Annotated in this window: 112 protein-coding genes and 5 tRNA genes; 35 read left to right on the plus strand and 82 right to left on the minus strand. The window is 35.8% G+C overall.

From position 1 onward, the window contains the following. Positions 1 to 143 precede the first annotated feature (143 nt). Both WD055_04455 and WD055_04460 read right to left on the minus strand, forming a co-directional pair. Entirely contained in the window at positions 144 to 725 is a 582-nt protein-coding gene (locus WD055_04455; protein MEX0849457.1) for a hypothetical protein, read from the minus strand. Between the two features lie 251 nt (positions 726 to 976). Beyond that, a tRNA-His gene (locus tag WD055_04460) sits at positions 977 to 1052 on the minus strand. A gap of 104 nt (positions 1053 to 1156) precedes the next feature. On the opposite strand from WD055_04460, the gene WD055_04465 reads away from it, so the two are divergent. The 3 genes from WD055_04465 (at position 1157) to WD055_04475 (ending at position 5869) form a co-directional block, all read left to right on the plus strand. Next, a complete protein-coding gene (locus WD055_04465) occupies positions 1157 to 2200 on the plus strand; it encodes a hypothetical protein (protein ID MEX0849458.1) in 1044 nt (347 codons plus the stop codon). Positions 2201 to 2343: 143 nt separating this feature from the next. Then, positions 2344 to 4911, plus strand: coding sequence for an excinuclease ABC subunit UvrA (gene uvrA, locus WD055_04470; protein MEX0849459.1), 2568 nt, complete (start codon positions 2344 to 2346; stop codon positions 4909 to 4911). 157 nt (positions 4912 to 5068) lie between these two features. Then, positions 5069 to 5869, plus strand: a complete 801-nt coding sequence (locus WD055_04475; GenBank protein MEX0849460.1) for a CPBP family intramembrane glutamic endopeptidase — start codon at positions 5069 to 5071, stop codon at positions 5867 to 5869. A 278-nt stretch (positions 5870 to 6147) separates the two neighbouring features. Here WD055_04475 and WD055_04480 read toward each other — a convergent pair. From WD055_04480 to WD055_04530, 11 genes are all read right to left on the minus strand, one after another. Further along, positions 6148 to 6224, minus strand: a tRNA-Met gene (locus WD055_04480). A gap of 30 nt (positions 6225 to 6254) precedes the next feature. Continuing rightward, positions 6255 to 7844 carry a protein translocase subunit SecD gene (secD, locus tag WD055_04485; GenBank protein ID MEX0849461.1) on the minus strand — a complete coding sequence of 530 codons (1590 nt, stop codon included), beginning with the start codon at positions 7842 to 7844 and terminating at the stop codon, positions 6255 to 6257. Between the two features lie 256 nt (positions 7845 to 8100). Next, a tRNA-Leu gene (locus WD055_04490) sits at positions 8101 to 8186 on the minus strand. Positions 8187 to 8378: 192 nt separating this feature from the next. Further along, positions 8379 to 9701 carry a hypothetical protein gene (locus WD055_04495; protein MEX0849462.1) on the minus strand — a complete coding sequence of 441 codons (1323 nt, stop codon included), beginning with the start codon at positions 9699 to 9701 and terminating at the stop codon, positions 8379 to 8381. A gap of 25 nt (positions 9702 to 9726) precedes the next feature. Next, positions 9727 to 10188 carry a pyridoxamine 5'-phosphate oxidase family protein gene (locus WD055_04500; GenBank protein ID MEX0849463.1) on the minus strand — a complete coding sequence of 154 codons (462 nt, stop codon included), beginning with the start codon at positions 10186 to 10188 and terminating at the stop codon, positions 9727 to 9729. Between the two features lie 83 nt (positions 10189 to 10271). Next, complete coding sequence (hemW, locus tag WD055_04505; protein ID MEX0849464.1) at positions 10272 to 11402, minus strand: radical SAM family heme chaperone HemW; 1131 nt, start codon at positions 11400 to 11402, stop codon at positions 10272 to 10274. A 93-nt stretch (positions 11403 to 11495) separates the two neighbouring features. Beyond that, entirely contained in the window at positions 11496 to 11726 is a 231-nt protein-coding gene (locus WD055_04510) for a hypothetical protein (protein ID MEX0849465.1), read from the minus strand. Next, positions 11727 to 12269: a hypothetical protein gene (locus WD055_04515; GenBank protein MEX0849466.1), complete on the minus strand. Its 543-nt coding sequence runs from the start codon at positions 12267 to 12269 to the stop codon at positions 11727 to 11729. A gap of 142 nt (positions 12270 to 12411) precedes the next feature. Next, entirely contained in the window at positions 12412 to 13278 is an 867-nt protein-coding gene (locus WD055_04520; protein ID MEX0849467.1) for a DUF58 domain-containing protein, read from the minus strand. A 13-nt stretch (positions 13279 to 13291) separates the two neighbouring features. Continuing rightward, positions 13292 to 14527, minus strand: coding sequence for a serine--tRNA ligase (gene serS / locus WD055_04525; GenBank protein ID MEX0849468.1), 1236 nt, complete (start codon positions 14525 to 14527; stop codon positions 13292 to 13294). A 160-nt stretch (positions 14528 to 14687) separates the two neighbouring features. Beyond that, positions 14688 to 14975, minus strand: a complete 288-nt coding sequence (locus WD055_04530) for an HU family DNA-binding protein (GenBank protein MEX0849469.1) — start codon at positions 14973 to 14975, stop codon at positions 14688 to 14690. A gap of 164 nt (positions 14976 to 15139) precedes the next feature. Here WD055_04530 and WD055_04535 point away from each other — a divergent pair, with 164 nt between their 5' ends. The 4 genes from WD055_04535 (at position 15140) to WD055_04550 (ending at position 19289) form a co-directional block, all read left to right on the plus strand. Then, positions 15140 to 15949: a TatD family hydrolase gene (locus WD055_04535; protein MEX0849470.1), complete on the plus strand. Its 810-nt coding sequence runs from the start codon at positions 15140 to 15142 to the stop codon at positions 15947 to 15949. A gap of 104 nt (positions 15950 to 16053) precedes the next feature. Beyond that, the gene (locus tag WD055_04540) at positions 16054 to 16860 is read left to right on the plus strand and encodes a prohibitin family protein (protein MEX0849471.1); all 807 of its coding nucleotides are present in this window, start codon (positions 16054 to 16056) and stop codon (positions 16858 to 16860) included. Positions 16861 to 16970: 110 nt separating this feature from the next. Continuing rightward, positions 16971 to 17783 carry an ankyrin repeat domain-containing protein gene (locus tag WD055_04545; protein MEX0849472.1) on the plus strand — a complete coding sequence of 271 codons (813 nt, stop codon included), beginning with the start codon at positions 16971 to 16973 and terminating at the stop codon, positions 17781 to 17783. A gap of 111 nt (positions 17784 to 17894) precedes the next feature. Beyond that, positions 17895 to 19289 carry a sodium/proline symporter gene (locus WD055_04550; GenBank protein MEX0849473.1) on the plus strand — a complete coding sequence of 465 codons (1395 nt, stop codon included), beginning with the start codon at positions 17895 to 17897 and terminating at the stop codon, positions 19287 to 19289. On the opposite strand, the gene WD055_04555 is transcribed toward WD055_04550, so the two are convergent. Beyond that, positions 19290 to 19673, minus strand: coding sequence for a hypothetical protein (locus WD055_04555; GenBank protein MEX0849474.1), 384 nt, complete (start codon positions 19671 to 19673; stop codon positions 19290 to 19292). It abuts the gene before it with no gap. Between the two features lie 138 nt (positions 19674 to 19811). Between WD055_04555 and WD055_04560 the strand changes: the two genes are divergently transcribed. After that, positions 19812 to 20024 (plus strand): hypothetical protein, encoded by a 213-nt coding sequence (locus WD055_04560; GenBank protein ID MEX0849475.1) that lies wholly within the window; start codon positions 19812 to 19814, stop codon positions 20022 to 20024. Between the two features lie 7 nt (positions 20025 to 20031). Here WD055_04560 and WD055_04565 read toward each other — a convergent pair whose 3' ends face one another. From WD055_04565 to WD055_04605, 9 genes are all read right to left on the minus strand, one after another. Continuing rightward, entirely contained in the window at positions 20032 to 20505 is a 474-nt protein-coding gene (locus tag WD055_04565; protein MEX0849476.1) for a metal-dependent hydrolase, read from the minus strand. 16 nt (positions 20506 to 20521) lie between these two features. Next, positions 20522 to 21766 carry a SpoIID/LytB domain-containing protein gene (locus tag WD055_04570; GenBank protein ID MEX0849477.1) on the minus strand — a complete coding sequence of 415 codons (1245 nt, stop codon included), beginning with the start codon at positions 21764 to 21766 and terminating at the stop codon, positions 20522 to 20524. Next, complete coding sequence (locus WD055_04575; GenBank protein MEX0849478.1) at positions 21711 to 22208, minus strand: ribonuclease HI family protein; 498 nt, start codon at positions 22206 to 22208, stop codon at positions 21711 to 21713. Before WD055_04575 ends, WD055_04570 begins: the two co-directional genes overlap by 56 nt. Positions 22209 to 22211: 3 nt before the next feature. After that, positions 22212 to 22943, minus strand: a complete 732-nt coding sequence (locus tag WD055_04580) for a hypothetical protein (GenBank protein MEX0849479.1) — start codon at positions 22941 to 22943, stop codon at positions 22212 to 22214. Positions 22944 to 22995: 52 nt separating this feature from the next. Beyond that, positions 22996 to 23072: transfer RNA gene (locus WD055_04585), tRNA-Ile, on the minus strand. Positions 23073 to 23200: 128 nt separating this feature from the next. Further along, positions 23201 to 23755, minus strand: coding sequence for an NUDIX hydrolase (locus WD055_04590; protein MEX0849480.1), 555 nt, complete (start codon positions 23753 to 23755; stop codon positions 23201 to 23203). Positions 23756 to 23759: 4 nt separating this feature from the next. After that, positions 23760 to 24761 carry a type I glyceraldehyde-3-phosphate dehydrogenase gene (gene gap, locus WD055_04595; protein MEX0849481.1) on the minus strand — a complete coding sequence of 334 codons (1002 nt, stop codon included), beginning with the start codon at positions 24759 to 24761 and terminating at the stop codon, positions 23760 to 23762. 19 nt (positions 24762 to 24780) lie between these two features. Further along, positions 24781 to 25605 carry a deoxyribonuclease IV gene (locus WD055_04600; protein ID MEX0849482.1) on the minus strand — a complete coding sequence of 275 codons (825 nt, stop codon included), beginning with the start codon at positions 25603 to 25605 and terminating at the stop codon, positions 24781 to 24783. Between the two features lie 18 nt (positions 25606 to 25623). Next, a complete protein-coding gene (locus WD055_04605; protein ID MEX0849483.1) occupies positions 25624 to 27138 on the minus strand; it encodes a phosphomannomutase/phosphoglucomutase in 1515 nt (504 codons plus the stop codon). Positions 27139 to 27197: 59 nt separating this feature from the next. On the opposite strand from WD055_04605, the gene WD055_04610 reads away from it, so the two are divergent. From WD055_04610 to WD055_04620, 3 genes are all read left to right on the plus strand, one after another. Continuing rightward, complete coding sequence (locus WD055_04610) at positions 27198 to 29912, plus strand: SMC family ATPase (protein ID MEX0849484.1); 2715 nt, start codon at positions 27198 to 27200, stop codon at positions 29910 to 29912. Positions 29913 to 29931: 19 nt separating this feature from the next. After that, positions 29932 to 30294, plus strand: a complete 363-nt coding sequence (locus WD055_04615; GenBank protein ID MEX0849485.1) for a nucleotide pyrophosphohydrolase — start codon at positions 29932 to 29934, stop codon at positions 30292 to 30294. A gap of 78 nt (positions 30295 to 30372) precedes the next feature. Beyond that, positions 30373 to 31140 carry a hypothetical protein gene (locus WD055_04620; protein MEX0849486.1) on the plus strand — a complete coding sequence of 256 codons (768 nt, stop codon included), beginning with the start codon at positions 30373 to 30375 and terminating at the stop codon, positions 31138 to 31140. Positions 31141 to 31180: 40 nt separating this feature from the next. Here WD055_04620 and WD055_04625 read toward each other — a convergent pair whose 3' ends face one another. The 38 genes from WD055_04625 to rpsL all read right to left on the minus strand — a co-directional run bounded on the left by WD055_04625 (position 31181) and on the right by rpsL (position 53004). Continuing rightward, a complete protein-coding gene (locus WD055_04625; protein MEX0849487.1) occupies positions 31181 to 31903 on the minus strand; it encodes an ATP-binding cassette domain-containing protein in 723 nt (240 codons plus the stop codon). Then, a complete protein-coding gene (locus tag WD055_04630; protein ID MEX0849488.1) occupies positions 31890 to 32546 on the minus strand; it encodes an amino acid ABC transporter permease in 657 nt (218 codons plus the stop codon). The genes WD055_04625 and WD055_04630 overlap by 14 nt, the downstream gene beginning before the upstream one ends. Continuing rightward, positions 32539 to 33306, minus strand: a complete 768-nt coding sequence (locus WD055_04635; protein ID MEX0849489.1) for a transporter substrate-binding domain-containing protein — start codon at positions 33304 to 33306, stop codon at positions 32539 to 32541. The genes WD055_04630 and WD055_04635 overlap by 8 nt, the downstream gene beginning before the upstream one ends. 396 nt (positions 33307 to 33702) lie before the next feature. Continuing rightward, positions 33703 to 33960 carry a NifU family protein gene (locus WD055_04640; protein MEX0849490.1) on the minus strand — a complete coding sequence of 86 codons (258 nt, stop codon included), beginning with the start codon at positions 33958 to 33960 and terminating at the stop codon, positions 33703 to 33705. Positions 33961 to 33969: 9 nt separating this feature from the next. Continuing rightward, on the minus strand, positions 33970 to 34329 hold the full coding sequence (rplQ, locus tag WD055_04645) for a 50S ribosomal protein L17 (protein ID MEX0849491.1): 360 nt from the start codon (positions 34327 to 34329) through the stop codon (positions 33970 to 33972). Positions 34330 to 34347: 18 nt separating this feature from the next. Further along, the gene (locus WD055_04650) at positions 34348 to 35406 is read right to left on the minus strand and encodes a DNA-directed RNA polymerase subunit alpha (GenBank protein ID MEX0849492.1); all 1059 of its coding nucleotides are present in this window, start codon (positions 35404 to 35406) and stop codon (positions 34348 to 34350) included. A 72-nt stretch (positions 35407 to 35478) separates the two neighbouring features. Beyond that, positions 35479 to 36042 carry a 30S ribosomal protein S4 gene (gene rpsD / locus WD055_04655; protein ID MEX0849493.1) on the minus strand — a complete coding sequence of 188 codons (564 nt, stop codon included), beginning with the start codon at positions 36040 to 36042 and terminating at the stop codon, positions 35479 to 35481. Positions 36043 to 36081: 39 nt separating this feature from the next. Beyond that, positions 36082 to 36465, minus strand: a complete 384-nt coding sequence (rpsK, locus tag WD055_04660; GenBank protein MEX0849494.1) for a 30S ribosomal protein S11 — start codon at positions 36463 to 36465, stop codon at positions 36082 to 36084. A 28-nt stretch (positions 36466 to 36493) separates the two neighbouring features. Beyond that, entirely contained in the window at positions 36494 to 36883 is a 390-nt protein-coding gene (gene rpsM / locus WD055_04665; GenBank protein ID MEX0849495.1) for a 30S ribosomal protein S13, read from the minus strand. 2 nt (positions 36884 to 36885) lie between these two features. Next, a complete protein-coding gene (rpmJ, locus tag WD055_04670; protein MEX0849496.1) occupies positions 36886 to 37002 on the minus strand; it encodes a 50S ribosomal protein L36 in 117 nt (38 codons plus the stop codon). 17 nt (positions 37003 to 37019) lie between these two features. Next, entirely contained in the window at positions 37020 to 37244 is a 225-nt protein-coding gene (infA, locus tag WD055_04675; protein MEX0849497.1) for a translation initiation factor IF-1, read from the minus strand. Between the two features lie 21 nt (positions 37245 to 37265). Further along, entirely contained in the window at positions 37266 to 38024 is a 759-nt protein-coding gene (gene map / locus WD055_04680; GenBank protein MEX0849498.1) for a type I methionyl aminopeptidase, read from the minus strand. After that, positions 38021 to 38710, minus strand: coding sequence for a nucleoside monophosphate kinase (locus WD055_04685; GenBank protein ID MEX0849499.1), 690 nt, complete (start codon positions 38708 to 38710; stop codon positions 38021 to 38023). Before WD055_04685 ends, map begins: the two co-directional genes overlap by 4 nt. Further along, positions 38707 to 40020, minus strand: a complete 1314-nt coding sequence (gene secY, locus WD055_04690; GenBank protein MEX0849500.1) for a preprotein translocase subunit SecY — start codon at positions 40018 to 40020, stop codon at positions 38707 to 38709. The genes WD055_04685 and secY overlap by 4 nt, the downstream gene beginning before the upstream one ends. 4 nt (positions 40021 to 40024) lie before the next feature. Continuing rightward, entirely contained in the window at positions 40025 to 40477 is a 453-nt protein-coding gene (gene rplO, locus WD055_04695) for a 50S ribosomal protein L15 (GenBank protein ID MEX0849501.1), read from the minus strand. A 1-nt stretch (position 40478) separates the two neighbouring features. Then, positions 40479 to 40973 (minus strand): 30S ribosomal protein S5, encoded by a 495-nt coding sequence (gene rpsE, locus WD055_04700; protein MEX0849502.1) that lies wholly within the window; start codon positions 40971 to 40973, stop codon positions 40479 to 40481. A gap of 23 nt (positions 40974 to 40996) precedes the next feature. Further along, positions 40997 to 41338, minus strand: coding sequence for a 50S ribosomal protein L18 (gene rplR, locus WD055_04705; protein MEX0849503.1), 342 nt, complete (start codon positions 41336 to 41338; stop codon positions 40997 to 40999). Positions 41339 to 41367: 29 nt separating this feature from the next. Next, positions 41368 to 41913: a 50S ribosomal protein L6 gene (gene rplF / locus WD055_04710; protein ID MEX0849504.1), complete on the minus strand. Its 546-nt coding sequence runs from the start codon at positions 41911 to 41913 to the stop codon at positions 41368 to 41370. Positions 41914 to 41923: 10 nt separating this feature from the next. Further along, positions 41924 to 42319, minus strand: coding sequence for a 30S ribosomal protein S8 (gene rpsH, locus WD055_04715; protein MEX0849505.1), 396 nt, complete (start codon positions 42317 to 42319; stop codon positions 41924 to 41926). Positions 42320 to 42347: 28 nt separating this feature from the next. Next, a complete protein-coding gene (locus tag WD055_04720) occupies positions 42348 to 42533 on the minus strand; it encodes a type Z 30S ribosomal protein S14 (protein ID MEX0849506.1) in 186 nt (61 codons plus the stop codon). Positions 42534 to 42560: 27 nt separating this feature from the next. Next, positions 42561 to 43106 (minus strand): 50S ribosomal protein L5, encoded by a 546-nt coding sequence (gene rplE, locus WD055_04725; protein ID MEX0849507.1) that lies wholly within the window; start codon positions 43104 to 43106, stop codon positions 42561 to 42563. Between the two features lie 34 nt (positions 43107 to 43140). Then, on the minus strand, positions 43141 to 43368 hold the full coding sequence (rplX, locus tag WD055_04730; GenBank protein ID MEX0849508.1) for a 50S ribosomal protein L24: 228 nt from the start codon (positions 43366 to 43368) through the stop codon (positions 43141 to 43143). Positions 43369 to 43378: 10 nt separating this feature from the next. Continuing rightward, complete coding sequence (gene rplN, locus WD055_04735) at positions 43379 to 43744, minus strand: 50S ribosomal protein L14 (protein MEX0849509.1); 366 nt, start codon at positions 43742 to 43744, stop codon at positions 43379 to 43381. A 37-nt stretch (positions 43745 to 43781) separates the two neighbouring features. Then, positions 43782 to 44039 carry a 30S ribosomal protein S17 gene (gene rpsQ, locus WD055_04740; GenBank protein MEX0849510.1) on the minus strand — a complete coding sequence of 86 codons (258 nt, stop codon included), beginning with the start codon at positions 44037 to 44039 and terminating at the stop codon, positions 43782 to 43784. Continuing rightward, complete coding sequence (gene rpmC / locus WD055_04745; protein ID MEX0849511.1) at positions 44039 to 44248, minus strand: 50S ribosomal protein L29; 210 nt, start codon at positions 44246 to 44248, stop codon at positions 44039 to 44041. The genes rpsQ and rpmC overlap by 1 nt, the downstream gene beginning before the upstream one ends. After that, complete coding sequence (gene rplP, locus WD055_04750; GenBank protein ID MEX0849512.1) at positions 44238 to 44660, minus strand: 50S ribosomal protein L16; 423 nt, start codon at positions 44658 to 44660, stop codon at positions 44238 to 44240. Before rplP ends, rpmC begins: the two co-directional genes overlap by 11 nt. A 30-nt stretch (positions 44661 to 44690) precedes the next feature. Then, positions 44691 to 45326, minus strand: coding sequence for a 30S ribosomal protein S3 (gene rpsC / locus WD055_04755; protein ID MEX0849513.1), 636 nt, complete (start codon positions 45324 to 45326; stop codon positions 44691 to 44693). 2 nt (positions 45327 to 45328) lie between these two features. Next, entirely contained in the window at positions 45329 to 45676 is a 348-nt protein-coding gene (gene rplV / locus WD055_04760; protein MEX0849514.1) for a 50S ribosomal protein L22, read from the minus strand. Between the two features lie 79 nt (positions 45677 to 45755). Further along, entirely contained in the window at positions 45756 to 46034 is a 279-nt protein-coding gene (rpsS, locus tag WD055_04765) for a 30S ribosomal protein S19 (GenBank protein ID MEX0849515.1), read from the minus strand. 23 nt (positions 46035 to 46057) lie between these two features. Beyond that, positions 46058 to 46879 carry a 50S ribosomal protein L2 gene (rplB, locus tag WD055_04770; GenBank protein MEX0849516.1) on the minus strand — a complete coding sequence of 274 codons (822 nt, stop codon included), beginning with the start codon at positions 46877 to 46879 and terminating at the stop codon, positions 46058 to 46060. A gap of 3 nt (positions 46880 to 46882) precedes the next feature. Further along, entirely contained in the window at positions 46883 to 47227 is a 345-nt protein-coding gene (locus tag WD055_04775) for a 50S ribosomal protein L23 (GenBank protein ID MEX0849517.1), read from the minus strand. Further along, the gene (gene rplD, locus WD055_04780; GenBank protein MEX0849518.1) at positions 47218 to 47862 is read right to left on the minus strand and encodes a 50S ribosomal protein L4; all 645 of its coding nucleotides are present in this window, start codon (positions 47860 to 47862) and stop codon (positions 47218 to 47220) included. The genes WD055_04775 and rplD overlap by 10 nt, the downstream gene beginning before the upstream one ends. 11 nt (positions 47863 to 47873) lie before the next feature. Next, complete coding sequence (rplC, locus tag WD055_04785) at positions 47874 to 48491, minus strand: 50S ribosomal protein L3 (GenBank protein MEX0849519.1); 618 nt, start codon at positions 48489 to 48491, stop codon at positions 47874 to 47876. Positions 48492 to 48508: 17 nt separating this feature from the next. Beyond that, entirely contained in the window at positions 48509 to 48814 is a 306-nt protein-coding gene (gene rpsJ, locus WD055_04790; protein MEX0849520.1) for a 30S ribosomal protein S10, read from the minus strand. Positions 48815 to 48832: 18 nt separating this feature from the next. Further along, complete coding sequence (tuf, locus tag WD055_04795; protein ID MEX0849521.1) at positions 48833 to 50023, minus strand: elongation factor Tu; 1191 nt, start codon at positions 50021 to 50023, stop codon at positions 48833 to 48835. Positions 50024 to 50057: 34 nt separating this feature from the next. Then, complete coding sequence (fusA, locus tag WD055_04800; protein MEX0849522.1) at positions 50058 to 52124, minus strand: elongation factor G; 2067 nt, start codon at positions 52122 to 52124, stop codon at positions 50058 to 50060. 8 nt (positions 52125 to 52132) lie between these two features. Next, entirely contained in the window at positions 52133 to 52615 is a 483-nt protein-coding gene (rpsG, locus tag WD055_04805; GenBank protein ID MEX0849523.1) for a 30S ribosomal protein S7, read from the minus strand. Positions 52616 to 52632: 17 nt separating this feature from the next. Next, positions 52633 to 53004 (minus strand): 30S ribosomal protein S12, encoded by a 372-nt coding sequence (rpsL, locus tag WD055_04810; GenBank protein MEX0849524.1) that lies wholly within the window; start codon positions 53002 to 53004, stop codon positions 52633 to 52635. Positions 53005 to 53308: 304 nt separating this feature from the next. Here rpsL and WD055_04815 point away from each other — a divergent pair, with 304 nt between their 5' ends. Further along, positions 53309 to 54457, plus strand: a complete 1149-nt coding sequence (locus WD055_04815) for a M50 family metallopeptidase (protein MEX0849525.1) — start codon at positions 53309 to 53311, stop codon at positions 54455 to 54457. A gap of 73 nt (positions 54458 to 54530) precedes the next feature. Here the strand turns inward: WD055_04815 and rplM are convergent, their stop codons facing one another. Then, positions 54531 to 54947 carry a 50S ribosomal protein L13 gene (gene rplM, locus WD055_04820; GenBank protein ID MEX0849526.1) on the minus strand — a complete coding sequence of 139 codons (417 nt, stop codon included), beginning with the start codon at positions 54945 to 54947 and terminating at the stop codon, positions 54531 to 54533. Between the two features lie 267 nt (positions 54948 to 55214). Between rplM and WD055_04825 the strand changes: the two genes are divergently transcribed. Both WD055_04825 and WD055_04830 read left to right on the plus strand, forming a co-directional pair. Next, positions 55215 to 56786 carry a Na+/H+ antiporter NhaC family protein gene (locus tag WD055_04825; GenBank protein ID MEX0849527.1) on the plus strand — a complete coding sequence of 524 codons (1572 nt, stop codon included), beginning with the start codon at positions 55215 to 55217 and terminating at the stop codon, positions 56784 to 56786. 90 nt (positions 56787 to 56876) lie between these two features. Beyond that, the gene (locus WD055_04830; GenBank protein ID MEX0849528.1) at positions 56877 to 57257 is read left to right on the plus strand and encodes a hypothetical protein; all 381 of its coding nucleotides are present in this window, start codon (positions 56877 to 56879) and stop codon (positions 57255 to 57257) included. 60 nt (positions 57258 to 57317) lie between these two features. Here WD055_04830 and WD055_04835 read toward each other — a convergent pair whose 3' ends face one another. Genes WD055_04835 through yidC form a run of 3 tightly spaced genes read right to left on the minus strand, consistent with a single transcriptional unit; the run spans position 57318 to position 60745 of the window. Next, positions 57318 to 58592 carry an aminopeptidase P family protein gene (locus tag WD055_04835; GenBank protein MEX0849529.1) on the minus strand — a complete coding sequence of 425 codons (1275 nt, stop codon included), beginning with the start codon at positions 58590 to 58592 and terminating at the stop codon, positions 57318 to 57320. 11 nt (positions 58593 to 58603) lie between these two features. Further along, positions 58604 to 59206: a recombination mediator RecR gene (recR, locus tag WD055_04840; GenBank protein MEX0849530.1), complete on the minus strand. Its 603-nt coding sequence runs from the start codon at positions 59204 to 59206 to the stop codon at positions 58604 to 58606. Continuing rightward, positions 59207 to 60745, minus strand: a complete 1539-nt coding sequence (gene yidC / locus WD055_04845) for a membrane protein insertase YidC (protein ID MEX0849531.1) — start codon at positions 60743 to 60745, stop codon at positions 59207 to 59209. A gap of 184 nt (positions 60746 to 60929) precedes the next feature. Here yidC and WD055_04850 point away from each other — a divergent pair, with 184 nt between their 5' ends. Continuing rightward, a complete protein-coding gene (locus WD055_04850; protein MEX0849532.1) occupies positions 60930 to 61280 on the plus strand; it encodes a MerR family transcriptional regulator in 351 nt (116 codons plus the stop codon). A 23-nt stretch (positions 61281 to 61303) separates the two neighbouring features. Further along, a complete protein-coding gene (murC, locus tag WD055_04855) occupies positions 61304 to 62689 on the plus strand; it encodes a UDP-N-acetylmuramate--L-alanine ligase (protein ID MEX0849533.1) in 1386 nt (461 codons plus the stop codon). Between the two features lie 307 nt (positions 62690 to 62996). Here the strand turns inward: murC and WD055_04860 are convergent, their stop codons facing one another. After that, entirely contained in the window at positions 62997 to 63128 is a 132-nt protein-coding gene (locus tag WD055_04860) for a hypothetical protein (protein ID MEX0849534.1), read from the minus strand. Between the two features lie 200 nt (positions 63129 to 63328). Between WD055_04860 and WD055_04865 the strand changes: the two genes are divergently transcribed. Further along, on the plus strand, positions 63329 to 63730 hold the full coding sequence (locus WD055_04865; protein ID MEX0849535.1) for a hypothetical protein: 402 nt from the start codon (positions 63329 to 63331) through the stop codon (positions 63728 to 63730). A 33-nt stretch (positions 63731 to 63763) separates the two neighbouring features. Continuing rightward, entirely contained in the window at positions 63764 to 64072 is a 309-nt protein-coding gene (locus tag WD055_04870; protein MEX0849536.1) for a hypothetical protein, read from the plus strand. A 44-nt stretch (positions 64073 to 64116) separates the two neighbouring features. Here the strand turns inward: WD055_04870 and WD055_04875 are convergent, their stop codons facing one another. From WD055_04875 to ffh, 6 genes are all read right to left on the minus strand, one after another. After that, the gene (locus WD055_04875; GenBank protein ID MEX0849537.1) at positions 64117 to 64629 is read right to left on the minus strand and encodes a hypothetical protein; all 513 of its coding nucleotides are present in this window, start codon (positions 64627 to 64629) and stop codon (positions 64117 to 64119) included. Between the two features lie 24 nt (positions 64630 to 64653). Continuing rightward, on the minus strand, positions 64654 to 65133 hold the full coding sequence (gene rplS / locus WD055_04880) for a 50S ribosomal protein L19 (GenBank protein MEX0849538.1): 480 nt from the start codon (positions 65131 to 65133) through the stop codon (positions 64654 to 64656). A gap of 86 nt (positions 65134 to 65219) precedes the next feature. Then, positions 65220 to 66524: a tRNA (guanosine(37)-N1)-methyltransferase TrmD gene (gene trmD / locus WD055_04885; protein ID MEX0849539.1), complete on the minus strand. Its 1305-nt coding sequence runs from the start codon at positions 66522 to 66524 to the stop codon at positions 65220 to 65222. Positions 66525 to 66529: 5 nt separating this feature from the next. Further along, the gene (locus tag WD055_04890; GenBank protein MEX0849540.1) at positions 66530 to 66763 is read right to left on the minus strand and encodes a KH domain-containing protein; all 234 of its coding nucleotides are present in this window, start codon (positions 66761 to 66763) and stop codon (positions 66530 to 66532) included. Positions 66764 to 66782: 19 nt separating this feature from the next. Beyond that, positions 66783 to 67121, minus strand: a complete 339-nt coding sequence (gene rpsP, locus WD055_04895) for a 30S ribosomal protein S16 (GenBank protein MEX0849541.1) — start codon at positions 67119 to 67121, stop codon at positions 66783 to 66785. A gap of 41 nt (positions 67122 to 67162) precedes the next feature. Then, entirely contained in the window at positions 67163 to 68482 is a 1320-nt protein-coding gene (ffh, locus tag WD055_04900; protein ID MEX0849542.1) for a signal recognition particle protein, read from the minus strand. Between the two features lie 110 nt (positions 68483 to 68592). Between ffh and hflX the strand changes: the two genes are divergently transcribed. From hflX to WD055_04935, 7 genes are all read left to right on the plus strand, one after another. Beyond that, the gene (hflX, locus tag WD055_04905; protein ID MEX0849543.1) at positions 68593 to 69714 is read left to right on the plus strand and encodes a GTPase HflX; all 1122 of its coding nucleotides are present in this window, start codon (positions 68593 to 68595) and stop codon (positions 69712 to 69714) included. 61 nt (positions 69715 to 69775) lie between these two features. Further along, the gene (locus WD055_04910) at positions 69776 to 70189 is read left to right on the plus strand and encodes a hypothetical protein (protein ID MEX0849544.1); all 414 of its coding nucleotides are present in this window, start codon (positions 69776 to 69778) and stop codon (positions 70187 to 70189) included. A 217-nt stretch (positions 70190 to 70406) separates the two neighbouring features. Beyond that, positions 70407 to 72182 carry a hypothetical protein gene (locus tag WD055_04915; GenBank protein ID MEX0849545.1) on the plus strand — a complete coding sequence of 592 codons (1776 nt, stop codon included), beginning with the start codon at positions 70407 to 70409 and terminating at the stop codon, positions 72180 to 72182. Positions 72183 to 72277: 95 nt separating this feature from the next. Next, entirely contained in the window at positions 72278 to 74179 is a 1902-nt protein-coding gene (locus tag WD055_04920) for a hypothetical protein (GenBank protein ID MEX0849546.1), read from the plus strand. A gap of 92 nt (positions 74180 to 74271) precedes the next feature. Next, entirely contained in the window at positions 74272 to 76539 is a 2268-nt protein-coding gene (locus tag WD055_04925; GenBank protein MEX0849547.1) for a tetratricopeptide repeat protein, read from the plus strand. Positions 76540 to 76574: 35 nt separating this feature from the next. Further along, entirely contained in the window at positions 76575 to 78275 is a 1701-nt protein-coding gene (locus WD055_04930) for a tetratricopeptide repeat-containing glycosyltransferase family protein (GenBank protein ID MEX0849548.1), read from the plus strand. A gap of 71 nt (positions 78276 to 78346) precedes the next feature. Next, positions 78347 to 79963 (plus strand): tetratricopeptide repeat protein, encoded by a 1617-nt coding sequence (locus WD055_04935; GenBank protein MEX0849549.1) that lies wholly within the window; start codon positions 78347 to 78349, stop codon positions 79961 to 79963. A gap of 1 nt (position 79964) precedes the next feature. On the opposite strand, the gene WD055_04940 is transcribed toward WD055_04935, so the two are convergent. Beyond that, complete coding sequence (locus WD055_04940) at positions 79965 to 80186, minus strand: hypothetical protein (GenBank protein ID MEX0849550.1); 222 nt, start codon at positions 80184 to 80186, stop codon at positions 79965 to 79967. 118 nt (positions 80187 to 80304) lie between these two features. On the opposite strand from WD055_04940, the gene WD055_04945 reads away from it, so the two are divergent. From WD055_04945 to WD055_04955, 3 genes are all read left to right on the plus strand, one after another. Beyond that, entirely contained in the window at positions 80305 to 82065 is a 1761-nt protein-coding gene (locus tag WD055_04945) for a tetratricopeptide repeat protein (protein ID MEX0849551.1), read from the plus strand. A 162-nt stretch (positions 82066 to 82227) separates the two neighbouring features. Continuing rightward, complete coding sequence (locus tag WD055_04950; GenBank protein MEX0849552.1) at positions 82228 to 83487, plus strand: DUF6165 family protein; 1260 nt, start codon at positions 82228 to 82230, stop codon at positions 83485 to 83487. 124 nt (positions 83488 to 83611) lie between these two features. Beyond that, positions 83612 to 85927, plus strand: a complete 2316-nt coding sequence (locus WD055_04955; protein MEX0849553.1) for a UvrD-helicase domain-containing protein — start codon at positions 83612 to 83614, stop codon at positions 85925 to 85927. Between the two features lie 21 nt (positions 85928 to 85948). On the opposite strand, the gene WD055_04960 is transcribed toward WD055_04955, so the two are convergent. Continuing rightward, positions 85949 to 86404, minus strand: coding sequence for a hypothetical protein (locus WD055_04960; GenBank protein ID MEX0849554.1), 456 nt, complete (start codon positions 86402 to 86404; stop codon positions 85949 to 85951). 160 nt (positions 86405 to 86564) lie between these two features. Here WD055_04960 and WD055_04965 point away from each other — a divergent pair, with 160 nt between their 5' ends. After that, the gene (locus WD055_04965) at positions 86565 to 87440 is read left to right on the plus strand and encodes a hypothetical protein (protein ID MEX0849555.1); all 876 of its coding nucleotides are present in this window, start codon (positions 86565 to 86567) and stop codon (positions 87438 to 87440) included. Here the strand turns inward: WD055_04965 and WD055_04970 are convergent. Then, positions 87434 to 88021: a hypothetical protein gene (locus WD055_04970; protein ID MEX0849556.1), complete on the minus strand. Its 588-nt coding sequence runs from the start codon at positions 88019 to 88021 to the stop codon at positions 87434 to 87436. The genes WD055_04965 and WD055_04970 overlap by 7 nt on opposite strands. Before the next feature lie 163 nt (positions 88022 to 88184). Beyond that, positions 88185 to 89189 (minus strand): tryptophan--tRNA ligase, encoded by a 1005-nt coding sequence (trpS, locus tag WD055_04975; GenBank protein ID MEX0849557.1) that lies wholly within the window; start codon positions 89187 to 89189, stop codon positions 88185 to 88187. 136 nt (positions 89190 to 89325) lie between these two features. Here trpS and WD055_04980 point away from each other — a divergent pair, with 136 nt between their 5' ends. From WD055_04980 to WD055_05005, 6 genes are all read left to right on the plus strand, one after another. Continuing rightward, complete coding sequence (locus WD055_04980; GenBank protein ID MEX0849558.1) at positions 89326 to 89841, plus strand: hypothetical protein; 516 nt, start codon at positions 89326 to 89328, stop codon at positions 89839 to 89841. A 77-nt stretch (positions 89842 to 89918) separates the two neighbouring features. Continuing rightward, on the plus strand, positions 89919 to 90278 hold the full coding sequence (locus WD055_04985) for a hypothetical protein (protein MEX0849559.1): 360 nt from the start codon (positions 89919 to 89921) through the stop codon (positions 90276 to 90278). Between the two features lie 44 nt (positions 90279 to 90322). After that, on the plus strand, positions 90323 to 91123 hold the full coding sequence (locus WD055_04990; protein MEX0849560.1) for a hypothetical protein: 801 nt from the start codon (positions 90323 to 90325) through the stop codon (positions 91121 to 91123). Continuing rightward, entirely contained in the window at positions 91077 to 91445 is a 369-nt protein-coding gene (locus WD055_04995; protein ID MEX0849561.1) for a hypothetical protein, read from the plus strand. Before WD055_04990 ends, WD055_04995 begins: the two co-directional genes overlap by 47 nt. 133 nt (positions 91446 to 91578) lie before the next feature. Continuing rightward, entirely contained in the window at positions 91579 to 92892 is a 1314-nt protein-coding gene (locus tag WD055_05000; GenBank protein MEX0849562.1) for a phosphoglucosamine mutase, read from the plus strand. 9 nt (positions 92893 to 92901) lie between these two features. After that, positions 92902 to 93534 (plus strand): DUF502 domain-containing protein, encoded by a 633-nt coding sequence (locus WD055_05005; GenBank protein MEX0849563.1) that lies wholly within the window; start codon positions 92902 to 92904, stop codon positions 93532 to 93534. Positions 93535 to 93541: 7 nt separating this feature from the next. Here WD055_05005 and WD055_05010 read toward each other — a convergent pair whose 3' ends face one another. The 6 genes from WD055_05010 to WD055_05035 form a co-directional block, all read right to left on the minus strand. After that, positions 93542 to 94006: a hypothetical protein gene (locus tag WD055_05010; GenBank protein MEX0849564.1), complete on the minus strand. Its 465-nt coding sequence runs from the start codon at positions 94004 to 94006 to the stop codon at positions 93542 to 93544. 87 nt (positions 94007 to 94093) lie between these two features. Then, on the minus strand, positions 94094 to 95050 hold the full coding sequence (locus tag WD055_05015) for a hypothetical protein (GenBank protein ID MEX0849565.1): 957 nt from the start codon (positions 95048 to 95050) through the stop codon (positions 94094 to 94096). A 2-nt stretch (positions 95051 to 95052) separates the two neighbouring features. Next, a complete protein-coding gene (rph, locus tag WD055_05020; protein MEX0849566.1) occupies positions 95053 to 95850 on the minus strand; it encodes a ribonuclease PH in 798 nt (265 codons plus the stop codon). Between the two features lie 29 nt (positions 95851 to 95879). Continuing rightward, entirely contained in the window at positions 95880 to 97970 is a 2091-nt protein-coding gene (locus WD055_05025; GenBank protein ID MEX0849567.1) for a polyribonucleotide nucleotidyltransferase, read from the minus strand. Between the two features lie 49 nt (positions 97971 to 98019). Then, the gene (rpsO, locus tag WD055_05030; GenBank protein MEX0849568.1) at positions 98020 to 98286 is read right to left on the minus strand and encodes a 30S ribosomal protein S15; all 267 of its coding nucleotides are present in this window, start codon (positions 98284 to 98286) and stop codon (positions 98020 to 98022) included. Positions 98287 to 98330: 44 nt separating this feature from the next. Beyond that, positions 98331 to 98405 (minus strand) — tRNA-Val (locus WD055_05035). Between the last annotated feature and the right edge of the window lie 2 nt (positions 98406 to 98407).

Raw genomic sequence — 98407 nt, forward strand, 5'->3', positions numbered from 1 at the left:
ACTCACAACCCCTCGCTCCCAAAGCGAGTGCGCTACCAATTGCGCCACATCCCGAACCTGAATTTTATTATATTCTAAGAATGTAGAATAAAACGAATTCGTTAGTAAAGATATCCTTTTTTTACCCCTTTTGCAACCTTTTTTTAGGCTAATTGAGCAACTACATCCTGATCATTCATATCTTGATCTTTAACCTTAATAGAAACAGGTTCAAATTGAGCCGTAATTATATCAATATTCCCAAACAGTACATTCACCTGAATAGTGACAATAGGATCTTCATGTTCAGCATTTTTATACACATTACGCCCAAAAGAAAGCAATGTTTCATCAGGCAGTGCTGCACGTGAAAAGAGCGCATTCACCTTCACTTTTGTAGCAATTGCAGGATTAATAAGAACCGTTTGCGAACCAAATACCGTATTTATAGTTATATCTGTTGGCTCAACAAATGCCATATGCGACAGATCAACCGTTGAAGAGCCAAAAGCAACATTATAGGTTGAAATATCAGCATGGCCTTTCACTAAACTTGTACCAAAAACAACCGTTTTTTTATCCGGTTTTTCAGTGAATGGATCCATCATAATACTCAAACCTAAATAAACAAATACGCAACCAAAAAATGGCCGTATCAACGGAATGGTAATATTAAGAATTGATTTCAATAAAAGTGATAAACCTAGCAATACTAAAATAGCGCCCCAAATCAAACTTGGATTCATGACGATCACTTACGAGTTAGATTAAACATAATGCTCAGACCCAACAGAATCAAGAAAAAGCCCAACATAATCTCAAAAGGAATAGCAATCCCATATAACTTATTTAAAATCATAGATAGACCAACCATCACTAAACCTAGTCCCCAGACCATATTTGAAAGCATACATATCCTTTAAAAGCTAACTGTTCAGAAAAATACAGCTCTAAGTCTAACAAAAATAAGTAGGTTTTGAATGAAAAGATAGAAATATGGGGTGAGTGGTGGGTCTCGAACCCACGACCCTCAGAACCACAATCTGATGCTCTACCAACTGAGCTACACCCACCATGATTTTCTATATGCACCTAAGTATACGAATTTTCAGATAAAATGCAATATCTATTGTATAAAATCGAATATATTTTTCATCATCCACATCACGATATATCCATGCTGATAGTAAAAAATCATGAAAATGATATTCTTGCATGTGACAACAACAAAAAAATCAACATTACAATGGAACAGCATATGCATGCATCAAAACTACACATTACACTTTTAACCTTATTGACCATCAACTTATTCAGTTATAGCAATGATGATACAAGTAAGCCGTTACCTAAGGAATTTCTTACTATATGCAAACAATTACAAGAAGATATCGGCATTGCTGATCGCGACATCACTTTCAGCATGAAGCCAATTCCAAAAGAAATGGGCGTTAAAGCATATGCGATTCATAATAAGAATATCGTTTTTGATGAAAATTGGTTAACCGGTCTTTACAATACTCAATACGGTTCAAGGTCATATTGGTATTGGTGCATGTATTTTATGCCATATCATCGGATCGATAGCCATAGATTTAAACAAACAGCACTTCATGAGCTGCATCACATAAAATATAATCATTGCTTAAGCAAACAAAGATATCTAATGCACAGCTTTAAACGCAATATAGCTATTGTAAAAAAAGAGCATGCCAATACAAGTGGTGCAATTGCATTATTGGCAGCTCTTTCAGGAAAACATTTAAAGAAACCGCATGCACTTTATGGACAAATGATCGCCTTGTATTCAGCGCTCTTCTACTTTGGATATTATGCAAATCTCGGAACATTAGCCTATTGCAATGCAATTAATCGAGCAGAAAAAATGGAAGCTGATCTTGGAGCTTATTATCATCAAGCCAAAAAAAGTGGATTAATATTTGTTGAAAATATAGGAAATACAATAACAACACACCCTACTACCGATGATTCACTTCAGTATACAACGCATCTTGCTCATAAATTAAAACATGATTCGACCATTGATGAATCAATTATACAAAGTCTTAAATTAAAGTATTTAATGGAGCAATTTGTATCATTCAAATTAGTAAAAGAACCTTCGCCATTATCAATGCCCAAAATTACTGACTACAATTTTTGGGGTGCCGGCTATATGATTACTGTTGATATGCCAGACGAACCTGTCTCATCAGAGTAATCCTCTCATTATTCAGCTTACGAAAACTCCATCTTCTCCTGGGTATCCTTATAGTACAATTCAAATATTTATGTTAATATATAAGTTACTATAAAAGCATAAATAGGTAAAAAAGCTAAATTTAAAGCGAAGGTAGATAAAAAATGAAAACAAAACAATCAGATCGCAATTGGATCAAAATAAAAGGTGCGCGAGAACATAACCTAAAAAATATAGATGTCGCGATTCCAAAAGATACCCTCACTATCATTACGGGTCCGTCAGGCTCCGGCAAAAGTTCATTAGCATTAGATATTCTTTTCACCGAAGGTAAACGACGGTATATGGAATCACTTTCATCATATGCGCGCCAATTTTTAGGGGTAGCTAAAAAACCTGATGTAGATTCGATTGAAGGATTATGCCCTTCAATTGCAATTGAACAAAAAACAGTCGGACACAATCCACGATCTACCGTTGGAACCATCACAGAACTATATGATTATTTACGTGTGCTTTATGCCCGTATTGGAACCATACATTGCCCAAATTGCCATGCAAAAATTCATGCCGAATCACCTGAACATATCACCTCAATGATTTTAAACTCTTTTGATCAACAAACCATTTTACTTGCAGCTCCATTAGCGCATGAAAAAAAAGGCTCATTTGAAAAAGAGCTACAAGATTTATTTGCAAAAGGGTATTACCGTTTTATCATCGATGGAAAACAGTATCGATTTAAATCAGAAGAAGAAATCCAACAGTTAAAACTAAAAAAAACGTTCAAACACACCATTGATATTCTTCTGGATGCAATTGAAATCAGCAAAGATGAACAATCACGCGTGCAAGAAGCAATTGAAAAAGCATTCAATCTAACCAAAGGTATGTGTAAACTTATTATTGGAGATCAAAGCTATAGCTATTCATCTGAACGCATGTGTATCGATTGCGCTGAATCAATACCTGAACTTGAACCCCGTGCATTCTCTTTCAACTCTCCCATTGGCGCATGTGACGATTGTCATGGTATTGGCTTCATTCATGAATGGCCATGGGGTGACAATGATAAAGATGCATGGAAAGAAAGATACCCTGACTTTTTTGCCGATAAATATGCAAAAGAAATTACTTGCACAAGCTGTATGGGAAGACGACTCAACAAGTATGCGCTTGCAGTCACGATTGGAGAACAAAACATTTATGACATCTGCAATATTTCAATAAAAGAACTTTTAGCATTCTTTAAAAACTTAACACTTGAAACAACAAAACAAGAAATTGCCGGTGGACTAATCAAAGAGATTACCAATCGAGTAAGATTCTTGAATGATGTGGGTCTTTCTTATTTATCACTCAATCGTACCGCACGCACTTTATCCGGCGGTGAAGGTCAACGCATTCGTTTGGCAACACAAATTGGATCTGCATTAAGTGGTGTACTGTATGTCCTTGATGAACCAAGTATTGGACTGCATCAACGCGACAACGATCGTTTAATTGACACACTCAAAGCATTACGCGATCAAGGAAACACTGTTGTGGTGGTTGAGCATGACATTGACACCATGAAACAATCTGATTACATCATCGATATGGGCCCTGCAGCCGGCGTACTCGGTGGAAACATTACCGCAGTCGGTAAACCGCAAGATATTCAAAAAAATAGCAATTCATTAAGTGGCGCATATTTAAGCGGCAAAAAACAGATCGCATTACCTGATGTCACTCGCAAACCAACTGGACACCTACAGCTTACACATGCAACAAAAAACAATTTAAAAAATATCGAAACAAGATTCCCTCTTGGTGTTTTTTGTGGCATCTCAGGCGTTTCAGGATCAGGAAAAAGTACACTGATTATGCAAGAGTTGGTGCCACAATTAAAACGTGAACTCAATACAATAAAAACAAATAAAAATGATACCGATCTTATTGGTGCAGAACAAATTGAAAACATGGTGGTCATTGATCAAAGCCCAATCGGCAGAACACCTCGATCTAATCCCGTAACCTATTTAGGTATTTTTGATAGCATTCGCATGTTGTTTGCATCATTACCTGAAAGTAAAATTCGTGGTTATAAAGTTGGACGCTTTAGTTTTAATGTGCCATCGGGTAGATGTTTTGAATGCAATGGTGATGGCCAAATCAAAGTTACCATGCATTTTTTGCCTGAAGTAACCATGCTATGCAAAACATGTAAAGGTAAACGGTACAACCGTGAAACATTACAAATTACCTTCAAAGAAAAAAACATTGCAGATGTTTTACAAATGACTACATATGAAGCATTGCAATTCTTTGAATCTCATCAACGCATCGCTAAACGCCTTAAATTATTATGTGATGTTGGACTTGATTATCTCAAACTTGGTCAACCTTCAACCACCTTATCCGGCGGTGAAGCACAACGCATTAAACTGGTCAATGAACTAGCAAAACGTGGTAACAATACATTATATATTCTTGATGAGCCCACTACCGGTTTACACAATCATGACATAGCAAAACTACTACAAGTGCTCAATACATTAGTTGACAAAGGCAACTCTATGATCGTTATCGAACATAATATTGATGTATTAAAAACAGTTGATTGGTTAATTGACCTTGGCCCTGAAGGCGGGGATGAAGGCGGTTTTATTGTTGCACAAGGCACACCGAAACAAGTAAGTGAAAGCAAACAAAGTCATACAGCACGCTACTTAAAGCAATATTTTGCCTAAAGCAATGAGTTGGTTATATATAACCTGAAAAAACTCTGATTGTAACCTTGCCCACCTATCCTTACCATATTGCATATACAACCTTGCATATATAAAAAAAAATGATATAATTACTATTAGAATAATTCTTATTTTTTTTAAGTAAAAAGAGGTTAAAATGAAAAAACCATTGTTTTTATTAGCTATAATGTTCGTCTATACTAATGCATATTCTGCTTCAGGTGAAAATACATTAGAGAAAAACTGGATGCAAAAGGCAGGAACCTTTTGCGCCAAACATCCAATAGATATCGCCCTTGGCGCTTTTGCATTAGCAGCAGGCTCTTACGCGCTTGCATCACCATCCTCTGCTGTTGAAAAATTAGAAAAACTTTCCAACTATAGACTAATTCTCAACGCCTCAGCCTTTGCCGGAGGCTGCTATTCACTCGGCTTTATCACGAATGCAATGTTAGGACAGGAGCATCGACTACCATCTGTTAGCGAAACTATAAAAAAAGATCTGCTTGGTTCTCAACAAGCTATAGGAAAAACTCACCAAAAGCCAAGTGTTCTTACCAGCCTTGGCCATGCCGGTCGGTTTGCTTTATACAATATGGCTTTGCATGCAGGATTAACAGGATTAACACCTGCTCTCTTTCATGAGCAAAATGAATCAGCGAGTAAACAGATCTGCCTAAGAATATCGCCAATAAAGTTCATATTGCTGGCCCCTTTGATAGAGGAAATAATATTTACCTATGTACCACACATAATTTGCAGGAACACTATAAACAAAAAATATGCTCAATTTGTTATGCCATTTGTTTTTGGCTTAGGGCATATCCAATATAACTATATAGGCATGCTGAGCTGCGCTTGCACAAATTTTTTAAATCATCGAAGCTTAATTGCACATCCTGAACATGCTGCAACGCCTTATCTGAACCATGCTATAAACAACGCTCTGGCATTGTGATACCATGTTGAAGTCTTAAGTAAAACCTTATTTTTGAGGATAAGTATACTTTGAACTGCGCGCAACTTAACAAAAGTTACTATAAGATAGCTATTTTCACAATTACGTTGCAGAAAACAAATTATTGCGCACTATTCTAGAACATGCAAAAAGCCAAGGTTTATACACCTTGGCTTTTTTTAAATTTACATATCATAAGCGTCCTTCGAAAAAGCAAAATCATTACCCTAAACGAAAAAGACTGGCCTGCCAGACGAAGTTCCGTTAGGAACGAAGACTGGTAGCGGCGCAGGGACTTGAACCCCGGACCTATGGATTATGATTCCATCGCTCTAACCACCTGAGCTACGCCGCCAAAAAATTTCTTAGATAGTTATAGTATACACTAAATACTTAGTTTTTGAAGCTTAAAATTACTTAAAATAAAGGTAAATATAGACCTTAGGAAAAACAAGCCGGTAATCAATGTTGAAATAATACCGATCATCATAGTAACTGCAAATCCTTGGATTGGACCTGTACCAAATTTATACAATACTATACCAACAATAAAGGTAGTAATGTTACCATCTAAAATAACCCACTGTGCATTTGAAAATCCTTGTTGAACTGCAGTTTTTATTGGCATACCTTTTGCAAGCTCTTCTTTTATTCTTTCGTAGATCAAAATTGATGCATCAATTGCCATACCGATAGTCAACACCATACCCGCAATGCCAGGTAATGTTAAGGTAGCACCAAAACGTGCCAAACCAAACAGAATAAGAATCAGATTATACACCAATGCCAAGAATGCAAAGACACCGGAAACTTTGTAATAAAAAACACCGAAAATAAATACCAACCCTAAACCAACTAGACATGACATCAAGCCACGATTAATTGATTCTTGTCCTAATGATGGACCAACTTGACGTTCTTCTTCAAAAGTTAATGGAGCTACAAATGAACCTGATTTTAATAGCAGCGCAAGCTCTTTGGCTTCGTTAGCATCAAAGTTACCGGTAATTCTACCCTCGTTTCTAATACTGCTGCTAATACGTGGAGCTGTGATTACAACGCCATCAAGAACAATTGCTAAATTTTTTCCATGATTTCTGCTGGTTAATTCATAAAATTTATTTCCGCCTTCAGGATTCCAACGGAAAGAAACTATCCATTGACGCTCGTCTAATGAACCTTTTGCATCCGCAAGCAATCTTCCAGTCAATTCAGAATAACGTGGAACTAAATAATAACCGGTAACTTCACCTTGTACCATACGGCCAGGTACAATTTCCATATCAGATGGAATTTCACCATCAAGTTCATATAAAATATCTTCTTCTGTTCGTCCGTTGGCTTCTACTAATTTAAATTCCAATACTGCAGCTTTACCAATCATAGCTTTAGCTTTTTGTGGATCGGAAATATCTGGAAGTTCTACAATAATATTACGCTCACCTTGTTGTGAAATCGGCGTTTCAGATACACCTAATTTATCAATACGTGTTCTGATCACTTCAATATTACGCTCAACAGCATCACGCTTAACACGCAATTCTTCTGCTGGATTATAACGAATAATAACACTAGCAGCTTCAGTTTTCACTACTAAATCGCGACGATATTGTTCTTGAATAAAGGTAGCAATCTGTTGCGCAACCATTGGAGACTCATAAGAAAAAATAAGTTTGTATGAACTTACTTTTCCACCCTCTTGCTCAGTTACTATAACCGGCGCAATTTCGGTTGAAACTTGTACCGGATAATTTGCAGCTGCAGTCTGTTTTTTTAATGTTTGCATCAATTCTAGCAATCGCGCTTCTATAGCTTTTTCTGCTTGAACTTCTAAAGTAATATAAGTACCACCTACAAGATCAATCCCAAAGCGTAAACTTTCACGCAAAGGATGCAAATAATATAAACAAAAACCTGCTAACGCCACCCAGAAAAAAAGCGTTGATCCAAAAATTTTTTGCGCTGTGGTATTCATACAAAAACTCCTTAAAAGATATTATTTTTTCACTCTCTATATTTTTTCCTGCTTCTTGTTTCTTTACAAACGAGAAAACTATTTTCTATTCATATCATAAAAAATAGCCCTTCCTACAAAGAACAAACAAACAAAAAATTGGCCTCTACTTTGCTCTTCGAACTTCGAGGAACAGACTTGCCAGGCGAAGCTTATCGAGTCGGCCGTGTCCGGCATAGCCATAGGCGACGACGGAAAAACCCGGATAAACGAAGACTGGTGCCGAGGAGGGGACTCGAACCCCTACAGGATTTCTCCCACAAGTCCCTTAAACTTGCGTGTCTACCATTTCACCACCTCGGCATCAACAAATATACGCAAAAATGTATCACAATTCCGTATAATTGGCAACTGAAATTTAGCTATATTATTTGGTTTTGCACATTATTATTCTTTTGTCTTAAACTTCTCTACTCATTTGATTTCTATTTTAAAAAAAGAGGGTCAATTAACTAAAGTTAATCGACCCTCTTATAATCTATGATCTTGGCTATATTACCAGCTAAACCATCCCGTAATTTTTTGCCACAACCAAGTTGACCAACCTATTTCTTGTTCAGGCTGTTCATCATATGATTCATCTTCATCATCATCTTGATCAACAATATCTCTTTTTGGCTCAATGCGTTTTTTTATTTCAATGCCTTTTTCTTCCAAAGTGCCTACTGCCTCAGAAATGCTTTGCACATTCTCAATAGACAATGATGCAAGCTTAATGAAATGTTGCGCAAATGGCCCTTCAATATAATTCGCAATCTCTTTTACATTCCGCCAAAGTGTTGCGATTGTATAATAATGTTCACGAGCTTTTTTGTCATTCAACTCTTCAGCAATTCCATTCAACAATTGCCACGATTCACGCTCATAAGAACGTGCTAAATTAATCTGTTCCATCAGTTTGTTCAACGCCTCATCAAGGCTAGCATCAAGTTGCTGGATGCTCATAACTGATTCATTTACTTTTTCCAATACAGACTTTTCTTCAATTAACGTATTGAACATCTCCAGTTCATCAGGTTCAAGAATACCATCTTGTTCTCTTTCTGACTTAAGAATATCAAGAAGATGAGATATAGATTCACGTAGTGCACCTTGATCTAAACCAATATTAACGTAAAATGGATCCAATACATTACGATCAAGCTTTACTCGCTCAGTAAAAAAATGCATTCGCGACTCGACAATCTTATCTACTCGATCACGAATTTTACCAAACAATTCTTTACTTTTTTCCCACCAAATACGCTTAAATAACCAATTACCTTCAGGCTCATTAATATCAACAGTGTCTATTCCAATAATCTCTTCTTCTTGAACTTCTGCGACCGGTTCATCTTGCTTAATTGAATCACTTGGAACCTCTTTCGACATTTCATCAGGCACCGGTTGCTCTATACTTTCTGATAAAACATCACCTTCAGGCCCTCGTTGCTCAACTTCAGCTTGTTCTGTGTCACTTGAATCATCTTGCTGGGATTCAGAGCTATCAGCTGAATCTTCAACTACAGTATCTTCAGCTACTTGTTGTTGATCTTCAGTCTGTTCTGTGTCACTTGACTCATCTTGTTGAAATTCAGAACTATCAATTGGATCTTCAGTCTTATCATCTTTAAGCACTTGTTGTTCAACTTTCTGTTCTGTCTTATTAGATTCATCTTGCGAGGACTCAGATTCATTCAACGAATCTTCAATTACATTATCTTCAGGAGCTTGTTGTTCAGTCTGTTCTAGTTGATCTGCAAGTTCGTCTTGAGTAATTGTAGTGTGACTATGCACACAAAGAAAAAAACAAAACAAATATATGAATAAGTAGAACATACAAACTCCCTTTTGTATTTTAACGTTATAACGTTTGCGCAAGCTCTTTTAGCTCATCAAGCAAACCTTTTGAAAGCTCTTCAGCTTCCCATGAAGTATAACTCCAACGAACACCACTATCAACTTTTGTTAATACAGAACGATCACTTTTAATATCTATAATATCGATACGCACAATATTCATCAATGGATGTATATTTGATGGTGCACGAACAACACCTGCACGCCCTAATACACTATAAGCAACATTATTTGCGTCCAAAAAACAAATCATAACTTTTTTTTGCCAAACCATGTTATGATAACCAGTATGATCTTTATGAATCGAAATTAAAATACTTTCAAGCCCCTTTGGATAAATTGACTGAAGTGGTGTAGTATGTGGCAAACCTTTTTCTGAAAATGTTGCCAAAACACCTACCGTCTCACCTTTTTTTAAAACTTCAACTAAATCTTCTGGTAATTTTACACCTACATGCTTTGCCATATGAATAACCCTAGTTTAAATAATTATTTTTAGATAACACATCTTTATGCATCAAAGATGCATTATATTCCCATCCACCAATACTATAGAGATAATTGCGTTATAATTTCTTGTTCAACGGCAAGTCCTCTTACCGTCAACTTTAGCCTGCCATTCTCTTCTTTAAGTAACTCTCTAGAACACAAATCCGAAATCAGCTTATGTGCTTCCATATGTTTTTGTGACGGAATATGCGTGAAATAAAAATCACGGGACACCCCTTTCACCTGACGAAAGCCAAGCATGAAATGTTCTAATGCAGCCTGATCATCTGTGAGTGTTTCACTAAATTCTATAAGATCTTCCCCCTTGCCGATTCCTTTCATATAGAGCATTAAATTTTTCTTATTTCTATATCTTTTATTTTCATCAAATGACCATGCTCCCACACCAAAACCTTTGTATGGTTTCCGATCCCAATACGCTTTATTGTGTCGCGACTGAAAACCTGGCTTTGCAAAGCTTGAAACCTCATACTGTTCAATCCCATGATCCTGTAAAAAATCCACCGTCCAACAATATAAATCCGCTAATCGACTATCAGATGGCAATTGCACACTTTTCTTTTGCACACGATAATACAGCGGAGTAAATTCATGTACCATCAAAAAATAGACCGATACATGTTTTATTGGCCATTGCACCACCTTGCGCAACTGCTCTTTCCACTCATCATCCGTTACACCCGGCAAACCTAAAATAAAATCTACTGAAACATTTTCAAATCTGTCTTTCGCCAACTCCAATACCGTACAGACATCCTCATTGGTCTGTAATCTATTTACATTTTTTAAAACTTGCTCATTCAAACTCTGAACACCAATACTTAATCTATTGATACCCATGTCCTTCCATAATGCAAGCTGTTTTGCTGTTGCTGTCCCCGGATTCACCTCAAAGGTAATTTCTGTTTTTTCGTTAAAATTTGATACTTTTTCTAGTATACCAAACGTGTCAAGTAGTAAATCATCCGGATAGGTACTTGGCGTTCCACCACCAAAGTAAATAGTCTCCAATTGAGGTCTTTGATTACATGAGTCACCATACATCAATAGCTCTTTACAAAGGGCATCATGATATGGCTTAAGAAATGAGTCATTCTTTAAATACGCCACAAATGGACAAAAATGACATCTATATGGACAAAACGGCCAATGAATATAAAATGATTGCATAGGAAATAATCGAGTCTTTTTAAGTGAATTAAAATGATATAAGTCTTAAGTATACGCGATTATAGAGCAACTGCCAAGGACAGCTGCAACCTATCAATCTCTCACAAATAGCTTTCGATAAGCTCCAGGTTTGCGAATCATTTCAGCAAATGTTTCATCATCCAATGCATCAATAATTTCTTGGGGCATTTTTTCAGATTCAGGTTTTTTTGTATGTTGAGTAACTTGAAAAGATTCGCCTGCTAGAGCCTCTTGTTGCTTTGTAGTATCAGAATCACTCGCACAACAAATTTGCGTCAATACTAATAAATAGAGATATTTCATTCATACATCCTTTTTATGTTTTTTTTCATTCAACTCTTTATGCGTTTTAGCAAAATCAAAAGCAAATTGCCAGTCATCTTGCATCTGTTGTGCAAGTGCATCTTGATTTGCAAATTTAATTAATTCACCGGCAGAAAAAATTGCTTCCAGTTTTTTTTTCTGCTCTTCAAACAGATCAATAGTATCAACATACACAATCATTTGTTGATCGGTATAACTACACACATCTTTTTTATAATGATAACTCACAAACTGTTTTAATATGCTCGTTAACTTAGCATAAAAAGAACTGCTCTGTGCAATAGATAACAGACCATTCTTTTTTAACTGTTCCAAATCATACAACGCTTGTTGCCAACCGGAACGCTTCTTTTTTTTTGACCGCATAAACTTCATCAAGCAAAAAACGGCTCCTACAAAAAAAACCGATGCTAACAGTATCATTAAAATAATAAACCATAATTTTTGCCAAAACGGCACATGCCACAATCCATAATTATCAAATAGTTGTAACTGTTCTGTTTCTGGAGTTGGTATATTCATATATGCTCCAATAAGCTTATCAACATAACTTTAATTTGTTCTAAGTTTTAATTATTTTCTTCTGTTCGGTCATATTATCGAATAAAAAAACAATTTGCAAAATAAATTCCTTAGACCAAATATTCGCTAGTATAAGTATTCGTCAATACAACATACGCTTTTTGAAGAAACGAACCATCTCTTGTATGTATGGCTGAGCAATTTTAACTTCAAGCAAATCAATACCATACGTACTAAATATTCGATTTTGATTTAAAAGGCGTTCATGACAAAATCTGTTTACACGCGCTTTTTTCGATCCTAAATTTACAATAGTCATAACACCTGTTTCATCGTCTACCATGGGTAAAAAACCAACACGAGGCATTTCACGTTCATTTTTGTCCAAACAACGTACGGCAATAAGCTCATATCTCTTTGCAACAATACTCAGTGCTTTTTCAAATGAAGGACTAATAAAATCAGAAATCAGAAATACAACCGCATCTTTTATGCGAAATTTTGCTACATATTCAAGCGCAGTAGTAACAGAAGTTTTCTTTCGTTTTGGTGCATAACTAAATAATTGTTCAAGCAGATAACGTACATGTTTTTGACCGCTATTTGGAGGAATGAACAACTCAACTTCATCTGAAAAAAGTAATAACCCAATACGATCTTTTGCCATTTCACCGGCTAATGCAATAACTGCAGCGACCTCCTGCATAACTTGATATTTTGTTTTCACACCGGAACTGAAAAAACTGGAACCGGAAATATCCACCGCTAAAACAATACTGCGACTACGCTCTTCAATATATTGACGTATCATCAATTTATCCATACGAGCAGAACTCTTCCAATCGATATATCTTACATCATCACCTTGTTGATACTCACGAATTTGATCAAATTCAAGCCCTGAACCTTTAACTGCTGAGCTACTTTGACCAACTAATGAACCGCGCAACAATCGCTTAGTATGAATCTCAATTTGACGAATACGCTTGCGAACATCTTTGCTTACCATAAACAACTCTCAATTAAAAAAATGACTGCTCTTTTAGAATTTCAGGAATCGCAATAGTGCCATCTTCTTGTTGATAGGTTTCCATTATTGCAACCATTAATCGTGGCAATGCCAATGAAGATGCATTTAATGTATGCACCAATGTCGGTTTACTTCCTGCGCTTTTACGATAGCGAATTTTGCCACGTCGTGCTTGAAAGTCAGTGCAATTACTACAAGATGAAACCTCATAATACTCTTTTTGTCCCGGCAACCAAACTTCAATATCATATGTTTTTGCCGATGGAAATGAGCAATCTTGCGCAGCTAATAAACTTACCCGATAATGCAAACCGAGCTTTTGTAAAATTTCTTCTGCACATGTCAACATACGCTCCTGTTCTTTATCTGCTTTTTCCGGTTCAGCAATAGTATACAGTTCAATTTTTTCAAATTGATGGATACGAATAAGGCCTCGTTCTTGTGCGCCATAGCCACCGGCTTCACGTCTAAAACAACTGGTCCAAGATGTCATGCGCACCGGCAACTGCTCTACTGATAAAATTTGATCTTTATATAGGTTAGTTAAATTAACTTCAGCAGTTGGTGTCAAAAAAAGGTTATCTTCACCAATCTCATAAACTTGATCTCTAAATTTAGGGAAATTACTTGCAACTTCAAGAGCTGACTCATTAACTAAATATGATGGCAAAATAGGTTCATAACCATGTTTCATATTGTGCTTATACATGAAACTTGCAAGTGAATAGATCAAGCGAACGGCATCACCTTTATATAAAGGGAAATTACTTCCACTCATACGCGCTGAAGCTTCAAAATCAAACCAACCCAACTTGTTGCCCAAATCAAGATGATTTTGCACTTGAAAATCATAATGTGGTTTTTCACCAACCATTTTGACCACTTTATTTGCTTCTTTATTTCCTTCAGGAATGTCATTAAAAGGTAAATTTGGAGCAAACATCCAATGTCTTTTAAATTCCGGTTCAATCACATCTAATTGGGCCTGTTTTTCTTTAAGCTCTTTGCCCACTGCAATAGACTGTTCACGAATTTCCGGCGTGACACCGGACTTAGCTTGTTGAGCTAATTCATTTTTTTTCTGGCATAACGATTCAATTTCAAGACGCAAAGAACTAACCTGTTTATCTAATTCATATAATCTTTGTGCATCAAAATCGGGATCTTTCTTTTGAAGTAATGCAACTGTTTTTTCAGGTTCTTTACGCAGCAAACTTAAATCTATCATATTGTCCCTAATATCATTAGTGAATTTTATATTGAACAATTTAAAGATACTTAAAAATAACGCTTTTGCAACCATATAAAAAGGTCGTACAAATAAAAAGGCCGCACAAAATGCGACCTTAATGTAATGAGCAAAGTTTTTTGAGTTTTAGTCTCAATCTTTAGCCAATTTTAACAGAACGTACAACTTCGCGTAAATTTTTTCCTGCTTTAAAACGAGGCACATTTACTTCTGGTAAATCAATGCGCTCTTTAGTTGCAGGATTAATTCCTTTACGTGCTGGACGACGTGAGATCCAAAAAGCACCGAACCCGGTAATTGAAACTTTTTGACCTTTTTTTAACGTACGCTCTACTATACGAGTAAATGCGTCCAAAACGCGTGAAACATCTTTTTTACTAAAAGTAGTCTCTTCACTGAGTGAGGTAATGAGTTCACTCTTGTTCATGGAATACTCCTTGGAATAAGAAATGGTTAAAACACTGCTACTTCATTAAACCCCTATTTTTTTATTCTTACCAACTAATAGTAATTCTATTTATATGTTTGTCAAATCCACATTGTTGTTTTATCTTACTACTTTATTAACAACCGCACACAAAAGGGTATTACATGTTTGTAGACACACATTGCCATATAAATATTATGGTTAAGAAGACATTCGACACACCATTAACGCCAAATGACTTTTCCTTAGCTCAAGAGATTATTACATCGGCTCACACACAAAATGTGACCACTATTATCAATGTTGGAACCAGTTTGATTGAAAGTAATAACTGCATTCAATTAGCACAAAAATTTAAAAATAATTATGCAGTTATTGGCATTCATCCCAATGATATCACCAGTGATTGGCAAGATGAACTAAAAACAATTGATATATTAGCAAAAAATAAAAATGAACTAAACATTGTTGGTATTGGTGAATGCGGACTTGACTTTCATTACCCCGACTTTAATGTTCAAAAACAAAAAGATGTATTTAAGGAGCAGATTGAGCTTTCTTTAAAACACAATCTTGCACTAGTGGTACACACGCGTGATGCCCGCGATGAAACATTACAAGTAATTGAAGAATATCACAAAGAAATTTCACGCGGTATCATCCATTGTTTCTCTGAAGATTTAGCTTTTGCACAACAAGTTATCGATTGGGGTTTTGCACTCGGCCTTGGTGGCACCATTACCTATCCAAAAAACAATCATCTTCGTGAAGTTGCACAATCAGTTCCACTGTCATCTATCGTACTTGAAACTGACGCTCCATTTCTTCCACCACAATCAATGCGTGGCAAAAAAAACAGCCCGGTAAACATTCCAATTATTGCTCAATATTTAGCTGAACTACGCGCAATATCAATTGATGAGGTTGCACAACAAACAACTGATAATGCAAACAGGATATTTGGACTACATTAATAGACTTGCTATTTTTATGACTCAGACTACCCTTAAAAATAGATCCGCCTTAAATAACCCTTTCAACACATACACTTTTTAATACATCAATCTTAGGAAACTCTATGCACAACACCGAAACAAACCTCTTTTTTAAATCTATTTTTATTGGTCTTATTATTGTCCTCATCATCAACATAAGCTTCTTTTCATACTATACGCTTAATCCTGGATTTGCAGCATTACATATGCGCATGAGCAAAATAATAAATGTTACAACCATCCCCGGCATGAAATTCAAAATACCTTTTATAGATCGCATTGTTTATATTGATACACGCATTACTAAAGCGCATGAAGAAACCACAGCTCTTTCACGCGATCTACAAACATTAAGAGTTGGTATGGTCATTAATTATCGCATTACAAATCCTCTTGAAATATACCAAGAAATTGGCATTAATTTTAAAAAGATTATCATAGACCCATTCTCACAAGAAAGCGTTAAAGCTATCATTGCACAATTTACAGCAGAGGATCTTATACAAAGCAGACATATAGCAAAAGATAAAGTTGTCGATAATCTACGCTCTCGACTCAAACCTTTATATATAAATTTAGTTGACTTCAACTTTACCCATTTAGATTTTTCACCTGACTTTATAAAAGCAGTAGAAGACAAGCAAATTGCTGAACAAAGTGCAAAAACAGCAAAAAATCTTACTGAACGCGTAAAAGAAGAAGGCCTACAGTCACGTACACGTGCTGATGCAGAAGCATATGCCCTGAAAGTAAAACGTGAATCAATAACTCCTGAACTAGTGTCATTAAAAAAAGTTGAAGCTCAAATGAAAGCAATTGAAAAATGGGATGGCAAACTCCCTCTTTATACCGGTGACGCTACTCCACTCATTTCATTGCCAACAGCATAAACATTCAATATCAAAAGGAGCAATGCTTAAGAACTCCTTTTGATATTGACCTAAATAACAAATATTTGTACGTTAAAAGTAAATACTTTACAAAAAAAAAAGGAAGTAAAATGTTCAATAAAAAAAATTATATCTTTTTTGTTTCACTATTAATATACAGTGCACATACACAATGTGCTGCTTCAATTTCAAGTTCAAGCAGTACAGACCCAGAACAAAAAATAAATAACCGACTCATATTAAACGCACAACTTGAAGTTGCCACTCTTTGGGATGAAGCGACCTCTCCTGAGATGGGACAAATTCTTCATATAATAAATACAATGTTGCCAAAAAAAGAAGGTCCCGTAATCGCAGCCCTTCAACACCAAAAAACAGGACTTTCACTCTTACATTTGGCAGCATTACATAAAAATGCATCCCTCGTGAAAAAGCTCGTCCACCCAACAAATGTAAATAAAACAGTTGATGGATTTAACCCTGTATTTAGAAAGGAAACTCTTAATGGAATAACTCTGTTACACATTGCCTCACTCAATAATGACCCTGAAACAGCAAGCATTTTATTGCAACAAAAAGGCGTACGCCATAATCTTAAAGACAGTTCCGGCGAAACTCCATTGCATAAAGTTCCTCAAATATTACCATCATCAACTGACACTACCAAATTAATAGAACTTTTAATTCAACATGGTTGTAGTTTGCATGCCAAAAACAATGATGACAAAACTCCTCATGGCATTGCTTTACACCGTACAGCTCACCATGCAATACAAGCACTTACCGGAGCGACCTGCATATGTTATAAGTGCGCTAAATTAAAACTAAAAAACACACGAATAAAGAAAAAAAAAACCAATAATGTTCCTAAATCACAAAAGAGACTACATATTCCTGCAGCTGCTATAGAGTATGTAGAATAATTATAAATTCACTTCTGCTATAAATATATCGAAAGCAATATAATTTTCATTTATCCTCCTTGGCAATTTATGGTATAATAAAAAACATTATTAAACTCAAGGAGTAAAAACATGACCACCATACTAGCATTTGTTATATATTTTTGCATTCTAACCGGCATCGGTATCTACTTTTATCATCGTAATAAAAATGCATCCGATTATATTATTGGAAACAGATCCCTCAACTATTGGGTCACCGCAATTGCAACGCAAGCAAGTGATATGGGCAGTTGGTTATTTCTCGCATTTCCTGCTGCGGTTTTTTCCAACGGATTGTTTGAATTTTGGGCTGCAATTGGTTTGATTTCTTTCATGTTTTTAAACTGGCAATTCATTGCGCCTAAATTGCGCTCTGAAACTGAACGGTATAATGCGCTTACTTTGTCCACTTTTTTCTCCAATAGATTTAATGATACGAGCGGCATATTACGCGTAATCAGTGCATTGATCACTCTTCTGTTTTTCACCTTTTACATCACTTCCGGCATTGTGGGATTAGGACGACTATTTCAAGCAGCTTTCTCCATAGATTATACTATTGGTATTATATTAGGGCTTATTTGCGGTATTACCTACACACTTATTGGTGGTTTTTTAGCCGTTGCATGGTGTGATATGTTCCAAGGCATTTTTTTGTTAGTTATGATTTTATTTGTTCCCATATATACCTATTTTGTAGTTGGAGGCATTGATGCAATTAGATTAGCAGCCTCTGCAAAAAACATTAGCTTATCATTATTCAATTCAGAAGCTTCATTATTAACAGCATTTGCATTGGCTGCCGGTTGGGGCCTTGGTTATTTTGGCCAACCGCATATTTTAACCAATTTCATGGGCATCGATGACCCTAAAAAAATAAGTCGTGCAAAATGGGTTGGCCTTACCTGGCAAATTTTAGTACTCAGTTCATCTGCAATGATTGGCGTTGTTGGACTTGCCTACTTCAATCAAGGACTAGAAAATCCTGAACTTCTTTTTGTACTGATGACAAAACAGCTTTTTTTTCCATTACTTGCCGGATTTGTATTATGTGCTATTTTGGCGGCCACACTTTCCACATTGGACAGTCACATTCTGGTTTCCGGATCTACCTTTGCAGAAGATCTCTATCAACAATTATTTAGAAAAAATGCAACTTCAGTTGAACTCATGTGGATTTCACGCGCTGCTAGTTTGAGTATTTCATTGGTTGCATTATACATTGCATCAGGAAACAATAGTTCAGTATATCATTTAGTTAATTATGCATGGTCCGGAGTAGGAAGTGCATTTGGACCACTTGTAATCACTGCATTATACACAAAGAATACAACACGTGAAGGAGCAATTGCCGGCATGCTTATTGGAGCAGCTGTTGCTGGCATATGGCCATATTACGGTTTTGGCATCTTACTACCGTTAATTCCAGGATTTTTTTCTGGCTTATTGAGCATTTATGTTGTCTCATTTATTACAAAAAAATAGTTAATATACAGCAAGAGTCAATGAATATTTCTTATAAAGATCATATCGATTTTTGTTCCAGTATTTAACACAGACAACACCAAGCATACCATGAGTAGCCAAAACATTGAGCCAATTATTAACTGTTGTATCAACATCATCTTTACCAATACGAAAAAAAACATTCTCAGTTTCCTCAGACAATGCAGTTATCTCAAGTTTATATGGATGCGGATAAGCAGGATCTTGCCAACGATTATCTTCTTGAGCAGCAATAAAATTTGCTTCAAGATCTGAAACATAAATTGCGCTTTCAGGAAATTGTTCAGCTGAAAATGTTGAACATACACCCATTAAAAAAAACAGACTTAAGCATAGTAATGAAAAATGTTTTGTATATAACATGGAAGCTTTCCTTTAAAAAAAAATAAATAAACTGTTTTTTATAGTACAAACAATATTAAAATATGCAAGTTATCATTGCTATCAGTGTATTATTTGTTAGACTTCATGTTATTTTTAAAAATAAAAAAAGGAAAACATATGACACCTGAAGCTTTAGCTTTGATGCTTGGCACGCTTTTATCAATTGGCCAACTTCAAGAATTTTCAACAGTAGAACCTGTCGAACAAAACAACCAACAAAATTCTGCACCGGCTCACCCCATCAAAAAACGTCTTAATAAATACTCTAATAAAATAAGGCACACTAAGAATAAAAAACATGCTATCAAACAGCCACGACCCGGTTTTTAATTCTAATTTAACGAAAACGAAACATACGCACAAAACCAAGGTCTAACCACAAGTGTGAAACCGCTCCTGCAATAAAGAAAATTGTATGTAATATAATGGTTTTATCATAGTGAGGCAGATATCCTGTGAGTAAATAACACAATGTGCCAAGTGCACCAACAATAAACCAAATGTTATGAAAAAGGCCACGATGCTTAACAAGCATAGGCAATGTTGCAACAATTGCTACATAAGCCAAAGTAACAAACTGTTTTTTATAAAAAAAATAAACAAATAAACCGAGAATCAACCAATAAAAAACATTTTGCCCTTTACTTTTGACATCAATATCAGGAAAAAGTGAACCGGCCATAACAGCAACAAAACAACTCGCAATAATAAATGGATCCTGTTTCGGCATTATATTAACTATACTCACTAATGCAAACGTTGCTCCAAATGCTGCAGCACCTCCCATCAAGTGTCCTTTATATCCCGGCATTTTTTTATTCCTTAGATTAATTACATTTCATGAAAGTAGTATTCGGATAATAAAAACGCAAAATACGTTTATAATCCCATCCATCACGCACCATCTCTCGAGCACCCCATTGGCACAACCCCAAATGATGACCATAACCACGTCCATGCAAAATAACTTTATTCTTTTTCTTTGTTATGGTGTAACAATAACTTTTCACTTCTTTAAACAGATTATACAGTTTTTTGCCCGCAAGCTTTACTTTTTTTCGTGCATAAATCATTACTTCCTGTGAAAGACCTGCTTTATCTTGTTTGATAACTTTCATATTTTTAATATTAGAAACCGGACCAACCTCTTGCAATAGATGTTTATGCAGTTCATCTAAGGTATATTCCGCTTTCCAATTATAGATCCAACATCTTTTACAATGTGTACATGGATATGTACGAGCAAGATAAGGCGCATCATTAAAGTTCACTTCATGTATATGTGCAGGTATCACACCTCCACAACATGAATCAAACATCGCAATAATAGGTTTGTTATTATGCGCTAAAATGATACCCTTTGTCTGCTGTACTGCATCTTGTAATATTTTTTTATCATGCACACCGGAATATGTTTGATGTCGATTACAATTATGCACATGATAGGAACGTTTTGTTTTTTGTGCTTCTTGCATCATAGAAATCACATAGGTGCGTGAAGTTATAGCAAATACTTTATTGACTTCCAACGGCCACCCAGGCCAACTTTCAGTGCGCAACACTGAACAAATATACTGTTCAAGAGGCAATTCGTTAATAATAAGCAATTTTCCATTTTGCAAAGCCAATATAAAAGAACCACTATATGTATGTTGTCCGTAAGTAATATGCCCCCCTGTTGATAATTTTAGTTGCGATTCTTTATATCGCTTACCATCAACATATAATAAATTCTTTTTCACTTGAATTGAGGTAGCTACTTTTTTAATATGCCTTTTATAGGTTCCTCTACCATCTGAAAGCATAAAAGCGCCACAACTCGATTGAATAGAAAATTGTGCAGCTTGTGGCAAAGCAATAGTATCAAGAAGAACACGGACTTGAGCATACTTTTGCAATGTTGCTATTTTTTTTTGTTTATGCGTTTGAATATCACGTTTAATATAACGTTGTGTTTTTTTTTCAGTTATAGCATGCAAATTAAATATAAAAAATATTAAATAAAAACATGGTCTATTACCATGCAATAGCATGCTTTTTGAGCAACTGTACAAATGCTTCAGGAACTTCATTTTTTGTATCTACTCCCCGATTCGCCATTGCATCCGCTTGCTTATTCTCATGCCTAAGAACATGCTTTATGTTACACGGAACATCTTTTAACAAATATTTTGCTAATGAAAAACATTTTTTCAGTTCCGGATTTTTAACTTTGTACATGCCTTGCAATTGACGGACCATCAACTGTGAATCGGAAATAATTAATAATTGATCATTAGGCTTCATTATTTTTTTTAATTCAAATAAACCGATCAGTAATGCCATGTATTCTGCTTGATTGTTTGTCTTCAAACCAAGATAATAACCGCCTTCTTGGACCAATTCATTATTTTTATATAGCACAATACCGGCACCTGCAGGTCCAGGATTGTTGCGCGATGCACCATCAAGATATAGCTTCCATTTTGACACACCTTCATGAACATCCGACTCAAAAATACATAACTGTTCCATAGATCAACTTTCTTCTTTTGGTTCAGCCTGTAAAACTATTGGATCATATAAAAAACGATAACAACTGTTGCATTGCAAAAGTGCGCGTCGTTTTAAACGAAGAAGATCTTGATTTGGAATTGCATAAAAACAGCCGCCGCACCCACCTTGAACAACTTCTACAACCGGATCATCTACACGATTATACATCTGTTCATATTTCTCCAACCATTCAGCCGGAATTGTTTTTAGTTTTTCAGGCCTTTCTAGCTGAGCTTCATATAACTGTTTTTCAAGCTGTTCAATCTCTACCGTTTTTTTTTCAAACGCTTCTTGCGCTTCTTCTATTTTTTTAGTAATTTCATCGTCTTTTTGCGTCATAGTACGTTGAGCATTCTCTAGCTTATTCCAAACATCAACAAGTGCATCTTCTGATTCATGCTGTTCTGCATGAATTTTATCAAGTTCTTTTTTGAGGGCACTGTATTCTTTAGGATTGGCGATGTTTTCAATTTTAAGTTTGATATCCGCTTCACGTTCATCGAGCGTCTTCATATCCAGCTCTTTTGTGTCGACTTCTTTTTGTGCATTATGCACAATTTGCTTTAAAAGATCGGCTTCCTGTTCATACTGTTTTTTCTGTTCTTGTAACTGATGCAATACCTTTTGCTCTTTACCAATGGTTACATTAAGTTTTTTCATATCCTGATCAAAACATACGACATCGATAAATGATTCAAAAGGAAATGTTTTCATAAAAGAACCTTCTTTGTTGTTATTTGTAGATTAACTGACAACTTCCGGTTTTTGGTGGGCCCACCAGGACTTGAACCTGGGACCTTTCGGTTATGAGCCGACTGCTCTGACCAACTGAGCTATGGGCCCCCACCAATATACAAAAGAAAGGAGGTGTATTTTTATAACACACTTTATAAGAATAAAGGAATTTAATCTAATTGTGAAGCAGTAATTACTCAATAAACCACTTCTTATACCCTAACCCTTCAATTTCATTATAATCGCATACCTTTCAATGCAATCCATTTATCAAGCATACGCACCACTGAAGGACTTTTTGTTGGGAAACCTTGTTTATCCTTGCCAAACCAACGCATATCTTTTGATTCATGATTTCGAATAAAATCTTCATCACTCGTAACGTGCAATAAAAAGCGAACATCATAATGATAATGTTCAGGCTCTTTGGCATTTGCAGGAATCAGATGCACATCAATATCAAAAATTTCATATGACACAGGCTCAATATGTTCAATACCTGATTCCTCTTGCGCCTCTTTAATCGCAACGGCCAATACATCTGCATCACCATCACAATGTCCACCAAGCTGTACCCAGCGATTCAATTTAGCATGATACATCAACAAAACCTTTGTGCCATCTTTATTAAGCAACCAAGAAGATGCAGTAATATGACCAATGGAAAGCGACCGCTCAAAACAATCTTCATTATTTTTAACAAATTCTTGTATTGCTTGTTTTGCTTTTTTATCTGTATCAGTTATTGGTTGATATAACTCTAATGCATTCAATAATGCTTTTCTATGCATAATTTTAACTCACTTTCATTAAAAAATCTTTCAAGCGCATGCTATAGCCCCATTCATTGTCATACCATCCGAATGTTTTGCACAAATTGCCTTCTGCTTGCGTTAATGGTGTATCGATAACAACAGAATAATCACACCCGCTATAATCACTTGATACCAATGGCTCATTGCAAGTAGACAAAATTCCTTTCAGATCATGTTGCGAAGCATCAAAAAAAGCCTGATTTACTTTTTTTTCATCTACTGTTTTTTTTGTTTTGATAACTAAATCAATCAATGAAACTTTTGCAACCGGCACACGAATGGCCATTGCTTGAATACGCCCTTTTATTGATGGCATAATTTGATCAATCATACGAGATGCACCGGTTGAAGTTGGAATAATATTTAATGCTGCAGCGCGTGCTCTACGCAAATCATCTGATTCAACATCAAGGAGCACCTGCGTATTAGTATATGCATGAATGGTGGTCATAAACCCTTGCTCTATTTGGAACTTATCATGTAATACTTTGAGCATTGGCATAATGGCATTAGTTGTACAACTTGCCAAGGACACTATATGATCTTTTTTTTTATCAAAACTATCACAGTTTACACCAGGCACAATAGTTGTCACCTCACCTTTGCATGGTGCAGTGATAAGTGTATATTTTGCTCCGGCATTTTGATGAACGTTAATAAACTTCGCACCGGTATAACGCCCTGAGGCTTCAACAACCCAATCAATGTCAAACTTAGACCAATCAAGTTTTGCCGGATCAGATTCGGCAACAATAACAATTTTATGATCATTAATACTAAGTGTGGAATCTTGAAAATCGACTTTACCTTTAAAGGTCCCCATGAGAGTGTCATATTTAAACATATGAGCCACATTCTCAAGAGATGCCGGGCCAATATTGATTGCGACAACATTAAGTTTTTTTTGAGCCTCAGGATCGGCAAAGATAGTGCGTAAAAAATTCCGACCAATTCTACCAAATCCATTAATCGCTATACGCATATTTATTCCTCTTTTTTTATTATTGATGCCAATAACGCACCAAATCGATATGTTCTTTCTCTATCGCTGACTCTGTAGCCGGCAACTCCATAACAACAGGAATATGCGCAATATCAGCATTAAGTATAAACTGCTTTAAAGCATCTAGATGAATTATACCATCGGGTAGCAGTTCATGACGATCAATACATGAACCGACTCCTGCACATGTATTATTCAAATGTATCAATGCAATACGTTCAAAACCAATAGTATTATTCATTTTTGCAAAAAAATGTTGCTGTTCAGTTATATCTGCAATGTTGTAACCATAAGAATGTGCATGCACCGTATCAATACAAAAAGAGATTTTTTCAGGATAATCTATTTTTTCAAGAATCGTTTTGAAATCATTTAAATCACTTCCAACCGATAAATTTCCATGTGCCGTATTTTCAAGCACAATTTGAACATCCTGCTCATATTTCAATATTTTATTTAATCTACGCACTAATGCATCGATACCTTCATCAATACCTTGAGCACCCTTTGCGCAACCGGGATGCACAATGAGATGTGTAAAGCCTAGCCGTTTTGCTAAATGTAACTCTTTTTTTATAGTACGTAATGAAATCGATTTAATACTTGCTAAGTTTGTCCAATACGAGGAATGTACAAACAGTTGTTTGAAATTATTACGTATTTTCATAAATTGATCTATTTCTTCTTGATCAAGCTCAATAAAACGATTTGTATCTTGATGCAGAAAAAAACATTGAAACGTTGGCAACTTAAAATCTACTGCTCTTTGAGCAAGCTCTAATAATGAATGCGTCAAACGTAAATGTAGACCAATATCCCTCACACTTTGTCCTTTTGTTATTTATTCAAACATCTTAACAAGCACATCTTCTTCATAAAATGGCCTCAATGCATGTATAAAATCATCTTTTACTTTCTGTAATCCATCTACCGTTTCTGACTCGAATCGAATACTCAATACCGGCTGTGTATTTGAAGCACGCAATAATCCCCAGCCATAAGGCATTGTTACGCGTACACCATCGATAACAAGCAAATCTGCATCCTCTTTTTGTGCAAAAATATCTTTTACCGTTTGCACAATTAATTTCTTTTTATCCTCATCACATGCAATACGAAATTCGTCTGACGTATACATTTCAGGATATACTTGTAACAATTCATCGAGTGTTTTTTGTTCTTTTTGTAACATTTGAAACAGACGCAACATTGCATAAACGCCATCATCATAACCAAAATAACGATCTTTAAAAAAGAAATGACAACTCAGTTCACCTGCCAAAAGCGCACTGTTTTTTTTCATCGCATCTTTAACAATTGAATGACCTGATGGTGCAATAACCGGCTGAGCACCTAACTGCTCAAGATAGTTAATCAATGCTGCAGAACTCTTTATATCAAATACCACAGCAACACCTGGATGCTGTTGAGCAATTTCTTGTGCAAAAAGACCCAGTAACAGATCTCCTGATACTAATACACCTTTTTTTGTCATGGGCGCCATGCGATCGGCATCACCATCCAAACCAATACCCACTTGTATATCAGTTGTTTCAAGTACTTTTTTTACATCTTGCATATTTTTAATATTCACCGGATCAGCTTCATGATTCGGATAAGTACCATCAACTTCAGGATAAAGTATTTCTACATTTTTCCATGCCATTATCTTTACTAATTGTGGAATCACAGCGCCGGCTGCACCATTACCACAGTCAATAACAGCGGATAGGTCCATTCCTTTTAAATCTTGAAAATGCTCTACAAGCCAATCGATATAGGCAGGAATGATGAGATACTCAGAATAAGAACCTTTTATAGTGGATTCAATTTTTTTATTTTCTATATAGTCTGTATACAATTTTTGAATATCTGAACCCCAAACATTTTCTTTGCCTAAACAAATTTTCAGGCCATTATACTCTTTTGGATTATGAGAAGCGGTAATCATAACACCCGCTTGTACCGGCAAATTATGCATCGCAAAATATAACGCAGGTGAATGGCATAAACCTACAAATTGTACATCCAGTCCACTATCGGCAAATGCAGCACATAACTGTTTTTTAATTTCAGGAGAATGAACTCTTCCGTCCATACCAAGCGCTATCGTTTTGATATCTGGATTTTTTTGTTTAAAAAAATAAGCAATGGCACAGCCAAGATCATATATTTGATCAAGGTGCAAATCAATACCAACTTTGCCCCGAATATCATATTCTCTAAAAATTACACTCGGTAATTGCTGTTTTTGCATCATAATCTGATTGCCCCTGACATGAGTTAACTCGTTATTATTTAATGTATCATAAAAATAAATCAATACCCATCCCCTATGGTAATTTATACCAAGCATGGTAGACTTTTTTGAGTTCGAAATGTTATTTTATGCACTTATTTTATACTAATAACCATATGATACCAATAAAAATTCAAATAAAAAATTTCTTAAGTTACGGTGCTGATCTGCAAACAGTTGATTTTTCACCCTACCACTTACTTTGTTTGTCCGGTAAAAATGGACATGGTAAATCTGCACTACTAGATGCAATTACCTGGGCAATTTGGGGTCAAGCGCGCAAAACAAGCGGCGTTACGAAGGCTGATCATGGACTTCTTCGCTTGGGCCAAACACATATGTTGGTAATCATTGATTTTGAATGCAATAACAATCATTATCGTATCAGACGTGAATTTGCTCTTACTCATGGCAAACCGTATGCAGCTGTCGATTTTGGTATTGTTAATGCAGAAGATGATAGCATTATCCCCTTGACCGAAAAAAAAATTCGTGACACTCAACAAAAAATCGAAGACACCATCCATTTGGACTATGATTCCTTTGTTAATTCAGCATTTTTACGTCAGGGACATGCAAATGAATTTTCTAAAAAATCTGCTAAAGATCGCAAAGAAATACTAGCTAACATTTTGGGTTTACAACGATATGAAACTATGCGAAAAGCAGCCAATGATAAAGCGCGAGAAGCCATTGCACAAAAACAGCAATTAATAGCATTACAAGAGAAAATAACGCAAGAACTGGAAAAAACTGAACAGATAAAAACTGATTTACAACAAATAAAAACAACTTTGACTGACCATGAAAAATATGAAAAACAATTTCATGAAGAACAACAAAAACTACAAAAAGAACGTGAAACATTACTCAAAAAACAAGAGGCTAACAAGCAATGCGGCAAAGCTCTACAAGAAGCTGAAAAAGAACGGTTACATCATCAAGCAGAACTTCGTAACGCATTTACTCAATGGCGCACGATTCATAAACAACAATTGAATAGCGCATCACCTGAAGCACTCAAAAAAGAAAAAGAACAATGCGCACAAGAAATACAAAAATGGCAAGATGCATTCGCTAAAAAATTAGAAAAAAAAGAACAGTATTTAAAAGAAAAAGAGATATTTTCACAACTGGAGCAACAACTGCAGCTTGAGCAGAGCAAACAGATACAAAAAGCCGAACTACAATTGCAACAGATGCATATGGAACACAAACAATACGAACAACAACTACAAACCGTACAAAAAGATGAGATACAACTCAAAGCTGAACTTACACGCACCGAACAGAACATAAAAACATTAGAAATAAAACTTAAAAACCAAGACACCAAAAAACTTGCTATAGTTGAAAAACAGTTTGAAAAACGACGCAATCATTATCAACAATGGATTACTCAAGCAAATTATCTCAAAAGTGAACTTGAACAGATAAAGCAAAAAAAACAGTTTGTACATGATGAAAGTGCACCAAGTTGTCCTTTGTGTGAACAAAATCTCTCTGCATCACGCAAAAAATTTTTAAAAAGCAAGTTAGGCCATAGTGAAGCCTACTTAATGCATCGCCACAAACGGTTAAGTCGACTAATTCATATACTTAAACCATTATTAATCGAGCAACACACACAGCTGGAACATTTAAAAAAAGAGCAAACAAATATACAAGTTGAACAACACCAAAAACAAGAGGCTGAAAAACAACTTGCTTCAATGCAAACTCATTTGAAAAAAATACAAAATCAATGCCTTGAATTAACTCAGCTTATTGAAGTTACTCGAAAAAAAATTACTCTTCAACAAGAAGCCGGCAAAACATTACAGCAATCGACCCGGAAAGCGATCCTGGAACATGCTGAATATCAAAGGCAATACCAAAGCTTACAAACTATTCAAAAAACATTTAATGAAATTGTGTATGATCAAGCTCAACACAAAAAAGTAACTGAACGTTTACAAACCATAGAAAAGCTCTTAACTTCATTTGACACCTTACAAAAAGAAGCACTCATGCAAGATGAACGAAAAAGAACAATCGGTTCTTTATGCGTTCATTTGAAAAAAATAAACTCTCTATTGCAACAACTTATTACCGAACAAAAAACATTTGCCAATCTTGAATTACAAGAAAAAGCTCACCTGCAACAAGAAGTATTACTACGTGAAAAACAGATTGCAAACAATGCACAAAAAGATACCTTACTTCAACAAAAAGGTCGCCTTGAACAACAATATTCGATGCTTAAAAAACTGAAAGTTGAACAAAAAGAACAGGCTCAGATAGTAAAAACATTGACGCTAACTGCCGACGATTTTCAAGCTATTGCAACCGCAATGGGAAAAAATGGCATTCAGGCATTACTGATTGAAGATGCAATCCCTGAAATAGAACAAGAAGCTAATAGCTTGCTCGGTAAACTGACCGATAATCAAGCACAAATATTCATTGAATCATTACGTGATCTGAAAAGCGGTGGTACTCGTGAAACATTAGATATTAAAATTTCCGATGCTGCCGGCGTACGACCCTATGAGATGTTCTCCGGTGGTGAAGCTTTCCGTATCGATTTTGCATTACGTATTGCAATTTCTAAACTACTCGCTCGCCGAGCAGGAACTTCATTACAAACGCTTATTATCGATGAAGGATTCGGATCACAAGATGATGAAGGCCTCAATCATATCATGGATGCAATATATAAGATTCAAGATGATTTTAAAAAAGTAATAATTGTCTCACATTTGCCACGCCTCAAGGATCAATTCCCTGTACATTTTTGCATACAAAAAGGTCCACACGGGAGTCATGTGGATATTATTGAACAGGCGTAATTATATAAAGGATTAGAACATGAAAGACAATACAACTACCATTGCAGAGCTTAAGCAAAAAGCAGCACAGTTTATTAATGAACGCAATTGGCGACAATTTCATGGCGCCAAAAACTTGAGTATGGCAATTACTCTCGAAGCAGCTGAGTTAATGGAAATATTTACTTGGGCCCGCGATCAAAGAGAAGCCGCACAATTAGTACAAGAAAAAAAAGAGGCGGTCAAACATGAACTTGCTGATATTGTATTTGCTACGCTGGTTTTTTGTGATGAATTTAATATTGATTTAAGTGAAGCTATCATCGAAAAAATTGCACACAATGCAAAAAAATATCCTATTGAAAAAGCAAAAGGCATGAATAAAAAATATAATGAATTATAAACGCAGCTTGATTAAAAGCTGAATAGATGTTAGAAAATAGAGGTCTTTTTTTTAATTTAAATCTTAAAGGAATCAATAGTGAAAAAAATCTATTTTCTCTTATTACTTAGTCAAATCTGTCTTGGTGCTGCACAAAAAGAATCATCTGAATGCCCTATAAGCAAATACATTACTATTAGTTCGTTTGGCAATGCTTCAACACATTCTCGAACTGTTTTGGCCGAACAAAATGGGCCTTTACAAGCACGCGGGAGCAGTGATGGCTATCCCTTCCTTAAAAGTGTAAAAAGAAGAAATGCAGATGCAGAACTATTACCTCATACAGTTGAAATATTGCACGTCGCAATAAAAAACCCTGGCAGCCGTTATTCATTACATCCTGACTATTACCTACAAAAATTTATAGCAGCCTATGACTACTTAATAAAAGAACAGAAACCGGTAAAACCGGTAGCAATACAAGTAGCTGCTCATTTTACAATAAAAGATCCAATCAAACATCCGGCAAAAGATCCTCATCCAATATATTCAATCATAGGATTATGTTTAGGATTAACTAAAAAAAACAAAGAAGGTAAACATCTTGGATGGGTAGCAATAGAAAAATTCTATCATACACCGGTACTACATACCTTCTTGGCGCAAGATTTTGAAGATTGCCCAGAGACTCAACTTGAGAATTTCAAAGTAATGATTAATGATAATGAAAGAAAACATTACGGCTTTCAGGGAACCATCACTGCAACTATATGCCGAAAGATGTTTGAGCGTCTTGCCAAAATAAATAATGTTCCAATCGATTCCATTAGTGTAGCTGCTTATAATGATTCTGACACTGATGATTAAAACAATAATAAAAGCTTGGCTAAAATAAATGATATCATTATCAAAGCGCCTTATTGCCGGCAACAAAGTTATTCACATGTGTAAACTGCTCAGGATGAGATCTAAATGCAACTGATTGCACTGATTCAATAATTTTGCCATCCTGCATTAAATGTACCATGCAATCTAATTTATCTATCAACACCGTGTCATGCGTTGCAATAACGACAATAAAACCATTACTTGCCAATTCATCAATAATAGACGCAACATATGAAGTAAGTAATGGATCAAGTGCCGAAGTTGGCTCATCCATACAGATAATTTTTGGTTTCATTGCCAATGTACGTGCTAAAGCTAACCGTTGCTTTTGCCCACCTGAAAGTGCATTAACTGATGCATCTGCAAGATCAGTAAGATTAAACTTTTTGAGTAATTCATCTGCGATCTTACCTGCTTCTTGTTTGGATTTGTTAAGAACTTTTTCTAATGGAAAGGTAATGTTTTGTTTAACTGTTTTATGATTAAAAAGATTAAACTGCTGAAATACCATACCAACTAAATGCTCTTTTTTTTGTGTCTCATGATTTATCTCTTTTTGCTCAAATATCATTTGACCGGCATCGGGAATTTCTAAGTTGCTCAATATACGCAACACAGTTGATTTACCAACACCCGATTTGCCCAATAAAATAGTAATGGAACCTTTTGGCATTTCAAGACTTATATTATCCACAATCTTTTTATTACCAAAAGATTTACTTATATTTTTAATCTGTAACATGATGCATCCTTTTATTAATTAAATACATGGCAAAAACAACTGATGTGGTTAATATGAGATAGATACATGCGACAACCGTATAGGTAGTAATCACATCATACGTACGACTGCGCATAATAGCGGCCTCTTTTGTCAGTTCCATGACACCAATTATTGAGGCTAAACTTGAATCCTTAATAAGCGTAATCAACTCATTTCCTAAAGCAGGGAACACAATTGAAAATGCTTGAGGCAAAATAATAGAACGAATTGTTTGCAATCGAGAAAAACCAAGAACATGCGCAGCTTCAATCTGACCCATTGGAATTGCTTTAATACCACCATAAATCACTGAACTTAAATATGAACTACTATTAATACCAATTGCGATGACTGTTGTCCAAAATGCAGAAATCTGTATACCAATCTGCGGCAATAAAAAAAAGGCAAAAGTTATTTGTATGAGCATCGGTGTACCTTTTATGGCACCGGTAATCAGACTGATTATACGACGAACATATTTCGGTGCATATGCTTGTAACAAACCTATTGATGTACCTCCAATAACTCCCAAAATACAACTACAGAATGCTATTTGAACCGTCTTTAGAGTACCATTAACTATTGCCGGCCAATATTCATATACTATATTAATATCAAGCATTGATTCCCCATTTTTGTTTTAATTTCTGCATACTACCATCCTGCTTCATTGTATCCAAAACCTCTTCTATTTGATCAAGCAATTTAGGGCATTTTTTTGAAACTATTAAAGCCGTACGCTCTTCCGTCTCATCAATAGGCACCATTGTATATAGTGCTTTGTCATGTTTTTTAAAAAATGGCGCAAGTGTATTGCGTGCTGTTACAAACGCATCGGCACGGTTATTTTGTAATGCTAAAAATGCTTCTGCCGGAGTTTCTAATCGAATCAGTTCCGGCCCCTCAATACAGCTCATAAAAATATCTGCGGTATACCCTTGATTCACTACTACCTTTTTATGCTGCTTTAATGCTTCTAAAGAACCGACATCAGGCCGATCTGATAAACTTACTATATATAATGGGTCACCATAAATATATGGTTGTGTAAAATGTACAACTTGCTCACGGTTCTTTGTCGGTGTCATACCGGCAGCAATCACATGCAAACTGCCAACTTGAACTTGCGGAATTAATGCCTCAAAACTCATGTCCTTGAATTCAATCTTTTTATCAAGTCGTTTTGCTACTTCCTCGATAAGTTCAATATCAAAACCGGTCAATTCATTGTTTTCTTTAAATGAAAATGGAGGAAAATTAGATTCAGTACCGACAACCAATACTTTTTCATCTTCTAACAATGCTGATTGATTAAAACAACCACTACAAGTTATCAATAACAGAACAATACAACACAAGTTCAACATCAGTGATTTCTTCATTTAAGATCCTCATGCTTATACATAAAAAGCATGTAATGGAGTATTATTTTTACTCTATTTAAATATATATTTCTACAATACTTTCAAGTGTAAGTAAAAATCGACAAAATGAAAAATTTTAATGTAAAATTCATTAAAAATATTAATAACTCACCTTATACAACAATACAAATCTGATATTAGACTTCTTCTAAAACTGAAATTATTACAAAAAATTTGCAATGCAATTCAATCGAAATACCCTTCGACAAGCTTGCAACTACGCTAAAGCTTCGGTTACAGAAGAAGTCTAATATAAATAGGCAAAAAAAAAGCTCGTTTAAAAAAAAAGCGTTTGCTTATAAGCAAACGCTTTTTTATATTTCTATATCATTAATATATTACTTCAGTAAATTATTAATGACCGAGCTCATCATTCTCAACAGATTCAACTTCACGTACAACATCAGATAATTGCTCTTTAAGAGCTTCTTCGATGCCACCTTTAAGTGTGAAAATTGCCGCTGGACATCCAATACATGCACCATGAAATCGTACATACACAACGCCATCATCAAATTTCACAAACTCAACGTCTCCACCATCCATTTGAATATTGGGGCGAAGTTGCTCTATGACCTCTTTTATTTTATCTATTGATTCTTCATACGTCATAAAATTCTTTTACACCCACTCAAGACGAGCTATAGTAGCAGTGTCACTCATACGTTTTCCCATTGGAATAACGCGAGTATAACCACCTGGTCGTTCTGTATAGCGAGGTGCAACTTCGTTAAATAACTTCAATAATGCTTCCTGTTTATATGGTAACATTGATTGAGCTCTACGACGTGCATTAAAATCTTTGCTACCTTTACGCGCAATAGTTACCAACTTTTCAGCTAATCTTTGTGTTTCTTTAACATTAGCTTTAGTTGAAACAAGGTGACCATAAGTAATCAAATGAATAACTTGATTACGTAAAAACGCTTTTCTGTGAGCTGATTTTAAATTTAACTTTCTTTTACCACTTTGATGTTTCATGATCAAACCTTATCGCTGTTAAGCTTTATCTTCTTTTTCTCTTGTTTTGAGAACTTTTTTAAGATCAGATTCTTTGATGTTCATACCAAATGAAAGACCGAATGCTTTCATGCTATCTTTCACTTCATTTAATGACTTACGACCAAAATTTTTGATCTTCAAACTTTCTTCATCAGACAAATTAACTAAATCTAAAATGCGTTTAATACCGGCATTTTTTAAACAGTTATGTGCACGAACTGAAAGTTCTAGTTCATCAATTGCTTTTAACAAAAGATCTACCGGCAGACCTTTTAAGCCAAGCTCATCCAACTGAATTGGCTCTTGCTCTTGCTCATCGTCAAGCACAACCGAAATTTCATTAAATGGAATCTCAGAACTTGTCATGAAATGCTCTAATTGAGTACGCAATACTGATACACCGTAATGCAAAACATCAATTGGATTTTCTGATCCATCTGTCCATACTTTTAAAATCAATTTATCATAATCAATTTCATCACCCACACGGGTTTTTTCAATATCGAAAACAACTTTTTTAATAGGAGAAAACATTGCATCAATATAAATTCTATTATCTTCTTGCAAAGATTTATCCATTGGCCATTGCGCTCGTTGATAACCTCTTCCTGATTCAACAAAAAAAGTAATATCAAGTTCACTATCTGGGCCAACATGTGCAATAACATGATCAGGATTCACCAATTCAAGGTGGTCATCAGTTTCAATGTCAGACACATAAACAGTACCTTCACCCTTGAAATTCAAATGCATTTTACCTGGAATACCATCCTTGTTGCGAACAACAATTTCTTTAATATTCAAAATGATTTGCATGGTATCTTCAATAACACCCGCTACTGAAGAGAATTCATTATTCACCCCTTTTATAATCACCGAAGTAATTGCAGAACCTTCAACACCCCCAAGTAAAATACGTCGTATGGCATTACCCAATGTCATGCCAAAACCTGGCTCTAACGGCTCTGCCGTTAATTCGCCATACGTATTTGAGAGCTCTTTTTTATTCCATTTTAATTTAGGAATAATTAAAGGTTTATACTCCTTCTTATCCATGTAATCTCCTGAACCTTAACCAACACCAAATAGTACAATATAAATAGGAAAACGCAGGTTAATATTTAATAATTATTTAGAATATAACTCTACGATCAAATGCTCTTCAATCGGCACTTGAATATCTGAACGAACTGGAATGCGTAATACACGACCTTGTCGTTCTTTCTTCATCAACTCTAACCACTCGGGAACTTTAACACCAATATTAAGTCGTTTATCAACAACTTGCTCTAAGAACTGTTTTTTCTCTAGAACATTGGGAGCCAATGAAACTACATCATTAACTGACACCAAAAATGAAGGAGTATATACTTTTTTGTTGTTTACCAAAATGTGCCCATGAACAATTACTTGACGAGCTTGCGTACGACTTGTTGTTAATTTTAACTTATATAAAACATTATCTAATCGTCGTTCAAGTAAGCTCAATAAGTTTTCACCTGGCGCCCCCTTGCTACGTACAGCTATGCCAAAAAAGCGTTTAAACTGCTTTTCTCGCATACCATACATATTTCTCACTTTTTGTTTTTCCTCAAGTTGTCTGCCATACTCTGACACCTTGCGGGCTCTTTTTTTAACTTCCTTTTTTTTATCAGTGGTTGTTTTTGCACCGGGTCTTGTTCTCTTTTCCATGAATCTTTTAACCTACGTAAAACATTTTACAAAAAACTATTATACACGACGTTTTTTTGGTGGCCTGCAACCATTATGTGGCAATGGAGTTACATCACGTAACACAGAAATGTGCAAGCCTGCACCTTGAAAAGCTCTCACAACAGATTCACGTCCGGATCCAGGACCTTGTAAATTTATTTCGACGTTTTTAACGCCCATAGTTTGCATATCTTTTGCAAGCATATTGCCAATTTGACCTGCAGCAAAAGGCGTACCTTTACGCGCACCTTTAAAGCCTAATTTTCCTGAACTACCACGTAACAATACATCACCATCAGTAGTTGTAATCGCAACTAATGTATTATTAAATGTCGATTTAACATGTGCAACTACTGAGTCAACATGTTTTTTTGATTTCTTTGATTTTTTTTTATATGCCATTGTACCTTAGTATCCTATGAAATAAGCACTATTTTTTTGTAGCTTGACGTTTAAGAGCAACTTGTCCACCTTTACGTTTTGGTCCTTTGCGCGTGCGCGCATTTGTTTTAGTACGTTGACCACGTACAGGCAATCCACGTTTGTGACGTAAACCACGATATGAACCAATTTCTTGTAAACGTTTAATATCTAGGCGAATCTCTTTTCTTCGTTCACCTTCTGCGCGATGATTTAATGTTATCTCTTTTTGAAGTATAGCAACTTCACCATCAGACAAATCTTTAACGCGCTTATCAGGATCAATTCCCGTCACTTTTAAAATATCTCTAGCTGATTTAAGCCCTATGCCAAAAACATAAGTAAGGCCATACTCAACACGTTTACTTGCAGGTAAATTAACACCTTCTATTCTAGCCATAATTACCCTTGTCGTTGTTTATGCTTTGGACTACGTTTGCATATTACACGAATAACGCCATTACGTTTTATAATACGGCATTCTTCGCACATTTTTTTAACTGAAGTTCGTACTTTCATGATTAACTTTCCGTAAATTATATTTTATATCGCAATACAATTCTTCCACGCGTCAGATCATAAGGTGACAACTCTAAAGCAACCTTATCACCAGGTAAAATTTTGATGTAATGCATACGCATTTTACCCGAAACATGACCTAACACAATGTGTCCACCTTCTATCTCAACACGAAACATTGCATTTGGCAACGTTTCTTTCACAATACCATCAACGCGTATTACGTCTTCTTTTTTTTTCATATTTTTTTGTTTCATACAATTTTACCTATGCACAGAATTACGAGTTATAATTTTTGGTCCTCTATCGGTAATAACAACTGTATCTTCTACATGAGCAGCTAAACTACCGTCTTGAGTAGATACAGTCCAACCATCTTGAGTAATACAGACAGTATAATCACCTTGAGTGATCATTGGTTCAATTGCAAAAGCCATTCCAGATCGCAAAATAGGTCCTTTTCCCGATGCACCATAATTCAATACTTCCGGATCCTCATGCATCTGTTTTCCAATACCATGCCCTGCAAAATCCCTTACAACACCAAAACCTGCTTTTTCAACAACCTGTTGAATCGCAGCTGATATATCACTAAGTCGGTTTCCGGGTACAGCTTTTGCAATACCTGCATTTAACGACTGCTCTGCAACTTTTGCCAACTGTTTTGCCTCTTGCGATACTTCACCAATAAAAAATGGACGGGCCATATCGGCACAGTAGCCTTTATAAGAAGCACAAACATCTACCTTTACAAAGTCACCATCTTTTAATGCTCTTTGTGAAGGGACACCATGTACAACTTCATCATTTACTGAAATACAACTTACATGAGCATAACCCATATAACCTTTCATGCGTGAAAGCAAACCTCTTTTTTTTAATTCGCTTTCAATCCATGCATCAATATCAGCCGTTGTAATTCCAACATCGATGATTGATTTAAGGTTGTCAAACATACCAGATAATAAAGTTCCCGCTTCTTCCATTTTTTTAATGGAAGATTTATTTTTTATAACTATCATTCTTTTGCATCAGCAACTGTATTTTTAAACGTATCAAATATTTCATTAAGAGGGCGATCCACATCAACCTCAATCAGTTCATTTTTAGCTTGTAAACAATCAAGCATATCTTTTTCAAAATCACGGTACACCTTTAATCGATTCATAACAGTATCTCGACTGTCATCATCTCTACGACCTAAAGGCATTTCACAAATGTCACACCGCATCTCTTTTTTAGGAAGAAGCCCAGATTGAGAACAACCTGAATACACTGTTTGACATTGCTTATTCTGACAAATATATCTATTACAAATACGATTGATCGCTATCTCATCCGAAATGAGAAAACGAACAACATTTATTTTCAATGAACCATATTTATTTCGTATAAGTGAAAATAAACTTTTCGCTTGAATAATATTTCTAGGAAATCCATCCAAGATAAGTGACTTTTCCGTTTTAATCGTTTGACTAAGCCATTCATCAACCATATCAGTAATGAGCTCATCAGATATAAGTTTACCAGATTTTATCGTAAAATCTATCTGTTTGCCTATATGAGTGTCTTCAGCAATATGCTTGCGGCATAAGTTACCGGTAGAAAGCTGCGTCCATCCAAACTGCTCAATACACAATTTAGATAAAGAACCCTTGCCTGCACCTGGTGGACCAATAAAAATATATGCCTCTTGCTTATTTATCACCTTCCACCCCTGCTTTTAAATCGGCCTGAAGTCAAAAGTCCTTCATACCGATGCTCAATCAAGTAAGACTCAATTTGAGCAGCAGTTTCAAGTGCAACACCAACAACGATGAGCAATGCAGTACCACCTAAAAAGAAAGGCATATCAATAAAAATATTCAACAAGTTAGGCAATAAAGCTAAAATCGCTAAATAAACAGCACCAGCTAAACCTATACGAGTCAAAATAAAATTAAAGTAATCAGCAGTTCGTCTTCCCGGACGAATACCAGGAATAAAGCCACCTTGCTTCTTAATGTTTTGAGCCAGTTCTTCCGGATTAAACACCAAGGCAGTATAAAAGAAAGAAAAGAATATAATACACGCAAACTGTAAGACATTATAAACAACGCCACCACGCATAATATATTCTGTTATATCTTTAAAAAATTCAAAACGTGATGCTAGCATGGATGATAAAAACGTAGGAATGTTCAATACCGCACCCGCAAAAATAACCGGCATAACACCTGCCGTATTTATTTTAAACGGAATATAAGTACTTTGACCACCATATACACGATTGCCTACAATGCGTCGTGAATACTGTACAGGAATTTTTCGCTCACCTTTTTCAAGATAAACAATACAGGCAGTTACCGCTATAAATACAGCTAAAATAACTAATGCCATCATCCAATCCATAAGCCCTTGCTGTACTAACGTAATCACCCGAATTACATAATCAGGGAAATTTGCGATAATACCCGCAAAAATAATCATAGAGCTTCCATTTCCAATACCAAACAGAGTAATCTGCTCTCCGAGCCACATTACAAACATCGCACCAACAACTGTTGATAAAATAAAGATGAGTCTAAATGTCCAACCGGGATTTAAGACCAATCCTTGACGCTCTAAGATAAAAATAAAACCGAAACTTTGCATAAATGCAACACCAAGCGCTAAATAACGCGTGTACTGATTTATGATTTTTCGGCCATATTCACCTTCTTTAAGCAACTGCTCTAATGTCGGTATCGTCATGCCCAACATTTGCATCATAATTGATGCAGTAATATAAGGACTAATACCAAGTGCAAAAATTGTACAGGTACGTAAATTACCACCAGAAAAAAGATCTAAATAGCCAAATAAGCCCCCTAACCCTGTTTGTTGCGTCATAAGCTGACTTAAAGCTTCTAAATTAATGCCGACAACTGGTATATGACCACCGAATCGATAAATAATTAAAACACCTAGGGTAAATAAAACCTTTTTTCGTAGCTCTGGAATATTAAAAATATTGAGCAAGTTTTTTAAGAGTACCACGACGTTACTTCTCCTCAGTTAGGCGAGCCTCTCCACCAATATCACTTAATGCTTTTTGAGCCCCTTTACTAAAAGCATCTGCATGAATAATCATTTTTTTTATAGCATGATTACCCAATACTTTTATTTTAAAAGGACCTTTACTTTTTCTTGGCTTAATTACTTTTTTTTCAATTAATGCTTCTTTAGTAACTATTACGCCTTCATCAAATAGATCTGTTACACGTTCAATATCAACTGTATATTGTTCATATTGAAACTGAACATTACTAAACCCGCGTTTAGGCAATCTGCGATGTAAAGGCATTTGGCCACCTTCAAATGATGCTTTTACGCTACCCCCTGAACGCGCTTTTTGTCCTTTATGGCCTTTACCAGATGTCCCACCACGGCCCCCACCGCGACCAATACGTTTTCTTTTTTTTACTAATGGTTGTAAAGTATGCAACTGATCCATATTATGCTCCTATCTCAGTAGTGCTGCGCAATCTTGCCAAATGTTCTGCAGAACGCAATTTTGCAAGTGCATTCAATGTCGCTTTGACAACATTTTGACGATTAGATGAACCAATAGATTTTGCTAAAATATCTTTTATACCCAAGGCTTCCATAACAGAACGAACTGCACCACCGGCAATAACACCGGTACCTTTTGATGCTGATCTAATTACAACCTTGCTTGCTCCATGCTTTCCGATAACAGGATAAGGAATTGTTGCTCCACGCAATGGAACAGCTATCAGATTCTTTCTTGCTCTGTTAGTTGCTTTTGCTATTGCTTGTGAAACTTCCTTACTTTTACCTAAGCCAATACCCACGTTTCCTTTTTGATTACCGGATACTACCAATGCAGAAAATGAAAACCTTTTTCCACCTTTAGTTACTTTAGTAACACGACGTACATTGATAACAAAATCGGTAAATCCACTGTCTTTATGATCTCTTTCAGCCATTACGTTTTACCTTGTCCTACGAACTATATTTTCAATCCACCTTCACGCAAACCTTCAGCCAAAGCTTTCACTCTTCCGTGATATAAAAAAGAACCTCTGTCAAATTTAGCAGCTTCAACGCCTTTTTCTTTTGCGCGCTTTGCCAATTCTAATCCAACTGCTTGAGCTTGAGCTTTTTTATCACCCTTAGCTTTAAGTTCTAATGATGAACAACTAACAATTGTCTTATGCCCTAAATCATCAATGAGCTGAGCATAAATATTTGTTAAACTACGAAAAACAGACACACGCGGCAATGAGCTACCTTTTAAAGTAGATCGCACACGATACGCTCTTCGACTTTTCTTCTGATTATTTTTTCGTATTAGTGACACTTAATAATCCCTAATTAAAATTATGCTTTTGTTTTACCAGCTTTTTGAATAACTCTGTCAGTTGATAGCCTGATACCAGTTTGTTTATAAGGTTCAGTTTTTTTAAGTGCTTTAACCAAACTGCAAACTTGACCTAATTTTTGTTTGTCAAATGAACTAAAAGTCAATTTTTGACCGGTCTTATCAACCTGCAAACTTACTTCCTTAGGCAAACTAAAATCTATTTTATGACTATAACCCAAAGTAAAAGTAATTTTAGATCCAGATAACACAGCTTTATAACCAAGACCTTTAATAATAACTTCTTTAGTAAAACCTGTATCGGAACCAACAATAGCATTAGACAACAATGCTCTATGCATTCCCCAAATACGATTAAAGTCTCGAGTTTTTTTTTGATCTTCCCCTGGTTTCAACCAAAGTCGACCATCTGTAACTTCAATTTTCATATTTTCAGGAAGCTCATATACGCCAGAACTTTGTTTACCCTTGTAATGAACTGAGTTGCCTTTAATATCTACTGAAACATTATTCAAATTTATAGGCATTCTGCCGATTTTTGACATATGGACACCCTTACCAAACAGTACAAATGACTTCACCACCAACGCTTAGCTCTTTCGCTTTACGATTAGTCATGATGCCTTTATTTGTGGTTAATATCGAAACACCAAGCCCACCAATAACCGGCTTAACTTTTTTATGCCCGGCATATTTTCTTAAACTTGGTTTACTTATACGTGTAATTTCATGTATAACCGATTCACCATCAACATATTTAAGAAATATTTTAATATTTTTTCTTGTATCTTCTGCAGATTGCTCAGCAAAATCACGAATAAAACCTTCATTTTTCAAAATTTGAACAATTGAACTGTTCATTTTTGAATGAGGAACAATTACAAACGGCTTTGAAGCCATAATGCCATTGCGAATGATGGTCAATAAATTACCGATAACATCAATCGACATATAAATTCCTTTCTATATAGCTTGGCATTTACCAGCTAACTTTTTTAACGCCAGGAAGCAAACCATCCAACGCATTTTTTCTAAAACACATACGACACATTTTAAACATGCGCATATAACCGCGCGGTCTGCCACACAATTGGCAACGATTTCTTTTTCTGGCTGAAAACTTCGGTGTTTTATTAGCCTTTTCAATAAGAGCCTTCCTGGCCATATCGCTATACCTCTTTCTTTAACTTATTTAGCTTTTACTAAATGGCATGTTAAAAGATTTTAACAATTCAAAACCAAAATCATCATTTACTGTAGATGTCACAAAGGTAATATTTAAACCATGCGATTTATCAGTAAGGTCATGATGAACTTCAGGAAAGATTGCCCAGTCTTTAATGCCAAGATTGTAATTACCACGACGATCCATCTTTCGTGGTACACCTTGGAAATCGCGAACTTTTGGCAACGCCATATTTATTAATCTATCTAAAAACTCATACATATTTTGGCCACGCAAGGTAACTTTCACACCTATTGGCATCCCTTCACGCAACTTAAAACCGGCTATCGATTTTTTTGCTTTAGTGCGGACTGGCTTTTGACCTGTAATGAGATTTAAAACATCAGTAATCAGATTCAAAGATTTCGAATCTGAAACAGCATCTTTTGCCCCAATGTTTACAACTATTTTTTCCAACTTTGGAACTTCCATTACATTCTTTAACTTAAATTTTTCTTTTAATTGAGAAACTATTTTTTCTTTGTATAGTTCCTCTAATCGAGCCTTGGCCATAATTTTGGATCCTAAATACCATTAAGCTGATGAATTATTCCTTGACCGGCATGACATTAGAAATATCAATATACCGTTCTTCTTTCTTAATACCTGGTATGTCACCTTGTTTACGTGCCTTCACATGGCGCGTTACCACAGCAACATCTTTAACCATAACTTTACCTTTTTTTGGTAAAATTGCAATTACTGAACCCGTCTTACCTTTGTCTTTACCGGTTAAGACGTAAACAGAGTCGCCTTTTTTAATGCGTGAATTCATAAAAAATTCCTTATACCACTTCAGGCGCTAATGAAATAATCTTATTATATCCTTTAGCACGTAATTCACGTGCAATAGGACCGAATATACGGGTCGCAACAGGTTCTTTTTCTTTCACAATAACTGCAGCATTATCCCCAAAACGAATATAGCTACCATCATCACGACGACATTCTTTACGAGTACGAACGATAACTGCTGTTACCAATTCACTTTTCTTAACAGTGCCACCTGGAATCGCTTTTTTTACCGTACATTTAACTGTATCACCCAATGAAGCAAATCGTTTACGAGTACTTCCAATAATATGAATTACTTGTAAAGCTTTTGCTCCTGAGTTATCGGCAACTTCCAAGTATGATTCTTTTTGAACCATTTTATTTTACCTTTTACTTATGGAAATCCGACACATATTAAGCATCGCTTAAAATACGTGAAAGATACATATACTTAGTTTTTGAAACAGGCCGGCCTTCATAAAATTCAACCTTGTCACCTAGCTTAGCCTGTTTACCTTCATCATGAACTTTATACTTTTTCGATGAACGCATGATCTTATGAAAGCGTGGATCTTTATAAGTCCTGACTACTTGCACAACAACTGTTTTGTCCATTTTATCTGAAACAACTTCCCCTATATAGGGTTGTTTCTTTTTCACTTGTTCAGCCATTAGTTACCTTTTTGCTGTTTGTTACGTAAAAAGGTTAAAATTCGAGCTACATCTCTACGTAATTTTTTAAACAAAGAGTAGTCTTTAATGTGAGCAGTTGAAGCATTTAATCTTAAACTAAAAAGCTCGCGTCGAATTCCTTCGAGCTTATCTTGTAACTCAACTGCACCCATATGCTCTAACTCTTGCTTGAACTTATCAACTTTCATGGAAATCACTCTTTTTAACAAATCGCGTTTTCATTGGTATTTTATAAGAAGCTTGTTTTAAAACCAAACGTGCTTCTTGTTCACCTAAACCCGAGATTTCACAAATTATTCGTTCGCGCTTTACCACAGAAACCCATCTGTCAACAGGCCCCTTACCCTTACCCATTCGAGTTTCAGCAGGTTTTTTCGTAACCGGCTTATCTGGAAACACTCGTAAGAATAACTTCCCAACTTTTTTTAATTTTCTTGACATAGATACACGCACAGCTTCAATTTGCTGTGCAGATAGCCATCCCGGCTCAACAGCTTGTAAACCATATTCGCCAAATGCAATCGAACGTGCGCCTTTTGAGCGTCCCTTCATGGTGCCTCGTTGCACTTTTCTAAACTTTGTTTTTTTCGGCATTAACATGTTTAAAATCTTTCATTCTAAATATCACATTTATGCGTGTTTATATTCGCCTCTACAGATCCAAACCTTAACACCAATAATACCATATGTTGTCATCGCTTCTTCAAAGCCATAATCAATATCGGCACGTAATGTGTGTAAAGGAACTGATCCAACACGCGTCCATTCAGTTCGAGCAATCTCAGCACCATTCAAACGACCGGCAACACAAATCTTAATTCCTTGTGCTCCCGCACGCATACTCGATGCTGCAGCTCTTTTCATAACTTTTTTATAACTAGCACGTCGTTCAATTTGATCGGCAATCGCACGTGCTACCAACCTTGCATCCAACTCAGGAGTTTTGATTTCTTGCACTGAAATTTCAACATTGCCTTTATTAAGCAAACTGTTCAATTTAGTGCGCAATGAATCAATTTCCTGCCCTTTTTTTCCGATAACAGAACCGGGGCGAGCTGAATGGATAATAACTTTAATGTTATCACCAGCTTTTTCAATTTCAATCTTTGCTACTTCAGCTTTGCTAAGAGCGTCCTTCACAAAACGGCGTATTTTAATATCCTCTAAGGCCTTATCGCCATAATCTTTTTTTTTGGCAAACCAACGAGAATCCCAATCAAGATAGACGCCTAATCTATATCCTAATGGATGAACCTTTTGTCCCACAGTTAATCCTTCTTAACTTTCAGATTTTCAATGGCAACACTCATGTGTGAAGAACGTCTGCGATATATTTTCGCCCGACCCATTGCACCAGGTCTAAAATAACGATATCTCGGACCTTCATCTACACGAATATCTGTAATTATCATATCTCTTGCCTCAACCCCTTCATGTTGCTTAGCATTAGCAGCGGCCGATTTAAGCATTTTGCTTATCGGTACAACACGTTTTATGGGGCATGTAGCAAGCCAATCAAGCGCATATTGAACATTTTTTCCGCGAATAACATCTACGTAAGAACGCAGCTTATAGGGTGAAAAACGAACATAGCGAGCTTTTGATACAAACTGCATTATATAACCTTAGAACCATAATCAACTAATTAATTATTATTTTACACAAATTGTACATTATCAGCAAGAGCAAATCATATTATTTTTGACCTGCTTTTTTTTGCCCACTATGTAATCTAAATGTTCTAGTAGGTACAAACTCGCCTAAATAATGTCCAACCATATTTTCAGTTATAAAAACTGATACATGTTTGCGGCCATTATGAACCGCAAAGGTTAAACCTACAAAATCAGGTATAACCAAACTTCTACGTGACCATGTTTTTATAACTTCACGTTTACCGCTTTCTTTTACTTTGTGAACCTTTTCCATCAAAGACGGCTCTACATAAGGGCCTTTTTTGGCAGATCTTGCCATATTTTTGCCTTTTTATAAAACGATTATTTCTTTCTACGTTTTAATATCAATGGGTTTTTACGTTTACGTGTACGTGTACCCTTACAACCTTTACCCCATGGAGTTCGTGGATGCGAACCTGACTTAGAACGGCCTTCACCACCACCATGTGGATGATCAACCGGGTTCATAGCCATACCACGCACTGACGGTCTAAATCCGCGATGGCGTGTTCTACCTGCTTTACCCCATGAAATATTTTTATAATGAGCATTACCCAATGTACCAATCGTTGCCCAACACTCTAACGGTACCATGCGCATCTCACCGGATGGCATTTTAAGCGTTGCATACTTATCGGTTTTAGCAACAAATTGTGCAGCTGTTCCTGCACTTCGAGCAACTTTCCCACCAGTACCCGGTGTCAACTCAATATTATGAACAAAAAAACCTATAGGGATTTTGCTCAAAGGCAATGCGTTACCTATACGAGCTTCAGCTTGTTCACTTGAAAGAACAACGCTTCCAACTTTAACACCTTCCGGAAGAAGGATATAACGTTTAGCACCATTTTTATATACAACTAATCCAATACGAACATTACGATTTGGATCGTATTCGATAGCAGTAACCTTGCCCTCAACGTCCCGCTCTTCACGCTTAAAATCAATCATACGATATAATTTAGCAGCACCACCACCTCGATGTCGAACAGTGATACGCCCGTATACGTTTCTTCCGCCTTTACGTTTTAATCCCTTTACAAGAGAACGTTCTGGACTTTTTTTAGTAATGTCTTCAGAACTTAAAAAAGACTGGAAACGGAGCGACGCATTTCTTGGCTTACGTAATCTTATTTTTGCCATTTTTTATCCTTTCGATTCAGCATTTTTTGGAGCTTCTTTTACTGGAAGTTCTGATCCTGCTTGATCGAATAAATCTAAGGAATAACCCTCGGCCAAAGTAACGATAGCACGCTTTTCATTAGGACGTGAGATTTTTCTTCTACGTACCATGCGTGTTTTTCCCTTACGGACTTGAATTTTAACGTCCTTGACCTTTACATTAAACAGCTTTTCAAGAGCTTCTGCTACAAGTTTTTTATTAGCGTGGGGATGCACTTTAAGAAACAACTTTTTTAAAAGTTTATTTAACTTATATGCTTTGTCGGAAATAACAGGCCCCTTAATAATATCATAGATTGTTAAATCCATCTTGAAACCATTTCTTTAAAAGATTCAACATCTTTATTTAAGACCATCCAGCGATCTGCATTAATTAAATCAAATGCATTAGCTTGATCGAAAAATAACACCTTAACTTGCGATAAATTAGCAAATGATGCATAGGTCAAAAAATCATCCATTGGAACAAATAAAATGACTTTTTTTGTAAAAAAATCTGCATGTTTCAATAAACGTGAAGCTTGCGCTGTACTTGGTTTATCACCTTCAATTTGCCAATCAAATATACACACTTTGTCCTGAGACAAAAATTGATGCGCCAAGTGTCTTAATACCTGACGTTTCATTTGCTTAGTTACCGTAAGTTTTCTTGAGCGCTTTTGCGGCCCAAAAGTAACTCCGCCACCTCGCCATATAGGAGAACGCGCTGTTCCTGCACGAGCTCGACCGGTTCCTTTTTGCTTCCAAGGTTTTTTATTTGACAAAGAAACGTCTGCACGCCCTTTAGTCGCTAATGTACCTTGTCTCCAGTTTTGTAGCAGTGAACGAATCCATTGTGCTACTGCTGCAGAAGAAGTTTCCAGACCTTCACGATCATAACCAACTTCATGTGCAGATAGAGCACGAAGAGTTCCCTGATTCTTTGTTTTTTCTTGCTTACTCATTGCTTATGTTCCTATGCCTTTTGAAGAAAAATCAAAGATCCTGCTTTTCCCGGAACAGAACCTTTAAGCAAAACAACATTATCATTCGGCTTAATCGTAATAATTTCTAAATTACGAATCACCTTGCTATCATCACCAAGATGTCCCGGCATTCTTTTTCCTTTAGGAACTCGCCCTTGAGAACGCATAAAACTTATGGAACCTGGACGTTTACCCATCTTGGAACCATGACTTGCTGGAGGACCCGCAAAGCCATGACGTTTAACCACACCGGCAAAACCTCTTCCTTTTGACGTACCATGTACATCAACCATATCACCTTGTTGAATTACATTTAGAAAAGATGCCGGTTTACCAACTTCTAATTCCAATGCGATATCTTTATTTAACTTTATTTCACGAATAAAGCTAAAATATTTTTTCGGCTGTTTAATCCAATCCAATGAGAACTCTTGTTCTTCATATTTTGGACGAACGCAACCTACTTGGACTGCATCGTAACCATCTTTTTCGACAGTTCGAATATTGGTAATAAACCAATGTGCAGTATTAATAACGGTAACCGGTACAACTTTGTTTTCAGCGAAAACTTGCGTCATACCTATTTTTTTACCCCATAGACCTGTCATAATGCATTACCTTTACGCTATTTAATCTCGACATCAACGCCAGATGAGATATTTAACTTCATAAGCGCATCCATAGTTTGGTCTGAAGGACTTAAAATATCCAACACACGTTTATGTGAAGTTAACTCAAATTGCTCACGTGATGTTTTATTTACATGAGGAGAACGCAATACAGTAAAACAACGCTGTCTATTAGGCAAAGGCACAGGCCCCATCAAATGGGAGCCTGTTCTTTTGACTGTCGAAACAATTTGTTTAACTGCTTTGTCAAGCAACTGATGATCGAATGATTTTAGGGTCAAACGTATTTTCTGTTTTTTCATAAGTTATTAGCCCAAAAATTATTCAACAATTTCAGTTACCACACCTGAACCAACAGTTCTTCCGCCTTCACGAATCGCAAAACGCAAATCTTTATCCATTGCGATTGGCGCGATTAGGTCAACGATTAGATCAACGTTATCACCTGGCATAACCATTTCACGCCCTTCAGGCAAGGTTACAATACCGGTAACGTCAGTTGTTCTAAAGTAGAATTGAGGACGGTATCCGCTAAAGAATGGACTATGACGACCACCTTCATCTTTTGACATGATATACACTTTAGCTTTAAATTTCTTGTGAGGAGTAATTGAGCCTGGTTTAGCTACAACCATACCACGTTCGATATCTTCTTTTTTGACACCACGTAGTAAAAGGCCTGCGTTATCACCAGCTTGACCTTCGTTCAATGTTTTTTTAAACATTTCAACACCGGTCACTACTGATTTTATTTTTTTACCTAAACCAATAATTTCAACTTCTTCACCAACTTTTACGATACCTTGCTCAATACGACCAGTTGCTACCGTTCCACGGCCTGAAATTGAAAATACACTTTCAATTGGCATCAAGAATGGTTTATCAACATCACGTTTTGGCTCTGGAATGTAAGCGTCTAATGCTTCCATTAATTTATCAATTGCAGGCCCACCAATTTCTGAAGTATCACCTTCAAGTGATTTCAAAGCAGAACCTTTGATAACAGGTATGTCATCACCAGGGAAGCCATATTTGCTCAATAATTCTCTAATTTCTTCTTCAACCATTTCGATCATGTCTGGATCATCCACCATGTCTACTTTGTTCAAAAACACTACTAGAGCTGGAACGTTAACGTTTTTAGCCAAAACGATATGTTCACGTGTTTGTGGCATAGCACCGTCAGCTGCAGAAACAACTAAGATTCCACCATCCATTTGTGCCGCACCAGTGATCATGTTTTTTACATAGTCAGCGTGACCAGGACAGTCAACGTGTGCATAGTGACGGCTTGGTGATTCATATTCTACATGTGAAGTAGCAATAGTAATACCACGTGCTTTTTCTTCCGGTGCGTTATCGATTTCATCAAAATTACGCATTGCAGCCAAGCCTTTATCGGCCTGATGCTTTGTGATCGCAGCGGTTAATGTAGTTTTACCATGGTCAACGTGACCAATAGTTCCAACATTAACGTGCGGTTTTTTACGTTCAAAAACGTCTTTAGCCATTGTTAATACTCCGTCTGGACAAATTATTAAACGTTTACTTTTTCTCTACAATTTCATCTTGGACATTTTTCGGCACTTCACGATAGCATTCAAATTCCATCGTATAAGTTGCTCGACCTTTGGTCATAGAACGCAACTCCGTTGCATAACCAAACATATTCCCGAGTGGTACTTCAGCTGTAATAACTTGTTTATCAGCTTGCGGATCCATTCCAAGAATTCTGCCACGACGAGAATTTAAATCACCCATTACATCACCCATATAATCTTCTGGAGTTTCAGCAACCACTTTCATAATTGGCTCCAAGAGAACTGGTGATGCTTGTTTCATACCAGTTTTAAATGCCATAGAGGCCGCCACCTTAAATGCAAGCTCTGATGAATCAACATCATGATACGAGCCGTCATATAACGTAGCTTTAAAGTCAACTGTTGGATACCCTCCTAAAACGCCTGTATTTAAAGCCTCTTCGAGACCTTTTTGCACAGGAGAAATAAATTCTCTAGGAATTGTTCCACCAACAACTTTATTTATAAATTCAAAACCTTCACCTCTTTCTGCGGGCTCAAATTTAATGTGTACGTGACCATACTGCCCACGTCCACCAGATTGTTTTACATACTTACCTTCAACATCTGCAAGTTTTTGTATAGTCTCTTTATAAGCAACTTGCAATTTACCTTGTACAACTTCAACTTTATGTTCAGTGCGCAAGCGGTCAATTACAACTTCAAGATGCAATTCTCCCATTCCCCTAATAACAGTTTGACCTGTTTCATCATCATAAGTGAATTGGAATGAAGGATCTTCTTGCATCATTTTTTTTAGAGATAAAGCCATTTTTTCATAATCAGCTTTATTCTTTGGTTCAACAGAAGCAGAAATAACAGGAGTAGGAATTGTTATTGATTCAAGTAATGCCCCGTCTTTTGATCCACACAATGTATCACCCGTAATAGCTTCTTTAATACCTACTACAGCAGCAATATCACCCGCGCGTATTGCATCAACTTCTTCGCGTTTATTTGAATGCATTTTAACGATACGACTTACACGCTCTTTTGAACCGGTACGAATATTAAAAACGTAAGAACCTGCTTTAAGCTCACCTGAATATACGCGAACAAAGTTCAACACACCCACAAAAGGATCGGTCATAATTTTGAAAACAAGACCATAGAACTCAGCGTTCGGATCAGCTTTAATATGTTCGACTTCTCCAGCTCTTACCAAAGTGCCTTCAACAGGAGGAACGTCTAATGGAGACGGCAAGTAATCTACAACAGCATCAAGTAAAAGCTGTACGCCTTTGTTCTTGAAAGCTGTACCACAAAATGCCAATGCTACTTTAAGCTCTAAAACGCCCTTACGCAATGCAGCTTTTATCTCATCAATGCTGATTTCTTCTTCATTAAGATATTTTTCAGCAACGGTGTCATCAAAATCTGCTGCCGCATCAAGGACTTCACTGTACATATCTCGAGCTTTATCCGCATACTCTGCGGGAATATCTTCCCAAGTTACCTCAGTACCCTTGTCACCACTAAAAGTCGCCATTTTTTGAGTAAGAATATCGATGATGCCGGTAAAGTTTTCAGCTTCACCTACAGGCAATTGCATTGCCAAAGCATTTCCGCCCAGCTTTTCATTCACATCTTTAACAACTTTGAAAAAATCACCACCGACACGATCCATTTTATTGGCGAATACAATACGAGGAACACTATAGCGGTTAGCTTGTCGCCAAACAGTTTCAGACTGAGGCTGAACACCATCTACAGCTGAAAACACTGCTACAACGCCATCAAGCACACGCAATGAACGCTCTACTTCAATAGTGAAATCAACGTGACCCGGTGTATCGATAATGTTAACTTGGTGATCTCTCCAGAAGCATGTTGTTGCCGCAGAGGTAATAGTGATACCACGTTTGCGCTCTTGCTCCATCCAATCCATGACAGCTTCGCCCTCATGAACCTCACCTATTTTGTGTGAAATACCAGTATAAAACAACATACGTTCGGTTACCGTTGTTTTACCCGCATCAATATGAGCCGCTATGCCAATGTTTCTATACTTATCTAAAGAAAGCCTACTCATTTATCTACCTACCATGCATAATGTGAAAAGGCACGATTAGCTTCGGCCATTCTGTGAACATCTGTTTTTTTCTTTACAGCCCCACCACGACCTTCATGAGCATCCATCAATTCATGTGCTATACGCAAACTCATGGTTTTATCTGAACGGCTAGCTGCTGATTGAATAAGCCAGTTTAATGCTAACGCACGTCCACGATCAGGAGAAACTTGCGTTGGAATTTGATACACACTTCCACCCACGCGTCTTGGACGAACTTGTACTGCAGGAATAAGCTGATGAAATGCTTTATTAAAGAATTCAAGCGCCTTCTCTTGATCGCCCTTGCTCTTTTTAATAAGTTCATCCATTGCTCCATACACAACTGAGCGAGCAACACTTTTTTTCCCACATTTCATAATCACATTAATAAATTTTTGAATTAGTTCAGATTGAAATCGAGGATCTACCCCAATATCCCGTTTAAAACCTTTTCCTTTACGCCTAGGCATATATCAATTCCTTATTCTTATTTTGGTCGTTTTGTACCATATAATGAACGCGACTGTTTTCTGTTTTCTACACCAGTTGCATCAAGTGCTCCACGAACAATATGGTATTTTACACCTGGCAAATCTTTTACTTTTCCGCCTCGAATTAACACAACAGAGTGCTCTTGCAAGTTATGTCCTTCACCCGGAATGTAAGCGGTTACTTCAATACCCGTTGATAGTTTAACACGAGCTACCTTTCTCAAAGCCGAGTTAGGCTTTTTTGGTGTAACCGTAAAAACACGCGTACACACACCACGAACCTGTGGCGCATTTTTCAACGCAGGGCTTTTTGACTTTGATTTCGTACGTTTTCTTCCAAAACGACAAAGCTGATTTATCGTTGGCATAGTGTAATGTCCTATTAATAAATAAAGATGTTATTAGCAATTTCGGTCTCATTATACAAGACCAACCTATATAGACTTATTAGTATTTTACCCTTTTTATGAATTTTTTCAAGAAATAATTACTATAAGAGTCCATTTGGACCCCATTAGCCTATTTTCTGATAAATAATTCACTTTTTGGGATATTTTTCACCTAATCGCGCAACGCATCATTTTGTTGGACGAGTTATTTAATTAGTGCTACCTTTTATAAGCATATTTTCTATTATTAACCTAAAAAAAATATTTTTCAAGGAGATCTCATATGAATCTATTTAAAATGCTACTTTTAGTGCCCTCACACCTCATGTTTGGCGCCATGGGAATATTAGGCATTGGCCTCCTCATTGGTATACATGAATTTGGACATTTTCTTTTTGCCAAACTATTTAATGTTCGCACACCATCATTTTCTATAGGATTTGGCCCTCAACTCATTTCTAAAAAAATAGGAACCACCGTATTTTCACTATCTGCAATTCCATTAGGTGGTTATGTTGAAGTATCCGGCATGGCTGAAGTTGGCCAAGGAGAACAGAAAGAGGCCGACAATACGGGTGAAGATTCATTTGCCATAAAACCATTTTGGCAAAAAATGCTTATTTTATTTGGTGGCATCATGTTTAACATTTTATTTGCTTACTTTGCCTTTTCACTCGTGTTCATGTTAGGAGCTCCAAAGAGCGACCTTTTATATCCTCTAGGTGTAGCCGAAGACAAGCCAGAAATTCATGTCATTCGCAAAAATTCTGCCGCTGATAAAGCCGGACTGAAAGTTGGCGACACAATTTTGGCGATAAACAACACGCAAACCAACGGACAAACTGATAAGCTCAAAGAGATATTACATTCCCATCCTGACCAAATAGTATCACTACTCATCAAACGTGACGACCTTGAACGCACTGTTGATGTGCCACTCGACGCAACTGACATCATTGAGCATGGACAAGCAAAAAAAATTGGCACGTTAGGGGTATATTTTGAAATCTCTAAAGTAAAACAGTTCGGTTTTTTTGAATCAATAGCTCAAGGATTCCGTGCAACTAACATCTATCTTTTCACAGTGATCTATGCATTTAAGAATATGTTTACTAAAAAAGATATTTCCGGTGTTGGTGGACCACTCATGGTTATCTCCGAAACTATTAAAGGTGCTCAAAAGGGATTTAAAATTTTCTTGCTCTTTTTAGCTGTTATCAGTATAAACTTGGCAATCTTGAATTTGATTCCATTACCAATTCTGGACGGTGGTCAAATTTTCTTTGTAATCATTGAAACAATCATTGGCAAACAGCTTCCAAAATTACGGGAATATATCCACATTGGCAGCTGGCTTTTTGTCATGGCCCTCGTCATTTATTTAACTGCACGAGACATAGGCCTCTTTAATCTTCTTGGCCTAGGCAAGTAAAAAGAAACATTAAAGCAAAAAAAAGAGGCGCATTTTAAAAATGCGCCTCTTTTTTTTGTTAACTTATGACAGCTTAAGCTACCTGTGCTGTATGCGGATGTTTTGTTCCTGCATACACTTTTAATTTTTTGTAAATCTCACGATTCAGATTATTTTTTGGCAACATACGTTTAACCGCTAATAAAATAATATCCTCAGGGTTTCGTGCACGAACTTCTTTTGCTGTACGTGTTCTGTATCCACCAATATATCCGGTGTAGCGATCGTATATTTTATCTTCCCATTTTTTTCCGGTCAATTTTACTTTTTCAGCATTAATAACCACAACATAGTCGCCTGCATCTGTGTGAGGTGCGAATTCTGGTCTGTTTTTACCACGCAATACATCTGCAATATGAGTCGCTAAACGCCCAAGTACTTTACCTTCTGCATCAACAACATGCCATTTAGGATCGCGATCTTCTTTTCTTTGATAGAAAGCTTTATTCATATCCATTGAGGAACCTTCAAAATTTCAGTAATAACACAATTAAAAACGAATTTTTTAAGAACGGAGCATCTTGTAATATATCGTAGTGCAAAATAACCAAATGGTCAAATTTCAGCATGAAATTAAAGTACATTATGAGATACTTTCCCTATACACCTAAAGCAGTTATACATGTTAAATATGTACTAATTATCTGATTTTGCTATACTTGAGACGTTTTTATGACTTTTTTATTCTATAATTTTTAACCTTTAGGATCTTACCTCTATGCAACCTAACGTTCTCTCCTTACTCCCTCCCATATTAGTCCTTATCAGCGCTATTACAACTCGCAAACTGCCTCAATCGATCATGATAGGCTTGGCAACCGGAGCCCTCATTGCAACCGAGTTTGCACCTATCAAAACAGCAATATTAATTTTCAAACACCTTTTTGACCAAGTATCTGATTCAGACAACCTCTATGTCTATACCTTTTTGCTCTGTATCGGTATGCTCATTGCAGTCATTAATCATACCGGTGCAACCAACGCACTTGCGGCCTCATTAAAGAAAAAAATCCATAATGCAAAACAGACAGAGCATGCTTCTTTTCTTATTTCACTCATATTAGCACTTGATGATTACTTAAACTGTTTAACAACCGGACATATCATGCAACCATTGATCGACAGCTTTGGCATAGCACGCACAAAACTTGCCTATCTCATACATACGTTTGCCGGCCCATTGGTTATATTAATTCCGATTTCAACTTGGGCAGCCTTTATCACTAGCCAAATTGAACAAGCTGGTATATCAAGTGATGCACAAGAGAATGTAAAAATTGCAATCGACCCATTCTATATTTATTTACGCAGTATACCTTGCATATATTATGCTATTTTTTCGGTCATTACCGCATTATTTATTGTTCACCAATCCATTTCATACGGACCGATGAAAACAGCCGAACAGCAAACGAAAACTATAAATAAAAACCAAAACAACACAATTGAAGACACTCAAACTAAAAATGCGCATATTTCCGATCTACTCATACCATTAGCCACCCTCTTGGGCACTGTATTTTTTGGCATGTTATATACCGGCAATTTTTACCTTTTTGGTGGCAATCAAACTTTTATCGGTTCATTTCAAAACAATCAAGACGCATTCCTTGTATTAGGCATTGCAAGCATCATAACTCTTTTAGTAAGCCTAGCTATATCTTTTAGTAAAAAACAACTCAACATACAAGAAGCTCCATTAATTTTATGGGAGGGTTTCATGCTTATGTGGCCGGCAGTATTACTGGTTGTCTTAGCTTCTGCATTCGGCTCTATGCTCCGCATTGATTTACAAACAGGCCAATATCTCGCCTCATCTCTCTTGCACACCATGCACATAACCTATATTCCTCTTATATTTTTTTTAGTCAGTGCAATTACAGGATTACTCATCGGCTCTGCTTGGGGAACGATTGCATTACTTTTACCTATAGGTATTTCTATGGCATATAGCCTTGTTGTCAACGCCAATACCGATATAGTGATAGTAAATTTCATTATTTTAACTATCGGTTCAATTTTATCCGGTGCAACCTTTGGCGATCACACCTCACCTATTGCTGCATCTGGTATTATGGCTGCAACAGGAGCCGGATGCAAACCACTTGACCATATCAAAACCCAATACCTATATAATCTTCCTCCATTTATAGGCGCTTGTTTAGCATTTTTGATTACCGGCTTTTTACTCAGCAGTTCATGGCCTATAATCCTAGGAATTTCGCTAAGCATAGGTGTTTCCACCACCCTGGGCATCACGTTACTTTTAAACATGATATACAATAAATAAACTATAGGGCTTTTGACCTTTTACCCTCTTTAGATTACCCTAAAAAGTAAGAAGTTGAATGTCCATTTTGCTAAAATAAGAGGTTATCTCATGAAAAAACAGCTATTGTTTTTATTATTTTTAATTCCAGGCTTTACTCAAACAGCTAACAATCTCTTCACCCCAGAACAGATGTCACAAATGAACAGCATGATCCAACAAAACTTAAAAAAACAATCGGCGATTCAAGAAATAAAAGATTACGCAACGCAAGGCGTTGGTTATTCAGTTTGTACAGTAGGTATGCTTTATGGTCTTAATCATCTAGGCAGCGCCTATAAACATGCAATCAAATCTTCAACTCCGATAACTGATAGACCTGAACAGGAAAAAAAGCGATACAACAGACTCATGTATTCACATGCAGCAATGGGTTTATTATGCTGCAGTGCTTCTGCATACGGACTCTACTATATATGGAATACACACTAAAAAATACACAAAAAAAAGATCTGAGTTGTGTTAAAGCAACTCAGATCTTTTTTTAACTTGTTACTCACTAAATTTCTCTTGAACCATCTGTTCAATCTCTTTGATTGATTTAGGCAAACCTTCACTCAAGCAGATTGCACCATCTTTGATGATCCAATAATCATCTTCAATGCGAATCCCAATATTTTCATCTTTAATATAAATACCCGGCTCAATAGTGATAACATCACCCTCTTTGAGCGGCTCTTTATAATCGCCAACATCATGTACATCCAATCCAAGAAAATGCCCAATACCATGAGGAAAGTATTGCTCATACCCTTTTTCTTTGATAAAAGCTTTAGCCAAATGATTCAATGACTCTGCCGGTTTATCAGCATTTGATAACCAGACACCCGGCTTTGCACGTTCAGCAATATATTCTTGCGTTTCGAGCACAATGGTATAGATCTCTTTTTGACGATCAGTGAATTTCCCTGAAACCGGATACGTTCTTGTTATGTCAGCACAATACTGTTTATAGCGAGCACCAATATCCACTACCACCAAATCACCATTTTTCATGATGCCGTTATTTTCGGTATAGTGTAAAATTGCTGCATTTTTACCACTGCCTACAATACTCGGAAATGAAGGCTCTGCTTGCGAACCGATAATAATATATTCCAAGCTTGCTTGTACTTCAGCTTCAGTCATGTCATTACTTATTGCTTTTGCAGCGGCATCCTGTGCCAAACAAGTAATATCAACCGCTTTATACATCAATTCCATTTCATGCATATCTTTTGAACGACGTAACCGTGCAACTATTGGCGAAACATCTATAACCTCAGGTTTAAATCCAAATGATTGCAAACGTTGTAAAACAAGTCTCTGTTCAACATACCCATGCTGTGTTTCAGGGGCAAAAGTAAACATAGTATTACTATTTTTCAATTGAGCATCTACATCTTTTAATAATTGCTCATATTCCGATTGAGGAAAAAATGGATGCATTTGATAACCGTTACAACTACTACCTAATAGCTTAACTTCATCGACACCGATTTTTTTTGCATATTCAGCTGTCATCTCAAGCGGTGCTACCACCCACTTTGAACGCTCTTCCATACAATTTGGAATATATAAAGTAGTTTTTCCTTGCAGATCCATAACTAATACAAGCGACGGTTCATTCAAACCGGTAAGATAATAAAACGAACTTTCTTGTGTAAAGCGACGTTCTTCACCTTCAAATCCTGCAAATAAAACAACTACACCATCTTTTGCAGGATGAGCTTCTTTGATATCAGCAATAAAATCTTTTCTGCGTAATGCGTACATTTGATATGACATAGTATCCTCAATTAAAATGGTCGACGTTCTGAAAGCGCTTTATAAACGGTAAGTCTATCCATAAATTCTAATGATGAACCCACAGGAATACCTCGTGCTAAACATGAAATAGTTACCGATGTGGCTTTTAACTTATGTGCAAGAAAAGATGCCGTTGCTTCCCCTTCAGGTGTCTGATTGGTTGCTAGAATAATCTCTTTAACACCATATTTTTGCACGCGATCAACAAGTGCTTGAATATTCAACTGTTCCGGACCAACACCTTCCAGCGGACAAATAACACCCCCTAGAATATGATACACACCATTGTATCCACCCGTTTTTTCAATCGCAAGAAGTTCTTGCCAAGTTTCAACCACACACACCAATGAACGATCTTTTTTTTCTGATGTACAGAAGACACAGTCAACATCCTTCTCTTTCCATACAAAGCAAATTTGGCACTGCTTAACGTTTTCTTTTGCTTTTAATAACACTGCACACAAATGCTCAAGCTTCTGTGGCTCAAGTTGCAAAAAATAGGTGGCCAATCGATAAATATTTTTTGTAGCAAGATAAGGAACCTGCTGCAACGTTTTTATCAATTGTGCTAATGTTGGAACCGAATTTAACATTTATGCAACCTTCATTTTTTTCTGTAAAGTAGATTGCAAAATTCCCAACAATGTGCTGACGGAAATATAAATTAATAATCCTGATGCGAAATTCATTGAAAATACACCAATAACCAATGATGCGACCATCATCATAGATCGTTGCTTTGGATCCATAGTCAATGCATTAACAAACATAGAGATACCAATTAATGCCGGCAAAATATAATAAGGATCAGGCACCGATAAATCTGTAATCCAACCAATAAATGGCGCTTGGTACAGTTCAATTGAATTTGATAGAACACGATTCAACGCTATAAACATAGGAAACTGGATTAATAACGGTAAACAACCTGTCAACTGTGGCATACCATATTTTTTAATCAATTCAGCTTGTTCAATACGTAAACGCTCAGGATCATTTTTATATTTTTGTTGTAGATATTGCATTTTCTTTTGCACATCACCACTTTTTCTCATATTGCGCTCACCACGCAATGTAAATGGCAACATAAATAAACGCATCAACACGGTCAAAATAATAATAGCTAAACCATAATTTTTCACATATTCATTTATCATGTTTAACAATTTTAAAAGCAATTTAGAAAGTGGCGCTAAAAGCCCTGAATAGTCTAATGTTTGCTCCAGACGTTCATCGACCGGCCCCATTGCTTGTGTATCTTTTGGTCCAAAATAAAACGAAACAGTCCAGCTTGTTTTTGCAGTTACTTCAGGCCCTTCAAGAATCGAAATGATTTTTTTATCCGGCGTTGTAGTAAAATAAGCACGTTCAACAAAATTACTGTCATCTTCTATTAATGCATGCACAAAATATCGATTCTCTGCACCAAAAATAGCCGGAGACCACCAACCTTCTTTCAAGTTCAATTTATCATATTGAATCTTATCAAGCGCACCTTTTACATTAGTAACAACTGCCGCTATCTGATCACGTGCTACATCAGGCATTACCGGTGAAGGATAAAAAATACGTGCACTGATTGCACGATCTGCGTTAGTCGGTTCAATTTCAATAGTCACATCGATTTTGTGTAATTTTTTTAAAATATTAAAACGTTTACGCAATATACCATCACCAAAACTGCCTTCATAAGTCAATTGAACTGCTTCCGGGCCATCTTGCTTGTCAGTTAACGTAAAATAGTATGGTGTCTTTTCATCCAATGCAACAAGCAGCGCTTTTTGTTCACGCTCAATTACCGGAAAAATTGTAATAATATCATCGGCAGCGCCATGCTGTTTACGTTTAAACTCTAAACGCTCTAACGCCGCACCCTCTGATGAAAAAGTTAAATCTGCCCACTCAGTTTCAACTTCAGTAATGACTTCACGAGCTACTCGTTTTGTGTCAACAAAATCAATTTCGCGCATTAATGGTTTTACTACACGAGCCTTATCGGGAGCATTAAATGTTTGACCTGACCTAGCTTGATCAATTTCAGTATCACGAAATCGACTCATTATAAAGTAATCAATTCCCCAGGTAGTAAGCAACGCAAAACCAACAAGAACAATCATCTCTTTTATATTCATACATATCCTTTATAAAATAACAAAAATAACCTTAACAGATTACCAAACAAATAGTAGATTGACTAGCAAGCAGTCATAGATTAAGCCACGATTTTAGTCTAATCTAGAAATATATTTTACTTATGCTTCAAGTTACGGTATAACAAATGAAGCTCAATATATTTAAAAAAAAGGTTTTTATCACATGAGAATGCAAAAAAGACAATTTCGCATTGGAACATTAGCAGAAGAATTAGGTTTAGAAAAATTTGTTATCCGTTTTTGGGAAAAAGAATTTAATATAAAAAGTAGCCGTTCAGTTGGTGGCCAACGCTATTATACTACAAATGATGTCACAACATTCAAAAAAATTAAAGAGCTTTTATATACAAAAAAATTCACCATTGCCGGTGCAAAAAAAGCATTAGAAGGCGGACCAACCAAAGTTTTCGCATCAAAAAAAACCACTATGGATCCATGTGACAGCATGCATATAAACAAAAAACAACTGCTATCATTTCGTAAAAAACTATTAAAACTTAAAGAATATCTCTAACTTTTTATCTGTTTAGATTTTTAATGTACACAAAAAAAGCTCATATTCATTTTATTGGCATCGGCGGCATTGGCATGAGTGGCATCGCCCATATTTTACGCCATCAAGGATATACAATTTCCGGATGTGATACAGATACACACAGAAAAAATATTGAATCACTCAAAAATATTGGTTGCTCTATTTATAAAGGAAACAATACGCAAAAATGCAACGATGATTCAATTGATATTTTGGTATATTCCTCTGCAATTTCAGTTCAGAATCCTGAAATTATCGCAGCACAAAAAAGGGACATTCCCACAATAAGTCGCGCACTGATGCTCGCAGAGTTGATGCGTACAAAATATAGCATAGCAATAGCAGGTTCACACGGCAAAACAACCACAACCTCTCTGGTGTCGCATATTCTTATTGAATCTCAATTTGATCCCACCGTTATTATTGGCGGTCATTTAATCAATATGAGCAGTAATGCGCGCATAGGTAATGGCGATTTTTTAGTCGCAGAAGCTGATGAAAGCGATCGATCTTTTTTACATTTACAAGCAACATTGGCATTAGTTACCAATATTGACCTAGAGCATCTTGAAACATATGCTCATTTGCAAGACGTAAAAGAAACTTATATACGCTTTTTAAATAATCTACCATTTTATGGCAAAGCATTTGTCTGCATTGACGATCCAAACATACAATCAATTTTGCCACTTCCCCATATTAAACTGATTAAATATGGCTTAAGTGAGCAAGCATCAGTATCAGCTAAAAATATTACATTGCATGATAATCACTCAACATTTACTGTTACACAAGATAATGAACCTCTTGGTCCGATTACCTTACATATGCCAGGAGAACATAATATCCTGAACTGTTTAGGTGCAATAGCCATCTGTAATGATATTGGCGTTCCATTTAATGCAATTCAAAAAGCAATGCTCAATTTTAAAGGCATTGAGCGTAGATTTTGGTTTCGCGGTACTTATCAAGGAGCAGAGATCTTTGATGACTATGCTCATCACCCAAAAGAAGTATATCACACGCTTAAAGTTGCACGAAAACGCACCAAAAATAAACTAACCGTTATTTTTCAACCACATCGCTACTCACGCACCCATCATTTATGGAATGACTTCTTAAACGTATTTTCAGACAACAGCATAGACCGTCTTATTATTACTGACATTTATGCCGCTAGTGAAACACCGATCAATGGAGTCAGCAGTAAGGAATTTGTGCAAGCCTTACAACGCATGAATCCAAGACTTACTATATCTTATGTTCCATATGATGATCAATTTAATCAATTACAACATGCACTTAACGGTCAATTAGAACAAGATGATTTACTGCTTCTTCTCGGTGCAGGAAAATTGACCTACTTTCCTACAGTCATTTCATCTTGATATCACTTCAAATCCTTTAATGCTCTTTCAGTCATACCTGTATCATGACTTTTAATTAATTTTTTATTCATCTTCTTCTACTTCTTGTTCTTTCATTTCCTCCTGTAACTTCTCTCTTTTCTCCTCTCTCATTTCTTCCTTTAACTTTGTTCTTTCTTCATCTAACCTTTTCACGTATTCTTTTTTTACATTCTTCCATCTCGTTTTTCATTCCGGAAAGCAGTTGTCCTAATTTGAAAACCACGCCCATCCCCTCTAAAAAAAGTTCCTGACCCTCCCTGTCCAAAACTTCGAACTTGATCATGCCTCACTGTTCTTCTTGTGTCCCCCACCCACTAGAAAATTCAGAACTGCTACCACTCGAATATACATCAGGATCAGCTGACCATACATTATATACATCCATCAACAAAACTAAGCACAATAATTTCTTATGCATAAAACTTCCTTAATTCCTATTTTATCTATAAATTATAAACATTTTTTTATTATTTCTATTTAAAAAAAACATATAAAAAACCCTATATCCACAATTATTACAACTTAAACCGTTTAACCATTGCAATTAAATAATTTATATTTGTATATTTAAAAGTAGTTATATGTTAAAGATAAAAAATAAGAAAAAAGGAAGTAGTAATGAAGCGATTATTACTGATAGTATGCATATCATGTATAGCTATCCCCCTAGAAGCACGCAGTAGCACAATGAGAGGTCTATTTGGTGGTGCAGGTACCGGTGCATTAATCGGCGGTTTAGCCGGTGGTGGACGTGGCGCAGGCTATGGTGCATTAGCCGGCGGTGTTTTAGGAACAGCAATTGGGGCATCAAAAGATGCAAAAAGACGTCGTCGATATGAAAATGAATACTACCCAGAAGAATATTATGATGAAAGCCCAAATGGATACGAAAACGGTGCCTATGCAAATGGCACCTACTATGCACAACCACCGCATAAAAAAAGCGGCTATGCACGAAACGTTAATAGAAGAAACAACGGACGCAGATCGATCAATTCACATTCAGGTAGAAGATATTAAATTAAAATCAATATTTAAAACAAAGGAATACATATGAATACAAAATTAATAAGACTTTGCTTAACATTATGCTTAAGCTTTACATGCATAAGCTTGTCAGCAAATGCATATGACACAGGTGAACAAATTGGTGAAGGAATCGTTGAAGCACCGCTACAAGCTGCTAGTGGACTATTAGGCGTTGTTTCAGGTGCAGCAGAAGGAGCCGGCAGACGAACAGAAAGAGTACTGAATGAAACAAGATATCCACGTTATAATCAAGCAGCACCAATTGAAAAGACAACAATACAATACAAGCAAACAGTTAGACCAATCACAGTTAAACCGATCAATAATAACTAATCAATGAAAATACAAAAGGGAGCTTTTCAGCTCCCTTAATTTCTTTATGCAACCGATGCTACCGTTTTTTGCATTACGACAATATCAGATTTTTTTCGTGAATTGCTTGGTCTAATTGAAATAGCACATTGCTTGTGTGGTTTTTCAAATAACATAAGCCCTTCAATACTTTCTGTATTCCACCAACAATGCCATCCAAGAAGTTCCATCTGTTGTTTATAAAAAGCGATCAATTCATCTTGATGTTGCGATGTTGAATACCCGACTGTATATACATCAGCTTTTGCCTGACAATAGTTTTTTTTCTCTGTAGCATCAACCGGAATTGGAATATCAACTGTCCATACATAATCAAAATTTATTTCATCAAACTCAACCGCATCGACATCAATTTCTTTTTGATGCTGAACTGTTGTTGCTTGATACAATTGACTTCTTTTTGCTTCTTGCCCATGATACATAACCTCTGCATGAGATTGTTCGTCTTGTTCAACCTGCTTTGAACAGCCTGAAAGACAACTGAGCAGAAGCACCAATGATAAAAATGGCACAACCATAAACTACTCGCTCTTATTTAAGAATTACTCAGATTCCTTTTTTTCAACAACTTCTTCAGTTACTTTTGGCATAGACATAGCAGCTTTACGAGCTTCTAACAATTGTTTTCGAGATGCTGCTTTTTGCTCACGTTGCTCACGTGTCATAACTTTTTCTTCAACTCGTGCAGCTTTACCAATACGATCACGCATGTAGTACAGTTTTGCACGACAACATTTACCATATCTTATAAACTTAATTGAATCAATAAGTGGAGAATAAAATGGAAATATACGCTCAACAGCAACAGAGTTTGCACCGATTTTTCTTACGGTAAATGATGAAGATGCACCGTTTTTATTTATAGCAATAACATCACCTTCAAATATCTGTAAACGTTCCTTTGTGCCCTCTTTAATACGTAGAGAAACTGCAATTGCGTCTCCAACTTCAAAAGCTGGAAAATCGCGATCATATATACCCAATGAATTAATTGTTTCTTTGGTAAGTTGATTCGCTTTCATGAAAATCCCTTAAAAATGGTAAAAATCCTAATATAAAGCTTTATCTTTTTACTATACTCTAAAAATGGCCTTTTTTCCAGCTGAATTTATACATTTTTATTATGTATACCCAACCAGCGATCTAATACTATAGCTGCAGCAGAACGGACCGAAAGGTGATTATATGAAGAAAAACCTTCAACAGGAGTCAATAAATAATCACAACGCCCTACAAACTCATCTGTGAGTCCTTTACCAGTACCAAATATCAGCAAAACAGGCCGATCATGTTGCCACACTTTTTCTTGATCGAAGAATGTAATCGCTTTTCCCTGGTTCACAAGACGTGCAGAAGTCGCTACTAATAGCGGTTTTTTGCCCTCTTTTTGCTCGATCTGATCAATCACTTTTTCAACCGAATCTGACAAATCAACATGTGCAATCGCTTTTTTTCGTTGTGCGTTATAATTACTGCCCACATCTGAGCCCCAAAAGCCCAAAAAGCGTTTCACAATTCTTTGTTGATCAGCAAGTGGCGTTAGCAACCAATATTTCTTAATGCCATATGTTTTACATGAGCGAGCAATATCATGAATATCTAAAGACGTCACCGAAGTGGTTCCCGGTTGCTTGTCCTCACCAATAAGAACATTTGAATGGCACAACATTACATAATGTGACGGTAAATGTCGTTCAACTTCTTTTTTATCTTCAATCGTTTGTACCTGGTTTTGTACCCAAGTAAAATGTTTTTTTATCGATAGTTTAACCGCTTGCTCTTTACGCCAATCCTCAATTGCTTGATGATTTCCTGAACGCACGACATCGGGCACACACATACCATTCCATTCGACAGGCTCAGTAAATGCCGGATAATCAACAAATGCACCGGTAAACGAGTCTTGTTCTACAGAAAATTCTTTTGACACAACTCCCGGTATATAACGCAATAAACCTTCCAATAAAACCATAGCCGGGATATCACCACCCATCAATACATAATTTCCAATGGAAATAGTCTCATCAGCATACATTTGTTCAACACGAGCATCCATTCCTTCATAACGAGCAGGCAACAACATAATATGTTTTTTTTCTTGAAAAATGCCGGCCAATTTTTTGAGCATTGGTTGATCAAGCATTTTACCTTGCGGTGAAAAAAATATGTTGTATGATGGACCAAATCGTGCGTGCGCTGAATCAATTGCTTTTTCTACCACATCAGGCTTAATGAGCATCCCCGGTCCCGGACCAAAGGTTGGTGCATCAATACGCTTTTTTGGTTCAACAAATGAAAAAAAAGACTCTAGATGAACATCTATAATCTTTTTTTCTTGTGCACGCTTAATCAAACTGGTTGACAAAAACGACTGATATAATTCAGGGAATACTGAAGCTATTGAAATATTCATCAGTTTCAGCTATCAATTACTACATCAAGAAACGGCTCGTTTTCCGCTTTGAATAATGCAACTAATGAACGAATTGATTTAATTGATTGGCCATCTTTGCCAATTACTTTTCCAATATCTTCATGGTCTACAATAATTTTTAATGCTCTTCCCTGCTCAGCATCTACTTCTTGAATTTGAACTTTTTCAGGATGAGCAACCAATTGTTTAACCAGATAAGTAACAGTGTCTTTTAACATGATATTTTATACTTTTTGCTTACTCTTTGATTTCCGGTGTTTCTTCTTTGACAGCTGCTTCTTTTTTTACTGCTTTTTTAGGAGCAGCTTTTTTTACTACTTTTACGGTCGGCTTTGCAGCATCAGCTTTAAACTGGTTATAAATCTTTTTCACTGAATCAGTTGGAACAGCACCCTGAGCAATACGACGCTCATAACCTTCTTGATCAAAACGAACTAGAGTACTTTTAAGGGCATCATATGTACCTAAATCATCTAAAAAAGCACCATCACGTTTTTTACGTCCATCAACAGAAACTACACGATAAAAAGGGGCATGTTTTTTCCCAACACGGGATAAACGAATTTTAACTGGCATATACATCCTTGTATAAAAATAACATATTTTGCTTAGATTATTTAAAAAAATCGCTGTCCGCGACCTAACTTGCTTAACAGTTTAACATATTGTTGACTTTGTTCAAAGCGCGAAAGTAAAAGATTTATATCTGAAACGGCAACTCCTGCACCCTTGGCTATTCGGTCTTTTCTTGAACTATTGAGTATTTTAGGTGCTATACGCTCTTTTTTGGTCATAGATTTCATAATAGCTTTGAATAATTTCAGCTCTTTTTCACCCTGTTCCAGCTGTTGAGCAGAAATTTGCATATTCCCCATACCAGGCATATATTTCATTAAAGAACCCATCGAACCTAACTTACTCATCATTTCCATCTGTTTTGCAAAATCATCTAGGGTAAACTGACCTTTCATCATAGCATTATACAATGAATCTTGATCTTCTTTTGCAATCTTTTTTTCCGCCTTTTCAGCCAAAGTAACCACATCGCCCATATCCAAAATACGTCCTGCCATACGATCGGGTCTAAACAGTTCAATATCTTCTAATTTTTCACCAACACCTACAAAATGTATCGGCTTTTTCAGAGCATAACGAAATGAAAACGCAGCACCACCACGCGTATCGCTATCCATCTTTGACAACATTGCATAATCAAACCCAACAGCTTGATCGAAAGCCTGTGCGACATTAAGAGACTCTTGTCCTGTCATTGCATCAAGCACTAAAAAATTATAGGTTGGTTCAACACACTGTTTAACTTCACGCAATTCATGCAACATATCATTATCAACATGCAAACGGCCTGCAGTATCCAAAAACAGATAATCAAAACGTTCTGATGTATAATGCCTTAGAATGTCTTGTGCCGCTTTTACCGGATCAGTTTCAGGTGAACGATAAAAAGAAGTATGGGCTTTTTGTGCTAATTGTTCAAGTTGATCAATTGCTGCAGGACGATAAAAATCAACTGAAGCTAAAAGAATTTTTTTATGTTTTTTATCTTGTTTAATCAAATGTGCCATTTTTGCAATTGAAGTGGTTTTGCCTGAGCCTTGCAGGCCCATAACCAAAATAATCGCCGATGCATTAAATGCAAAATCTTTGGCATCAGCATCACCCAAAAAATGCTTTAAACGATCATGAATTATCTTTATAAACTGATCACCCGGTTTGAGTGATTTGGTTACCTTTTGCCCAATCACCTCTTTTTGCACATCATTGACAAACGACTGGACTAAATTATGTGGGACATCAGCCTCAAGTAAAGCATCTGTGATAACTGAAAGAGTATCTTTAATATTATTTTCTGAAAGTTTACTGTTTTTATCAAATTTCTCGAATATGGAAGCAAACCGCTTAGATAGAAAATCAAACATGAACTGCCTTTATTTTTTGCACTATACACTAATAATTGATAAAATTAGATTATATCATAAAAAGAAGCCAATTAAAACGTCAAATAAGGCGCATAGGTAAAAAAACAATTATGGCTAAAAAACCTTTCTATCTCACTAAAGAATTCCCAAAAACAATGATTATAGGTGTCCACGCTCCTTATAATCGTACCCCTAACATTAATGCATATTTTGATGAATTTAAAAATTTAGTAAAATCAAGCCGTGCACATTATGACACTGAACAGTATGTCAAAATACGCACAATCGACTCAGCATACTTCATTACTCGTGGTAAACTCGAAGATTTAAGAAAGCATGCTGAAGAGCACAACATTGAAGAAGTTATCATTTCTGATGCTGTCACAGCCCAACAGCAACGCAATTTAGAAGGAGTCTTTGACTGTAAAGTCATCGATCGCACCGGCTTAATTTTGGAAATTTTTGAAAAAGCTGCACATTCTGCTGAGGGGAAAAAGCAGGTTGAAATTGCAAAGCTACAATTTCAAAAATCACGACTGACCGGCAAAGGCGTCTCCATGAGTCAGCAATCAAAGCAATCAAGTTCAGCCAGTGGATCACGCGGTCCGGGTGAAACCGCAAAAGAAAATGAACTTCGTTATATAAGAAATAGCATCTATACATTAAGAAAAGAGTTGGCACGCATTCAACGCACACGCATTGAACAACGTAAACGAAGATTAAGTTCAGGCCAACTGCAAATCGCTTTAATTGGTTACACCAATGCAGGAAAATCAACCATCCTGAATGCATTAGCAAAATCTGATGTTTTGGCAGAAGACAAACTATTTGCAACCTTAGACACCACGACACGTGAATTATGGATTGAATCACAAAGAATCGGTCTTATTTCAGACACCGTTGGTTTTATTCAGCGACTTCCTCATTTACTGATTGAAGCATTCAAATCTACACTAGCTGAACTGCAATATGCTGATCTGCTCTTACACGTTGTAGATCTTTCTGATGAAAACTGGCAAGAGGATATCAAAATTGTTCATGAAATCTTAGATGAACTCAATGTTCATAAAGAAATGCTCTATGTATTTAACAAAAAAGATAAAGTCGAAGATCTTGATGAACGGTTACCCTTATTAAAAAATTACTATCCACACGTAATCATTTCAAGTCTATCAAAAGATTCCATGAAACCGCTTACTGACTTTTTATCCAACTGGAAAAAACAACAATAATTGCAAAATTATAACAAAAACATATATGTTTCATATTGCATAACTCATAAGGAGTAACTATATGAAATATATATGTTTATCTTTTCTTGTTTTCACCGGTTCCATATATTCCATGGACAAAAAAGAAACAAAAGAACCTCTTTTGCCCCAAACAAAAACTAATCCGGAAAAAAGCAAATCATCCCTTTCTTTACAAGCAAACGGCAGTTTAACAGCCCGTCTTGGGCAAGCATCGGTAATGAGTAGCCAACATCTTTTGCAAGAAAGCATCGATGAAATAAAAAGAGAAACCTTAGCAAGCTCCGTAGAAATTATGCGTCAAAGCTTAGGCGAACTTCAAAAAGAAAAAACTCCACAAAAAAAAGAAAAACCGCTCAAACATCGTAAAAAGAAAAAACATAAAAACAGATCTCACACATGTTCAGCTTCCTGCGGATCTTGTTGCTCATGCGAACTAAATTGCATTGTATCGTAACTGTTTTTTTATTTCATTTTAAGCCCTTTTTGACAATTCTACCTTACTTTATTGATCCAATGCTCTTATATAGGATAGGATGAACTAACAGCTTGTGTTTTTCAGTTTGGTGTTGTATAAGATAGCACAGAAGCGCATTTTGATTGAAACAAAAAGTATGAAGAAATGTAATTAAGATATTATTAATCCTACTTTTTTATTAAAAGGAGTACACTTCATGAAATCTACACGCGTACTATTATCGCTCACATTGCTGGCATCAACGCCATGCATTATAAAAACTGCTTCGGCTGGCACTGATGTGAAAATGTGGCAAAAAGGCGATCGTTGCTTAGTCCCTACTCAAGATGCATTAGATCAAATTAAACAAACAAAAAAAATCTATTCTCAATCAGCTCGATATGCAAAATGCGATTGCTTGGAAGATTTAAAATACTTTAGTAAAGAAGCTAAAGATAACAACATACCACTCGCTCAATTACTTGAATTAAAAACTATTGAAGGAGATATGCCGCTTGCTGACGTTTACTATATAAATGCAAAATCAGTAGAAAAAGCATATAATGATACTGCACTCCTCAAACATGCAAATCACAAAATCGATGGATCCTACCTATGGAAAAAAGATGGCACAAAATGGGTAGCTGAAGAAACTGATTCTCAACCAGAAGTTACACCTTCTCAAGAATTAAGAGACGCTAAAGAAGCCCTCATTAAAGGCTTTATATCAATTGAAAAATCAGATGCACAACAAATAAATCCTAACCATGTATATATATGGGAAAAAACTACCAAAGAAGGCCCTACAAAAGATGGTGAAGAAAAAGAAGTCAGTTATCAACCAAGAAGAGCTACACGTAGAGAAGCTATGCGACATAAGGCTCCTAAACCTCAAAGCTTAGCTGCTATCAGAAATATTTTACATACAAATGATACTACAATTACCAAACTTCTTGACAATCCTAAAACAAATAAAACTCGTCTAGAAAAAGCAGTCGGACTACACAAAGAACTACAACAAAAACTTCGCTCTAATTTAGCTGTCTTGCGCACTTTGCATGATACTGCCACTGCAAAACAAGAGGTATCTACAAAAACTCAAATCAATCAGCTAACAACAAAACGCAATGCTCTAATAAAAGAACTCAACTTAGATCCTACTGTAGCTTATTATGTGCAGGCTACGATAGATGCATTCACGAACGAATTCAACGTAAGGCCTGAAAAAGCTCTACAATATGCATTTGGATACGAATTAATGACCGGAAACAAACGTTCAAAACTGTTACCAATGGTTGCCCAAGCGGCACAATATGTTCCGGATACAAGCTGGGGAATTTTTGGAACTTATGAGCCACAAGAAGTTAAAGATTATAATGCAACAATCAAACAACTAAAAGAAATTTCTGAAAAATTACATGGCGAAAAAATAACATTAGATAATGAAGAAAAACTAGCATTAATCGAACAACAACAAAAACTTACTGCAAGTAAAACTGAACTAGAAAACACCATTCATGCAAAAGCAGTGGAATATTTAAGCCCACTGGTTCAAGATAAATTGTGGAAAGATACCAAAGAATTTGAAGGCAAAATGCATGATCTTCTTTTAGTATCACGCGAAATCGAAGCATTGGAAAATACACAAAAAACATTAGCTGATGCACGCAAAGCTGTAGGAGCTCAAATTGCTGATCATGTTGCAACATTAGCACATAAAGAAATGAAAAAAATAGTACAAGAAGAACTTGAAAAAGTTGCATCTGAATCATCTGAAGGTGAAAACAATCGCCAGGAAAGAAGAAAAGCATTATGGCAAAATAAAGCATTACGCCAAAAAGCTATTGCAGCCACATTTGAATGCAGCGCATATGAAGCTTCAATTTTAGCTTCATTTGAATCAGAAGAAAAAAAGGCTAAAAAGGACATTCCTGCTGCTGCAAAAAAAAATAGTCGCAGAAGAAAACCTAGAAGAAAAGCCAAAACTTCTTAATATTTTCCGTTTTTATTATGAAATGAATACATAGCTAAAAAAAGGCGCTTAAAAAAAAGGCGCCTTTTTTTACACCTATAAACAAAAGAGATATCATGAAAAAAAAAATTATTGTCATATCATGCATGCTTTTAGCAACAAGCCATCTGCAAGCAGGTAAAAAAAAACAACGTAAAAATACCACAACAATGTCACTCTTTACATTTCAAAAACACATATTGCTAGCTGACGCTCACAATCTTGAGCAATCCACTCTTCCATTACCCGCAACGTATGAATCGTTAAATGAAATCTATACAGATCTACTTGCTCATGCTCGTACTTCTCATGAACTAAATCAACTTCATAAAAAAATCACTCTCAATTACGAACGCTTACAGCTTGCACACAATTTAAAACAACAACAAATAGAGAACAATTCTACCTTGTTAAAAAAACTAATATATCTAAAGACACAAAAAGAAAATCTAATAAAATTACGCAATACATATCAGCAAACATCTAGTCATCACATGCAGTTACATGAAAGTATTAAAAAACTTGAAAAAGAATATACACAAGCTTCATTTGACTACCAATGCACTCGATTAAAAGAGCGCGCTCATTACAGCTTAAAGACAGGAATAGATAAAGACAGCTATATACGTTTATGCAACTCTGCCAAACAATTATTAAAAAATGAAAATCAAAGAGATAAAGCATTTGCATCAATATCTGAAATCAGTCAACTTGCTTTTAAAGCTAATCGAGCATATTTGGCATCACTCATGGCCAAACATCTTCAACCAAAGTACAAAAATAAAAGACCTACCTATAATAGAGCTGACTCTGAAGCTATAGCATTACATGCCAAACGAATACACACACAAACAGTATTAGATCAAGAACTTACTCAATTATCAGAAAAAATAAACAACATTGATTCTTGTCAAAAAGCAATTGAAAAAGCAATTGCATTACGCGATAGTTATCCATCTTTTCATCCGGAATACATGAGATATAACGATATCGCATCACAATATGAAATGCACAATGCATATCTTCATTATGATATAAAATTCTTAACCAAAGCTAAAGAACTCCACAAAAATGCACAAAATAAAAACCTTACATATTATGCATCCAGGCTTATTGATAGAATATATGCTGAACAACATATTGATTTCTTATATAGACGTCACACCGTTCCCTATACCGAACAGCGTGAAGCTTTCATAAACCTCAGAAAAACATATGAGCCGACAGAGAACACATACGCTCGCTTAACAACAAAAATTAAAAGGCTTGATTTAAAACATAAACACAGATGGATTAAAACTCATTGTAACCGTTGCCCTCTTGAACAATATGAAGCACTGCATAAAAATATTTCTGCACTCCTTAATACCTATAATCCTCAATCCTCAAAATTTTTGAGATTGCAAACAGAACTAGAAGTGCTAGCAAAACAGATTGAGCGAGAAAAATGCTTAGCATGCATAAAAATAAATGAACAACTGCCACTTAATAAGATTACAGCTTTTGGGCTTGCAGTCATGTATAACAAACTATGGGAAACTGCTTTATTTTTACAAGAATATTGTAAAACACCAAATAGCATGAATACAGAATATGAACAACAAACAGAAATAATGATCACATTTTATCAAAATCATGTTACAAAATTTGGTTTAATTAAACAACTTGAAGAACAAATAGCTGCACAAACTAAATCATATGGAACAATCTGCAATATCCTACAAAGGCTTATAGCACTCCCTGTGCTTACACAAGATGAAAAAGAAAGATATGATAATGAACACGAATGTTATGACATTTTACGCAAAAAAGATCTTTATACAAAACAACTTGCGGTATTAGAAGGTGCTACACATATTAATCCGCAAGCATGTATCGAAATATTGAATAAATTGTGTGAGCTTAATGCTCATACAATTCAAGAAGATATATTATTAAACAAAAAGCTTGATAGATATTATCAACAGATTGATCAATAAAAAAACCTCAGGGAATTTCCAATTTACTTTTTGAGCTTTATGTAGTATCAATTTAATGCAATATATCTTTCTCATTAAATAAAAGGATACACATGAAGCTCAAAAGATCTTTACTGTTATTACTTCTTGCTCCCTTACAGGCTCATACTTATGATCTCAAAGAACTATCTCAACAATACCTAAAAAAGGCAGAACGGTGTAAAGCTGATGACAATATGCAGGAAGCTTTACAACATTATAAAAATGCGATTTCACTCAACCCTGATGATTTCATGTTAACTTTCAATACTGCAAATGAACTCTATAATCAAGGGCATCATAAAGAGGCTGTTGATTATTATAATCGTGCTGCAAAATTAAGCCCACATGTTGAGCAAGTTTATTTTAATCGTGGTGTCGTACTTACACAAATGAAAAAACATGAACAAGCGGCTGATTCATTTATGCAAGCAATAAATACAAAACCTACTTATGCAAAAGCATATGTACATGCCGGCAGAGCATTTGAAGAGTGTGGCAAACATGATCAAGCAATCAATATCTATCACAAAGGAATTGAGATTAATCCTAAAGATGCCGCCTTACATCATCGCCTGGGATTAGTATATAAACATCTGGATCGATTTGAAGAGGCGATAGAACAGTTGCGCATAGCAACACAAAAAAATCCATACAGCAACACCTATAAATTGGAACTTGCCAATGCCCTTCATTTAATTGATGGTTCATGGGAAGCATTACAACTGTATGAAAAAATATTAGAACAGAACCCAAATAATCATCACGTATTATATAATTTTGGTTATACACTTAAAAAAATGGGCTATATTGAGCGCGCACTTGAAGTATATGATCGCGTGTTGGAAAAAAACCCTGACTATGCATTAGCACGTTTTAGCCGTTCAATAACCTATTTAACACTTGAAGATTGGTATCACGGATGGCCTGAATATGAATGGCGTTGGACCGCATATAATGAATCACCAAAAAAATTCGATTGTCCGGTATGGGATGGCTGCGACATTGCAGGCCAACGTATTTTAATTTATGCAGAACAAGGATTAGGTGACACTATTCAGTTTGTACGTTATGCAGAACTTATTAAAAATTTAGGAGCTTATGTTATTGTACAAACACAAGAACCTCTCAAGGATCTGCTGAAACTTTGTCCATACATTGATGAAGTGTATGCTCGAGGCGAGCCATTACCACAATTTGATACACATATTGCAATGATGAGCTTACCAATGGTATTCAAAACTGAAATTGAAACGACTCCGGACAATGTTCCTTATATTTTTGCAAAACCTGAACTGGTTGCATACTGGGCTGACCAATTGAAAGATGATCATAATTTCAAAATTGGTATCTGTTGGCAAGGGAACCCGAACTATCGCACACAATTTTTACGCCAAGCAGTTGCGGGCAAATCAATGCATGTCAATGAGTTTGCACCAATTGCACGATTAAATGGCGTATCATTATATAACCTCCAAAAAATGGGCGGAGAAGAACAACTCAAAGAACTTGCTGACGATATCGTGATTCGATCCTTTGGTCCTGATCTTGACAGCGAACATGGTAGATTTATGGATACGGTAGCAATCATGAAAAATCTTGATTTAATTATCACTATTGATACCGGAACCTGTCATGTTGCAGCCGCACTTGGTGTACCTACATGGAACTTATTGCCAAACCCTGCCGATTGGCGTTGGATGCTGGATCGCAATGACACTCCATGGTATAACAATATGCGCCTGTTTAAACAACCTAAACCGGGCGATTGGGCTGGTGCAATTGAAAAATGCAAACAGGCTCTCATACCGATTTTACGTGGTGAAAAAACAGTTGAACAAGTAACAGCAAAAAAAGGTCGCATAAAACAACTGCGCCCTTATCAAGCAATGAACCAAATTGATTATGAAGCTTCGTCTGAAAAAAAGGATGCTAACCGTTCAGTTCATGAAATGAATACGCAACAATTCACTTTTGATCCAATCAAATCCAGTGCAACCTCTCCAGTTGCGTATCATGAAATACAAAAAACAAAAGCACCTCAACAGACCTACAAAACATCTGATGTATATCAGAAAGCGATGCAAAAATTAACAAAAGAGCATCCTGAAGTACAACAATTTATGGAGCAACGACAAGAAGAAATGAATCTCAATACACTCACTTCAAAGCTAATTGCGATCAATAAACAGCTTTGGCAATTGGATAATGAACTCAAAGAGACCGATGCTTCAGTTTTTAATGATAAATTTGTAGAGCTGGCTAACAAAATTGCAGCTACAGTACAACACAAACAATATATTAAACATCACATCTCTCAACTTACCCAACAAGCCGAATGAAAAACCAAATTATTCTAAATAAAGGGAAAAACATAATGAAACAATGGCTATTAATAACCATATTGGCATGCAGTTATCTGCATGCCAACGGCGACGATTTCCAATCTCTTTTTGAGCAGGCTAATACAGCATTTTCAAAAAGAGATTTTAACAAAGCAACTGAACTCTATAAACAGATTGTTGAAATTCGCCAAGACATACCACAGGTATATTTCAACCTTGGCGTGGTATTACTACAAACAAAAAATCATAATGAAGCAATTGAAGCATTAAAAACTTCCATCGCACTCAAAAATGAATACCCTAAAGCTTATTTCCAACTCGGCAAAGCATATCAAAATATTGGCAATAATGCCCAAGCAGAACAGATGTACCGCACAGCTCTTGCACAAGATGCCCACTATTTTGATCCTCTTGCACCGTTAGCAGGCATGCTACGAGATCAAAACAAGTTTAAAGATGCCGTAGAACTCTATAAAGAAGCAATCGAATTGCGCCCGCGCGATATCCAAGTAATGCTTGATCTTGCAAATACATTAAACACCGACAACCAAACCGAAGAAGCACTTGAATGGTATTTCAAATTGCTAGAGCTTATTCCAGACAATCCTGCAATTCTATATAACATTGCCTATACACTCAAAAAACTCAATCGACTAGAAGATGCAATCCCTTATTATAATCGCACTCTTACCATAAATCCTAATCATTCTGAAGCACATTTCAGTTATGGCCTTGCATTATTACTCACAGGAAATTGTCATCCGGATAATTGGAAAAAAGGCTGGGAAGAATATGAATGGCGCTGGAAACGTGGAAGCGACAAACAAAAATTACGCCAATATACACAACCGGTATGGGACGGTTCTGACTTATACGGAAAAACATTATTCATTTGGGCAGAACAAGGACTTGGCGATACATTTGAATTTGTTCGTTATGCAAAAGTTGCAAAAGATATGGGAGCAGCAAAAGTTATTGTTGCTGTACAAAAACCATTACTCGATATCATAAGTTTATGCCCTTACATTGATAAAATTATCTGGACACAAGACAAACCACCTTACTTTGACTTCCATGCACCGATGCTTTCGATGCCCTACTACATGCAAACACGTCTTAACAATGTCCCGGCGGAAATTCCTTATCTTTATGCAGATCCTGAATTGGTTGAGGAATGGAAAGAAATTTTGAGTGCGGATACTAACTTTAGAATTGGTATTTGTTGGCAAGGGAACCCAAATTACTCAACTCAATTTTTACGTATGGCGGTTGCCGCAAAATCAATGTCTATCACTAAGTTCTTACCTATTATGGAACTTCCGGGAGTAAGTGTTTATAGTTTGCAAAAAATGACCGGAACTGATCAACTTGCTGATCTACCTGAAGATGCACCACTCATTGTTTTTGGTGATGATTTTGATCAATCAAAAGGTCGCTTTATGGATACCGCAGCAGTTATGAAGAATCTTGATTTAATTATTACCATTGATACATCAATTTGCCATATTGCGGCAGGACTTGGTGTACCAACATGGAATTTGTTACCTAATCCACCCGATTGGCGTTGGATGCTTGATTGTGACAACACACCATGGTTTGGCAACATGCGCCTATTCCGTCAACCGACACCGGGAGATTGGGATTCAGTAATGCAAAAAGTGGTTAAAGAATTAAAAGCACATTTATATGATGGAAAACCACTCATCACATTTAAACATCCATTTGAATCATAAATAAACTATTTTTGTCATCCTCGCATTCGCGAGGATGACAAAAATGGCCACAATCTTTAAGGAATACAACGATGTACTATTACTTGCTTTTACTTATAATATCATACAATATACAAGCTCATGATTTCAAAACTGTCGTTAACAACGCTATGCAGGCATTTAATGAACAGTCATATGATCAAGCAGAATCATACTTTCAGCAAGCTGATGCCATGTATCCGGATCAACCCGAACTCCTCTCTAACTTAGCAACATGCTATAAAAAAAATCAAAAAACTGAAAATGCAATTGAACTATTATACCGTGTCATCAAACTTAAACCTGATTATACTAAAGCATATCTACAACTCATCGCTTTATTAAAAGAAGCGAATCATCATGATGAAGTCACTCGTCTTTATAAAAAACTGTTAACTCTTGAACCGGAAAATGCATCGATACATATTGAATGTGCACGTTACTATAAAGAACAAGAGCAATTTAACCTGTGCGTTGAACATTATAAAAAAGCAGTTCAACTTGAACCCAATAGTTATGCCTATCGTTTTGAACTCGCCATTATCTATACCCTTTTAGGACAAACAAAAAAAGCAATTAAACTATATGATCAAATGCTCAAAAAAAACCCTAATAACATTACCATGATCTATAACAAAGGATATGCATATAAAATGCAAGGTGATGCCGATATTGCTATAGAGTTATATAAAAAAGCAATTGAACTTGATGCCAACTATAATGCAGCGCATTTTGCACTTGGCATGGCATATCTCATTAAAGGTGATTTCAAAAACGGTTGGGAAAAACATGCACGCTATTTAAAACAAGTAAATCGCAATGGTGACAAACTGCGTACATTTTTTGCCGAAGGCACTACGCAAGGTAAACGTATTTTATTAAGACCTGAAGGAGGTTTGGGTGATACCATAAACTTTATACGTTATGCGCGTGAACTAAAAAAATATGGCATCCATGTCATTGTAGCAGCCCAAAAACCGTTATATGAACTCCTGAAACAATGTGACTACATTGATGAACTTATAAAAATTGGCGATCCAATGACACCATTTGATGATCACACTACATTAATGAGCATTCCTGCAATTCTACATAGTCATGAACAACGATTATCTGATTTTTCACCTTACATCGCACCTGATCCTGAACGTGTTGCCTATTGGGGCGAATATTTACAACATGACAGTAACTTTAAAATTGGCATTTGCTGGGAAGCAAGTGTTGCCAATGATGTTTCACGTCCGCCGGTTGCACGTCGCGGCATGCCTCTTGAATTGATGTATATTCTCTCAGAACTTGATAATGTCAGCCTATATAGTTTGCAACAACATGATGGCGTTGAACAACTGCAATCTATTCCGCCCTACTTCAAGGTCCATCTCTTTGATGCAACCTTTGATAAAACACATGGTAGTTTTGTTGACACCGCAGCAGTTATGCATCATATGGATTTAATTATTTCAGTCGATACAGCAATTGCACATTTAGCCGGAGCTATGGCAAAACCGATTTGGCTATTATTGCCCTGGGCCACCGATTGGCGCTGGTTGGAACACAAAACAACATCGCCTTGGTATCCAACCATGAAAATATTCAAACAACCAAAACCATTTGATTGGCAAACACCAATGAATAATATTTTTTGGCGATTGATGAAAAAAACACAATAATCTATTTCGGCTGCTCTGCTTTCAATAGTTGAGCAGCTTTTAAAACTTCTTCCATAGTACGCGGTGTTAAAGTTTTTGATCTTTTCAACTCTCCACCAACTATTGGCTGACCTTGTGTGCCACGACGGAATTTACACTTACGAATCTCTTCAATCGACATTGATGGTTTATCGGATGCACAACAAACACTTGTCATCACTAAAAATGATAATAAAAACTTCATTTGAAATTCCCCTATAACAATTTAATATTATTTGTCAGTTTTACTATTAGGTTAAATTATAGTAGAAAATGATACTATAGAAAACAAAAAAATATTTAAACAAAAAAGGAAAATAAATATGCAAGCACAAAGTATTTTGAAATTGCCCTACGCATCTTATATCGCTATGGGCGGCTCACTTATATTAGGATTAACACTCAAAGACCCTTTAACACACAGCTGGAACTACTGCTTTAGCAACTCCTCGCCAACAGAAAAACCTCACCAACTAGCCAAACATAAAACATATGACCAAACATCTATTAATAAACTTTTTGCACAAGCGGATGCTTTATTTCATGAAAACAACGTTGATGAAGCAATAAAGCAATACAAACAAATTTTACTCAAAGACAACTCTTCAATCCTTGCTCTTATTCGCCTTGGTGCAGCATTGTGCAAAAAAGAAAATTATGAATTGGCAGAATTTTATTATCGTACTGCTGTATCATTACATCCAGGTTTTATTCTTTCCTATATAAAACTTGGTCTTGTACAACATCGCCTTAAAAAATATACTGATGCACTCCGCACATTTGCTGCTGTTATCGCATTACAACCAAATAACTTTGAAGCACACTTTAATGCAAGTAAAGTATACAGTGACTTACAAAACTTTGAACGCGCAATTGCACATGCAAAAAAAGCAATTGAAATGCAACCACAAAATGTGCACACGCATCTGAACCTTGGACATATTTATAATAAACAAGGTGATACACAATCGGCTGTTAAAATGTACGAAAAAGCGATTGAAGTTGAACCCGAACTTGCCAATGCACACTACAACTTAGGTTATACATTGCGCGTGCAACGTGAACCAAAAAAAGCGCTACCTCATCTCTTTCGCGCTTTGGAACTGCAACCGGAATACCCGGATGCTCACATTGCTCTTGCGCAATCTTATTGGACATTGGGCGATTTTAAAACTGCATGGAAACATTACAACTGGCGCTGGAAACAACTGGGTATTGATCCTAAAACATTGGATATTCCATTGTGGGACGGTTCACCATTAAATGGTAAAAAAATATTGCTTTACGCGGAACAAGGCATGGGTGATACTTTACAATTTATTCGCTATGCAAAATTGGTTAAAAATTTAGGCGGTTATGTTATTTGCAAAACACAAAAACCGCTTGATACCATTTTGCAATCATGCCCTTATATCGATAAATTAGCACGCAAACTTGATGCTAACACACAACCTGACGTACAAGCACCATTGCTCAACTTACCAGGCATTTTAAACACAACTGCAGAAACTATTCCGCACCCAATTCCATATCTCTTTGCTGACAAAAAACTGTCTGCACAATGGAAACAAAAGTTAGCATCGGATAAAAACTTTAAAATTGGACTTGCATGGCATGTACTACCGGAACATGAGAATAACAAATCACCAATTTCACGCCGTAGCATCCCATTAAAATTACTTGCGCCGCTTGCAGATGTTAAAGGAATAAGTTTTTATTCATTGCAAAAATTTGATGGTGTTGAGCAAGTGCTGGAACTACCTGAAAACTTCAACGTTAAAACATTTGGCCATGACTTTGATGAAAGTAATGGCAGATTTATGGATACTGCCGCATTAATTGATAATCTTGATTTGATCATTTCGGTTGATACTTCTATTATTCACTTGGCTGCCGGTATGGGCAAAAATGTTTGGACCTTCTTACCCTATTCACCTGACTGCCGTTGGGATCTGAATGAAAACACAACACCCTGGTATCAAACTATGCGTTTGTTCCGCCAACAAACGGTAGGCGATTGGGAATCGGTCATTACACGTATTAAAACTGCATTGGAAAAAGAAGTTAGTAAACCAATTGCATAAATATATCTATTAAATATATATGAAAATGCCGGTACAAAAATACCGGCATTTTCATTTTGACCTTTACTATTTTCTATAGTAGAACTACAGCATATAAAAAAAGTAAAAGAAGTAAGCAAGCAAAAAAAAGGAAGTATCATGCTAAGGCATTTTAATGTTTTCATGTTAATATCACTGTCTGTTTTTCAAACAACTTCACCAAAAGTTCACATCATAGAACCATTAACTCGATCTGCAACAAAACATGAATACAACATGAATGAATTATTAGAGCAAATCAATTCTCCTACATGTAAAAATATATTAATTAATATATCCGATCGACATGCTGCCCTTTCATTTTTACCTCATCTACACGCACTCAAAAAACAAAATAAAACAATCACCGTAAAAGTACCCGAAGAGCTAAATACATTACTTTCTTGGTGCCCATACATCGATCATATTTTTTCTTCATTAACTGAATATGCATATGATATTGCAATAGATATTGAAGATCTTACAATGAATCAAGAAACTACAAAACAGGTAAAAAACAAACAACCATTACTCATCGTAGATGAAACAATACATGCACTATGGCAAGAACAGTTCATACAAGATACCAATTATAAAGTTGGGGTTTTTTGCCAACCACTCAATGCAACAACACAAAAAAAGAGCACTATTGAAATTAAAGATTTTTATCCACTTGCATGTATGCAAGACATTTCCATGTATACCTGTGACAGATTCAAAATAGTTGATGTACCTGACCATATACATATTCACACTTTTTCACACCGCACCAAAAAATCTCTACCCGATATCGCAGCAATTTTACATCATTTAGATGTTATTATTACCAATCAACCATTCATTGCACATTTCGCTGCTGCTTTGAACAAACAAGTTTGGTTTATTGCACCGAATAACAACTCTGAACTATCACAACAATACAGCAGCATTGAGACATTTAATCAAACAAATGATAGAAATGTTATTTTTGATATGATGCACCACTTAGCGTGCAATATGCAAAAGCCAATTGCTCAAATTGTAACCGCTGAAGTTCCAACCGGTGAACTGATTGATAAAATGACTATTCTTGAAATAAAAACTGAGCGTATTAAAGATGAAAAAAAATTGGAAAACATTTGGCGTGAATTGCGATCATTGCGTAAAACATTCGATACTACCATTACACAAACCCCTGAACTTGAACAACTCATTCAAGAACTCAAATCAGCCAATGAAGCACTTTGGACAACTGAAGATTTAATTCGTGATAAAGAACGAGAAAAAGCTTTTGATAATGAATTCATTCTATTAGCACGATCTGTTTATATTCAAAATGATGAACGTTGCCGCGCTAAACGTGAAATCAATGAACTACTCGGATCCCGTTTAATGGAAGAAAAATCATATAAACCATATAATTAGCTCATTTAAAAAACTGTTTTAAAACAAAAAGCTTCGATGTATGCATCGAAGCTTTTTTGCTGCACAATTAAATTATTGCTACACTGGACACATTGCAAATAATGAAAAAACTCTAGGCATTAAAATGAAACAAAAATTCAACGATTATACTAAAAAACAACTGAATGACCAGCAACGTAAAGCAGTAGAGCAAAAAGATGGCTCATTATTAGTTATTGCCGGTGCAGGCTCGGGCAAAACGCGTGTCATTACATCACGCATTGCACATTTAATGCTCAACCATGATGTATACTCTCATGAAATTGTAGCGCTTACTTTTACCAATAAAGCTGCAAAAGAGATGCAAGAACGTATCGGTACTTTTTTGGGCCCTGATGCCACCGTACCATTTGTGGGTACATTTCACTCATATTGTGTTCGTTTACTCAAACAAAATCAAGAACTTCTTGAGACACCATTTTTTTCCATCATTGATGCAGATGATCAAGAAAAAATTATTAAAGGTATTATGCAACGTGCCAACATGGGCAAACAAGCAACGGCTAAACAGTTCATGTATCAAATATCAAACTTAAAAAACGTTGCTCTCGAACCGACTGAACGTGAAATCATGTTTGGACAATATCCACAATTGCAAGATGTATTTACCGCTTATGAAAAAGAAAAACGAGCAAGTAAAGTGTTGGACTTTGATGATCTACTTCATCATGGTTTGAAACTGTTTGACAACAAAGAATTTCAACAGCGTTTTCAAAGTACTGTGCGCCATTTGCTCGTCGATGAGTATCAAGATACCAATGTTGTGCAACATGCATTGCTCAAAGCAATGTCAAAAAAAGGTAAAACCGGTTTTGCTGCTCAATCAATTTGTGTTGTAGGCGATGAGGACCAATCGATTTATTCTTGGCGCGGCGCAACAGTAACCAACATGGTTAACTTCAAAAAAGATTTCCCTAAAACTAAGCTCATTAAAATTGAACAAAACTACCGCTCAGTACAATCTATTTTGGATGTTGCAAATCATGTCATTAAACATAACAAACAACGCAATCCAAAAAAGTTATGGTCCACAAAAAAAGGTAACAATCGTATTTCCAGCATTACCTGCCGATCTGAATATCAAGAAGGTGATGCCATTGCCCAATTTTGTACTGTTGCAAAAAATGAAATCAAATTAAGTAACTGTGCAATTTTGTATCGTACACATTTTCAATCGCGTGCAATTGAAGAAGCATTAATTAAAGCTGCGATTCCTTATAAAATTTTTGGTGGTGTACAGTTCTATGAACGTAAAGAGATCAAAGATTTGCTGGGTTATTTACGCCTTATTATAAATCCTTTTGATCGCCCTTCTTTTTTTAGAGTATATAATACTCCCGGCCGCGGATTGGGTCCTGCATTTGAAACCGCATTTTATGAACGCTGGTCACAAGAACCATTTTTAACTTTCGTTCAAGTTGCACAAAAATTGATTGAAGAACAGGCCGTCAAAGGTAAAAAAGCTTTATCATTACAAGGTTTAATTTCAGTATTTAATAACATCAATGCTGACACATTGCCAAGCAAAATTTTGGAAACCATTGTTCAACGTACCAATTACATTGCATATATAAAAGACACAAATGAACTTGAAGAGGCTCAAGGCCGCATCGATAACATTAATGAATTCATGCGTGCGATTAACCATTTTGAATCTGAAAAAAAAGGGAATCTTGATCAATTTCTAGAAGAAGTTGCATTATTGCAAGAAAAATCATCAAAACAAGATAAACAACAGGACGCCATTATGATGATGACCTTACATGCTGCAAAAGGTTTAGAATTCGATACAGTGATGTTGGTTGGTCTTGAGGAAGGTTTATTGCCATCTTCACGCTCACTGCATGATGAAGATGCAATCGAAGAAGAACGACGCCTATTTTATGTTGGCATTACACGTGCAAAAGAACGCTTGCTCTTAAGTAAATCACGCTATCGTTATACCTATGGTCAAATGTCCGATCAACTCCCTTCACGATTTCTCAAAGAAATTCCTGAACGACTCGTTGTTGCTCATGATATTGGCAACATGCAACCGTATGCAATCAAACATCAATTTGCTGATTGGCTCAACATCAATCAACCTGACAATGCACAGGTGTTCACTTTTGGTAACTATTCAACATCTGCGCCATCTACAAAAAAAACTGAAATTAAAAGAAAATTTGTTAAACCAAAAACCAACAGCAACAAAAGTCCTTTTGCAAAAGACAATAATAAGAAAGCTGGTCCTCAAAAAACATTCAATGGTGCATGGAAAATCAATCAACCAGTGAAACATAAAACATTTGGCATTGGACTGATTAAGAATATTGAAGAAAAAGGAACCAAAACATTTATAACCGTAAAGTTTAGCACTGAAATTAAAAAAGTTCTTGCTACTTTTTTAACAAAAATATAAAACATTTATAAAAAATATAGGTTAACGATTTCCAGTCGTTAAACTATAACCGGCTTGACCACTATATTCAATTTGCACATTCGATACATATTGTGGCTTAATATCCCATCGATTGCCAAAACGACTTTTTGCAATGTAGATAACAAGATCTTTGCTCTCTTGCAACGTTGGCATATTAATATAAAAAGTTTTATTTTGTAACCAAGATGGCAGATTCTCTTCATTCTGTACATCAATCATAAATTTCATATTGCTCAAGGTTATAATATTACCCAATACTTCAGCACTCTCTGTTGCAATAGTCCAATCTGTCTTGGTAACATTATCCCATTCATCTTCTACATCGGCAGTAACGATGATATCCCAAGGTGCATTGTTTTTGATATAGACTTTACCATAATTGACGGTATCACCATTTGATGAAACAAGGATCAATGCAACTAATACCAATAATCCGGTAAATATAATTTTTTTCATCTGTTCTCCATTTTTATTAAACATATTATATATCATATATAATACTCAATTAGAAAAAAAATATGCAATATTTGGCTATATGGGAAATACACATGTAACTTTCACTATAATCATGCTATACTGAAGAAATAGTTCATTTTATATATAAGGAATATTAATTATGCGCTTTTTAGTATTAGCTTTTTGTATGTTCAATTTAATGAGTTATCCTCAAAGTCCTACCGACCTTCTCACAGATCAAGAAAAAGCATATTGCGCTCAAACAGCAAAAGAAATAGCGAACAAATGTAATTATTCATTTGAACAAAATTCACTTATATTAAATCTTTTTTATCATATGTATTATTTTGCTCAGTTAGATGCAGTTTTTAGAAAAAATGTGAATCTATGCATTTCACAACTTACCAATGCTCAAGATATACTCGATCCTGAACAAAATTTTGTAGAGAAACGTATGGATAAACTTTTTGGCCAAATTTTAGTACTTGCACGCAGACGCCTACAACATTATCAAACATGGCAATTAATAGATGCTCAAATAGAGCAAGAAAATTTTGATATATACAAAACAATAGAAACATTAAAAAATGCTTCTGATAATCTTATAAATACCTACGCTCAACGATGTACTCATGATATTGATCAAATGATACAACAGGAGCAGACAGCATTAAAACAATCTGCAAGTAATGCACATGTTATAGCACATACATTTGATATTTTAATCAATCAACCTGAACTTATGTGTAATCAATCATCAGATACAATTGATTTACAAAAAATTAATATACTTTATGGCCTATCAAATATAGTGTCAAAAGAAATGAAACAATTATATAATAGCAAAGAACATTGCATACATTATGCATTTACCTTACAAATGGTAGCCGCTGAACTGTTTAAGCAATCTTATCATGAGCTACATGATAAAATAACCTATACATTTCCTGATAGTACCGTAAAAGCAGTAATTGCATTGAATGGCACATTAGTAAAAATTGATGATGCATTACAAACCAACTCAGAAAATCAATAACCCAACTGAACATCTGGCAAATCATCTAAATCTATCGCTGCACGCATATCTTGTAATTTCAACTGCGCTGCTAATGGTCTATCATTAAAGTGCAATGGCCGATCTTTGAGCATCATGTAGGGAATATCAGTCTGTTCATCAAAATGAATCTCTTCACCTACTATCTGGCCATTGGGTAGCTTTACTCCTTGACCCGGAACAATAAAATAGCCCGCATCAGTGCGGACTATCTGATATTCTTTATTTTGCATTGCAAGATTATCTTGCACATAAGGCCCTTTCCAGTGCTCCGGATGAGCTAAATTCATTGGCCCAACTTCAGAACCGGAAAATGACTTAACATTTAAAAAATTTATAGGGTTCTTTTGATAATCAAAACTTAAGATAGTACAATCTTTATGAATATTATCAAAAATTGCAGCCAATTGCATAATATCACTTGCCATTGCATCGCCTGAGAACTGCCTTGTTTTATATTGCACTGAAAAGATAGAAATCCCAATCAAAAACAAAAAAAAACTGGCCGTCAAAGCCGGAACAAGATATGCCAGTATATTTTTTTTAAAATATGTTCGCTTCATCTAAACGCCTCCTAAAATATTTTTCTATTTTAGGATAGCAAACGTACTTACATAAAACCAAGATCTTATACATTATTAGAGCAATTATATAATACATATAAAGTTTCTAAAACATATAACTCTTAAATAAGATGACAAATACTTTTATAAAAATATATCAATACTATGTATAATTCAAATGCATTGCATCACGTACTTCACGCATGGTCTGCTGTGCAACTTGGCGCGTTTGATCAGTTCCTCGCAAAACAATATCCATAACTGCTTGAGGGTCTTTTGCAAATTCAGCACGTTTTTGACCAATAGGATCAAGGAATGCATTGAGCACATCGATCAAGCGTCGCTTAACTTTTACATCACCCAAACCACCACGTTGATACTGCTCTTTTAATTCTGCAACTTCTTGTTTATTAGGATCAAACAGATCTAAATAAGCAAAAACGGTATTACCTTCTATTTTGCCCGGATCTTCAACTCTAATATGATCAGGATCGGTATACATTTTCATAACTTTTTTGGCAACGTCATCAGCCGAATCTGAAAGATAAATTGCATTACCAAGTGATTTGCTCATTTTTGCTTTACCATCAATACCGGGCAAACGTGCCACATCAGGAATTAATGCTTTTGTTTCTTTGAGTACATCTGTTTTATACGTTCTATTAAATGCACGTACCAATTCATTGGTTTGCTCAATCATTGGCGCTTGATCTTCACCCACCGGAACCAATGTCCCTTTCACGATAGTAATATCTGCAGCTTGCGAAACCGGATACATTAAAAATCCTGCACTCACCTGATCGCCATACCCTTTTTGTATAATTTCAGTTTTAACTGTTGGGTTTCTGCGCAAACGAGCAACGCTGACAAAATTAAGATAAAAAATAGTTAATTCTGCAATTTCAGGAATCATTGATTGAATAAAGATAGTTGTTTTTGCAGGATCAATACCAACAGCCAAATAATCTAATGCAACTTCAAGTACATTTTTGTGCACTTTTTCAGGATGTTCATAATTATCGGTTAATGCTTGCACATCAGCAATCATCACATACTGTTTATATGTTTCTTGCAACTTTACACGATTTTCCAAAGAACCTACAAAATGCCCTAAATGTAACGGCCCTGTTGGACGATCACCGGTTAAAATTATCTGTTTTTTTGCCATGAAATATACCTTTTACTTTTCATTGATTATGATTTCATCAGTATAACACCATCTCCTTTTTTATGAAAAATATGACAAAATATACATACATGATATAATTAGCTTTATAGACATAAATATAGCCAGAGGAGTCATTATGACAATAAAATCACTTGTTAAATTATTTTTTTTAATTTTAACTGTATCATTTTCAGCAAAATCTTGTATTGCAGCTGATCATAGTGAAAATAACGTTCCATCTCTAGAACTCTTGTGCATGCATACATTACTCAAAAATAGAGAACATTATAACCCTGAGTATGTATCTCCAGATTTACATTTAAAAATGGTAAGACTTGCTTTAATACCCCATTTAGAAAGATTACACACAACATGTATTGCACTAGAAGAAGAATATCAAAAGAATATAGATGAAGCATGGGAACTTGGCCGAGTGATGGGAACACAGCACAAACAAGCTGCATACATGTCACGAGATAAAAAAGAATATGAAATTGAACAATTCAAATTAAAGTGCGGTTATAATTTAACCGGTTTTAATCCTGGCCATCAAAATGCTGATCCCAAAGCATATGCATTATCATTAACAGATCGCCAAATTAAAAAAGCATCACAAAAACGACGTCAACGCAGAAAAGCATTACGGAATTAAGCTCTAAACTAGAACATTTATATTAAAATAAGTATGATCTTATTGTTTATTTTATAAATAAGAAATAAGGATCAGATATGTCATATTATAAAATATATAGTATATTCTTTTACTCAACTTGCACTCTTACATCTTTTGCTTTAAATGATGAAGCATATGCGCTCAAATGCTTAACTAAACTCAATACACAATGTAAACCTTTAATAGAATCTATAGAATATCAATCCAGCTTAATCTATTTTGGCTGTGAAACTGAACAAGAAGAAATAGTATGCCAAAATACTATAGGCCTTCTGGAAAACGAAATTTCTATGCATAAGTTTTTATGTTGGCGAAAACTTTATATAAACTTACACGATTTTGAACCCGGTGAGACTGATCCCAAAACATTTCTAGAAAAAATAAAAGATCAGTCAAAACTAGATCAAGATTATTGAAAATATACACAAGGAGAAGTATACTTACTCAAAAAAGGAAAGCTGTGTATATACGCTCGTTACATCTCTTACTATGCAAAGACATAGTTGAAATAACTACTCTAAGCTATCTTTTCTATTGGTGGCTCCATTGGCTCAAACAGGATAAACAAAAACAACTTTCGTTATATTTTTATGGTTACAGTCTCTTTTGGGCTGCATGCTCTTTGGGTAATTTAACTACGCTATTAACATGCATAGAATACACAGCACCATACACCATAATATTATTCATTTTGATCCATCAGAAAAACTTACAAAGAAATTTCATCTCATTATTTAAAGTGAAACCGGCACAAAAAACTGATATTGATTGGTTACAGGAAATTGTACGTTTTTGCTTACAAGCTAATGGTAATATTTCTATCTTAATAGAACATCAAAATAGTTTAAATAATCTACTTTCCATTAATGTCCCCATGCATACACAGATCTCCACACAACTATTACAATTTTTATACCATTCATCCGATTTTAACGCAAAACATTACATTTTAATAGATACACAAGGAAATATACTTGGAATAGATGTAACCTGGCAAAAGCCTTTAGCTCTCACTGGTATAAATGAAAACGAATCCACAAAAGCAAGCTATTATTTAATGAATAGTGATGCATTTATGTTGCAATACAATCATCAAAATCGTTTATTTACTATCATTATGAAAGAACATATATATACCAATTTAACCACTGCACAAGTATTGCAAAGCATTACTCATTATCTTGCATCATCAGAAAATAAAAAAGGTCCAAAAAATGAAGCTCCTTATATTTCATCAGATCAACAACAACCTCATGCTTAAGATAAGCGCATGCATATTAGGCGCACTCTGTTGGCTAAAAATTAATTATGATCAACCTATAACTTGCAGCTTCAATATTCCTCTTTCTTTTTATAACATAAGTGAATCAACTATAATTAATGCACCTGAATCTATAGAAGTCCAATTGCGTGGCAAACGAACTGACCTTTATACATTTGATGACCAAAAATATGCTATTCATATAGATAGCACCAATCTTACTCCAGGAAAGCAGACCATTGCTATAACTTCTGAAAAATTATTTTTACCTGATGCCATTACAATGGTACACTATACCCCATGTAAAATCGAAATATCATAAATTACTTTTTAAAAAATATTCATAAATAAAACCAACCGGAGTATGTATGAAGTTGCATTTATTTCCTACCCTTTTACTACTCAGCTTTTCACTTTGCACAGTTAAAACAGAATCTATAAAGACAAGGAAAAATATGTTCGGCACAGATGGCATTCGCGCAACAGTTGGTACATCACCATTTACTGCATCAAACTTATACACTATGGGAATGGCGCTCGGTAAATGGATTGTACAAACCTATGGCAACAATGCAACGGTGCTTATTGGCCATGACACACGTCTGTCATGCTCATTTGTTAAATCAAGTTTAAAAAGCGGCCTTTTGTCTTATCCTGTTTGTTTAATTGATACCGGCGTTATGCCCACACCTGCAATAGTACAGTTAACACTCAAACATAAAAATATCGATTGCGGCATTGTTATATCGGCATCACATAACCCTTTTCAAGATAATGGTATAAAGATCATTGACAGTAAAAAAGGAAAACTCTCTGTAACTGATGAAGAAATAATTACTACATATTATGATATCCCTGAAAAGATTCATAATTATGCACAATTAGGTGAAGAAAGATATTGGCAAGGAGCATATAAAGCATACTGTGATTATGTTGTTCAATTTTTTGAGCCTAATTTTTTACATGGTAAAAAAATTGTACTTGATTGTGCACATGGCGCAACACACAGATGTGGACCTGAACTTTTTGAATATTTTGGCGCAACAGTCATACCGTTTGCCCACCAACCAAATGGAAAGAACATTAATGAACAATGTGGTGCTGTTCATCCTGAACATTTAACAAAAGTCGTTCTTGAACATAATGCCGATGCAGGATTTGCATTCGACGGTGATGGTGATCGTGTTATTGCCGTTAATAATAAAGGTGAAATTCGTGATGGCGATGATATTTTGGCATTACTCCTGGATCATCCTATCTATACAAAAACACCGATTGTTGTCGGTACCATTATGACCAACAAAGGATTGGAAGTCTGGCTTGAAGAAAAAAATTGTAGTTTATTCCGCACACCGGTAGGTGATAAATATATTGCACGCAAACTACAAGAAGATAACTTAATTATTGGCGGTGAGCAATCCGGTCATACCATATTACATGACTATTTACCGAGTGGCGATGGTATTTTCACTGCATTGCGCGTCATGGAATCAATTATCTATACAGATAACACAACCATGCAAACATTCAAACGTTTTCCTCAAATATTGATTAATGTCCCAATCAAAAACAAAAAAGATTTGACACAAGAACCATTTGCTTCCATCATAAAACATAATGAACAAAAATTATCAAATGGAAGACTTGTGGTACGTTTTTCTGGTACTGAACAAAAATTACGTGTTATGGTTGAAAATGATAATGAAATACAAGCAAATGAAATTGGCCATACATGTGCCACGGAATTACAAAAAGCACTAGAAGGATAATATACCTTGATGAATAAGATTACAAACTTTTTCCGGACATTTATACGTTATTTATGGTCACTATTTTTAAACGGACTACTTACTATTTTACCTATTACCTTAACTCTTTCAATATTTAATGTATCATTTCGACTGCTCAAAGGTTGGCTTGAACCAATTGCACAGGTATGCCCTAAATATTTACTTTGTTTACCTCATGCAGAAATTTTCATTGCAGTCGTTATCATATTTTTAATCGGAACCATTTTAAAACTGTTTATGTTACGCTCCTTAGTACATGCATTTGAAAGTTTATTATTACGTGTGCCGATCATTCGCACTGTGTATAGCGGCATACAACAGCTAGTAAAAGCTTTTAATCCACAGGATCAAATTACATTCAAACAGGTCGTATTTCTTGAATTTCCACGTACCGGTATTTATAGCATCGGATTTTTAACAAGTGAAATGCCCCTAGCACTTGCACCAGAAAAAGATAAAGAATTTGTCAATGTATTTGTACCAACTACGCCAATGCCAACAAGCGGATTTTTTATTATCGTAACGCGAGATAAACTAATGCCAACCGATTTAAGCCATCAAGAGGCTATTGCGCTCATCATCTCCGGCGGTATCATAAAACCGGATCGTTTTATGAAATAACTTACATTCAATTTTTAGCTATATTTGATTGTAATATTTGACAAAATGCCGGTCGATCTTTATGAAGAGCAAGAGACTCAAATGCTCGTGCTAATCCAAAAACGGATCCTCTTCCTGTCTTAAATTCTTGATTATTGATCTGTACAATTTCCAATTTATAAGACTTCACCTCTGCCACCTTACACAACGCAGCTTTTTTTTGTGCATAAGGCAAATCCAATTCAATAGCTCTTTGAGCGAATAACTCAATATTTTTTGCATTCAATTCAATAATACAAAATACTCGGTCTATCCAGCTCATCCATTCTAAATCTGAAAGAACCAATCTATAATGCTCTTTAGGCAATTGCAATACACAAGCAGTAGCAATTTCTATCAATGTTTTAACTTTTTCTTTTGGTTGATTATCTGCACTATATATAGATAAAACAATATAAAACTGATAAAAAAAGAACCGATATAAAAACTTCATATGTTACTCCTGCAATAAAAAGGATATCTCCAACCCTCTCGCACAGAAGTATGTACATATTTATTCTTTTTTTCAACCCTTTAAGGTTTACTCTGTGTTCATGCTGAAAAATCGAGAAAAGAAATTGTCTAACCCAATTGAACTGCCACCATTTTTGAGTGAAACATCTAAATCATATAACCATTGATGAGCTTGTTGTAAATGTTCAATAGTATGTTGACGATAATCTTTTTGTAAAAAACTAAATGGCAAACGATAGCCAATTTTTTTTGCTGCAATAATATCGCGCTTATGCATCATTTGACAATAAAATAATGCCCGCCATATCTGCTCTGACCAAAAGGATATCCAAAACTGCTCCGGATATTCATCTTTAATTTTAGACCACATCTTGAAAAAAATAGAAAACTGTTGAGCAAAGAAATATTGACTCAATTTAAAGAGAGATTTATCCGGAATAACCAATTGATCTAGCCAACAATCAAAAAATTCTTGTGATTTTGAACCCATAACTTGCACATAATGCATAAGAACACAAGCAACATCAATATTAATTTTATCAGTCCCTATAAACATTTTATCAATATATCGTTTATCCATCGGCTTAAGCTCACGAACAAAGCACGTAAACAACTGTGCAAGCATCGCTTTATTCACCTGTGCAGGAATAGCAACTATTTTAATTGATTGTTCAGATTCTTTATATGGTGAAATGAGATCATCTGAAATAGCAAACATAATACCGTTTGGTCCATTATATTTCTGCAGATACATTAACCAACTCTGAGCTTTCTTTTTGGGTAACTGATGTACTGCACCCAACCAATAGGTACGCTTCATCCCCAAAAATGATGTTTCCAACTGTGCTTTAATATCTTTTTCTGGACAGCTATTTATATCCAAATATATAATTGGATCAGATAATTTTTGTTGATGTTTTAAAAGATAAGAAAAAAAAAGCAGCGGGTATGCATCTTCAACGGTAAATCCAATTATACCATTTTGTACTATATCCTGCTGCTGAATTAATTTTTGTAAATTCATACTTATGAATTTTGTTTTAAACGATTTTGTAAACTAAACAGTGGCGTATGATTTTTTTTATATTTTTCTTTTTGACCGGTTTCATACTGCTCAGTAAACGTGAATATTTGTTCAACACCCTGCACAGCCAAATCTTTAATAACATTAAAATCATCCCAAGAAAGTGCTGTTTTTTCAGCAGTTCCTTGAATTTCAATAATACTATTTGATTTAGTCAAAATAAAATTAAAATCACCATCGACAATGCTGTCTTCTGCAAAATCTAAATCGAGTAAATAATGGTCTTGCAACTTACCAACTGATACTGCTGCAACTTCATCTTTTAAGAATGATTGCTCAATCGTGCCATTTTTTAACCAGCGTTGCTCCGCTCTTTTTAATGCAATGCACGCACCTGTAATTGCAGCGGATCGTGTGCCACCATCTGCTTGCAATACATCACAATCAACAATAATAGTACGTTCTCCAAAATTACTCAGATCAACAACTGTACGTAATACACGACCAATTAAACGTGATATTTCAATTGAACGCCCTTGCAATTTTTGCACTGACGTAGCACGTTGTGTACGATGTTTTGTTGCTGTTGGCAACATAGCATATTCAGCATTAAGCCAACCGGTTTTTTTACCTTTCATAAAAGGTGGTACCGTTGGCTGTAAAGTAACAGAACATAATACTTTTGTATTACCAGCCTGAAACAGAACTGACCCTGCCGAATAACCAAATGTTTCTTGAATAATTTTAAGGGTGCGCACTTGATTGTGCGCACGTCCATTATAACGTTTTACCGATGTCATTGCTTTTTTATCTTCTTGGCAAATTGATATTATTTATCTTCTAATATACGAAGACGAATACGCCCAGTTGCGCTGTCATAATCGATAACTTCAATAGGTACAACATCATCAAGTTTATACATATTTTGGAAGCTACGTTGTTTATCACGTGGTATGCTTGAAACATGAACCAAACCATCTTGACCAGGTACCAATTCAACAAAGATACCAAAATCAACTATGCGTCTGATTTTACCTTCAAAACGATCGCCAGCCTTAATTTGACCTGCAAGAACTTTTACCCAGTTCGTTGCTTTATCAAGTTTCTCTGCTGACACACCAAATATTTTAACAGTTCCGTCATCTTCGATATCGATACTTGTTACACCGGTAGTTTCAATAATTTCACGAATCATTTTTCCACCTGAACCGATTACAGCACCAATTTTATCATTATCAATTTTAAAACTGATCACTTTTGGTACCAACGCTGACATTTCTGCAGCCGGTTCGGTCATACATTTACGCATTTCACTAAGAATATGCAAACGACCTTTATGTGCTTGCTTTAATGCTGATTCGAACACATTGCGACCAAAGCCACCTTTATGTTTAATATCCATTTGAATTGCAGTTATACCTTGATCGGTACCCGCAACTTTAAAATCCATTAAACCAAAGTTATCTTCAAATCCGCTAATATCTGTCAATACATGAATATCACCAGTTGAACTTCTTAACAAGCCCATTGCAACACCACTTACCATTTTTTTAATTGGCACACCACCCTGCATCATAGCCATAGTGGAACCACATACTGTTGCCATTGAACTTGAACCGTTTGATTCTAAAATATCGGTAACAATACGAATAGTATAAGGAAATGCCTCTTTACTTGGTAACATAAATTGAAATGAAGATGCTGCTAAATATCCATGACCAACTTCACGTCTACCCGGTCCACGCATTGGACGAACTTCGCCAACCGAAAATGGTGGGAAATTATAGTTCAACATAAACGTACGATCAGCTGTATCATCTTCCATAATGCTTTCAACACGTTGAGTGTCTTGGCCACCACCGAAAGTAACACTCGTTAACGCTTGCGTTTGTCCACGAGTAAAGAGTGATGAACCATGTGCAAATGGAAGCAAGCCAACTTCAACATTAATATCTCGCACTTGATCAAAAGCACGATTATCAACACGATGATTAACAGAAAATACTAAATCAGTAAACTTCTTCTTAAATGCTTCTTCAAAAAGATACGACAGTATGCGTTCAGGAATTTCAACCTTATTATCAAATGTTTGTACATAAGCAGAGAACTCTGCTTGAAGTTCTTTCAACTGTTCTGAACGTTCTTTTTTATCAACAACAAATGTTTTTTTAATGCGATCTTGATTCAAGAATTCTAATGCTCTTTCAGACCACACAGTCCAATCAATACTTTGATCTACCGGACGTTTTGTTTTGCCAACTTCTTTTGCAATTTCTTCTTGCCATGCAACAATTTTTTTAATCTGTTCATGAGCCATAAATGCTGCATCTACAAATTCAGATTCTGAAATTTCATCTGAAGTTCCTTCAATCATGCAAATGCCTTCTTTAGTACCTGCAACGATAAGAGTTGCATCAGCACGACCGGCATCTTCATAAGAAGGATTCACTACCCATTTGCCATCAACACGAGCCATTTCAACGCCACCAACCGGCCCTAAAAACGGTATATCTGAAATGCATAATGCTAATGAACTCGCGTTCAATGCCATTATTGAAGGAGCTTGTTTTCTATCGACAGAATACACTGTTGATAAAACTTGAATTTGATCAAAATAATGATCAGGAAAAATTGGTCGTATTGAGCGGTCAATAACACGAGAAGTTAAAACCTCTTTATCTGACGATTTCCCTTCCCGCTTGTAGTATCCACCTGGAATTTTACCCGCTGCTGCATATTGTTCACGATAATCAACTGTAAGCGGCAAAAAGCCGGGAAATTCATTACTTGCTGAAGCTGTTGCTGTTGTTAAAACAACAGTTCCTCCGTGTGTAAACCAAACGGCTCCATCAGCTTGTTGAGCTACCTTGCCAATTTCAACTTCGTAACCGAAGTCCGGCAAATTAAATTTTTTTACCATCTAATACGACCTATTATATTTTAAAGTAATACCGGTTTGTATAAATATTTTATTTCAAACCAAGTTTATGTTTTATCTCATTATATTTTTGCTCATTTTCTTTGTGCAAATAATTAAGTAATGTACGCCGTTGAGCAACCATTTTTAATAATCCTAAACGTGAAGAATAATCTTTATGATTACTTTTCATGTGTTCAGTTAAAACCTTAATCTTACCTGTTAGTGCTGCAATTTGCACCTCAGATGAACCGGTATCTTGTCCATCTCTACCAAAATCTTTTACAACTTCTTGCATTTGCTCTTTTGTTAAAGCCATTATATTGAACCTCAATATTCAAACGTTTATTTTTTTATGCTCTTTGGTAGGCACGAGCGGGATCGAACCGCTGACCCCTGCTACGTCAAAGCAGTGCTCTACCACTGAGCTACGCGCCTAT

Source organism: Candidatus Dependentiae bacterium (genome assembly GCA_040878395.1).
Classification (GTDB): Bacteria; Babelota; Babeliae; order Babelales; family Vermiphilaceae; genus JAKBEL01.

Excerpts from the sequence above, each read along its gene's own strand:
- WD055_04910 (MEX0849544.1), top strand. The coding sequence starts at position 69,776 with ATGAAATATATATGTTTATCTTTTCTTGTTTTCACCGGTTCCATATAT.
- WD055_05025 (MEX0849567.1), bottom strand. The coding sequence starts at position 97,970 with ATGGTAAAAAAATTTAATTTGCCGGACTTCGGTTACGAAGTTGAAATT.
- trmD (MEX0849539.1), bottom strand. The coding sequence starts at position 66,524 with ATGAATATTTCAATAGCTTCAGTATTCCCTGAATTATATCAGTCGTTT.
- WD055_04945 (MEX0849551.1), top strand. The coding sequence starts at position 80,305 with ATGCAAGCACAAAGTATTTTGAAATTGCCCTACGCATCTTATATCGCT.
- WD055_05015 (MEX0849565.1), bottom strand. The coding sequence starts at position 95,050 with ATGAATTTACAAAAATTAATTCAGCAGCAGGATATAGTACAAAATGGT.
- WD055_04605 (MEX0849483.1), bottom strand. The coding sequence starts at position 27,138 with ATGCTTGGTATAAATTACCATAGGGGATGGGTATTGATTTATTTTTAT.
- WD055_04625 (MEX0849487.1), bottom strand. The coding sequence starts at position 31,903 with ATGTTACAGATTAAAAATATAAGTAAATCTTTTGGTAATAAAAAGATT.
- WD055_04615 (MEX0849485.1), top strand. The coding sequence starts at position 29,932 with ATGAAAGACAATACAACTACCATTGCAGAGCTTAAGCAAAAAGCAGCA.
- rplO (MEX0849501.1), bottom strand. The coding sequence starts at position 40,477 with ATGGATCAGTTGCATACTTTACAACCATTAGTAAAAAAAAGAAAACGT.
- rpsJ (MEX0849520.1), bottom strand. The coding sequence starts at position 48,814 with ATGAAAAAACAGAAAATACGTTTGACCCTAAAATCATTCGATCATCAG.
- rplV (MEX0849514.1), bottom strand. The coding sequence starts at position 45,676 with ATGCAGTTTGTATCAAAAGCTCGCTATGTTCGTTTTTCACCCTATAAG.
- ffh (MEX0849542.1), bottom strand. The coding sequence starts at position 68,482 with ATGTTTGATTTTCTATCTAAGCGGTTTGCTTCCATATTCGAGAAATTT.
- rplB (MEX0849516.1), bottom strand. The coding sequence starts at position 46,879 with ATGGCAAAAATAAGATTACGTAAGCCAAGAAATGCGTCGCTCCGTTTC.
- rplD (MEX0849518.1), bottom strand. The coding sequence starts at position 47,862 with ATGAGTAAGCAAGAAAAAACAAAGAATCAGGGAACTCTTCGTGCTCTA.
- rpsP (MEX0849541.1), bottom strand. The coding sequence starts at position 67,121 with ATGCCAGTTAAAATTCGTTTATCCCGTGTTGGGAAAAAACATGCCCCT.
- rplS (MEX0849538.1), bottom strand. The coding sequence starts at position 65,133 with ATGAAAGCGAATCAACTTACCAAAGAAACAATTAATTCATTGGGTATA.
- WD055_04935 (MEX0849549.1), top strand. The coding sequence starts at position 78,347 with ATGTACTATTACTTGCTTTTACTTATAATATCATACAATATACAAGCT.
- WD055_04950 (MEX0849552.1), top strand. The coding sequence starts at position 82,228 with ATGTTAATATCACTGTCTGTTTTTCAAACAACTTCACCAAAAGTTCAC.
- rplQ (MEX0849491.1), bottom strand. The coding sequence starts at position 34,329 with ATGAAACATCAAAGTGGTAAAAGAAAGTTAAATTTAAAATCAGCTCAC.
- WD055_04570 (MEX0849477.1), bottom strand. The coding sequence starts at position 21,766 with ATGAAGTTCCTGAAGCATTTGTACAGTTGCTCAAAAAGCATGCTATTG.
- WD055_04575 (MEX0849478.1), bottom strand. The coding sequence starts at position 22,208 with ATGGAACAGTTATGTATTTTTGAGTCGGATGTTCATGAAGGTGTGTCA.
- rpmJ (MEX0849496.1), bottom strand. The coding sequence starts at position 37,002 with ATGAAAGTACGAACTTCAGTTAAAAAAATGTGCGAAGAATGCCGTATT.
- WD055_04650 (MEX0849492.1), bottom strand. The coding sequence starts at position 35,406 with ATGGATAAGAAGGAGTATAAACCTTTAATTATTCCTAAATTAAAATGG.
- WD055_04500 (MEX0849463.1), bottom strand. The coding sequence starts at position 10,188 with ATGGCAAAGCATGTAGGTGTAAAATTACCAGAAGATTTAGTTGAAGTT.
- WD055_04630 (MEX0849488.1), bottom strand. The coding sequence starts at position 32,546 with ATGCTTGATATTAATATAGTATATGAATATTGGCCGGCAATAGTTAAT.
- WD055_04555 (MEX0849474.1), bottom strand. The coding sequence starts at position 19,673 with ATGTTATATACAAAACATTTTTCATTACTATGCTTAAGTCTGTTTTTT.
- murC (MEX0849533.1), top strand. The coding sequence starts at position 61,304 with ATGTACACAAAAAAAGCTCATATTCATTTTATTGGCATCGGCGGCATT.
- rplP (MEX0849512.1), bottom strand. The coding sequence starts at position 44,660 with ATGTTAATGCCGAAAAAAACAAAGTTTAGAAAAGTGCAACGAGGCACC.
- WD055_05010 (MEX0849564.1), bottom strand. The coding sequence starts at position 94,006 with ATGAAGTTTTTATATCGGTTCTTTTTTTATCAGTTTTATATTGTTTTA.
- rplE (MEX0849507.1), bottom strand. The coding sequence starts at position 43,106 with ATGGCCAAGGCTCGATTAGAGGAACTATACAAAGAAAAAATAGTTTCT.
- WD055_04815 (MEX0849525.1), top strand. The coding sequence starts at position 53,309 with ATGAATCTATTTAAAATGCTACTTTTAGTGCCCTCACACCTCATGTTT.
- WD055_04980 (MEX0849558.1), top strand. The coding sequence starts at position 89,326 with ATGACAATAAAATCACTTGTTAAATTATTTTTTTTAATTTTAACTGTA.
- WD055_04925 (MEX0849547.1), top strand. The coding sequence starts at position 74,272 with ATGAAGCTCAAAAGATCTTTACTGTTATTACTTCTTGCTCCCTTACAG.
- WD055_04565 (MEX0849476.1), bottom strand. The coding sequence starts at position 20,505 with ATGCCGGGATATAAAGGACACTTGATGGGAGGTGCTGCAGCATTTGGA.
- rplN (MEX0849509.1), bottom strand. The coding sequence starts at position 43,744 with ATGGTTCAAAAAGAATCATACTTGGAAGTTGCCGATAACTCAGGAGCA.
- WD055_05005 (MEX0849563.1), top strand. The coding sequence starts at position 92,902 with ATGAATAAGATTACAAACTTTTTCCGGACATTTATACGTTATTTATGG.
- WD055_04825 (MEX0849527.1), top strand. The coding sequence starts at position 55,215 with ATGCAACCTAACGTTCTCTCCTTACTCCCTCCCATATTAGTCCTTATC.
- rpsH (MEX0849505.1), bottom strand. The coding sequence starts at position 42,319 with ATGTCGATTGATGTTATCGGTAATTTATTGACCATCATTCGCAATGGC.
- WD055_04870 (MEX0849536.1), top strand. The coding sequence starts at position 63,764 with ATGAATACAAAATTAATAAGACTTTGCTTAACATTATGCTTAAGCTTT.
- hflX (MEX0849543.1), top strand. The coding sequence starts at position 68,593 with ATGGCTAAAAAACCTTTCTATCTCACTAAAGAATTCCCAAAAACAATG.
- WD055_04915 (MEX0849545.1), top strand. The coding sequence starts at position 70,407 with ATGAAATCTACACGCGTACTATTATCGCTCACATTGCTGGCATCAACG.
- rplF (MEX0849504.1), bottom strand. The coding sequence starts at position 41,913 with ATGTCAAAAATCGGCAGAATGCCTATAAATTTGAATAATGTTTCAGTA.
- WD055_04890 (MEX0849540.1), bottom strand. The coding sequence starts at position 66,763 with ATGTTAAAAGACACTGTTACTTATCTGGTTAAACAATTGGTTGCTCAT.
- WD055_04995 (MEX0849561.1), top strand. The coding sequence starts at position 91,077 with ATGAAGCTCCTTATATTTCATCAGATCAACAACAACCTCATGCTTAAG.
- WD055_04520 (MEX0849467.1), bottom strand. The coding sequence starts at position 13,278 with ATGGTAAGCAAAGATGTTCGCAAGCGTATTCGTCAAATTGAGATTCAT.
- WD055_04940 (MEX0849550.1), bottom strand. The coding sequence starts at position 80,186 with ATGAAGTTTTTATTATCATTTTTAGTGATGACAAGTGTTTGTTGTGCA.
- fusA (MEX0849522.1), bottom strand. The coding sequence starts at position 52,124 with ATGAGTAGGCTTTCTTTAGATAAGTATAGAAACATTGGCATAGCGGCT.
- WD055_04610 (MEX0849484.1), top strand. The coding sequence starts at position 27,198 with ATGATACCAATAAAAATTCAAATAAAAAATTTCTTAAGTTACGGTGCT.
- yidC (MEX0849531.1), bottom strand. The coding sequence starts at position 60,745 with ATGAATATAAAAGAGATGATTGTTCTTGTTGGTTTTGCGTTGCTTACT.
- WD055_04475 (MEX0849460.1), top strand. The coding sequence starts at position 5,069 with ATGAAAAAACCATTGTTTTTATTAGCTATAATGTTCGTCTATACTAAT.
- infA (MEX0849497.1), bottom strand. The coding sequence starts at position 37,244 with ATGAAAAAAAAAGAAGACGTAATACGCGTTGATGGTATTGTGAAAGAA.
- rpsE (MEX0849502.1), bottom strand. The coding sequence starts at position 40,973 with ATGGCTGAAAGAGATCATAAAGACAGTGGATTTACCGATTTTGTTATC.
- rplX (MEX0849508.1), bottom strand. The coding sequence starts at position 43,368 with ATGAATTCACGCATTAAAAAAGGCGACTCTGTTTACGTCTTAACCGGT.
- WD055_04590 (MEX0849480.1), bottom strand. The coding sequence starts at position 23,755 with ATGCATAGAAAAGCATTATTGAATGCATTAGAGTTATATCAACCAATA.
- WD055_04515 (MEX0849466.1), bottom strand. The coding sequence starts at position 12,269 with ATGAATATACCAACTCCAGAAACAGAACAGTTACAACTATTTGATAAT.
- rpsG (MEX0849523.1), bottom strand. The coding sequence starts at position 52,615 with ATGCCTAGGCGTAAAGGAAAAGGTTTTAAACGGGATATTGGGGTAGAT.
- rph (MEX0849566.1), bottom strand. The coding sequence starts at position 95,850 with ATGACATCGGTAAAACGTTATAATGGACGTGCGCACAATCAAGTGCGC.
- WD055_04955 (MEX0849553.1), top strand. The coding sequence starts at position 83,612 with ATGAAACAAAAATTCAACGATTATACTAAAAAACAACTGAATGACCAG.
- WD055_04875 (MEX0849537.1), bottom strand. The coding sequence starts at position 64,629 with ATGGTTGTGCCATTTTTATCATTGGTGCTTCTGCTCAGTTGTCTTTCA.
- map (MEX0849498.1), bottom strand. The coding sequence starts at position 38,024 with ATGATAGTTATAAAAAATAAATCTTCCATTAAAAAAATGGAAGAAGCG.
- recR (MEX0849530.1), bottom strand. The coding sequence starts at position 59,206 with ATGTTAAATTCGGTTCCAACATTAGCACAATTGATAAAAACGTTGCAG.
- WD055_04560 (MEX0849475.1), top strand. The coding sequence starts at position 19,812 with ATGACACCTGAAGCTTTAGCTTTGATGCTTGGCACGCTTTTATCAATT.
- gap (MEX0849481.1), bottom strand. The coding sequence starts at position 24,761 with ATGCGTATAGCGATTAATGGATTTGGTAGAATTGGTCGGAATTTTTTA.
- rpmC (MEX0849511.1), bottom strand. The coding sequence starts at position 44,248 with ATGAAAGTTGATAAGTTCAAGCAAGAGTTAGAGCATATGGGTGCAGTT.
- WD055_04960 (MEX0849554.1), bottom strand. The coding sequence starts at position 86,404 with ATGAAAAAAATTATATTTACCGGATTATTGGTATTAGTTGCATTGATC.
- WD055_04550 (MEX0849473.1), top strand. The coding sequence starts at position 17,895 with ATGACCACCATACTAGCATTTGTTATATATTTTTGCATTCTAACCGGC.
- WD055_04965 (MEX0849555.1), top strand. The coding sequence starts at position 86,565 with ATGCGCTTTTTAGTATTAGCTTTTTGTATGTTCAATTTAATGAGTTAT.
- WD055_04635 (MEX0849489.1), bottom strand. The coding sequence starts at position 33,306 with ATGAAGAAATCACTGATGTTGAACTTGTGTTGTATTGTTCTGTTATTG.
- tuf (MEX0849521.1), bottom strand. The coding sequence starts at position 50,023 with ATGGCTAAAGACGTTTTTGAACGTAAAAAACCGCACGTTAATGTTGGA.
- rpsQ (MEX0849510.1), bottom strand. The coding sequence starts at position 44,039 with ATGGCTGAACAAGTGAAAAAGAAACAACCCTATATAGGGGAAGTTGTT.
- rpsM (MEX0849495.1), bottom strand. The coding sequence starts at position 36,883 with ATGGCTAGAATAGAAGGTGTTAATTTACCTGCAAGTAAACGTGTTGAG.
- serS (MEX0849468.1), bottom strand. The coding sequence starts at position 14,527 with ATGATAGATTTAAGTTTGCTGCGTAAAGAACCTGAAAAAACAGTTGCA.
- rpsL (MEX0849524.1), bottom strand. The coding sequence starts at position 53,004 with ATGCCAACGATAAATCAGCTTTGTCGTTTTGGAAGAAAACGTACGAAA.
- WD055_04970 (MEX0849556.1), bottom strand. The coding sequence starts at position 88,021 with ATGAAGCGAACATATTTTAAAAAAAATATACTGGCATATCTTGTTCCG.
- WD055_04835 (MEX0849529.1), bottom strand. The coding sequence starts at position 58,592 with ATGTCATATCAAATGTACGCATTACGCAGAAAAGATTTTATTGCTGAT.
- WD055_04545 (MEX0849472.1), top strand. The coding sequence starts at position 16,971 with ATGTTCAATAAAAAAAATTATATCTTTTTTGTTTCACTATTAATATAC.
- WD055_04580 (MEX0849479.1), bottom strand. The coding sequence starts at position 22,943 with ATGAAAACATTTCCTTTTGAATCATTTATCGATGTCGTATGTTTTGAT.
- WD055_04540 (MEX0849471.1), top strand. The coding sequence starts at position 16,054 with ATGCACAACACCGAAACAAACCTCTTTTTTAAATCTATTTTTATTGGT.
- rpsS (MEX0849515.1), bottom strand. The coding sequence starts at position 46,034 with ATGGCAAGATCTGCCAAAAAAGGCCCTTATGTAGAGCCGTCTTTGATG.
- WD055_04920 (MEX0849546.1), top strand. The coding sequence starts at position 72,278 with ATGAAAAAAAAAATTATTGTCATATCATGCATGCTTTTAGCAACAAGC.
- WD055_04455 (MEX0849457.1), bottom strand. The coding sequence starts at position 725 with ATGAATCCAAGTTTGATTTGGGGCGCTATTTTAGTATTGCTAGGTTTA.
- WD055_04535 (MEX0849470.1), top strand. The coding sequence starts at position 15,140 with ATGTTTGTAGACACACATTGCCATATAAATATTATGGTTAAGAAGACA.
- rplC (MEX0849519.1), bottom strand. The coding sequence starts at position 48,491 with ATGACAGGTCTATGGGGTAAAAAAATAGGTATGACGCAAGTTTTCGCT.
- secD (MEX0849461.1), bottom strand. The coding sequence starts at position 7,844 with ATGAATACCACAGCGCAAAAAATTTTTGGATCAACGCTTTTTTTCTGG.
- WD055_04510 (MEX0849465.1), bottom strand. The coding sequence starts at position 11,726 with ATGAAATATCTCTATTTATTAGTATTGACGCAAATTTGTTGTGCGAGT.
- WD055_05000 (MEX0849562.1), top strand. The coding sequence starts at position 91,579 with ATGTTCGGCACAGATGGCATTCGCGCAACAGTTGGTACATCACCATTT.
- WD055_04860 (MEX0849534.1), bottom strand. The coding sequence starts at position 63,128 with ATGCATAAGAAATTATTGTGCTTAGTTTTGTTGATGGATGTATATAAT.
- WD055_04850 (MEX0849532.1), top strand. The coding sequence starts at position 60,930 with ATGAGAATGCAAAAAAGACAATTTCGCATTGGAACATTAGCAGAAGAA.
- rpsD (MEX0849493.1), bottom strand. The coding sequence starts at position 36,042 with ATGGAAAAGAGAACAAGACCCGGTGCAAAAACAACCACTGATAAAAAA.
- WD055_04775 (MEX0849517.1), bottom strand. The coding sequence starts at position 47,227 with ATGGATTTAACAATCTATGATATTATTAAGGGGCCTGTTATTTCCGAC.
- WD055_04495 (MEX0849462.1), bottom strand. The coding sequence starts at position 9,701 with ATGTTCTACTTATTCATATATTTGTTTTGTTTTTTTCTTTGTGTGCAT.
- WD055_04830 (MEX0849528.1), top strand. The coding sequence starts at position 56,877 with ATGAAAAAACAGCTATTGTTTTTATTATTTTTAATTCCAGGCTTTACT.
- WD055_04720 (MEX0849506.1), bottom strand. The coding sequence starts at position 42,533 with ATGGCCAGGAAGGCTCTTATTGAAAAGGCTAATAAAACACCGAAGTTT.
- hemW (MEX0849464.1), bottom strand. The coding sequence starts at position 11,402 with ATGCAATCATTTTATATTCATTGGCCGTTTTGTCCATATAGATGTCAT.
- rpsK (MEX0849494.1), bottom strand. The coding sequence starts at position 36,465 with ATGGCATATAAAAAAAAATCAAAGAAATCAAAAAAACATGTTGACTCA.
- rplM (MEX0849526.1), bottom strand. The coding sequence starts at position 54,947 with ATGAATAAAGCTTTCTATCAAAGAAAAGAAGATCGCGATCCTAAATGG.
- WD055_04465 (MEX0849458.1), top strand. The coding sequence starts at position 1,157 with ATGCTGATAGTAAAAAATCATGAAAATGATATTCTTGCATGTGACAAC.
- WD055_04530 (MEX0849469.1), bottom strand. The coding sequence starts at position 14,975 with ATGAACAAGAGTGAACTCATTACCTCACTCAGTGAAGAGACTACTTTT.
- WD055_04985 (MEX0849559.1), top strand. The coding sequence starts at position 89,919 with ATGTCATATTATAAAATATATAGTATATTCTTTTACTCAACTTGCACT.
- WD055_04930 (MEX0849548.1), top strand. The coding sequence starts at position 76,575 with ATGAAACAATGGCTATTAATAACCATATTGGCATGCAGTTATCTGCAT.
- WD055_04865 (MEX0849535.1), top strand. The coding sequence starts at position 63,329 with ATGAAGCGATTATTACTGATAGTATGCATATCATGTATAGCTATCCCC.
- rpsO (MEX0849568.1), bottom strand. The coding sequence starts at position 98,286 with ATGGCTTTAACAAAAGAGCAAATGCAAGAAGTTGTAAAAGATTTTGGT.
- uvrA (MEX0849459.1), top strand. The coding sequence starts at position 2,344 with ATGAAAACAAAACAATCAGATCGCAATTGGATCAAAATAAAAGGTGCG.
- trpS (MEX0849557.1), bottom strand. The coding sequence starts at position 89,189 with ATGGCAAAAAAACAGATAATTTTAACCGGTGATCGTCCAACAGGGCCG.
- WD055_04640 (MEX0849490.1), bottom strand. The coding sequence starts at position 33,960 with ATGACGTATGAAGAATCAATAGATAAAATAAAAGAGGTCATAGAGCAA.